A 115,343-nucleotide genomic window follows, 5' to 3' on the forward strand; every position below is an offset into this window, starting at 1 on the left:
AAACACTACGTACTCTACTCGTCACTAAATTGTACTGTCCTTTCAATAGGCTGAATAAAGTCTCTATTTTATTGCGCTGTTTTAAGTGATATTCATCAGATTCTTGTAGTTGAATAAACTTCATATTCTTTCGATGATAAGTAATTAAATCAATACCTTGATCTTTCAACCTACTTTTTAAATCTTGGCTGATATAACCACGATCCGCGTAAAGCTTTGCTTCTAAGCCTTCAACCAAATGCTCAACCATTTTTATGTCAGCCACATGTCCATTGGATAATGCTGAACAAACTATTTCTCCAAGTTGATTCATCACAACATGTAATTTACAGCCGTAGAACCAGCCCATTGAGCTTTTACCGCGAGAAGCAATTTTAGATAATGATTTATGGCGTTGAATCCGTTGGTTTTTACAAACAGGTAAAGTGGTTGAGTCAACCCATAAATATTGGCTCCGTTGACCTTTCATTAAGGCTACATGTAAAGCATGTAGTGCTAATTGATGCATATTAATCAGGTGAATCATGCGTTGATAACAAGGTAAGTTTTTAAATAAATGACTTTTATCCTGTTTCAGCCATGAAAAAAATGCTTTGAAATTATTGAAGTGAGAACACTTATACCAAATGGCGATAAAGATGATTTCAGAGATACTCAGTTGCGCTTTTCGGATTCTTAAGCAGTGATGGCTTTGCTTGAGGAATTTCCAGTAGGTTGCTTCAAATTTAAGAAAGAAATCATCAATTACACAGAATAATTCGGTACTATTGAACATCGGGACTAGAGTTGTGGGTTTTGTGTGGTAACTCAACTGATGGCTCTAGTCCTTCTGTTTTTCAAGTCCATTTCTTATCCGCGATTCGGGTTATAGTTAATTTTTTTATATTTTTTAATATAGAATTATACTCATTGTTAAGCAATATCATTATGTTCCATCATTATCGCTATAATTCATATAAAATGAGTTCTTTTCTAAATGATATCTTTAGGCTAGGTAAAAATAAAAAACCACACTTAAAAGTGTGGGCAATCTGGACAACGTCTCAGGTCTAAAAAGAAAAATATGGTTAATTTTCCTCTTCACAGTACTTAGTAAAGCAATGCTTTTTTGATCTTTTGATCTGTCTTATATTGCGACAAAGCATAGACCGCCCAAATAGCAGCCGGGATCCAACCTAGAACTGTAATCTGAAGAAATAAACACATCATTCCTGCAAATGGACGACCTATCGTAAAAAACAGCAGCCAAGGAAAAAACAAAGCGACCAAAAGTCTCATATTACGTTCCTATTGATGCGTTATTTCAGGTGAATTAATTTTCATTGAAGGGATAAATTAAACAATTTTCGATCACGTTCGTCTGTTAAATACTTATCCATTTGTGTAATTAATTTGGCTCTAGCTTGTTCATCACCTTCAGTAATTTTTAACATGCAGGATCCGATTAAAATCTTACGTCTGGTATCGTTCTTTCTTGCCTGTTCTTTCTCTTTAGCACGTTCTCTTGCCAGTGCTGCCTGTCTTTGAGCCTTTAACTGCTTTAGCTTTTCTTCCTGTGCTTTGATTTTGCTGTCTAGTGTTTCAGTAATGCTCATTAATCCAATACCATCATCTTGGGAAACCATCCCTAACATAAGCGCACTTGAATCTGCATTCAAGGTGCTATATGTATAGTAATGTTTTCCTCGAAGAGCGCACTTATGCAAACTTTGTTTGCAAGTCCGATTGGGGAAACCCCAATACCCCGACAACCGTAGCCACGGTTGTATTTCACTACGTGAAATTTTAACAGCGAAATCAGGCATGGCGATTTACCACTTTTCAGTTAAAACCTTTTCCCGATCTAATGGACGATCAGCAACAGCTGCTATCGCCTATCGTGCTGCGGAAAAGATTTACTGTGAGCGTGAAGGCCGAACGCATGACTACACCCGAAAAACAGGCGTAGAGCATCAACAAATATTTTTACCACAAGATGCTCCGGAGCATCTTTGGCAACGAGAAAAACTCTGGAATGAGGTTGAACAGCGTGAAACCCGAAAAAACTCAACAGTCGCCCGAGAATTTGAAATTGCATTTCCGAGTGAACTGAACCAGGAACAACGCCAGGCTATGCTAAAAGAGCTATGTGAAAGTATTGTCGAAAGACACCAGGTAGCCGTAGATGCCTGCATTCATGCTCCACATACCGGATCCGGCAGTGATGAACGCAATTATCACGCGCATATCCTGATGAGCACACGCAGACTGACGCCGGAAGGATTTAGCACAAAGACCCGAGAGCTAGATCAGAAGTACAGCGGAGAAGTTCCCTACTGGCGCGAACGCTTTGCCGAGATCTGTAATCAGCACCTGGAACGAGCCGGACATAGCGCCCGGGTCGACCATCGCAGCTATAAAGATCAGAATCAGGATCTGGAAGCCACCCTGCATGAAGGTCCAGCCGTTACCCAGTTACGCAGACAGGGCATAGAAACCGAACTGAGCCGAACCAATGACCAGATCAGACAGAGAAACCAGATCCGTTTAGCACAGCACAAAAACCTGGATCAGCTGATTGCTGAAAACGAAATAGAACTCAGCGGATTAAAGATAAAGCAGCAGATCCAAAGTAAACATAGCGCCAGAACTTCACCAGTTGACGATAGAGCCGCTTTTAAGCAAAAACAGGCAGAGACCCTCAAGAAACTCGTCAAGGGCGAAATTAACGCAAAAGGGGCTGATCTGGACCCGGTATTCATGCAGGAGTGTTTCCAAGCTGCCGATCAGGCCATTCAACACCACCGCGAACAGCTAAGTCAGTTCAGCAAAGAACTGGCAACAGAGATCAATCAGAATAACCTCAAGCAAAGCTATGCAACCTTAAAGGATCTGGCTCAGCAATATGAGGAACTTGGCCAAAACAAGCCGCTGCTGTTTGGCAAAAAAGCCTGGGAAGCACAGCGCCAGTCAATATCTCACGAATATCGGGAACTCAAACAACAGCATGAATATAACCAAAAACATGGCATTAGTACCCTGCTCGAGGATGCCAAGTTTAAAAAATATGCCTGGAAGGAATACCAGAATGCCCATCCGGAGCAGGCAGATAAATATCAAAGAGTGTCCAGATCTTATCCAATCATCAAACAATACGTTCAGACCCTGCAGAAAGAGCGAGAACAGGCTCAACAGCTCGAACGTAGACAGCAGCGAGCTAAAGAGCAGTCAGTAGCACCAAAAAGAAAAAACCGAGGAATAAGTCGTTAGCCCATACCTGGTTGTACAGAGCGAGTGTCTACGAGCGAACTACAGGGATCTAATTTTTCGCCTGCTTTTTCCCTGATTACAGGCTCCCCTGTGTGTCAAGAACTCAGAATCAGAGCATCCCGCATGGGTGCGAACTGATTACATGGGTTTTATGTCGAGCGAAGCGAGTGAAAAAGTTCTATGAGCGAAGCGAATTCCGAGTTGCTTTTGCTTTTTTTAAAGTCACGAAATTCTGAGCCAAAAATTGCCCCTACGAACTGAGCGAAAGCGAAGTTCAATAGAGTTTGAGCGTAGCGAAAACCGAGGGCAATTTTTCCTTTTCTGGGCTTTTAATTATTTTAAAGTTTTTAAATGCTTTTAGGTAAGCTGAAAGCCTTGTAAATAAAGGCTTCTAGACTTCATATGACTACGTTTACCTACCAATATGACTACGTTTACCTACCAATATGACTACGTTTACCTACCAATATGACTACGTTTACCTACCATAAGTCTACCTTATTTATTTTGTAGATTTAACCACGTTTACCTTGCATTAATCTACAAATTTATTAATATAGACTTATATTCATAACTAATAAGATAGATAAATAAAGTGCGGGATTTAGTAGTTAAAGATAATGCATTAATTAATGCGAGTTATAACTTAGATTTAGTAGAACAGCGTTTAATCTTATTAGCTATTGTTGAAGCAAGAGATAGTGGTCGAGGCATTAATGCCAATGATCCATTAGAAGTCCATGCTGAGAGCTATGTAAATCAATTTAATGTTGCAAGACAAACAGCGTACCAAGCATTAAAAGATGCTTGTAAAGATCTATTCGTACGCCAATTTAGCTATCAAGAAATCAATAAGAGAGGAAATGTAGAAAATGTTTTAAGCCGCTGGGTCAGCGAGATCAGATATATCGATGATGAAGCAACAGTGAAGTTAATATTTGCTCCTGCAATCGTCCCACTTATTACACGTTTAGAAGAGCAATTTACTAAATATGAATTACAACAAATTAGTAATCTCAGCAGTGCGTATGCTGTGCGGTTATATGAATTGTTAATAGCTTGGCGCAGTACAGGCCAAACTCCTATTATTGAACTAGCAGAGTTCAGGCAAAAAATAGGTGTTCTTGATGATGAATATACAAGAATGGGGAATTTCAAAGACCGAGTATTAAATTTGGCTATTGCTCAAATTAATGAACATACAGATATTAAGGTCCAATGTCAGCAACATAAAAAGGGACGTAATATTTCTGGCTTTTCATTTACCTTTAAACAGAAAAAAGTCGTTATAGCTAACAATAAAAAGCAAACTACTCTTGAGATTTTCTCAAAATTTACTGATGCACAGCGACATTTTTTTGCTAATAAGCTATCTGAGCTTCCAGAAATGAATAAATATTCTCAAGGTACTGAAAGCTACTCACAGTTCGCAGTTCGAATTTCTGAAATGCTAAAAGATCTACAAAAATTTGAAGAGCTACTGCCATATCTAGAGAAAGTAGGCTTTAATGCAAAATAAACTTCATGTTTAGATCGGATGTTCATATGAACATGCCTGTACACGTACTGAGGGACTCCATTGAACACAACAAAATTTAGCGTTATGGACGCCAGTAAAACCTTTAGAAAGTCTAGAACAACAATTTATGAAGCTATAAAAAATGGTGAATTATCAAGGGATAGTGATGGACTTATAGATCTATCGGAATTAATAAGAGTTTATGGAAATCCAACTGGTGTTCAGTCCAGTACACGTATTGAACAAGTCCAGAAGGATGCACCTGTACGCATACAGTCCGAGATCGAAAATGTTCTAAAAGATCAGATTACTTTACTTAAAAATCAGTTAGATTTAGCAAATCAAAGAGAAAAGTCTTTGATGCAACATATTGAAGATCTCACTCATAGAATTGAGTTTAAAGGCACCTTAGAACAGCCAAAACAAGAAAATACTAGTAAGCTAAATGAATCTACTAATCTAAATATAGCAACAGATCCTCGGCCAGAGATTGAGTCGAACTATGACGCATTGACTACTCCTGGGGAAGACAACAAGCGTATACCTATTCCTGAACACGTTGAACCGGAACCTAAAAAAAGGGGATTATTGGGCCGTTTAGCTCGGGCAGTTTTTACAGATGAGTAAGGTTTTATTGTTGTTTTTAACTAAACAAAAGTGTGGAACATTGCTTGTTTATTGAGCGTGGAACATGGCTAATCAATAAAAAGCCGTTCTAGTGCGCTGAACTCTAGAACGGCTTAGTATAAGTTTATGATTTATATCGAATAAAAAACAGTATTTCGTATAAGTTGTATTATGTTAATTTTAGGGAATCTTAATTTTAAAAATTAATTATGTTCAAAGCTTTAATGCTAGTTGTCGCTTTAGTTTCAACTTCTATCAATAATTTATCACATGCAGAGACCAATACATTGAACGCAAATAAGGTACTAGAGCCCTTTATATTTGAAATTGGTTCTAATTTTTCAGATATTCAAACTAACTTCAGCTTAGAACCAAAGACCTCAGGAGTAAATTTCATTAAAGAATCAAACTGGTACAGATTAAAAACACCAGTAGGATTTATTTCTCTTCAAGAGTGGCAAGGTAAACTTCATTCTATTGCTTATGAAATTGATATAGATGATGTAGAAGTAAAAAAGAAATTAAGTGATTATCTTTTTGAAAAACATAAAAATAATTTTGAGTGGATAGATCGAGTTGATAATGGATTTTATATTTCATATGAATCATCTAATGATTCTATCCAAGGGATCTATGCTTACTCATTAGGAACAACTATTTCTTTTACTAGTAATGAAATTAGACAGGCTGAAACAAAGATTCGATTTCCAAATCTTTAATTTATGAAATCACTTATTTAACATAATGGCTGTTATGCGAAATCCATTTTAAAAATTACTTGTTTTTCAATAAAATCAAAATACCAAAGATCAAAAAACATACGTTTTAACAACTCGTGTGTTTTTTAAGCAACTTTGTAATCTTTCGCCAATAAATTTGACTAAAAATTACGCATCTCACCTTGAGTTATACAATTTTGTGATACATTGTTGTATATACAAATTTGAATGTTTTTTATGAAACAGTATTTCGAATGGGATGAGGCAAAGAATCGAAAGAATCAGAAAAAGCATGATGTCTCTTTCGAAACTGCAAGCCTTGTTTTTGAAGATCCATTAAGGATCTCAATCCAGGACAGACATACCGATGGTGAAGAACGTTGGCAAACCATTGGAAAAGTAAAAGGCGTACTAATGCTCTTAGTAGCTCACACCATCTTTGATGAAGGTGACTGTGAAATCATACGAATCATTAGTGCAAGACAAGTAACCAAAGCGGAGCGCAATCAATATGAGCATGGTTAGATATACACGCGAAGAGCTGAATGAAAATTTCAGCAACAAGCAAGATGCTGAAGTTGAAAACTTGCTTGCTAAGGGAACGGTTCCTGACGATCAGCTAGATCTATCAGATATTCCTGAAATTACAGACTGGAGTAATGCTATTCGTCATGGGCAATTTTTTCGTCCAGTGAAGCAACAAACGTCAGTTCGTCTTGATGCGGATGTATTAGCATGGTTAAAAGCACAAGGAAAAGGTTATCAAACACGTATGAATAAAATTCTGCGTGAAGCAATGCTAAAAGATTTAAAAAATCATTAATAAAAATGGGAGCTTAGGCTCCCATTTTTAATTTAGTATAACGTGTATTATGCTAATTTTAGAAGAATTAAATAACTACTAAGTCGAATTCATTTGAATTAATAATTTTTTCTCCATAAAAATCCTAATTAAACTACTGTGTAGTGGCTAATCAAAAATTCATTAATATTATTAAGAAAATATTCCTGTGATTATTTAATATGGAAAACACTGAAAAACACAATAATAATCCATTTTTACGATTAACACTATAAAAATAAACGGTTTTATAGATCACTTAATATTTAGTACCTTAATCCTCGCAGGAAAGGTACTATTTTAAGAGACAGATTATGTTGAAACATTCGTTACTTATTGCAATGCTTGCAACAGTTACAGTGACTACACAAGCTGCAGCGTTAACTAAAGATAACGGTGCGCCTGTAGGGGATAACCAAAATTCAATCACTGCAGGTGAAAACGGTTCAGTTTTACTTCAAGATGTTCAATTGGTACAAAAACTACAACGTTTTGGCCGTGAGCGTATTCCTGAGCGTGTGGTTCACGCACGTGGTACAGGTGCATATGGTGAATTCGTAGCAACTAAAGACTTATCTGACCTGACGATTGCCTCTCTATTCAAGGCAGGTACAAAAACTCCAGTTTTTGTTCGTATGTCCACAGTAATTCATGGTAAAGGTTCACCAGAGACTTTACGTGACCCGCACGGTTTCGCAGTGAAGTTCTACACACAAGAAGGTAACTGGGATTTGGTCGGTAACCAGACACCGGTCTTCTTTATCCGTGATGCGATCAAGTTCCCGGACTTCATTCACGCCATGAAGCCAAGCCCGGTGACCAACGTACAAGATGCTAACCGTGTGTTTGATTTCCTGTCGAGCCAGCCATGGGCAACCAACATGCTGACGTATGTATACGGCAAGCAAGGTGTTCCAGCCAGCTACCGCGAACAGGACGGTTTTGGTGTTCACGCTTACAAACTGTATAACGACAAAGGCGAATACAAGTACGTGAAATTCAACTTCCGCTCTAAACAAGGCGTGAAGGGCTTGAACGTGAAAGAAGCGGCTGAGCAGCAAGGTAAAGATTTCAACCACTTGACCAATGACCTTTATAACAACATCTATGCAGGTAACTTCCCGAAATGGGATCTGTACATTCAGGTGCTTGATCCTAAAGACCTGGGCAAGTTTGATTTCGATCCACTAGATCCAACTAAAATCTGGCCAACTGAGCTGGTTCCAGAAACTAAAGTCGGTACCTTGACCCTGAACCGTATGCCGAAGAACTTCTTCAACGAGACTGAACAGTCAGCATTTGCGCCAGGTAACCTGGTACCAGGAATCGAACCATCTGAAGACCGTCTGCTACAAGGCCGTATCTTCTCTTATTCAGATACACAAATGTACCGTTTGGGTGTGAACCATCAACAAATTCCTGTAAACCGTCCAGTGATTGATGTAAACAACAACAACCAAGATGGTTCAATGAATGTCAGTGAGCGTAATTCTGATGTGAACTACGAACCAAGCCGCAAAGAGCCCAAAGCTGCAACTGCGAAAGCACGTGCGCTACAAACGCCTCTATCTGGTTACGTACAACAAATTGGCGTGAAAGAGCAAAACTTTAAGCAAGCGGGTGATCTTTACCGTTCATACACTACGAAAGAAAAAGACGATTTAATCATGAACTTGGCTGCGGATCTTGGCAGTGTTAAAGATTCAGAAACCAAACACATCATGTTGTCTTACTTCTATAAAGCAGATGCAGATTACGGTATGCGTATGACTAAAGCGGTTAACGGTGACATCGCAATCGTTAAAGCAAAAGCTGCAAAATTGAAAGACTAATTCTGGTTGGTTGATCAAATCGGTGACTAGCGATTAAGAGTCACCACCGAAAAGTCCTGTAAAACTCAAATCCTTTCCTGCAACCCTAGGGGAGTTTTACAGGAATTTTAGATTTCCAATATTTTGTCATAAGCAAACTTGAGGCCAATTGAAATGAAAGCAATCTTGAATAGCGTGATGATGTCTATTTCTAGCATTCTATTAGTGACTCTGCTTACGCTAGGAATAACTAAACTTCATGCCCAAGAAACAGTTCAAGTGGCTCAGCAACAAACGGTAAACTCCCAACAGGAATTAATCGATATCTTTTTTGCCGCAGCAAAAACTGGTAATCAAGAAGTTATTAATGAATTTTTAAAATACGGATTTCCAGTGAATGTCCGTAATAGTGCAGGTTATACGCCCTTAATCATGGCAGCTTATTATGGTCATCAAGATGCAGTCACTATATTACTAAAATATGGTGCCAATCGCTGCGCACGTGACAACAAGGGCAATACTGCCTTAATGGGTGCGATGTTTAAGCTTGAATGGGCCATTGTAAAACAGTTACGCCAAGTCGATTGTGATAGCAATGCCAATCAAACTGGACAAAAAACTGCAGCTGAATTTGCCAAAGTAATTGGTCAGGAAGAGAAATTTAAAAGCTTATTTCATGTTAAATAACTTCACTGACCGGTTTTTGAGTGGCATCCTCATGTCTAAGATACTGAGAGCAGTCCAAGGATGCCGGGGGTATTAATTATTTAAATTAAAGAAAACTTGGTAAACCTTTAGCAGGATCTGTTTCACGTGCCGCTTGAGCATCTGCTACAGTCATACCTAAGGCATTAGCAACGCCTTGCCCATAAGCTGGATCGCAAGCATAACAGTTGCGGATATGACGGTATTTGATGAAATCTAGCGCATCACCCATCGCTGCGGCCGTGTTATTAAACAATGCTTGTTTCTGCTCATCATTCATCAAATTGAACAGGGCACGGGGCTGGCTGAAGTAGTCATTGTCATCTTCGCGGAAGTCCCAGAAATCAGCATCACCGGTAATCTTTAATGCTGGTTCTTTAAACTGAGGTTGTTCCTGCCACTGGTTAAAACTGTTCGGTTCATAATGTGGCAATGAACCATAGTTGCCATCCATGCGGCCCTGACCATCACGACGATTAGAGTTTACAGGGCAGCGTGCAGCATTGACCGGAACCTGTGAATGATTTACACCAACACGGTAACGCGCTGCGTCGGCATAGTTCACTAAACGTGCCTGTAACATACGGTCCGGTGAGTAGCTGATGCCCGGTACAAGATTACTAGGTGCAAAGGCTGCCTGTTCTACATCCTGGAAATAGTTTTCCGGATTGCGGTTCAGCTCAAATTCACCGACTTCAATCAGTGGATAATCGCCCTTCGGCCAGACTTTGGTCAGGTCAAATGGATGATAAGGCACTGTTTCGGCTTCCTGTTCTGGCATGACTTGAACGTACATTTTCCATTTTGGATAGTCGCCACGTTCGATGGCATCAAACAGGTCGGTCTGGCTGCTTTCACGGTCTTTGGCAATCAAGTCTGCTGCTTCAGCATCGGTCAGGTTCTGGATGCCTTGCTGGGTACGCATATGGAATTTCACCCAGAAGCGTTCATTTTGGGCATTGATAAAACTGAAGGTATGGCTGCCAAAACCATGCATATGACGGTAGCCAGCAGGAATACCGCGATCCGACATGACAATGGTCACCTGATGCAAGGCTTCAGGCAATAATGTCCAGAAATCCCAGTTATTGGTGGCACTGCGCTTGTTGGTTTTCGGGTCACGTTTGACTGCTTTATTCAGGTCAGGGAACTTGCGGGCATCCCGTAGGAAAAATACCGGAGTATTGTTGCCAACTAGATCCCAGTTGCCTTCTTCAGTATAGAATTTCAGGGCAAAACCACGAATATCACGTTCTGCATCGGCCGCACCACGTTCACCCGCCACCGTTGAGAAACGCGCAAACATTTCGGTTTTTTTGCCGACTTCAGAGAAAATTTTAGCGCGGCTATATTGGGTAATATCATTGGTCACGGTAAAGGTACCGAAAGCACCTGAACCTTTGGCATGCATACGACGCTCTGGAATCACTTCACGGACAAAGTTGGCCAGTTTTTCATTCAGCCATAAATCCTGGGCAAGTAAAGGTCCACGCGCACCTGCCGTCATACTGTTCTGATTGTCGACCACAGGGGCACCAGCTTCAGTAGTCAGGTGGGTAACAGGACATTTTTTAGGGTCTTGACTCATACTATTAACTCCCTTTTCTTTTAATTTAAATTTCCTACAGAAATTTAAGATTTTCAATCCTATCTTACCCTTTACTTGCTTATTAAAATATTAAACTAAGGATATTTTTGAAAATTTATAGCCAACTGATTTAACATAAAATCTCTTATACGAAGTCAAAAAATTAGCCCCATACCCATATTGGATAGGAGCTATGTGGAAAAAAATATTGTGAATTTGATAAGAAAAACAGAACCCTCTAATTCTTCTTTTAGTTCTTTTTATAAGTAAGAATTAGAGAGCTAATTTTCTTCGCTGTGGCGTTTTATAGTTATTGTTCTGAGGCTGATTAAAGCATCTATTGATTAAATAATCACCACATTTTATTGCAAACCCGACCACTGACTTATTGATTAGAGTGATTAATATCACACAATTAATTAAACTTAAAAATCACTATAATGAACTTATTTTTATTAATCATTTGAATAATCATTGATTCTTTAAGATAGATTGGCATAACACTTATAAATCTAAATTTTTTTATAAAATTACTAGTAATTTCTATAACTTATAGATTGTTAATTCTGTGCTATCTATTATTTTTAGAAATAAATGTCCCTAACATGATCATGAAGGTACTACTCCCCCCTATTACTAAACTCATGAGTATTATTTCTATACTTAATATCTCTGTCCAATGACTATGGTTACTCCACGGAATATATACACCATGTCCAAATAGAAAGTTTATAGCGCATAAGATAAGGAAGCTTATGAGAGTGGATATTATTAAGGTAACTATAAGATTTTTCCAAACTTTTCGTCCTACACACAATACAAACAATGTTAGGCATATCATTATAATTATTGAGATTATTAAAATAATATTCCAATATTCCATTTTTATTACTCATAAGTTTTTCTAATTAAACTTAATAAAATCTTATAGTTAACCTGAATCCTGTTTAAGCCAACTATTCGATTACTCGAATGGTTGGCTTATTTCTGTGGCTCAATTGATATGCGCACAATGAAGCATAAATCCCTCCTAGAAATCCACAAACACTACGTACTCTACTCGTCACTAAATTGTACTGTCCTTTCAATAGGCTGAATAAAGTCTCTATTTTATTGCGCTGTTTTAAGTGATATTCATCAGATTCTTGTAGTTGAATAAACTTCATATTCTTTCGATGATAAGTAATTAAATCAATACCTTGATCTTTCAACCTACTTTTTAAATCTTGGCTGATATAACCACGATCCGCGTAAAGCTTTGCTTCTAAGCCTTCAACCAAATGCTCAACCATTTTTATGTCAGCCACATGTCCATTGGATAATGCTGAACAAACTATTTCTCCAAGTTGATTCATCACAACATGTAATTTACAGCCGTAGAACCAGCCCATTGAGCTTTTACCGCGAGAAGCAATTTTAGATAATGATTTATGGCGTTGAATCCGTTGGTTTTTACAAACAGGTAAAGTGGTTGAGTCAACCCATAAATATTGGCTCCGTTGACCTTTCATTAAGGCTACATGTAAAGCATGTAGTGCTAATTGATGCATATTAATCAGGTGAATCATGCGTTGATAACAAGGTAAGTTTTTAAATAAATGACTTTTATCCTGTTTCAGCCATGAAAAAATGCTTTGAAATTATTGAAGTGAGAACACTTATACCAAATGGCGATAAAGATGATTTCAGAGATACTCAGTTGCGCTTTTCGGATTCTTAAGCAGTGATGGCTTTGCTTGAGGAATTTCCAGTAGGTAGCTTCAAATTTAAGAAAGAAATCATCAATTACACAGAATAATTCGGTACTATTGAACATCGGGACTAGAGTTGTGGGTTTTGTGTGGTAACTCAACTGATGGCTCTAGTCCTTCTGTTTTTCAAGTCCATTTCTTATCCGCGATTCGCGGTTAAATTATGTTTCTATTTAAACATCTACTTAATAAGTATAAATATCAAATTCTATTGAAAATATAGTTAATCAGTCACTATCCAGCTTATTTATAGCCAGATTAACGCAATATCCACCTCAGGCTTTGCAGGTTTAGACTTAGATCAATATCTTCCATCTTGAGTCAATCCTTTAAGTCCGGCATAAGGATCAGCAGCAATCATTTAAGCACTCTCAACTTTCAATCAGATGCTTCATCAAAATCAGTGTTGTAGTCTGATACCGTGTCATCCTTTATTTTTGATATGCAAGGGGGTCACTTGATTGAAATATGAGCTTATTTACAGCTAAGATACAGTGCCTTAGCCTGAATTCATCTAGAATCAAATCAATATAGCAGCTTTCCGATAGAGCATTTATCATGCTTCGCTATACCATTAGCTATAATGAATAATTGATTCATTTGCTTCATAACAGTCATCTACTCTAGATAAACCAACACCAATTGTTGATGGAAAAACCTATGCAATGTCCTAAATGTGGTTCGGCCGACATCGAAAAACGCGACCATGAGCAATTATTAAAAAAAACCGGTGGTATATTATTAGCTTCAGCAGGAGCGACGGCAGGAACCGTAGGAGGTGCGGCATCCGGAGCTTCGATTGGAGCCGCCATCGGGACAGTTGCCGGGCCTTTGGGCGTGATTGTAGGCGGTACGGTAGGTACCTTTGTCGGAGCCATTAGCGTAGGCATTACTGGTGGAGTGGTAGGCAATTTCCTCGGTAAAAAAGCCGGTGTATCGGTAGACCGTAACCTCTTTTTAGACTACCAGTGCCTAAACTGCAAACATAGGTTTAGCCTAAAAAATCAAAACACAGACTAGGCCAGTTGAGGAAATGATTTCCTCATTTCCTCTTGAATTTAAACGCTTAACCCTGATGCAGTTTTAAGGCAACTTCGGCCAGTCGTCTGCCTTGTGCTTCACACAGCAGCTTTTCATCTTGACTTAAGCCTTGATCATGGCGTGGCCCACTGACATGACTGGCACCATAAGGCGTGCCACCCGTTTTGGTATTCGATAAGGCGGGCACTGCATTACTCAATCCTATAATCAACATGCCATGATGAAACAAAGGCGGCAGCATGGTCAGCAACGTACTTTCCTGTCCGCCATGCATTGATCCTGATGCGGTAAATACACAGGCCGGCTTGCCATGCAGGGCTCCATTCAACCATAGGCTGGTGGTCTGATCCCAAAAATATTTCATTTCAGAGGCCATATTGCCAAAACGTGTCGGCGAACCTAAGGCCAGACCTGAACATTGCGCCAGTTCCTCAATCGTACAGTAAATATCCCCTTCTGCCGGAATACTGGGTTCCGCCTGAGTGACTACGGTGGCAAGATTTGGAACAGTCCGGATTTTTACTGCCATGCCTGCGGCTTCTACACCATTTGCAATCAAATGTGCCATTTCTTTGGTCGAGCCATATTTGCTGTAATATAAAACAAGGATATAAGGTTGCATGCTGACTCTTATTCATTACTAAAAAATAAAACTATACGGTATTTTGCATCTTTTTTGGTTAAGCTGGTCAGGGAAAATACATGATGACTAGAAAAATCGAGATTGAGTACAGATGATTTTGGATTATATAAAGAAGTTACCTTTTTATGAGAAACACTGGTTTCAATTTATTCTGTTTGTCCTTGGCCGCTTTGAACATGATCGTTGCCGGGAACAGGCGGGTTCATTAACCTATACCACCCTATTTGCGGTGGTGCCTATGCTGACAGTCTTTCTGGTCATTATCTCCTCCATTAAAGCCCTGGAGCCAGCCCGACAACAGTTACAACAGCTGATTTATAGTAACTTTTTACCCAAAACCACGATTGCTTTTGACAAGGCACTCAGTGCATTTACTGATAAATCCAGCAATTTAACCGTGATTGGTGTGCTGTTTTTATTTGTGACCACCATCCTGATGCTCAGCAGCATTGAAACTGCCTTTAACCGGATCTGGCGGGTCAATAAAACTCGTGGTGGACTCATAGGTTTTATGCGTTACTGGACCATTATCTCGCTTGGTCCCATTTTACTGGGCAGTGCCTTTGTCATTTCCTCAACTTTGGCTTCACTCAATGTTCTGAGCAATAATTTTACCGGATATGAATTGAATGGAACTTTTCTACTCTGGATCATTTCTTTTTCTTTAACGGTCCTGGGTTTTTTTATTTTAAACTGGACCATTCCCAACCGAAGTGTACCGATCAAATCCGCTCTGATTGCGGGCCTGTTTAGTGCAAGCGTATTTGAGCTGCTCAAGAACCTGTTTGGTTTTGTGATGACCAACTTTACCAGCTATGAAATTATCTATGGTGCTTTTGCAGCCATACCGATTTTTCTGCTGTGGATTTATCTATCATGGAATATTATCCTGCTGGGCGTAGAGATTAGTTATGCCCTGACCGCTTTTGAATCTGGCCGTGACTGCAAACGCCATCCGATGATTATATTGCTGGATTTACTGGCACTATTTTATAAAAAACAAAAAACGGGTGAATGTGTCAGTGAAGCCGAAGCACTCGAGGTTTTGGGACAGGACGAAATTGGACGCTGGCCTAGCTATGTGGATATGTTTGAAAAACAGAATCTGATCAAATGCACCGAGGATAATCAATATGTGCTGGTACGTGACCTGGATCAGGTGAGTTTCTGGAATTTTTATTTACAGTTGCCTTATCCTCTGCCGCACAAGCAGCATCTGAATGATCCTGCCGCAGAGGAAATATGGATGCAGAAACTTTCTTCTAATATTTTGGCCACCGATCAATATCTGGAAGATAAGTTGAGTTTTCCATTATCTGACCTGTTCCGGAATAAATAAACAAGAAAACCCCTCTCTCTGGAGAGGGGTTTTGCGATCTATGAGGTTAACTCTTTAGAGATTTTCAGCCAATTACAGCACCAGTGGGCAGAAATGGCTTATGCAGAAGCACATGTACGCCCCATAAAGCTACGGCTGTGAGAAGGGAAAAGATCAGCACAGAACCTAAGGCGATCTATCTGAGGGCAGTAATATCGCTGGCCGCCGATTTAAGATCACCTGCTGTAATCCCTAGAAGCCACATAATATAAACATGAGAGCAGATGCTTTAACCTCTAAGGCCTGACAATGGTTGATTGACAACCTGCTTTTCACTTGAAGGAAAACACGATCAAAGCAGCAACAATCCAATATAGACTTTAAAAATATTGAAGCGCTGACCCAAAGCATATAGCTTTGGCCACGATCGGCTTCTCCTCATTCCATGATGATCATAAAAAAAGGAGCCTCTTGGCTCCTTGATCTAAACATCAGGCCTTATTTCACAAAAGTTGACCATAGATAGTCTTTTTCTTTGCCTTTCAGGGTCATGTTCAGCTGGTCACCGAATTGCAGGGCAGCCACACCGGCTGGCGTACCGGTCATCACCACATCTCCGGCTTCCAGCGTAAATACCTGACTGATCTCGACCAGTAAGGTAGCAAGATCGAAAATCAATAAAGCCGTATCGCCTGTTTGACGCCGCTCGTTATTGATGTCAAGCGTATACTGCACGTCTTTCCAGTCCGTGATCACATCCGCTACAGGTACCCAGTCCGCCAGCATACAGGAACCATCAAAGGCTTTGGCACGTTCCCAAGGCTGGCCTTTTTTCTTTAGCTCATCCTGAAGGTCACGCAGGGTCAAATCCAGGCCAAGCGTCACAGCGCCAATCGCCTCTAATACTTTGGCAGGATCGCTTTCCTGAGTTAAAGTGCGATCAATACGCAAACTCAACTCACACTCATAGTGGCAGTTGCCCCAAGCCGGATTCCATGTAATTCCCGCATCCAGCGACCTTAAGGCACTCGGCGGCTTGATAAACAGGACAGGACGATCAGGTACTGCATTCCCCAATTCTTTGGCATGATCTGCATAGCTGCGACCCACACAGACAATTTTTGATGGACGGGTACTCATGATCTGATTCCTTATCTTGATCGGTCTTATTGCTTGAAAGTATTTTCGAAAAGGCTTTGTTCAGTTGTATCTTTAAAAGCACGCTTAGGGATAATGATAACTGTACGGTTTTTCAGTTCCAGCATATAGGTCAGTTTACCCATCGCAAAAGTTTGTACTTCATTATAATGCACGATCTTGCTGCGCCCATTATTAAAGATTGCCGCATAGTCCTGAAACAGATCAATCCCCTGCTCACTTTTGCCAAACTGATATTTAATAAACTGGCGTTTGAACATCATCGGTAAAAACCAGTAACGCATAATTCCCTGCAATATCAGGAAAAAGGCCCCGAGTGCCACATAATAGCGCCCGACCCCATCAAAACCCATGGAAAAACCCCAGATAATAATCCCGATACTGACCAAAGGGGTCAGAAAACGGCTGATCTGCTTTTTGCCAAAAGTGGCCAAGGCAAATCCATCTTGAGACTCCTCCAGAGTCAGAAAATAGCGGGTCGATAAGGTTGGTGCTGACTCAGTCATAGCGTCACATCAAAAAATATAATCCTGTTCCATACTATAACAAAATATGCTTAAAACTCATGGCTTATGCGCTTAATTACATAACTTTGCTTTGGAAATAACAGGATTTTAGTTTAGACAAATCCTCATTAAATCAAAAACACTTGCCTAGGCGATGGAATGAAAAGATTAACACCCTATTTAGTGATTAGTAGCGTATTCCCGATACCCCTATCTGCTTTTGCAAACATTATCTTATGTACAGCCAGTCTGCCCAGTAAGCTTGATATATTTCAGGGCAATGCCCAGTAACTGGCTGAATTGACTGGCGCAGTTCGCCTGATTTATGCATAGCCACCGGAATTCTTTTACCGACCGTTAAGATCAGCGCCAGTCTAAGGCTCAGCTTTATAGCGAAGCCATCGTCCGACATCTTGTCCTAACATCAATCAAAGTCATTGACCAGCAGGCGGCTATTCAGCAGAAATATCAGCTACCTCCCAATTCCGGTATTAAATTTTAAAGTAAATGGGCTAATGCAACGTCATTTAGGAGAGCCTCGCATCAGCATCCTGATGCTGGATGCGCCGATTTCTTATCGCGCTGACAAACTAGAAGGTTGGCTCTCAGTCCGAATAAGATACTGGTGACCGTGAAGCAGTGGGGTGATTGGCATCAGCCGCAAGGTGTGATACTCAATAAAAATTAAAATCTTGATGTTTGTTGTTATTATTGATTTTTTGTATAAATATTAAAAAACCTAGACCAAAAAAAACCGCATCAATGTGCGGTTTTTTCAAAATTCTTATCAAGATTGGTGCGCTCAGAGAGATTCGAACTCCCGACCCCTTAGTTCGTAGCCAAGTGCTCTATCCAGCTGAGCTATGAGCGCGACGTCTTGATGGGGTGCATTATATAGAGTTTTTATCAGTTGTTAAGTGTTTTTAATAAAATTACAACTGAACGTACAGTAATTAAACGATACAACCCTATTTAAGTTTTTTAAAGAATATTTCTGCAAATTTAGAGCTAAAAGCAATAACTCATATCTGGCAAAATCCAAGAATTGACCAAGTTCATATTTAATTCAATTAAAACTGGTTGTACTCAGATGCTGAATACATGATTGACCGACTCCACGTTCAGGACATTTTGTCAGACCGAATGCTCCAGATTCATGGACAATATATTTATTGATTTTCTTACTTCCTGACCAGTGCTCGACATGTTTGGGGACAGCCAGCTTCAAAACTCTGAACGGTATGTTTACCGACAAGAAGATCGCTGGGCTGCCTGTATCACGCCATCTAGGCTTGGAAACGCCTGAGCATTATTTTAGCATGAATTTTTTGGGATACGGTGAATTTTGGGCACAAAAAAACCGCTTTGCAAGCGGTTGATTGTTCAAGTTGGTGCGCTCAGAGAGATTCGAACTCCCGACCCCTTAGTTCGTAGCCAAGTGCTCTATCCAGCTGAGCTATGAGCGCGTAACTTGTTTGCCTGATTGGCGATACGTTATTCTTGCTGTACTTATTGGTGCGCTCAGAGAGATTCGAACTCCCGACCCCTTAGTTCGTAGCCAAGTGCTCTATCCAGCTGAGCTATGAGCGCGACATAAGTAAGCGTGGCGGTGAGAGAGGGATTCGAACCCTCGATACAGTTGCCCGTATGCGTCCTTAGCAGGGACGTGGTTTCAGCCACTCACCCATCTCACCGTAACGTGCGGCCATAATACAAATTTCAGCATGGCACTGCAAGCACAGCTTGAAAAAAAAATGCAGTTTTTTGATCGTTTACATACTTTTTAAACAATTTCACTGGTTTTCATCAATTTTTTGCTAGAAAATCCTTGGATGTTTCCCATTATCTGTAATGCAGCACCAACCGAAAGCTTAAATAGATTATTGCAATCATTTACGTGCAGTCTGCGCGTACATGACTTATGCTAAACCTACCTCTTAGGACAAATTTAAAGACATGATGAAAAACTGGGTCGATCCTGAAGCAAAAGCTGAAGCCGAACGTTATGAGAACCCGATTCCGAGCCGTACGCTCATTCTCGAAACTATAGAAAAAAATAACGCCCAGTCCCATGCAGACCTGGTGGAATATTTTGAAATTGCTGATCAAAAAAGTATTGAGGCCCTCAGTCATCGCATGATCGCCATGGTGCGTGATGGGCAACTGATGAAAGATGGTTATAAATTCCAGATCGCCACAGAACAGCCCGAATACGAAGCTACGGTATATATCAACTCTAAAGGGATGGGAACGGCAAACATCTCAGGTCAGGACGACCTACTTCTACCTGAGCGTGAACTGCGTCAGGTTTTTAATGGTGACCGCATCAAGGTGCGTCAGACTTCGATTGACCGTAAAGGCAAGGCCTGGGGCTTTATTACCGACATTACGCAACACCGCGTAAAACAGGTCATCGGTAAAGTGGCAGAGTATGAAGGTGAATATTTTGTACAACCTGCGCCCCCGAATGCCCATCAACCGATTACTCTAGAAAAAGAGCTGATCGAGCATGCTCAGGTCAAAGTCGGTGATTCGATCCGGGTGGCGATTGACCGTTATCCGACCAAGGAAGAATTTGCTACCGGCCATATTGTCCAGTCGATGGCGGATCGGGCCGATACTGAAATCATTATTCCGCAAACCATTCTGGAATATGGCCTGCCCTATGAGTTTCCGGAAGAAGTCATCCATGAGGCTGAAAGCTTTAAAGAGCCGACAGCCAAAGACCGCGAAGGCCGGGTCGATTTACGTGATCTGGCGCTGGTGACCATTGATGGTGAAGATGCTCGTGACTTTGATGATGCGGTATATGCAGAAAAACGCCCGGGCGGTGGTTATCGGATGGTCGTGGCCATTGCCGATGTTAGCCATTATGTCCGTCCAGGCAAGCCACTGGATGATGAAGCCAAAGAGCGTGGTACATCTGTATATTTCCCGCATTTTGTCTTGCCGATGCTGCCAGAGGCATTATCCAATGGACTATGTTCTTTAAATCCGGATGTTGACCGTCTCTGCATGGTCTGTGACTTAAAGCTGTCACGTGCTGGCCGGGTAACTGGATATGAGTTCTATCCTTCAGTGATGCACTCCAAAGCACGTCTGACCTATGATCAGGTGGCTACATACTTTGAAGGCGACAGCACAGCTATTACCGAAGACCGTAATGTACGCAAATCGCTCAACACGCTGTTTCAGCTTTATCAAGTGCTTAAAGGCTTACGTGCCGAACGGCATGCGATGGAGTTTGAAACCGTCGAAACCTATATGACTTTTGATGAGCTGGGCGGAATCAAGGAAATTTTGCCACGCACCCGTAATGATGCTCACAAGCTGATTGAAGAATGCATGCTGCTCGCCAATGTCGCGGCGGCTGAATATGCCATCAAGCATGAAGTACCGATGCTGTATCGCGTCCATGAAGCGCCCGAGTTTTCACGCATTCAGAAAGTACGTGAGTTTGTCAAACTTCTGGGCCTGCAATTCCCAGAACAACCCACCCAAGCCGATTATCAGGCGGTGATTGAAGCCACCAAGGACCGGATTGATGCACCTAGTATTCATGCCGTGTTATTGCGCTCAATGATGCAGGCTTATTATGGTGCCAAGAATGTGGGGCATTATGGTCTGGCTTATGAAGCATATACGCATTTTACTTCGCCAATTCGCCGCTATCCAGACCTGCTTCTGCATCGTGCGATCAAGACCCATCTGGCGCAAAAACCATATCCGGTGTCGGGTGCCGCTTTAGATGACGCAGGTGAGCATTTCTCGGCCGCAGAACGCCGTGCCGACGAAGCTTCCCGTTCTGTGATGACCTGGCTGAAATGTCACTATATGCAGCAGCATCTGGGTGATGAGTTTATCGGGGTGATCAGCGCCACTGCTGAATTCGGCCTGTTTGTCACGCTCAAAGACCTGTATGTTGACGGGATGATCCATGTTAGCCAGCTCGGTGATGACTTCTTCGTCTTCGATCAGGCCAGTCAGAATCTGATCGGACAAAACCGGGGACAGGTCTTTGGTCTGGGTGATGAGGTGAAAATCAAAGTAGCCGGTGTCAATTTGGCAGAACGTAAGATTGATTTTGAATTAGTCCAGCAACTGACCCATGCAGGTCGGGCGATTCGTGTCCGTGCACCACGTGTGGCCGACAAGAAACCGCTATCGCGCCCTGCAGCGACCGAAGAAGTCTTTGGCAAAAGTGAGCGTGAGTCGCGCTCCAGTCTGAACGCAGATGGGGAACAGCCCATACGACGCAAAAAAGCTAAAGGAAAACCCAGCTCTTACAGTCAAAAACCTGCTAAAAAATCTGCAGCAAAGTCTGAAGCAAAGGCTAAAGATAAAGTAAAGAAAAAAGCCAAGGCCAAAAAGAAAAAGTCCAATGCAAAATCCCAGGGTGAATAGTTTTCACCGAGGGTAATATAAAAAAGAGCGCTAAGGCGCTCTTTTTTATATCTATAATCAAAATATTAAAATAGCAGAAATTATAAAAATGGATACCCTAACTATTTTTACTTTGATCACTTCTTTAATGGCTCTACTCCTAACCTACGCAGTATTTAAGTCCAATCAGCAACCACAAATTATTATTCTGGCTACCCCTCATTCTGGGACAGAGTCTGTAATCCAACTTCATGTTAAAAATATTGGAAAATCTATTGCTCATCATGTAAAAATATCTAGTGATCGACCGATCCCGCACGCGGCATTTGGAATTAAAAAATTAAATTCTGAAAAACAAGATTTTAAAACTGGTATTTTTAAAAATGGAGTTAAAGTATTTCCACCCAATCAAAGCTATATATACGATTGGGGGCAATACGGCGGCCTTAGAGATGCTTTAGACAATAATCCTATTCTCATAAAAGCCACATATTGGTATCAACATCCTCTAAACTTATGGAAAACTAAATCACTAATATTTCCATCATCGATATAAATGAGCTAGCAGCCTTACCCTCATCTGAGGGTGGGTTGATTGAACAACTGCAACATATTAATAAAGAATTGAAAATATTAAATACAAAGCTAGAGAAAAAACTTTAACTACCTTGATTTCCCCAATCAAAGGCCCTACATCTAGATTCAATACAGAAAATTAATTTGGCAGACCAACATGACTTTAGAAAAGGCAACTTTGCCTGTTCCACAATTTGATCAGATTACCCTAGAAGAACTCAAACAAAAGATTGAAAGCTGTATTGCTGAAGGTCAAAAATTCCTGAATGAACTCACTGAAACACCGGAGTCAGCTCAGGCACAGCTTGCGATTTTGCAACATGTCGACACACTTGAAAATAATATGAGTGAATCTTGGGGGGTGTTGTCGCATCTCAATGCGGTGATGAATAATTCCGAAACCCGTGAAGTCTATCAAGCCTTATTACCGGGTTTAAGTGAATACTATACTCAGCTCGGCCAACATACGGCCCTTTATCAGACCTATCAGCATGTGCATGATGCAGCTGAGTTCGCAAAGCTGTCTGCCGCACAGCAAAGTGCAGTCAAGCTGGCTCTTCGTGACTTTAAGTTGTCCGGTGTCGCTCTGGAAGGTGAGGCCAAAAAACGTTATGCAGAAATCTCCGCACGTTTATCCCAGCTTTCTTCGGACTTTTCCAATCATGTGCTGGATGCGACTCAAGCCTACTTCCGGCCATTAAATGAAGATGAGCTGGCAGGTTTATCGGCAAGCCATATTGAACTGCTTAAACAATATGGCAAACAGCATGAACTGGATCAGCCAGTGGCGACCTTAGATTTTCCGTCTTATCTGGCGATTATGACCCATGCTGAAAACCGCAATCTGCGCGAGGAAATCTATACAGCCTATACCACACGTGCTTCAGATCAGTCTGATAAGACTGAGTTTGACAATACCCCTGTGATGGAAGAAATCTTAAGTCTGCGTCAGGAAATGGCTGCGCTCCTCGGCTTTAACAATTATGCTGAATATTCTCTGGCCAGTAAAATGGCGCCCAGTGTCGATGCTGTAGATGATTTTTTGCGTGATCTGGCAGCGCATGCGCGTGCCCCGGCTGAAAAAGAAATTGCTGAACTGAAAGCGATTGCAGCGGAAGATGGCATTACTGACTTACAGCCTTGGGACAGTGGTTATTATTCAGAAAAACTGAAAATGCAGCAGTTTAACCTGTCTCAGGAAGCACTAAAGCCGTATTTCCCTGCACCGAAAATCCTGCAAGGTCTGTTCAGTATTGTGAAGCGTTTATACGGCATTCAGGTCATTGAACGTGAAGCACCCGTCTGGCATCCAGATGCGCGTTATTTTGAACTGGAAGATCAGGATGAGGTGATTGGCGGTTTCTATTTCGACCTGTATGCCCGTCAGGGTAAACGCGGTGGTGCCTGGATGAGCGGCTTCCGTTCACGGATGCAAACCGCAGATGGCCTACAAAAACCGATTTGCTATATGGTCGGTAACTTTACCCCACCGGTAGGCAATCGCCCTGCCTTGCTAACCCATGATGAAGTCATCACCCTGTTCCATGAGTTTGGCCATGGCCTGCACCACATGCTGACCGAAGTCGACAATATTGCGGTGGCAGGGACTCACGGCGTAGCTTGGGATGCTGTCGAATTGCCAAGCCAGTTTATGGAATTTTGGGCCTGGGATCAGGAAAGTCTGGACTTGCTCAGTGCACACATTGAAACCCAGGCATCCTTACCAGCAGAGCTGCTGAAATCCTTGCTGGATGCCCGTTTTTTCCAGTCAGGCATGCAGACATTGCGTCAGCTTGAATTTGCCTTATTTGATTTAAGCATCCACCGTGCCCATCCGGCCCTCAATGCCGAGCAAATTCAGAACTGCCTGAATGAGATCCGTCAAAAATATGCGGTCTTGCCTACCACTGCCTATAACCGTTTTCAGCACAGCTTCAATCATATTTTCGCAGGCGGCTATGCAGCTGGCTATTATTCATACAAATGGGCAGAGGTTTTGGCCAGTGATGCCTTTGAACGCTTCGAACATGAAGGTATTTTTAACACTGAAACCGGAAAGCAGTTTAGACAGAATATTCTAGCAGTTGGCGGAAAAGATCAGGCACTTGATGCATTTATCAATTTCCGCGGACGCGAGCCAAAAATAGATGCATTACTACGTCATCAAGGTTGGACGAACGCGTCTAAAAACGCTTAAACTAGGTTTTTTAAGTTGATCACAAGGTGAGTATGATGACCATTAAACGTCGTTTCATTGCAGGCGCAAAATGTCCAAAATGCCAGGCACTGGACCGGGTTGTCATGCTGACCTCTGGTGAAAATGAGTGGATTGAATGTATCGAGTGCGGTTATGAAGAAAACCGCCCGACGCATATCGATCAACCTGAAACACCAGCTGCTCCGGATGAAGTCGGTGTGGTTCAGTTTAAACCTCGTTCAGCAAAATAAAATCGGGTTCAAGCGATGTCAGTAGAACAAAGGAATAATCCTAAACTTTTGATAGGAATCATTGGGGCTTTAAGTGCTGTGGCAATATTGGTCGTGGTTTATCAATGGCTAAATCATGCGCCCGCAGCCACCACCGAACAGGAACAGACTGTGATCACTCGTCCAGCGGCTCCGCCTGTGGCTGAGCCGATTCAAGAATCTGCCGGCAGCCAGAACGAATCCGCAGCGCCCCAGGTTCTGGTGACGGACGATATTATGAACACAGCCATTCCGACCACGCCTGCACTGGCCAAAGAAGAAGTAGCCAAACTGGAAGATCTGCAAGCCCAGCTCAACGACCAGAAAGCGGCCTTAGAAGCTCAGCATAATGATGCCGACCAGCTGATTCAGTTAAAGGAAGAACAGATCAAGCTACTTGAAGCCCAACTGGCACACAGCCAATAAGCCTTTCATACTCCATTTCGGCTAGAATAGTTTCAATCTTCTAGCCCTCTGAGTTTCATGCCCACTCCTCCCACTTCGCATCTGCTTAAAGCGATTTTGTTGCTGACCTGCTCTGCTTTCCTGTTTTCGATGATGGGTGTATGTATCCGCTATGCCTCACAAACTGTAGACAATGCCACTGTGGTCTTTTTCCGCAATGTGGTTGGATTGTTTATTTTTCTCCCGCTGATTTTAAATAAGGGAGTTGGTTTTTTCCGAACAGAAAAAATCTGGATGCATATCTGGCGCTCTGTGGTCGGATTGATGGCCATGTATGGCTTCTTTTATGCCATTGCCCATTTGAAACTTTCAAATGCCATGGTCTTTACCTATTCTTCTCCTATTTTTATTCCTTTAATTGCCTGGCTATTTTTAAAGGAGAAAGTCACAGCCAGTATGATCGTCGCTGCCAGTATTGGTCTGGTAGGTGTCATCTGTGTGGCCAAACCTGATACCGGACTGTTTAACCTGATGGCTGTCATTGGCTTGGGAGCAAGTTTTCTGGCCGCCATGGCGTTTGTGACGGTACGTGCTCTAACTCAGACCGAGCCTCCGGAACGCATTGTGTTTTATTTCTGCCTGATCGGCAGCTTAATTTCGGTCATTCCCATGTTTTGGCTCTGGCGTCCTTACAGCCTGACTGAATTGGGCTATTTGATTGCCGCCGGACTTCTGGCAAATATCAGCCAGCTCTTTATGTCCACAGCCTATAAACTGGCCCCTGCAGGACAGATTGGACCGGTCAATTATATTGCGATTGTCTTTGCGGGCCTCTGGGGCTACGTGTTCTGGCATGAAGTACCGGATTTTTCCAGCCTGCTGGGCTTGAGTCTGATTTTCTGCGCAGTCTTACTCTGTAGCCCGATATTACAAAGCAAACTTAACCGGGCTAAATCCTCTTAGACCAAACCCATTTCTCTCAAATCTAGGACTGTACGCACTATACAGCTACACTATATCCATGTCGGGTTTTATAGTGTCCGGTCACTCAAAAAATAGATCATCAGAGCTATTTTTTGAAAAAAAGATAAATTGGATTTTTTGATAAAGAAACCTTATACCATACTGAACACCGCTGCTACTCACAACAGACCTGTATGTTGACAGGATACAAATCTATCGCATCTTGCAACTGAAGACCTGTGCGAAAACCGGAATAAAAAATCGGCACCACCCGCCGCACTATAAAAATATTTTTATATTTGGCCTTGCTCTTCTAGTTCAGCCAGCCATAGAGAAAATTAAAGAAAAAACCACCCGAAGGTGGTTCTTAGTCTTACTCTGCCTTCCTTTAAAAAGAAGGGAGAGGATTATGGCAAGATTAGTGACCTGTCCCGTTAATAGCTTTGGTCATGTCTTCAACCACTTTCTTCGCATCACCGAAGATCATCATGGTTTTATCATTATAGAACAGGTCATTGTCCAGACCGGCATAACCGGTGGCCATAGAGCGCTTGATCACCATGATGGTACGTGCCTTATGCGCTTCCAGAATTGGCATACCGTAAATTGGAGAACTTGGATCATCTTTTGCTGCCGGGTTCACAACGTCGTTTGCACCAATCACCAGTACGACATCAGTTGCCGGGAAGTCCGAGTTAATCTCATCCATTTCCAGAATATCCTCATAAGGCACATCTGCCTCAGCAAGCAGTACGTTCATATGACCTGGCATACGACCTGCAACCGGATGAATCGCGAAACGAACTGTTACGCCCTGCTCTTTCAGCAAGTTTGCCAGCTCTTTGACCGCATTTTGCGCACGGCCTTGTGCCATACCATAACCCGGTACAATGACTACGCTGTCCGCATTTGACATCAGGAAGCCGGCATCATCTGCTGAACCTGAACGGTGGTTACGCTGTACTTGTTCGCCCGCTGCTGCTGCCAGTGCAGCACCGCCACCCATCGCTCCACCAAACAGTACGTTGATAATGGAACGGTTCATTGCTTTACACATGATGTAAGACAGAATCGCACCTGAGGAACCGACCAATGAACCTGCAACAATCAGCATGTTGTTTTCTAGCGTGAAACCAATGCCTGCCGCTGCCCAGCCTGAGAATGAGTTCAACAGAGAAACCACAACCGGCATGTCACCCCCACCCACTGGGGCAATCCACACCCAGCCAAAGGCTAGCGCAAGAGCTGTCATGATCCAGAAAGCGTTCATATTACCGGTCAGGAAGAAGTAAACCCCTGCTGCCAGCATGGCAATAAAGATTAGGGCCTGAACCGGTTTGACCCAGCCACCTGAAATGGTTTTGGCCCATTTTTTTGCCGCCAGTTTACCGTAGGCAAATACAGATGCAGTAAAGGTAATCGCTCCCACGAAACAGCCTACAAACAGTTCAAATAAATGAACCTTGCTCATTTCATGGAAAGTCACACCATTGGCTGCCAACAGGTCTGGACCCAGTTCAGCCAGCTTGTTGTTATGGATAATCGCGGCGACAGCAATCAGTACCGCTGCCAGACCCACCAAAGAGTGCATCAAAGCTACTGTTTCCGGCATTTGAGTCATGGGCACAGTACGTGCACGCGCAATTCCTACAACCCCACCCAGCAGCATAGCTCCAACAATCATCCAGATCACAGGATTATCAGCCACAAAGAAAGTGGTGATCACTGCAATTGCCATGGCAATCATGCCGTAGCGGTTACCTGCAATCGCGGTTTTAGGACCCGACAAGCCTCGTAGCGTTAAGATGAAAAGTACGGCACCTACCAGGTAGAACCAATCCGCATAGTCTTTAATAAATTCCATGGATTAGCCCTCTTTCTTCTTTTGCTTCGGTTTGAACATTTCCAGCATCCGTGCAGTCACGGCAAAGCCACCAAAAATGTTGATGCTGGCCAGAAATACCGCAATCGCACCCAGTACACTGACCACATTGATGGTCTGAAAATGTACGCTGCCTTCTACGCCCACCATTGGCAAGCCAACGGTTTGGATCATTGCGCCCACGATAATAATCGAAGACAAGGCATTGGTTACCGCCATCAAGGGGGTATGCAGTGCAGGAGTTACGCCCCAAACCACGTAGTAACCCACGAAGATGGCCAGGACAAAAATCGTAATTGTTTCAACCATGAGTCTGCTCCTTAACCACGTTTTAACAGCACTTGGCCGCCGTGAGTGACAAGTAGGGCTTTTTGAATTTCATCTTCCTGATTCAGAACAAAGTTCTTCTCAGCATCAAAAAGGGTTTCTACAAAGTTATAGACGTTACGTGCGTAGAGCGCTGATGCTTCAGTCGATACCGTTGATGGAATATTGGGAACACCCAGAATCTTCACACCGTTTTCAGTGACAACAGTTTCACCGCACTTTGAACCCTCAACATTACCGCCGGATTCCACCGCCATATCCAGAATCACGGAACCCGGTTTCATCTTGGCTACAGTTTCAGCTCGGATTAAACGCGGTGCATCACGGCCTGGCAATAGCGCAGTGGTAATCACGATATCTGCATTTGATACCGCTTTATCGACAATAATGGCCTGATCCTGGATGTACTGTTCACCCGGTATCCACCCATAACCATTTTTGGCAGCATCTGCCGCTTTTTGCTGCTCTTCGGCTGACATAGGTACATCCAGCCACTTACCACCCAAAGACTCGACCTGATCTTTTGCAGTTGGACGCAGATCCGTTGCTTCCACCACGGCACCCAAACGCTTCGCGGTCGCAATCGCTTGCAGACCAGCCACCCCGACCCCCATGATCACCACACGTGCAGGTTTCACCGTACCCGCAGCAGTCATCAGCATTGGAAACATGCGCTGGTATTCAGCAGCCGCCAAAAGCACAGACTTATAGCCTGCAAGGTTGGCTTGCGAAGACAATACGTCCATGTTTTGCGCACGGGACAAAGTCCGCGGCAAAAGCTCAAGTGCAAATGCAGACACATTCTGTGCCGCGAACTGGTCAAGCTCGGTATTGCGGTATGGATCAAACATTGCCACCACCGTGGTATTGGCAGACAACTTCTGAATTTCCTCACCTTTCGGTGCACGAACTTTCAAAATCATCTGGCTACCGGTGTAGGCATCATCCGTAATTTTGGCGCCAACTTGCTCATAGGCACTGTCGATATAGGCAGCTTTTAGCCCTGCACCACGTTCGATCACCACACTATGACCAGCGCTGATCAATTTCTTTACTGTCTCAGGCGTCGCAGCGACGCGATTTTCACCGATGACAGTTTCGGCTGGAATTCCAATCTGCATGAGCGTTCCTCAAGCTAATTTTTCTTAAGTAAACATCGTGATTGACGATGTTTCCCCTCAGGATGTGTTTTTGTTGAATTTTTGGATTCTAAATAAACTTCTAGAAAATACTACCTATTATTTATTTAATAAATACCCATATTTTGAACTGATGATTCATAAAAATGATGGTTTCATATAATATTCTTCAGTTCGGCCTTATGTTTTGATTTGCCGAATTTATAAACGATATTTATTTTTTTGAAGAATAAACCGGCGTTCTTGTCTTTTAAGCACCGCCAGTATTCTGATTTATTTTGTTACATTGATTATTCTGACAAAAAAATTGATGTTTCTAGCTGGGCCAGATATTTTCCCAAAGCTCTGCTAAAGCCCTCAATAGGGTACTTTTTCCGGCATGTGGGGTTGAGTTTTTGACTTTTTTGACAACTTTGGACTGATCTTTCCAGCAAAGACGTTTGCATAAAAACCTTCTGTTTTCCTATAACTTTTTAGGCGTTTACTTATAAAAAATATGAATTAATGGTGATAAGTCCGGCTTATTTCTATGACTTGGACGCATGCGATGTAAGTCTAAAACTGAAGGCTGGACAATTGAAAAAAATATTCTGAACTATTTTCTGAATTAATACTCAACCCCCAGGTTAAATCTCTATTCCTGCTCTTTTGCACCAAAGTTGGGCGAAGAGTGATCCAGTTTTTGTTTTTTACTCTACAACAAGCCCGGCAGCTTTCTATAAGTTCAGTAGCATGGGAGCTATCTCTCCTGTTCCTGCTGGAAATATATCCGCTTAATTAACTCTGATCTGTCGAAATCCCGCGTAGAGACTCGTTTAAGCAGTTTAACAATCTCCATTTGCGTTACAGTTCTAGTTATATTTGCTACCTTTAGCATTCAAATTTCTGGTCTATAGTATCTGCAATTTCTGTATTTTTTGCTGCAATTGCGGCTGCTTTCCCTCTCATATAAGGTACCTGTTATGCAACCCTCTCTCGATATCAGTCAAAATAAATCCCTCTTATGGCTGATGGCGATTGCATGCGGTTTATGTGCCGGGGCCAACTATTATGCTCAACCTTTAATTTCTTCCATTCAGGAATACTATCAGGTACCTGAATCTCAGGTGGCTCTTACCGTGACCATTGCCCAGGTGTCCTATGCCCTAGGCCTGCTGTTTATTGTACCTTTGGGCGATATGCTGAATAAAACCAGATTAATCCCTTGGTTAATGTTTGGTGCAGCCCTGGGCTTGCTGATCTGTGCCATGGCCACCAACCTGCCTATGCTCTGGATCGGGACGATGCTTGCCGGATTATTTTCGGTGGCTGCGCAGATTTTAATTCCTTTGGCCACGATGGCGGTAAAACCGGAAAAAACTGGAGAAGTGGTGGGTTTTCTGATGAGTGGCCTACTGGTGGGTATTCTGCTTTCCACCAGTATTTCGGGACTGCTTTCTGAACTGTTTCACTGGAAAACGATTTATGCCCTGAGCAGCATATTACTGCTGGTTTTAGGTGTTTATCTGAAAGGTCAACTGCCGAATATGCCGTGTATGCGCCTGACTTATGGCGTTATTTTCAAGTCCATGGGACTTTTACTGCGTGAGGAACCACGCTTGCTACTTCGCTCGCTAATCGGGGCCTGTGCCTTTGCCGCGATGAGTATGCTGTTTTCTACAATTGCCTTACTGTTAACCCAGCAACCGTTCTTCCTCTCGGATGTAACAGTCGGTCTGGTGACTATAGTGGGTGTCTTTGGTGCACTGTCGACACGGTTTATTGGCAGATGGGCTGATCGGGGGTATATCAAGCAGCTGAGTTGGATGGGCGGTTCGCTTCTGGCCGGAAGCTGGTTATTTTTATATTTTGGCGGCATGTTCTTAATCAGTTATATACTCGGCTATGCCCTGATTAACCTCGGCCTGGCGATTATCCATAGCTGCAATCAGAACGTGATTTTTCAGTTACGCCCAGATGCCAAATCACGCCTTAACTCTATTTATATGACCTTGTATTTTGTTGGTGGCGCCTGTGGTTCTGCACTTGGTGTATATGCCTGGCATCACGGTGGCTGGAAGATGACCTGTCTATTCGGCCTTGGCCTGGCCCTCGGCGCTATCCTGTTTATAATGCTTGATCAATGGCAACAATCTCGCATACGGACTCAACATTAACTCATTTGTACAGCCGGATAAAATGGCTTGCCCGAATCCAGCGTAGCCGAATTTTCTAGCAGGATATGGATAAAGACCGGCATTAAGGCGGCTAGAACCCGGCAGCCATCCTGTAACTGTTTTCGATTCAGCGCACTATGACAGGTAGTGCCTCCCTGCAACATTTGTTGATGTAAGGTGGATAGACGATTAAAAATTGCAAATAAAATTTTGCTTAAATTACGCTCTTGCAGCGTTTGTTGCAGCTGGTGTTTTTGCTGGGCCAATGCTTCCTGACAACTTTGCAGGCTGATTTTATGATGGCGATAATCCCAGAAACCCTGATCAGTATAGGGGCTGTCCAAAAGGGATAAAATTGGCTGACTGTATTTCTCCCAGACAATATGGCTCAGCTTCTGGTCCACATCTTTTTGGCAAAGCTGTCCCAGAAATTGATGCAGGCAATGCTGCTCCGGATTGGCCGCACCTTCATGGGCATGAATAGAATTAAAGCTGATCCATAGGCTGATAAACTTAAATTCCAGCTCCTGATCCAGCTCAATCGACTTCTTTAACCAGCTTAATCCTCGCTGAACTCGCAAATTAAAATGTTGGGAATACTGAGGTTTTTTGATTTTATAAATTTCCTCCAGTAATAACACCATTATTCTCCTTATTTGTCTCGTTTTCTTTATCTTAGCCTTAAAAATATAAAAATATACTGTTAATACGTGACTGCTAGTTTATTTTTACTCGTCCTGTCTGTTGTCTCTTTCGAGTTGCATCAAAAGATGAAGGCTAATCTGAAGTTACACCGTTTAGTCTGGAATCAGGCTGATTTACAGCGCTAGCCGGTTGTTATTCAATCCAATTGTGGGCTAAATTTTCAGTTATAGATTGAACTGATTCTGTCTACCCAATGCTCTATACCGTATTTAATTATAATTGGAAGGAGGACTGAACAGTTGAAGACAGAAAAGCCCAGCATAGGACGGCCTTGCAAACTCTAATCCAAGCCGAGAAAATTACATGCTTCAAGCTGCTCAACAGTCATCGGCTTACCCAGCAGATAGCCCTGCATCTGCTGACAACCAAGGCGGATCAGGATATTAGCCTGCTGTTTCGTTTCTACCCCTTCTGCTGTCACCTTTAAACCTAACTTGTTGGCCAACTGGATAATACTTTCCAGAATCATTTCTTCTTTTGAACCTTCAGTCAGCCCCTGAATAAATTCCTTATCAATTTTCAGCTCATCAACGGACAAATTTTTCAGATATAAAAAACTGGAATGTCCGGTACCAAAATCATCAATCGCCAACTGAATCCCCATATTGCGTAATTGCTCCAGGGTCCGGATACTGGCATCAATATAATGCATCGCAGTGGTTTCAGTAATCTCGATCATCAGATGGCCAGGCTGAATAGCGTATTTTTTTAAGAGCTTCTCCAGTGTACTGCACAGGTGCTTATGCTCAAACTGGACTGCAGATAAATTCACCGCCAGCGGGAAAAAATCAGTTTTACTTTTCTCCCAGAGCTGAATCTGCTTGCAGGCCTGTTCCAAGACCCAATATCCTATCTGAATCACCAGGCCGGTTTTTTCAGCACCACCAATAAACATACTCGGCTCCAGCAGGCCATGTAAGGGATGCTGCCAACGAATCAGGGCCTCTACCCCACAAATCTGATCATCGCAATTAAATTTTGGCTGATAAAATAGAATAAATTGCTGCTCTTCTACCGCTTTATATAAATCATTAATCAGTTTGGACTGGCTTTTATTTTCATGCTGTTCAGAAGAACAATTGAATAGCGAATAGGTGTTACGGCCCTGATATTTGGAATTCAGCATAGCGGTATCTGCATTGACCAGAAGATCTTGTAGATTGGTGCCATGTTGTGGATATAAGGCTATACCGATACTGGCTGAAATATTAATCGTTTTGCCATTGATCAGAAAACCATCCTGAATCTGCTCTAGTATTTGTTCCGCCATGTTTGAAGCCTGCTCAACAGCGGTATTTTCCATGACCAGCAGGAACTCATCACCGCCTATGCGCAGTAACTGCGTATGTTCATCGAGCAAAGAATCAATACGGTGACTGAACTGGATCAATAACTGATCTCCAGACAGGTGGCCAAAGACATCATTCACCGCTTTAAAGCGGTCCAGATCAATATATAAAAAGGCAAACTTCTGCTGAGGCTGCTGCGCAGAAAATAGTTGCTGCACATATTCAGTCAGATATAAACGGTTGGGTAATTGGGTCAAAGTATCCTGAATACCCCGATTCTCAATTTCTTTATTGGCCCAGGCCAGTTGCAGGTTGCGATAGTTGAGACGAGATTCCCATATTGCCACGCTTAGGGCGCCTAACAGTATCAGACTGCTGATCAAAGCGAGGGCCAGCAAAACCTCGACGCTGAAAGAATTAATCGGCTTAAGCTGCTCAGCCCCGCTAGAAAGACTGGCGCCGGCCATGCCCCCATAATGCAGTCCAATTAGGCTAAGGGTAAAAAAACTGGCAGCCATAAACCGGATCAGAATGGGGGAGTTGGAATACCTGTATTTATAGACGATCCAGAAGCTCAGCCCCGATCCCGCGATAGCCACCAGCACCGAACAAAGCATGACGAGCGGATCATAAGCACTATTGTAATGGTCGATGCTTAACCCCCTCATGCTAATATAATGCAAACCGGCAATACCGAGTCCCATCACGATGGCACTGAGGAGTAGACGGGCCAAGGGAAAAATCTGGCAACTGATCAACCAGACAGCAAGGCTTGAGCTGGTAAAGGCAATCAGACACGAAATAATATTCAGTTTAAAATTCATATTCAGCTGAACTGGCCACTGGCCTGCAACAAGACCAATAAAGTGAACTGACCAGATCGCCAGAGTAAACAAGGCACCTGCCCCGAGTATGAGCATTTTTTTAGATTCAAGCGGTTGGCTGCCCAGCAATTTCTGCTCAAATGAAACAGCAAAATAGCACATCACCAGAGCCATCAATGCTGATCCCAAGGCCAAGTTCACATCATAATGCATATCCATCATTTACAGTGTTCCATTTGACCTATCATTTTTATTTTGCTCTGCACCTGTCTTGCCACATCCATCCAGCTCAATCTGCTCTATTTAAATAGAATTTTCCTCCCATCTAGAAGGCAATCACTACCCTATTTTTTTCATTTTAAATAAGCCTTGCCATTCTAAATATCCATACTTTTGCAAGGAAGAAAATATCCTGAATATATTAGGAGGCTTTTGGACTTTAGCAAATGCTTAAAACTAAAAAATTCACTTGAATTATTCGACTAGAGTCACAGTTTTTTTCTTTTTGCTTATATAAATAGCATTTATCCTTCTAATTTTTATATAGTTTCTACTATAAAAAACAGCCTGTATCCACAGGCTGCTTTTAGAAATTTTAACTTAGGATTTACCCTGCAATTTTGCATGATCATGCAAGACATTGGCAGCTTCGATCACAAACGCTTCCTCCTCAGGCAAGGCCGGACGGTCTTTGGCCTTCATTTTGGCACGTGTCTCAATTAAGGCATCCATAGAAGCCTGATAACTTTCCCAGTTTGGATAAGGCTTCAGACCAGTGGCGCTACGGCGTACATTTTCAGCATCCAAGGTTTGCTGCTCTATGGCCAGAAGCTCTGCCTTACGCTGTTTCAGGTCCAGCACTACACGCTTTTGCTCATCCGCTTTTTTCATAATCTGTTTACGTTGTTCCATATATTTAAACTGCGGATTCTGGTATACACGTTGCTGTGAAAGCTTAGCCAGTTCCGGTACATATTTTTGCACCACACCTTCACGTTTGAACGGAGCTGTCGGAATGGTATCCCATTTCAGGGCATTCTTCGCTTTACGCTCACCAAACTCTTCATTATAAATATCCACCAGTTTAATATCCGGAATCACCCCCTTGTTCTGGGTACTTCCCCCGGTCACCCGGTAGAATTTACGCTGGGTCAAGGTCGCCTGACCATGAGCCAGGGAATCCAGTTGCACCTGTGCAGTTCCCTTACCTGTAGTGGTACTGCCAATCACAATCCCACGCTCATAATCCTGAATCGCCGCCGAGTAGATTTCGCTGGCAGATGCAGAGGCCAGATTTACCATGACCGCCAACGGACCAGCATAGGTCTGTGCGCCGCCGTCATCATCTTCAAAAATGCTAACATTACCGTTACCATCACGAATCTGGACGACCGGACCAGACTTGATCACCTGACCTAACATACGTGCCACTTCTTCCAGCGAACCGCCCGGATTGTTACGCAGGTCAACAATGATCCCGGCTACATTTTTTGCAGCCAGCTCTTTTAAGGCTTTATTGGTGTCTTCCGAGACAGAACGATAGTCCGTTCCTGCACGACGGGCACGATAATTCAGATAGAAAGACGGGATTTCAATCACACCATATTGATAGCGTTTACCATCCCGTTGAATGTCTACCGTACGGGTTCGCACCCCGGCATCTTCTTCCTGAATGACATCACGTACCAGCGTCACATTACGCGCCTGTCCCATGGTTGCACCAGCCCCCAAAAGACGCAAGCTGACTTTGGTGCCGCGCTTACCACGAATCAGACCCACAATCTCATTGCTTGGCCAGCCAATGACATCCACCATCTGTTCGCCATTTTGCGCCACACCAATAATACGGTCACCTGATTTAACCTGACCTGACTTGCTAGCAGGACCACCTTCGACAATAGTTTCAATCTTAGTGTAATCTTCATTGCCGCGTTCAGGGCGAATTGACACCCCAATCCCTTCCAGTTGCAGGGTGGTCTGACGATTCAGCTCCATCGCATCGACTGGCGGGAAATAGTTACTGTGCGGGTCATACGTCAACATCATGGCATTAAGCGTTTTGTCGAGTACATCATCACTCTTGATCCGGCTCAAACGCTCTAACTGACGGGTATAACGTTTGGTCAGCGTCTGTGCTGGGGTCAAATCTTCCGGTCCAGTCAGATCCTGACCATTGGCCAGTTCAGGATTTTCCTTTAATGCCTTTTGCTTCGCCTGTTCTTCTTCTTTACTAATCGTCAGATTGATCAGCTGAGAAACCAGCATATTCGACCAGTGCGCGCGCTGTTCAGCCTCTGTTTTAAAGAACGGTGACTTCTCGCGGTCAGTTTCAATATAAACATTGGATTGATGCAGGTTTTGCGGTTTTTTCAGCTCTTCCAGCATGAACGTGTAGAACTGCCCCAAACGCTCACGGTATTTCTCATGAATTTCATAAGGGCCAGCCAGATTACCTGCTTTCAGACTGGCTCCAAAATTCGCTCCGAAGCGTTTTTTATAGTCTTCAACTTCAGAGGCCAGAAACAGGCTGTGATCTGCATCAAGACTATCAATATAAAAGTCCAAGATACGTTGAGAGGTCTGTGTATCCAGCCGCATATTCAAATAGTGTTGACGGTCTACCAGACTTGCCAGCTGACGAGATACCAAAGCCTGCTCTTGAGTCGGCTGGAGTACCTTGCTGACCACTTCGGTATTATTGGCAGCAATCGCATCATTTACGACATGGGTGAAAAATAATCCGCCTGTTGCAATCGCAACTGCACAAGCTAATGTTTGAAATTTCATAAATAATTCGTACTTCCTTGGCCTAAGGACCAATTTGACCGTGTTGCTTTTTGAGCAGAATCTAAAGTATTCAGCATCTTAAACAACTTAATATGTTTATGTCGTGTAGTTTTATCATATTCTGTGCTGACAAAGTGTAGCAAATCATTGCAAAATTCAGGTATTGTTTTTCTCTAAAAATTATCAAACGGATTCTTATATGATTGGCGCGTTGATGCTCGACATCGCAGGGACTACCCTCACTTCAGAAGATATTCAACTATTGACTGCACCGCAAGTCGGCGGCGTCATTTTGTTTGGTCGAAATATCGAGTCACCCGCTCAAGTCCGTGCCCTGACTGATCATATGCGCCAAGTTCGCCCGGATATTTTGATTGCCGTGGATCAGGAAGGCGGTCGGGTCCAACGCTTGAAGCAGGGCTTTACCCTGCTGCCCGCTATGGGGAAATTTGGTGAGCTTTATCAGTCAGACAGCGCCCGAGCCTTGGAACTGGCAGAAAAATGTGGCTGGCTGATGGCAACCGAAGTGCTGGCGGTCGGGATTGATTTCAGCTTCGCCCCGGTCCTGGATTTAAATGACATCAGCGATGTGATTGGTGATCGCAGTTTTGCCAAAAAGATTGAGGATATTGTTCCGCTTGCCAGCGCTTTTCTTAAAGGTATAAAACGTGCCGGTATGGCCTCAACTGGCAAGCATTTTCCGGGACATGGTTCAGTCAAGGCAGATTCACATATTGCTGCTGCCATTGATATGCGTAGCTATGAAGATATTCGCCAAAAAGATATGCAGACTTTTATCCAGTTACAGTCGCAACTGGATGCCCTCATGCCGGCTCATGTCATCTATAGTCAAGTTGACCCAAATCCGGCAGGCTTCTCCGAGTTCTGGATTCAACAGGTCTTACGTCAGGAACTTGGCTTTGACGGGGTCTTGTTCTCCGATGATTTAAGCATGCAGGCTGCCTGTGTCGCCGGAGGTGCCGATGCACGTATTCAGGCCGCATTAAAAGCTGGCTGTGATATGGGTCTGGTCTGTAATGACCGTGCTGCACAGTGTATTGCTCTTGAAGCTATTCAGGATTTACCTCTGCCAGATCAGCAGCGTTTAGAACGTATGCGCGGCAAAATTTCGGCTGTTCAGATTGGAGCAGAACTGGACTTAGGCGATGACTGGCGCATGATCCGGGATGAAATTTTAGTGTTTAAGCAACAGATGCTCTAAGACTTTTGCTGCTGCTTTAAACTCTCCAATACGATAAAGGAACACGACAAAGTGTTCCTTTTTGATTATGATGCAAGAAAACCCGCTCAATTGAGCCTCAATTAAAAAAACAATAAGGTCAGAACCCCATGACAGATGCACTTTCACAACATCGCCATATTTCGTTTACCGCACATTATACCGGCTATATCTGGTACAAAATGGGCATCTCCCATCCGGTCTTTGCCACCTCTAAAGGCAAATTTCTGGCAAAAATGGTGCATCCGCTGGAGTCTTGGGCGGAACATTATGTGGGGGGCAGTATGCGTACTACGCTCAAGCAACGCCACCAGATGATTGATGAACATCTATGTCAATTAATTCAGCAACATCCTGCTATACAGGTTCTGGAAATTGCCTCAGGCCTGTCGCCACGCAGCTGGAACTTTAGACAGAAATTCCCCCAGCTCAATTATCGCGAGCTGGATTTACCAGAGATGGCCAAAACCAAAACTGCTGCCTTGCGCCAGATTGATCAAACTGCTCCAGAAGTACTCAGCGCCGATATTTTTTCAGAAGAACTGGCTGAGGTTTTTCAGGTGTTTAACCCTGCACAGCCCTTGGTAGTCATTAGCGAAGGCCTGATCAATTATTTTGACCAGAACATGTTATTTACTCTGCTTAAAGGCATAACTGACTACGGCCAAAACTTTAGTGAAGTGCATTACTTAAGTGATATTTACCCGGAACCCATCAAAAACCGACTGGCCAACTTTATCTGGGCTTCGAGTCGTCTACTGAAATTCATGTCACGCAGTGCATTTAGCTTTCACTTTAAATCTCCACAGGAGTTGCAACAGTTTTTCCAGCAGGCCGGATTTACTCAGGTCACAGTACAACAACCACAACGTTATTTTGTCGAGCCTCATCCTGAAAATCAGGACATTCAGCAGGATGAGCATCTAGGCGATCTGGTCTGGATGGTGCATGCGGTGAAAAAAAACAGCGTTTGACCACGCTGTTTTTTATATTTTCATTTTAGCTTTTAAATGGCAGTTTCAAATACTTCAGCTTGTGACAGCATTTTTTGCGTCTGGACAAAATGTAATAAACGTTCTGCGATTTCAAAACTGCCATGCTTAAATAAGGCACGCAACTGGGTGTCATCATGTTCAAAGACCAGACATTCAATCTTGAATTCACCCTCCTCATCTTCTAAATGCAAAGCCAAATCTCGTGGATAAGCTGCTGCCTGTGCGCTCTGCCCTGATTCGAGCTGTAGCAATATCCCAAAGAAACTCATATCCACAATCTCTGCCTTGAAGGTCAGCTCAGAATGACGATGGCTAAGATAGCGCTGAGATGCCTGCACACAAATCCGCTCTTCCCCACGGCGTTCCAGTTGTTGCATCTGTTCACGGCTGAACGGAATAATTCCTTCCAGCTGATCCACAGATTCATCGCGTAAGAAGGTTGCAAATAGATTCATGGTTTCCTTACGGCGCTGTAACTGAGGCAAATGATCTGCACCCCTAATCTGTACATACTGCATATTCGGACATTGCAAGGCAAAATTGGCATTCTCATACGGCAAGGTAAAACTGTCATACTGTCCACAAGCCACCAATACCTTGCACTGGGGAATAGGTACATTGGTCAGTCTTAACAAGCGGTTGCAGTTAATATCATAGCGTTCCTGTTCGGTGGCCGTGAATTCAGACATTTGCTTAAAGAACAGGCGCTTCGCTGTAGGCGACATTCGGGTTTCATTTAAACGGGCATGATTGACCAGATATAAAATCACGGCCTGACCAAACTCCTCCATACGCTGCTCTTTCATCAGTTGCAAAGACTCTTCCAGTAGCATACGCCAGCTTTTTCGGGTCTTTTGCATAACGCCCATCAAGATCATGCGGTCTACCAGTTCAGGACGCTGATCTGCCAGACATGAAGCAACCACCGACCCCAGTGACATGCCGAGAACTGCAACTTTCGGTAACTGCATCTGTTCCAGCCATTGCCCCAGCATTCCTGCCAGAGTTTCCAGCTCCAGCGTTCCAGCCGATACACCGGTATCAACATTATTAATCTGCTGGTTAGCCCCCATAGAAGGCAGGTCGATCAGAATAATTGGACCTGCATCAAATAGTTGTTCCACACAATATTTATAGGAATTAAAGTTCTGAAAAGCGCCGCCAATAATCACCATGGGCCGCATATGTAGGGTGTCAGGCCGGGCAATGGCCATATATTCGATTTTCCAGCCCTCAATCCATGTGGTACGGGCGGGCTGTTTAAAACAGTGCTTATCATACAGATCAAAAAAACCGTAATGGTTATGCTGGTCTAATGCTTGGGCATCCATCTGGATAATGGAATTCATATTCCTCTCCTTCATCCTTGCCTTATTTTTATTGTGCAAGTCATTATTTACAGTTCTTATGTCAGGTTCATTCCGCTGAGCCTGAACACGCATCCTGCTCTTTAGTAATTTTAGGACTTCAATGTCGTTCTTCAGCATTCTATACAGAGGTGCTTTTCACAAGCAACTGATTCAATCACCACTTATCTGCTTTTAAAGCCAAAACAATTTCAAAATGTTTAGAAACAGTGAAAAGCTTATGAATTTTAAGTGCCGGGCTTCATTGTGCTGCAACAGACTGTTAATATCGAAGTGAAATTTCTGAGTGATCAACCGCTATGCAAGAGTCTATTGAACAATATATGCAAACGGTAGGACAGCAGGCACGCCAGGCTTCTCGCATTTTGGCTCGCGCGTCTACCCAAACGAAAAACAACGCATTATCAGCAATCTATACTGCTTTAGAAAATAACCAGCCAGCTATTTTGACAGCCAACCAGCTGGATATGGCCAAAGCACATAAGAACAATCTGGATAGTGCCCTGCTGGATCGCTTGGAACTCAACCCCGCACGCTTTAAAGATATGTTACAAGGCCTTAAAGATGTGATCAGTCTGGTCGACCCGATCGGTGAAATTACCGATATGGCCTATCGCCCATCCGGTATCCAGCTGGGCAAGATGCGTGTTCCTCTGGGCGTAGTCGGCATGATTTATGAATCTCGTCCGAATGTCACTCTGGAAGCAGCATCCTTGGCGCTAAAATCAGGAAATGCCATTATTTTACGCGGCGGTTCGGAAGCACTGGAATCCAACCAGGCAATTGCAGCTGCAATTCAACATGGCTTGAATGTCGCCGGTCTGCCTGAAACTGCGGTACAAGTGATCAATACCACCGACCGTGCTGCCGTGGGCCATCTGATTACCCTAACTGAATATGTGGATGTGATTGTGCCACGTGGAGGCAAAGGCCTGATTGAACGCATTACTGATGAAGCGCGTGTTCCGGTCATCAAGCATCTGGATGGCAACTGCCATGTATATGTTGAAGCACAAGCCGACCTGCAGAAAGCCCTCCCTATTGCGCTGAATGCCAAAACTCATCGCTATGGCGTCTGCAATGCCATGGAAACTTTGCTAGTCGATGAGAAAGTCGCAGAAGAGTTCCTGCCAAGAATTGCTGAGCTTTATCAGGAGAAACAGGTTGAACTGCGGGGCTGCCGTGAAACCCAGCGCATTCTGGGACAACAGGTGCATACCGCCACTGAAGAAGACTGGTATGCCGAATATCTGGGACCGATTCTGGCAATTAAAGTCGTGTCTGGCATTGAAGAAGCAATCGCGCACATCAACCAGTATGGTTCGCATCATACCGATTCAATTATTACTGAAAACTATAGTCTGGCACGTGAATTCCTGGCAGGTGTAGATTCAAGTTCTGTCATGGTGAATGCCTCTACCCGCTTTGCCGATGGGTTTGAATATGGTTTGGGTGCAGAAATCGGAATCTCAACCGATAAAATCCATGCCCGTGGCCCGGTCGGTCTGGAAGGCCTAACCTCACAAAAATGGATTGTCTTTGGTGATGGTCAGATTCGCCAATAATAAGGAAGGATGGATTCAGCCTTGTTCCTAAGGCTGAATCTGTATGACCTACAATTAAAATATTATAAGAAAACCCCCAGGTCACAATAGACAGGAATTTTTTATAAAATTGTATTTTGTCATCTTAGAACGTATTTTAAGCGCTACACTGGAAAACCATTCAGCCAAAATACGGTAATAAATAGGTTAAAGTGTTTAAAACGTTCATATTTTCAACATCATTTTATTTATAAATGAAAACTATGAGCCGATAAATTTTAATTATTATTGCTCCTTGGGTCGATAATGCTTAAGTCTAATCTGCTAAAGTCTATCTAGGACAGTAAAAAAACTAATGTTAAAACATGTTCACAGATCTATATTGCCTCGCATTTGTCAGCAAACAGATCAACCAAATGGATGAGAATTTTAATTAGAAATCGGGTAATCAGTCGTGTCTAAATCAGTATTAGTTATTAATTGTGGTTCTTCTTCAATCAAGTTTGCCTTATTGCTTGAGGAGCAAGATTTCCGTATTCATGGTTTAGCTGAGAATTTAGGCACAGAAAATGCCCGCATTAAAGGCGTGACTGTTGGTAATGAGCCTGTCGATATTCATATTCCATTTGCAGATCATAAAAAAGCACTGGAAGTCGGTCTCGAGCGTTTGGCCAACTACAAGCCGGATGCGATTGGACACCGTGTTGTCCATGGTGGCAGCCTGACTAAAGCCGAGCTGCTTACCGATGAGATTATTGAAAAAATTCGTGAAGCGACTCCACTCGCCCCGCTCCACAACCCGGCACACTTAATCGGAATTGAAGCGACTCAACGCCTGTTCCCGGATTTGCCGCAAGTTGCAGTTTTTGATACGGCTTTCCATCAAACCATGCCAGCCCATGCTTACCGTTATGCGGTACCAAAATTCCTTTATACTGAGCACGGTGTACGCCGCTATGGTTTCCATGGCACGAGCCATGCCTATGTTTCAGATCGTGGTTCTGAACTGGCAGGCAGTTTTAAGCAAGGCGGCTGGCTGACTGCACATCTGGGCAATGGTAGCTCGACCTGTGCAGTATGGAATGGTCAAAGTATTGATACGTCAATGGGCTTAACTCCGCTTGAAGGTCTGGTGATGGGCACGCGTAGTGGTGATGTCGATCCAAGTCTGCATAGCTACTTGGCTGCCAACCTGGGCTGGGATATCTATAAAATTGACAAAATGCTCAATAAAGAAAGCGGCTTGCTCGGCCTATCTGACAATCTGTCCAATGATATGCGCACCCTGATCGAAGCATCTGAAAATGGTAATGAAGATGCAACTTTGGCGATTGAAGTATTCTGCTACCGTTTAGCAAAATCTCTGGCCGCCCTAAGCTGTGGCCTACCTCGTCTGGATGGCTTGTTCTTTACCGGTGGTATTGGCGAAAACTCTGCCTATATCCGTGAAAAAACTATGGCTTACCTACCACACTTTGGCTTTAACCTAGATAAAGACAGCAACAATAACTTAAAGCGTGGCACTGAAGGTCGCATCGACAACGGAACAGGTCCACAAATCTGGGTGGTGCCAACGGATGAAGAAGCTCGCATCGCAAAAGAAACCGAAAATGTGGTTGAGCTTGAAGTAGAAAGTGCTTCTATAAAAAAGTATGAAGCTGAACCAGCGCTTGCTTAAGCAGGCGCAACCCCCTTTTATCTGATATTTACAATTGTTGATATACGTATGAAAACGATTTTACTGGTTCCGACTGGGGAAGGTGTAGGCCTAACATCTGCATGTCTGGGTTTGGTATATGCACTGGAATGTCAGGGTGTTAAGGCTGGATTTCTCAGACCTTTCACTCAGGAAGGAGCAGATACCGTAGACCGTACCACGGCGCTCTATCATCATATTTCTCAGAGTGAGACGGTTGAACCGATTAGCTATAACACGGTTCTGCAACGCTTGAGTCAGGGTGAACAGGATGAACTGCTTGAAGATGCAGTCCGTCTGCACCGCCAGATTGCCAAGCAGCATGACCTGATCATCGTGCAAGGTTTATTGCCAAATACCACTGACGGTTTTGCCGATGACCTGAATACCGCACTTGCTCAGGCTTTGGATGCCAAAGTCGTGATCGTAAGCAATGCGGATATTCAGCAGCCTTTACAAACCGCCGACAAGTTAGAACAGCAGATCCGCAATTTCGGTGGCTTAAGTTCAACACGCCTGTCCGGAATTCTGTTGATGCGCACCAAAGGCCTGTCAGAAGAATCTGCCGAGATTCCGGTTACTCTCAACCCTGCTCTGCGCCTGATTGAAGATACAGAAAAATTTGTTGCTGCGATTCAGCAGACTCATCCGCATATTGGGTGTGAAAAGCTGCCAGTCATCGGCTTGGTGCCTTTTAGCAAAACCTTGAGTGTGCCACGTATCTCAGATCTGGCTGCCCACATTTCTGCTTACTGGATCAATGAAGGTGAAGCTAAACAGCGCCGCGTTCAGCACAGCAGCCTGATTTCTGCCAATATCGAACATGAACTGCATAAATTTGTTGCAGGTGAGCTGATCATCAGTGCCTCAGACCGTGTTGATGTTCTGCTGGCAAGTAGTTTGGCCAGCAGCAATGGCATTCCTTTGGCTGGACTGGTTCTGACCGAACACTACCAGCCGAATGATCTGGTACTGGAGTTCTGCCAGACTGCGATCAAACAAGGGCTGCCGATCCTGCATACAGAATTAAGTGCCTTTGAAACCGCACAAAAGCTGACCAATCTCAGCAATGAAATTCCGGTAGATGATATTGAGCGTGCTGAACAGGTAACGCGTTTCGTTTCCAGTCATATTAATCCGGACTGGTTGAACGCCACCCTTAATGGTTCTTACAAGCCCCGTCTTTCTCCGTCTGCCTTCCGTCACGAACTGGTACAAAAATCTATTGCAGCGAAAAAACGCATTGTATTACCAGAAGGTGATGAACCACGTACGATACAGGCAGCAGCCATTTGCCAGTCACGCCATATCGCTCAGTGTATTCTTCTGGCTAAGCCAGAGTCTGTGCTTGAAGTGGCTAAAGCTCGTGGTATTGAATTACCAGATGATCTGGAAATTATTGACCCTGACCTGATCCGTGAAAATTATGTTGCCCAGATGGTCGAGCTGCGTAAAGGCAAAATCAATGAGTTGCAGGCCCGTGAGCAGTTACAAGATAGCGTGGTGCTAGGTACCATGATGCTGGCACTGGATCAGGTCGATGGTCTGGTATCTGGTGCCGTGCATACGACTGCCAATACTGTTCGTCCTGCTTTCCAGCTCATCAAGACTGCTCCAGATTACTCCCTGGTTTCTTCAGTTTTCTTCATGCTGTTACCGGATGAAGTGTATGTCTATGGTGACTGCGCAATTAACCCGGATCCAGACGCGGCACAACTGGCTGAAATTGCCATTCAGTCTGCCGACTCTGCCAAAGCATTTGGAATTGATCCGCGTATCGCGATGATTTCTTATTCTACCGGTACTTCAGGTGCAGGTGCAGAAGTTGAAAAAGTTGCTGAGGCGACCCGTATCGCTCAGGAACGCCGTCCAGATCTGCTGATTGATGGTCCATTGCAGTACGATGCTGCTTCTGTAGAAAGTGTAGGCCGTCAAAAGGCCCCAGACTCGCAAGTGGCTGGCCGCGCCAATGTATTCATTTTCCCGGATCTGAATACCGGCAATACCACTTATAAAGCCGTACAGCGTGCTGCCAATGTGGTCAGTGTAGGTCCAATGCTGCAAGGCTTGAACAAGCCGGTCAATGATCTGTCGCGTGGTGCATTAGTAGATGACATCGTGTTTACTATTGCCTTGACAGCCATTCAAGCAGATCAGCAAACCAGTCCTGCAGATTAAGTTCTACTCAGCTTTTCACACACTTTCAAGTTTTATAAAACCACCCGATTGAAAAATTGGGTGGTTTTTATTTTTCCTTTTCAATTGCATAAAAAAGTCTGCCAGTCATTGGACTGGCAGACTTGGACTTAAAAAATTAAATCGCATTCCTACTTTTAATTCTCATGCATTGAAAATTATTCACTTAACAAGTGGATAAATTCAACTTATAGCGTTTGCCATTCCTTACGCACATCTTCTGCTGTTTTATTTAGCATGATACTGTCCCCTTTAATTTCGCCTACCCAGCTCAAAGGAATCAGATGATGCTCGTTATTTTCATCATCACTTCTGGTGAGTTTAATTGAGTCCTGCCCTTCTAAATGATCTACTTTTCCGACTTGCGTGCCGCATGATGCAATTACCGAGGCATGTTCTTTGATGTCATTTACATTAATATTATTCATTCCAGTTGCCCATTAGTAAAATTAAAGAATCTTTAGTCTAAGCGCTGAGAATCCGACTATGTGTAAGGGTATTCAGGCTTTCAGTATTGATCAGTTAAGAATGTAATAGGACAAAATAGCTGTGTTTCATCACGTAAAATAATAGGATTTGAAGATTTGAAGATTTGAAGATTTGAAGATTTGAAGATTTGAAGATTTGAAGATTTGAAGATTTGAAGATTTGAAGATTTGAAGATTTGAAGATTTGAAGATTTGAAGATTTGAAGATTTGAAGATTTGAAGAAGAATAGAATACTGAGAGTATAAAATGCAAAAAGAAGATAAAGCTTAAGCTTGATCTTCTTTTTGGCCGTACATCCACGTTGCTGCGATATAAATACAAAAGCCTGCAACCATTAAGATACTTGTAGTCATGTTCAAGGTCTCCTTTTAATGCGCTCATTATGAGTCACATATATGACAGTTATATGACAAAAATGAAATATTCGAAAAATTATATTAATTGATAAAAATCAAAAACTTATGACAAAATAATTTATTTATATAAAAATAAAGCTGTAATATAAGTTTAAATATAGGCAATTTTTTTCATCATTTATGACAGTTCAGAGAGACTTTCCCGGCGAGCAGTTGCTCAAACTATAAACTTTCAGCCAATGTCCCCGCAAAATGCCCACAACCTGATCCTTTTGTCTTATAATTTAGCCCGCTAGCTATCAGCCCGCTCAAGAGATATTTGTATGACAACTATTATCAAGCAAGATGACCTGATCACATCCGTAAAAGATGCGCTTCAGTTCATTTCTTACTATCATCCACAAGACTTCATCCAAGCGATGAGCCGTGCGTACGACCGTGAAGAGAACAAGGCTGCGAAAGATGCAATCGCGCAAATTCTAATCAACTCACGCATGTGTGCAGAAGGCCATCGCCCGATCTGCCAGGATACTGGTATCGTCAACGTATTTGTTGAAGTGGGCATGGATGTTAAATTTGATTTAACCATGAGCCTGGATGATGCAATTAATGAAGGTGTACGCCAAGGTTATCTAGAAAACTCAAACGTACTGCGTGCTTCTGTATTGGCAGACCCTGCATTTGGTCGAAAGAACACCAAAGACAATACACCTGCTGTGATCTATCACAAACTTGTTCCAGGCAACAAAGTGGATATTACGGTTGCTGCAAAAGGTGGCGGTTCAGAAAACAAATCTAAACTAGCAATGCTAAACCCGTCGGATTCAATCGTGGACTGGGTACTGAAAACCGTCCCAACTATGGGTGCCGGCTGGTGTCCTCCTGGTATGCTCGGTATCGGTATTGGGGGTACTGCGGAAAAAGCCATGATGCTGGCCAAAGAAGCATTGATGGAAGAGATCAACATGGACGAATTGCTTCGTCGTGGTCCACAAAACAAACTGGAAGAGCTTCGTATCGAAATCTTCGAGAAAGTCAATGCACTTGGTATTGGCGCTCAAGGTCTGGGCGGTTTAACCACGGTGCTGGATATTAAAATCAAAGATTACCCATGTCATGCTGCGGGTAAACCGGTTGGTATGATTCCGAACTGTGCAGCAACCCGTCACGCACATTTCACCCTGGATGGTTCAGGTGTAGCACATATTCAGGCGCCTAGCCTTGAAGATTATCCATCTGTGACTTGGGATTCGTCTTCTTCTAAGCGCGTTGACCTTGACAACATCACTCAGGAAGAAATGAATTCTTGGAAACCAGGTGATACCCTGCTTCTTAACGGTACCATCTATACCGGCCGTGATGCAGCCCATAAACGTATGGTAGACATGCTGAACAATGGTGAAGAGCTTCCTGTAGATCTGAAAGGCAAGTTCATCTATTACGTAGGCCCAGTCGATCCAGTCGGTGATGAAGTCGTTGGCCCTGCTGGTCCTACTACTGCAACACGTATGGACAAATTTACGCGTCAAGTTCTTGAAGCGACTGGCATGTTTGGCATGATCGGTAAAGCGGACCGTGGTCCTGCTGCTGTTGAAGCCATCAAAGACAACAAAGCGACTTACTTAATGGCTGTTGGTGGTGCTGCGTACCTGGTGTCTAAAGCGATCCGTGAAGCGGAAGTTGTTGCTTTTGCAGACCTGGGTATGGAAGCGATCTACAAATTTGTAGTGAAAGATATGCCGGTTTCTGTGGCTGTGGACGTAAACGGTACCTCTGTACACGCCACTGCTCCAAAAATCTGGCAGGCGAAAATTGGTAAGATTCCAGTAGTTGATGCTGCTGAGGGCTAATTTAAGCTATAAAAAAAGCACCCATCTGGGTGCTTTTTTTATGAACTGATGGTATTACCAGCTACGTGGATCCCAAAGTTTAAAAGGTGCAATCAGCTGTACATCAGTTGCAGGATCATATTTAGGCATCTGAATTTTTTGGGCCTTTTTACGCACCTTGCCAGTTTTCTGGTCTTGGGCAACAAAATTAAAGCTATGTGATTTGAGCTGGGTAAATGCAATTTCATTGAGCCCTACATTGTGCGGCATGAGCATCAAAGGCCCAGACATACTGCGGCGCGTATTAAAATTTTCTTCATCATATTTAATAAAATAGGACTGTCCCGCTTCAACACTGAAATCCAGATACTTGGGTTTCTGAAAATGTAAAGCGCCTAAAGGACGACTACTACTCAAACGATAACTACCCGCCGGAAGCTCTACCCAGTAATAATGGTTGTGCAATAAACTTGGAATATGCTGCTGGTTAATAAACAGACTGGCTGCCACAATTTCCTGGCGGTTCCAGTTGGAATCTGGACGATATAAATATACGATCGCTGCATCAGCATGCTGTGGTTGAACGGTCTGGAAAGCTTGTCCCTGTTTCTGGTTGACCCAGCCGCCAATGCTCATCATACCCATACGATGCTGTTCGATAAAACCCGGCTTTTTTTCAAGATCAATATTTTTTAAAGTGCTGAGTGGCTGACTAGGCTCAACTAGGGCTTTTTTACCATGACACCCCATCAATACCAAACTGCTGATGAGTACTATTGCGACTCCACGCATGTTTATCCCTCACTGCGTTTTTCTTCTTCTTGCTTATGCAGGTGCCCTGCTTTTTTATTTTAGGCGTCCACGCCCAGATGTTGAGATTAACACTCGGGTTTAGAATTTGGAAATAAAAAACGTGCGAAAACACGAGGTTTTCGCACGTTTCTGACGAATAGCAATCAGGCAGACCGACTATTTACCACCTTTAAATCAATCTTGCTGACCGGCTCTTCCTGAGATTGGGGCTGGCGTTCCGCCCTGAATTCCGGTGCAGCCTCACCATTAATTACCGCCTCATTCACCACTACAGTGCCTACATCAGTGCGGCTTGGCAGATCATACATGGTTTCAAGGAGTGCGTTTTCCAGAATCGAACGCAGACCGCGCGCACCTGTATTTCGCTCAAGTGCTTTTTTCGCTATCCCCTGTAAGGCTGACTCTTCAAAGATCAGATCCACATCTTCCATCTCAAACAGGTGTTGATATTGACGGGTTAAGGCATTTTTTGGTTCTGTCAGAATCTGCATTAAGGCATCTTCATCCAGCTCATCCAGTGTTGCAATGACTGGCAGACGGCCAATAAATTCTGGGATCAGACCAAACTTCACCAGATCATTGGCTTCTACCTGACGGAACAGCTCCGACAGTTTTTTGGTTTCATCTTTATTACGCACTTCCGCAGTAAAACCGATACCACCTTTTTCCTGACGCTGCTGTACAATTTTCTCTAGACCCGAAAATGCACCACCACAAATAAACAGGATATTTGCAGTATCAATCTGAATGAATTCCTGCTGTGGATGCTTGCGTCCTCCTTGCGGCGGAATAGAAGCAACCGTACCCTCGATCATTTTCAGTAAAGCCTGCTGCACACCTTCACCCGATACATCACGGGTAATGGATGGGTTTTCAGATTTACGGGTAATCTTGTCGATTTCATCGATATAGATAATCCCCTTTTGTGCCTTTTCCACATCATAATCGGCTTTTTGCAAAAGCTTTTGTACAATGTTTTCAACATCTTCGCCCACATAACCTGCTTCTGTGAGGGTCGTTGCATCTGCCATGGCAAAAGGCACATCTAGAAGACGAGCAAGGGTTTGTGCCAATAAAGTTTTACCTGAACCGGTTGGACCAACCAGCAGGATATTACTCTTGGCAATTTCAATAGAGTCATCTGCTTTCTTACCATTGGTCTGTACTTTCAGACGTTTATAATGGTTATACACTGCAACAGATAAGGTCTTTTTCGCCAGATCCTGACCAATGACATATTGATCGAGCGCTGCACGGATTTCATGCGGTTTCGGTAAAGGACGGTTCGCCCAGTCATTGGTTTCGACCTGCTGACTGGTTTGAACCAAATCTAAGCATACGTCCACACATTCATTACAAATGTATGCGTCCTCGCCTGCAATCAGCTTTCCGACTTCAGACTGCGTTTTACCGCAAAATGAACAATGCTTTTGTCCTTGAGGATGTTCGGACATATTTACTCCAATATCTCAATCTGTAAAACTTATGGACGTTTAGTAAGTACTTCATCCACAAGACCGTATTCTTTCGCTTGCTGAGCAGTCATAAAGTTGTCACGGTCAGTATCACGTGCCACTTTTTCATAGTCCTGACCACTATGCTCAGCCATTAAACGGTTTAAACGTTCTTTAATGAACAGAATTTCACGTGCATGAATTTCAATATCCGAAGCTTGTCCACGGAAACCACCCAAAGGCTGGTGAATCATGACACGCGCATTTTCAAGGCAATAACGCTTGCCTTTGGTTCCGGCATTCAACAGGAACGCACCCATTGAAGCCGCCTGTCCCATACAGTAAGTCACCACATCAGGCTTGATAAACTGCATGGTGTCATAAATAGCCATACCCGCAGTGACTGAACCACCTGGCGAGTTAATATACAGGTGAATATCCTTATCTGGGTTCTCAGCTTCTAAAAACAACATTTGTGCCACAATAAGATTGGCCATGTGGTCTTCAACTTCACCTGAGAGAAAAATAACCCGCTCACGTAAAAGACGTGAATAAATATCAAAAGAACGCTCGCCACGAGAGGATTGTTCTACCACCATTGGAACTAAAGCGTTTTCGATCATTGGAACATACATACGTTTATTTATTCCTAAATTTTTGTGACTTAATCCATACTCACAATATGAGGGATAATGACTGAAATTGCAAAATATTCGCTTGCAATTCCAAGATATTTTTTGCATTAGTTTTGTGAAAAACTGAATATCAGGTGAAATTACGCTATCAAAAAAAGGCGCATAAAGCGCCTTTTTATGACCAGCTAGGATTAGCCTTGTTGACGAGCTTGCTGCTCTTTCAATAAGTCTTCATAGCTTACAGTCGTATCAGTCACTTTAGCAGATGCCAGAATGTGATCCACTACCTGATCTTCAAGTACAACTGCTTCGATTTGAGCACGTTGCTGCTGGTCATTTTTGAAGTATTCGATGACTTCGTTTGGATCTTCATAAGAAGAAGCCATATCTTCGATATACGCATCTACACGCGCTTGATCTACTTCAATTTTCGCATCAGCCAGAACCTTGCTCACCAGTATGCCAAGTTTAACTGATTTTTCAGCTTGTTCTTTGAACAGGTCATCTGGAAGCATGCTTGAATCAAATGCTTTTGCACCTTGTGCACCAAACTGCTGCGTGAACTGCTGGATCATCTGTTGACGCTGACGATCAATTTCCTGAGCAACCATTGCAGCTGGAAGTTCAACTTCGTTTGCAGCTACCAGCGCATCAAAAGTCGCACCTTTCACTTGATTACGCAGTCCATTTTTCACTTCACGTTCCATGTTTTTACGAACGTCAGCTTTTAATTTCTCTACGCCTTCTTCTGCAGAAACACCAAAGATTTCCAAGAATTCAGCATCAACTTCTGGAAGTTTTTGCTTTTCAACAAGTTTTACAGTGATTTTAAACTGAGCCTGTTTACCCGCAAGGTTTTCAGCCTGGTAGTCTTCAGGGAAAGTTACATCAATAACTTTCTCTTCGCCTTTCTTCATACCGATGATGCCATCTTCGAAGCCAGGGATCATACGGCCAGAACCCAATACCAGTTTAAAGTCTTCTGCAGAACCGCCTTCAAACTTCTCGCCGTCAATTGAACCTTCGAAATCAAAAGTCACCTGCATGTCTTTTTTCGCCATGCCTTTTGTTTCAGCCCAAGAAGCACGTTGTTTTTGCAGGTTTTCCAGCATAGTGTCAACGTCTTTGTCATTGACTTCAGACGCTTTACGTTCAACTTCCAGGCCTTCGAATTTCACTTCAACTTCTGGATAAACTTCAACAGTTGCTTCATATACTAAAGCATCATCTTTCATCTCAGTTTTTTCGATATTTGGCATACCAACAGCATTGATTTTTTCTTGCTGGATCGCTTCAAATACTGTATCACGAATAATGTCGTTTACAACTTCCTGATAGATACCTGCACCGTATTCACGACGAACCACGTTCACAGGCACTTTACCTGGACGGAAGCCGTTGATCTTCGCAGTTTTAGCAGTACGTTTTAAACGAGCTTCAAATTGCTCATTAATACGGCTCGTCGGTACAGAAACATTTAAACGACGGGCAACGCCCGAAACCGCTTCAGAAGTTACTTGCATGGCTTCCTCTATATATTTGGTAATAACAGGTTTATAAAAAAATGTGCCACATTATATGACAACCTTAAAGGATATACAAAAAATACGCTCTTTTTCTAATTTTTTTAATTTATCTTCCCTGCCTCTCTTTTTTTCAAAGCGCTTTCTTCTTTTGTAACTTGCCTAAAGTTAATTATTTATTTTTATTGCAAATGATAAACATTCTTATTAATATTCTCTATCGAATTTGATACAAAACTCTACACTCTCTCAAACTGGAATTTTGGTTATGCATACTTTTACTCTTCGTCCTCTTGTTGGAGCCATTCTGGGAGTCACCGCAACTTCGATTGTTGCACAGACTACTCAGGAAGCTGCTCCAACAACTACACATCAGCTGTCAACAATTGTGGTTTCAGCATCGGGTTTTGAACAAGAGCTTAAGAATGCACCAGCATCCATTAGTGTAGTGACAAAAGAAGATATTGAAAAGAAAAATGCGACCAGTATTGCTGATTTGTTGGCAGATGTTCCTGGTATCGATGTTCGTAATGGTGTGGGTAAAACCGGCGGCCTAAATGTCAGCATGCGTGGAATGGGAGCTGATGACACACTTATCTTAATTGATGGCCGTCGTCAAACAACTGCCAATGATAACATTATGCCAAATGGCTTCGCTGAAGCAGCTACAAGTTTTATGCCTCCTCTTTCAGCGATTGAACGTATTGAAGTCATCCGTGGTCCAATGTCTACCCTATATGGTTCAGATGCCATGGGTGGTGTGATTAACATCATTACTAAAAAAGTATCAGATGAATGGAATGGCAACATTACTGTCAGCGGTAATGTTATGGAAAATAATGCCGAAGCGGACTCTTGGAAAACCAGCTTCTTACTCAATGGTCCACTTGTAAATGAAAAATTAGGTCTGCAACTACGTGGTTCATATTTAGATCGTCAAAAATCTGAACGTATTGGTGAGGGAACTTCTCGTGATCCACGCCCAACAACTGCTGAAAACTACGATGTCGGTGCAAAACTGACTTTCCAAGCCGATAGTCAAAATTCCCTGTGGTTAGACGGCTTTCAATCCTCGCAAACCTATGACAATGCTGATAACCGTTTAGGTACACAAGACACTCCCCAAAAAGCCAGTGGTTACAAAGATGAGCTTGAGTTTTCGCGCAATCAAGTGGCTGTAGGTCATGAAGGTGATTATAGTTTTGGTCTGTGGAAAACGTATATTAGTCACTCAGAAACCGAAACAGAAGGAAGAACCTTACCAAGCGATGCTTTCCCTAAAGGTAGCTCTGACCCACGCATTGGTTCTGACCGTACTTTAAAAAGTACTGATCTTGTGGCGGATAGCCATATAATTTCACAGCTTGGCGACCATAAAGTTACGAGTGGTTTAGAATTTAAGAAATCAGAAATTGAAGACAATATTGCTCATCACATTACGGGTAAAAATAAATTCGATAAAAACTCTTGGGCTATTTATGCAGAAGATGAATGGCGACTTACTGATCAGTTAGGACTAACATTTGGTGGTCGCTATGAAGATCATTCAGGCTTTGGAGGACACTTTAGCCCTCGAGCTTACTTAGTATGGAATACCAACGATATTTTAACCATTAAAGGTGGTATTACTACAGGATACAAAGCTCCTAGTGCTAAAGATCTTGAAAATGGTCTCGTTAATATGAGTGGTCAAGGTGAAACCTATGTTTTTGGTAATCCAAACTTAAAACCTGAGACCTCTACCAACTACGAACTCGGTTTTAATCTACAGCCGAACGACCAAATTAATTTCACAGCTACAGCATTTTATAATCAAATTGAAGATGCCATCATAAGCAACGATATTAGTGATCAAGCAATTTGTCCTGTGGATGAATGTTCGCAAGAGATCAATGCCCAAGAAGCTAAAGTGTATGGCGCTGAGGCTAGTTTACAATATACGATCTTACCTGAGTGGGATCTCAAAGCCTCTTATACATACACTAAGAGTGAAGTGACAGATGGTGAAAACGAAGGTTTGTACTACAATAACAACCCTCGCGATGCCTTCAACCTGACCTCCACGTGGCATATTAATCCAGCACTTGATGTTTGGCTGCAACATGAATATAAATCAAGTCGTACACGCTTCTCAAGCATACCAACTTCAGGTGACAACTTTGAAATTTATAAAATGTATGGTAATAAATTCGCCGGATATAACTTATTTAATTTAGGTACAAGTTATACTGTGAATGATCAGTTGCGTCTGAATATGGCTGTAAATAACTTATTAGATAAAGATTTTACAGAACATAAGACAGTCAATGATGTAACAGGTTATAAGTATTTATCAACTGGCCGTAGTACATCTGGTACCTACCTTCCAGGCCGCAACTACTGGTTATCTATTTCATATGACTTCTAATATTTAATTGATATTTCTTATAAAAAAACCCTGCTTAATGTAGGGTTTTTTTATAATTTTCAAAATTTTTCTTAAAACCAACGCAGATCTAAATAAGTATTATTATCAATTAAATTAAAAGAAACTATCAGATTTTTCAATTTTTATAAAATACATATACTTAACAACAAGTCGTTTATTTATTTAATTTACTTTTCTATTGGTCTGTTTTTTATTATCGTTAATACCAATCTTACAAATATAGAAGTGATAATAATAATTACTATCATCTTCAAACCCAAATCAAGATAATTTTTTTAGCATGACATACATAAAAACACGCAAAAAGATCGTTTCCTCCGCGATTGCCTCTTCTTTGTCAATTGTAGCCGCGCAGGCAATGGCGGATGAAAATATCATCAAGCTTGAGACAATTCACCAAGAAGTGAAAGCTGAACAAGCGCCCAGCTTTAAAGTAAACCAATCTGCAAACAGCAAATTTGTAGCGCCTTTAATCGACACTCCCAAATCCGTATCAGTCATTTCTAAACAACTGATTGCCGATACGCAGGTAACTACTTTAGCTGATGCACTTCGTACAGTTCCTGGGATTACCTTGGGTGCAGGTGAAGGTGGCAATCCGAATGGTGACCGTCCGTTTATCCGGGGTTATAACTCTGAAAGTTCGATGTATGTAGACGGCGTGCGTAATGCGACTTCTCAAAACCGTGAAATGTTTGCGGTAGAACAAGTTGAAGTGACCAAAGGTTCTGCTTCTGCCATGGGCGGTGCAGGCACCACTGGCGGCAGCATTAACATGATTTCTAAAGTCGCTAAAGCGGGCGATTTTCTAGAAGGCTCAGTTGCTGGCGGTACAGATAATTATCAACGTATTACTTTAGATGGTAACAAAGACTTTGGTAATGGTATTGCGGCACGTGTTGCCGTGATGGGACATCAGAATGAAAAAGCCGGTCAAAAAGACGGTGCTGAATATAAACGTGTAGGTATTGCGCCAAGTATTGTATTTGGTCTGGACACCCCTACCCGTGCTACTTTAAGTTATTACTACTTAAAGTCTGATGATACACCTGATTCAGGTGTGCCTTATAACAATCCATTTGCTGCAACGAGTGCAAATGCAGGATTAAATGGCAACGGTAAGCCTATTGATGTTCAACAAGGTCAATACTACGGTTGGAAAGATCGTGACTTCCAGAAACAGGAAAATCAGATTGGCACGCTTAAATTAGAACACGATCTAACGGATAATCTAACCATTTCCAATACGACTGTTTTTAATAAGTCAACAAATGATTATCTATGGACAAATCCAGATGATTCTAAAGGTAATATTTATGACACAACAACAGGCGCATTAACTGGCGACGTCTGGGCACGTGTAAACTCACGTGTCGCCAATACTGAGACTTTTACCGATCAATTGGCTTTAATCGGTAAATTTAATACTGGCATGTTTAAACATAGTTTTAACTTGGGTGCCGAATATTCAGATCAGGAAACTGACCGTACGCAATATATTATTGACGGTCTAAATACTACAGGTAGCGTACATAATGCGTGTACGCCTGACGATCTCAGTTCAGGCTGGTGTACTTCAGTTCAAAATCCTGATCGCGGTCCTTGGACCGGCTCAATAAGTACAGATGGTGCAGACCGATACAATACGCAAACCAAGTCGACTTCTGTGTACTTCCTGGACAGTATTGAATTGAATCCACAATGGCTGCTAGATTTGGGTTTACGCTGGGATGACTACGCGACTAAGCAAACCATGCTTGCGGGTCGTTTTAATGCCAATAATCCGGAAGGAACCATAGTTAAACTGAAAAATGATAAAGACTTTATCAATTATCAGGCTGGTTTAACGTTCAAGCCTGTAGAAAATGGTTCAATTTATGCCAGTTATGCAACTTCTACCAACCCGGTGGGTGTCGATGGTGGTGATGGTTCTGAAGGCATTACATCAGCAATTCAAAACTTAAACCCAGAAGAAGTCCGCACCATGGAGTTAGGGAGCAAATGGGATGTCTTGAATGACAAGCTTAATTTGACCGCAGCCATTTTCCGTACCGAGAAAACCAATACTCGCGCCCCAGTAGAAGATGGCACCACACGCAACATTGGTGATACCCGGGTAGATGGTATTGAGCTTGGCTTAAATGGCAACATTACTGACAAATGGGCTGTTTCGGCAGGCTACACCTATTTAGACAGTGAAATTGTCGATGATGGCACCGCAACCAATGAGGGAAATCAAGTTCAAAACGTAGCAAAAAATTCAGCCACCTTGTGGACCACCTACCAAATATTACCACAGCTAAGCTTGGGTGCTGGCGCAGTTGCGATGGATAAAGTCTATGGGAATGCAGCCAATACCAAGTGGGTTCCAGGCTATGTGCGTTACGATGCCATGGCACGTTATCACGTGAACCAGAATGTTGACTTACAATTGAATGTCAACAACCTGACCGATGAGCGTTATTTCACTAAAGCTTATGCCTCTCACTATGCAACCGAAGCAGAAGGCCGTAGTGCCGTGCTTTCTCTGAACTTCAAATACTAATTAAATCGGACTCGCATAGCTCTAGCATTGGGGCTATGCTCACTCAAACAAAATTATTCAGGTATTTTTCGTGCTGCATCATATTCCAAATGTATTGAGCAAAGAGCAGGTACAGTATTTCCGCAAAGAAATGGCTCAAGTTGAATGGGTCAATGGCAAAGTGACTGCTGGCACACTGTCTGCTAGCGTCAAACAGAATCAGCAATTGCCTGAAGATCATCCCCTGACTCAGCACTTAAGTACGATTATTCTGGAAGCCTTGGGCCAGCATCCTTTATTTCTATCCGCTGCGATCCCGCTGGATATTATTCCTCCTCTGTTTAACCGCTATGAAAATAATGAAGCTTTCGGTTTCCATGTCGACAATTCGATCCGCCGTATTCGTGGCAGCAACGAGCGGCTTAGAACCGATTTATCCTGTACGGTTTTTTTAAGTGAGCCGGAAGAATATCAAGGTGGTGAACTGGTGGTCGAAGACACCTATGGCTATCATGAAGTCAAACTTCCCGCTGGCGATATGATTCTGTATCCGTCGACCAGCTTGCATGAAGTGACGCCGGTCACTTCTGGCAGCCGGGTCGCTTCATTCTTTTGGGTACAAAGCATGATTCGGGATGATGCAGAGCGCCATATGCTGTTTAATCTGGATCAGAGTATTCAAAATCTGAGAATAGAACTAGGTGATCAGCACGCCGAGGTCATGAAACTGACCAATCTGTATCATAACCTGATACGCAAATGGGCTGAGCTTTAGGCCCACCTAAGGCGAGTCCAGCAAGCTATAAAGCACCCTAGTCTTTTATTTTTCAAACTGATTCAGTAAAATATTAGCCAGACTGATAGAATCAAAGAAAAACCCACAACAATAAAAGCCAATAATAAAATATTTTTTCACCTTGAATGGTTTACAAGAAAATATTTATTAAGATACAACTAAAATCTATAAAAAAAGCAAAAAATTTTCGCCCTAACTGGATTAAACTCTGGAGTATAGGGTAATCATGCAGCAGTCCCGCAAATCCAGATGACGATATTCCAAAAATATTCTGGGCTTTTTTCCTGACGTTGACCTTCTGCATGAGCACGATTATAGACAAAATCTATGCCGTAGTTCCCGCGACCGCTTCATCCAAGAGCACGGTACGCCAGACTACAAAGGAGCTCTTTCATGATGTTGGCAGATCCAAGTAAAAAATATCGTCGCATGTATCAACGTGTCGATCTTCCAGACCGTCAATGGCCGAATAATGAAATCACCAAGGCCCCAATCTGGATGAGTACCGACCTGCGTGATGGTAACCAGGCGATCTTTGAGCCAATGAACATCGAGCAGAAGTTCAAAATGTTCCAGATGCTGGTAAAAATCGGTTTCAAACATATTGAAATCGGCTTCCCATCTGCATCGCAAATTGATTTCGATTTTACCCGCAAATTAATTGAAGAAAATCATATTCCGGACGATGTCTACATTGAGGTGTTGGTACAGGCACGTGATCATTTGATTCAGCGTACTTTTGAATCTTTGCAAGGTGCAAAACGTGCAATCGTGCATATCTATAACTCGAACTCGCCGACCTTCCGTCAAAAAGTCTTAAATGTTGATGTTGCTGGGGCCAAGCAGCTTGCCATTAATGCTGCAAGCAAAGTTAAAGAATACGCCGCCAAACAGCCTGAAACCGAGTTTGTTTTTCAGTACAGCCCTGAATGTTTTACAGCAACTGAATTGGAAGTGGCTAAAGATGTTTGTGATGCAGTGACTGAAATCTGGGAAGCTTCTCCGACCAATAAAGTGATCTTGAACTTGCCGGCAACAGTTGAGGTCTCAGGTCCTAACGTCTATGCCGACCAGGTAGAATGGATGCATCGCAATATCCAGCGTCGTGACGGCGTGATCATTTCGGTGCACTGCCACAATGACCGTGGTTGCGGTATTGCAGCTTCTGAATTGGCCATTATGGCCGGGGCTGATCGTGTGGAAGGCTGTGTCTTTGGAAATGGCGAACGTACCGGTAACGTCGATGTGGCTGCGATTGCTTTGAACATGTATACCCAAGGTGTTGCACCGAACTTGGATTTCTCCAACATCAACGAAATTATTGCCACTGTTGAAGAATGTACCGGTTTGCCTGTACACCCACGCCATCCCTATGCTGGTGATTTGGTCTTTACTGCCTTTTCCGGTTCGCATCAGGATGCGATCAAAAAAGGTTTTGAGTTCCAGAAAAATGAAGAAATCTGGGATATGCCATATTTGCCAATCGACCCGAAAGACTTGGGCCGTGACTATGATGCAGTGATCCGGGTTAACTCACAATCAGGTAAAGGCGGGATTGCCTATTTGTTAGAATCTAACTACAACGTGACCTTGCCGCGTCGTTTACAAATTGAATTCTCGCAAATCGTCCAGCAAAAAACCGATGAAGACGGTACAGAAATTTCTGCTACTGAAATCTGGAAACTGTTTAAAGAAACCTATGTGGCTGCTAAAGATGCCCATTATTCAGCCAAGAACTATCGTTTGTCTGATGAAAATGGCAGTCAGGTGATTGAACTTGATCTAGAGATTGAAGGTCAGTCTCGTCATGTACGTGGCCAAGGCAATGGTCCGATTTCTGCGATCTTAGATGCGCTGCAACTGCCAATTGATGTTGTAAGCTATGAAGAGCGCAGCATCAGTTCAGGTGCCCATGCCAAAGCTTTGGCCTTGATTGAGCTTCAAGTCAAAGGTACAGGCAAGTCTGCATTCGGTGCGGGAGTCCACGACAACATTGTGACCTCTTCAATTGAAGCCATTATTGCCTGTACCAACCGCCTGATTGAACAGGGAGTATTAAGCACTGATCAGGTGATTGCTGCAGCGGTCTAAGCTACAGTATAAGAATTAACTATCATTCATAGCATTAAAATGACTTTTGAAGGATACCTGCAAATGGTATCCTTTTATTATTCATATTAAAGTTTTAAGGCGAATCATTCCCGTGTCTTTTCCAGCAGACTCAGTGGGCATTGTAGTCCCACAAAAGTTCCAATTTGAAGAGCCGTTAGAGCTTGAATGCGGTCGCATCCTCCCACGTTTTGAACTGATGGTTGAAACTTACGGCGAACTCAATGCCGATAAGTCCAATGCCATTCTGATTTGTCATGCCTTGTCAGGCCATCATCATGCAGCGGGCTATCATCATGAAGATGACAGGAAACCCGGATGGTGGGATGCCTGTATTGGTCCAGGCAAAGCCATCGATACCAACAAGTTTTTTGTGGTGGCGCTCAACAATATTGGCGGCTGTAGTGGTTCGACCGGTCCTATCTCTCCTAATCCAGAAAATGACAATCGCCCGTACGGTCCAGACTTTCCACTGGTAACGGTACGGGACTGGGTCAAGACTCAAGCCATCCTGTCTGACCGTCTTGGTATTAAGGTCTGGTATGCGATCATTGGAGGATCGCTCGGTGGCATGCAGGCCCTGCAATGGTCTGTGGATTATCCAGACCGTTTAAAGAAATGTGTCATTATTGCCAGTGCTCCAAAGCTTTCGGCACAAAATATTGCGTTTAATGAAGTAGCGCGCCAGTCGATTCTATCTGATCCGGATTTTCACAATGGCCGTTATCTGGAACATGACAGCTATCCAAAACGCGGGTTGATTCTGGCACGGATGGTGGGTCATATCACCTATCTGTCCGAAGAAGCCATGAAACAGAAGTTTGGCCGTGATTTAAAATCAGGCAAATTTATGTATGGTTTTGATGTCGAGTTCCAGGTAGAAAGTTATTTGCGTTATCAAGGTGAACAGTTCAGCCGCAACTTCGATGCCAATACTTATCTGATTATGACCAAAGCGCTGGATTACTTTGATCCTTCACGTGAATATGAACAGTCTCTGGTCAAGGCGATGGCACATACCCAGTGTCAATTTCTGGTGGTGTCTTTCTCTACGGACTGGCGTTTTGCGCCTGAGCGTTCACAAGAAATCGTGGATGCTTTAATTACCAATCATAAACCGGTCAGCTATTTAGATATTAATGCTGAACAGGGCCATGACTCCTTCTTATTTCCAATTCCGCTGTACGTTAAATCCCTGCGTGCATTCCTGGGTGGTGAAGAACACCTGAAAACAACCCCGCAGGAGGCTGTGTAATGCGTATTGACCAACAACTTGCTGAACGCTGGATCAAGCCAGGCTCACGTGTTCTGGATCTCGGCTGTGGCGATGGTGAATTGCTCGCGCACATGAGCAAAAAACACAATATTCGGGCGTATGGATTGGAAATTGATCAGGAAAAGATTGCAATTGCAATCAGTCGCGGGTTAAATATCATCCAGCAGGACTTAAATCTCGGTTTAAGCCGTTTTGCCGATCAGTCTTTTGACTATGTGGTAATGGCACAGGCCTTACAGGCCGTAGATGCACCAGACGTATTACTGCGTGATATGGTGCGCGTAGGTAAACAGGCGATTATTACTTTCCCGAACTTTGCCCACTGGAGAACCCGTTCTTTTCTGGCTTTAAAAGGGAAAATGCCGGTTTCGGAGGCTTTACCTTATATGTGGTATGACACACCGAACATTCACCTATGCACCTTCCGTGACTTTGAAGCTCTTTGTGCGGAAAATAATATTAATATTATTAATCGACTCGCTGTAAATGGGAATCAACAGGACAGCTTGCTCAGCAAGCACCTTCCTAATCTGTTTGGTGAAGTCGCAATTTATCGAGTGAGCGCTCTATGAAAAAATTATTAATCACTACGACGCTACTGGCGGGACTTTTTAGCTTAAATGCCCATGCAGATTATGTTGCGCCAAGCCCATCGGTGGCAAGCCAAGCCGCCCAATATTCAGTTATGGACATTAATAGCCTGATTAAAGCTGCCAAAGCTGGTCAACCGGGAGCACAGTTCTATCTGGCGACTAAATATCAGTATGGCAAAGACATTCAAAAAGATGAGCGTCAGGCTTTTAGCTGGTATAAAGCTGCTGCGGATCAAGGCTTAGCCGTAGCCCAGCTAAATGTAGGCCGTATGCTAGCAGATGGCATCGGTACTAAAAAAGATGAAACGCTTGCCCGCCAGTATTTTGAAAAGGCAGCTAGCCGTGGCGATAACCGTGCCAGCTTTAACCTTGCCATGATGGAAGAGAAAAAGAAAAATTATATGGGCGCCTATCAGTGGTATGAGCTTTCTACCCGTGACGGCATGCTGGACAATAAGGTTATCAGTCTTTCTGAAGGCAAGAAAACGGCTCTGGCTGCCAACCTGACTCAAGATCAAATCCGTCAGGCACGTGACCGTGCAGACAAATGGATTCAGGCACAATAAGCTGGATTTGCAAAAGAGCACCTTCGGGTGCTTTTTTATAGCCTGAACTATTGCCCAAAATGCTCAGGCACGTCCTCAAAGAGATTTTTGTAGCCAGTTTTTTGCTGAAACTGAGCATCCAGCTGTTGAAAAAACAGCACTGTCAGCCCTATCGTCAGATAAAGCAAACCTTGTTTAAAAAAAGCTGCCATAATTTTAACACTGCATAAACTTAAATCATTCATGCATTAGAATGAAAAACCATCATCATGTAAAATGATTCTTAGAGATAGCTATTATCTGTTTTTGAGATATTTTGAGATAAAAGTATGCAGTTAAAATCCCTGGAAATTTTTCTGACGGTTGTTGAGCTGGGAAGTTTTTCTCTGGCTGCCAACAAACTGTTTACGGTTCAATCCAATATCACCAGCCACATTAAAAAACTTGAGTCCGAGCTAAACACTGAACTGCTGACCCGTAAAACACCAGTCAGAACGACCAGAGCTGGCGAACAGCTGCTCACTTATGCCAGAAAAATCCTGTCCCTGCATGATGAAGTGAAAAGTATTTTTATTGAGGAAAAGCCCTATCCTTCGCATCCGATCCAGATTGGCAGTATGGAAACTACTGCTGCTGTCCATCTGCCGCAGATCTTAAACAGATTTTCTGCAAGCTTCCCTGCCCTATCCTTCAGCTTGCAGACCGCCCCCAGCCGCACACTGATTGAAGCCGTACAGGATGCTCAGCTGGACTGTGCCTTTATTGCCAGTCCTGAGCCAGTGCATGGTTTTTATAATCTGCATCTGTTTACAGAACAGCTGGTGGTGGTAACTTCAAAAAATACCATGCAGCCCTTGACTGCCGCAACGCTCCAACAACAGAAATTTCTCGCATTCCGCCAAGGATGCAGTTACCGTCGTGTCATCGATTTATTTTTACAGAGTCGACAGCTCGCCGTTTGTCATATTATCGAAATGGGTAGCCTGGACGGTATTATGAGCTGTGTCAGCATGAATATGGGAATGGCAATTTTACCGCGCTCCTATGTTGAGCAGTCACATTTTAGAAATGCAGTAGACGTTTTGGAAATTCATGAGCCTTTTGCCACCATGAACACCTACCTGATTGCAGATCAACCGGCTTGCTGGAGCAGCAATTTAAAGCATCTGGTGAAGCAGCTCACCGCATCAAAAGATGAGGTGGTATAAACTTAGGTAAAATTACCGACTTTAGATTGAATTCGGTTAAAATCACCTGTTCCGTATTTTCAACTCATAAGTGGCGAATATATGTCAGCTCAGGCTTGGTTATCTCAGGGAACCTTGGTACTTGCAAGTAATAACAAAGGTAAAATTGCTGAATTTGAAAAACTGTTTGCAGAGTTACAACTGCCTGTCGACGTCGTTCCGCAAGGTCAGCTGAATATCGAAGATGCGGTCGAAGATGGGTTAAGCTTTGTAGAAAATGCCATTATTAAAGCCCGTCATGCAGCAAAGATTTCAGGCAAACCTGCGATTGCCGATGATTCCGGTATTTGTGTGCCTGTATTAGGCGGTGCACCGGGAATTTACTCGGCACGTTATGCAGGCGAACATGGCAATGATGCAGCTAATAATGAAAAGCTGTTAAGCAAACTCAAGCCGCTGCGTAAAGAAAATGAAGTCATTGACGGTATGTTTGTTTGTGTATTGGCACTGGTCCAGCATGCCGAAGATCCACTACCACAAATTTTTCAAGGCATCTGGAAAGGTGAAATTCTGGAAGCTCCTCGTGGCGAAAATGGTTTTGGTTATGATCCCCTGTTCTGGCTACCTGAATTGCAGTTGTCCGGCGCAGAAATGAGTAAAGAGGAGAAAAATAAAATCAGTCATCGTGGTCAGGCCATGCAGCTGTTTAAAGCGAGTCTAGAGAAATAAGCGAGCACAACAAAGCCCTTCTTCCCTTTGAGGAGGGCGTTAGAAAGCGATAAACAAGCCCTTTGTTATTCAAACCATGTCCCGGTATTGATCGAATATTTATAAACCCGGGACCCAGATATGCAAGATCATGCCATAAAGCGCGATGAGTATGGCACTGGCAATTGTTCCTGACGCAATATATTTGGCTGAATGGCCTGTACCCTGATAATGCGTTTCTAGCGCCACAATATTGGCCGCAGGCGGTAATAAAAAATACATCAGCATGACGGCATAAATAAGGAGTTGAGGTGGAATCTGCAAAGTGAAATAAGCGGCTGCTGTCAGTCCCAGCGCAAGTATAAAGCGGCCACTGATAAGCAGCAGGCTACGTTGCAGATCTCGTAAATGAATCCGCACTTTACTCAGCCACATGCCTAAAATGCACATTCCGCTAAAAGTCACCAGTACTTTATTGGCCTGATACCCCCATTGCACGACCGGATGCATTTCATAAGCCCTCAAGTCCCAAAACGACAGGACTGCGGCAATACTCAAAGCAATAACAGGTGGAGAGATCAGGACATTTTTAAGAATAAATTGGGGAGTCTGCCCTGTGGAGCTGACGGCCAGAATAGCCGCAACATTGCCAAACAGTGACCCCCCAATATACAGCGCCACAATCGTACTACTGGCATCAGGTCCAAAAACGGCCAGAGCAAAAGGAAAACCCAGCCATACCCCATTTAAATAGCTAAAACACAGGGCACGGAGTTTATCTTTACTTAAAGCATAAAACAGGCTGAACAGCAAAATGGAACTGAATACGCTAAAGCCAAGCAGCCACAGGCTGCCTTGCTGATAAAACACCATGTTATAAATGATAACGAGTGGAATCAGCACCCGGGCCAGCATTGCTGCCATGAAGGGGCGAAGGGATTTTAAATATTGAACGCCCCAATATCCGGTTAAAAAAGAGATCAGAGGCAGAAGCAGCGCCATACCCGACAGGACTCATTTGTATCAATGTAAAAAATCCTATCATATTCAGTCTTGCTTCTTCTCTTGTCTTCAAAAAGAAATATAACCGTCACCTCTGTGTCATAAAAGCCTGTTGAGATAGAGCCATAATATAAAGAGGATAAAATGATGGCTGGATTATCAATTTGGCATGTACTGATTTTTGCAATTGTGGTGATTTTATTGTTCGGTACATCAAAGTTAAAAAACCTGGGCAAAGATGTAGGTGGTGCAATCAAAGATTTTAAAAAGTCAGTGAAAGATGAAGAAGCTGAACAAGCGCAGCTGCAACAGCCACGCACGATTGATGCACAAGTAAAAACACCTGAAAGTTCAGTCAAAAGCTAAGAGACTGCCATGCTCAATATTGGAATGACCGAGCTGTTTATCTTCGGGATCATTGCACTTTTGGTGCTGGGGCCGGACAAGCTACCTGAAGCTGTACGTTTTGTCGGCAAATGGTATGGCAAAGTTAAACGTACCGTCAGCAATATTCAAAATGACCTGGATCGTGAATTGCGTTTATCGGAACTGCGTGAACAAATGCAGACAGAGATGAAGCGTATTCAGGAGCTTGAAGCAAAAATGCAGGCACAAATGCAGAATTTGCAAAAACCGCTTGAAACTGATCAGGTGCAGCACAGCATGACGCGAGATCAATCAACTCTCAGCTATAAATCTTTAAGTTATGAACCTTTAAAAACCACTATTCCTGCGGTGTACTTGCCCTCTCGCAGTCAACCTAAAACTACTGTAGACCACCCCCAACAATATCTGGATATGAAGGTAGCCGTATGAGTTCCTTGCCTACTGCCCATTCCGAAGCCATTCCTGAACAGCCGCTGCTTGAAGAGATGCCCATTACCCAGCATTTGGTCATTCTGCGCAAATACCTGTTTAAAATTGTGGCGGTCCTGATCGGCCTGTTTTTCTGTTTATTGCCATTTGCCAATTCTACCTATCAGCTTTTGTCTGAGCCTCTACGTGCACAGCTTCCTGCCACATCGACCATGATTGCAACAGATGTGACAGCGACATTTATGGCGCCCTTTAAGCTTAACTTTTTTCTGGCATTGATGATCACTATGCCTTTTATTCTGTATCAGCTGTGGTCTTTTATTAAGCCTGCTCTGTATGCAAAAGAAAAAAGTCTGGCACTGCCGCTACTTTTGGGCAGTATTATTCTGTTTTATCTCGGAATCAGTTTTGCTTATTTTGTGGCTTTACCTTCAATTCTGCACTTTTTTATCAGTGTAGCCCCTGAAACTGTCGCTCCCATGACGGATATTAACAGTTACCTCAATTTCTGTTTAAAACTGTTTTTGGTTTTTGGCCTGACTTTTGAAATCCCGATTATTACCCTGGTGTTAATTTTAATTGGAGTGGTGAGTACCGAACAGTTAGTTGAAAAACGCAAATTCATTATTGTCGGATGCTTTTTTGTGGCCATGTTCGTGACGCCACCCGATGCCTTGTCGATGATTATGCTGGCCATTCCTATGTGGCTGTTATTTGAGACTGGGCTGTTGACCGGGAAGCTGATTGAGAAAAGACGTTTAAAAGATATCGAGACCTAAAGAATCAATCGAGAATAAAAAGAGGCGGCTACAACCGTCTCTTTTTATTTTTAATTCCAATAACTTATTTCACTTTATTGCAATATTTCCTTAAGCGTACTGTCATATAGCAGGCTTATGGTATGGAACAACTTCAACACAACTGAACACTTGATTTTAACAGGACTTTCAAATGCAAAATAAAGAAATGATACCTTGTCAGGACCTTACCGAAGATAGCAATACCTCAAATAATACCCATTTCCAAACGATTCTGAATCAATATATCAACCGTCGCAGCTTTATTGCCAAAACAGGCAGCGGCGCCATGGCTTTGGCATTTGCAGCGTCTGTAAGCGGTTGCTCGGATGACAACGATACCTCTTCTGGACCGACTCCGCCTAACCCAGATAAAGAAAATGATAAGCATGTATGGAGCGACCTGGCGCAACGTCCAAACAAGCTGTCTTTTGAAGCGGTTAAAAAAAATACCCAGAACTTTTTTAGTGTGCCTGAAGGCTACGAGCTTAATGTTCTGTATGCTGTTGGCGATCCGATCAATAGCAGCTATCCTGAAAAAACAGATTCTGAATTACCTTCAGGTCCATCTTACCAATTCCGCGCAGGTGATAACCACGACGGGATGTCATTCTTTGGCATGGACCCAACCAAGAAAAATTACTCATTAAAAGAATCAAAGCAAGGTTTACTGGTTTTAAATCATGAGTATCTACAACAATCTCAGTTACATACACCAGTAGGTACGATTACAACAGAAGATGGTAAACGTCCTGAAGACCAGATTATTCGTGAAGTAAATGCTCACGGTGTTTCAGTCATTGAAATTCAGAAAGATCCAAACACGCAAAACGTAAAAATTAATTTGAACTCTCCATTTAACCGCCGTATTACCGCTGCAACAGAAATGGAACTGCGTGGACCGGCACGTGGCTCAGACCTGGTCAAAACCCGCTTTTCACCAACGGGGACATTAACCCGTGGTACTTTTGCTAACTGTGGTAATGGGTATACACCTTGGGGCACTTATTTGACTGCCGAAGAAAACTGGAGTGGTTACTTCTCTCGTGATGAGGGTGATGTACGCCCAGATAATGAACAAGTTGCTTTAGCACGTTATGGCCGTGGCAAGTCTGCAGAAAGTCAATACCTTTGGGATAAGACAGATGCGGAACTCACAGGCGATCGTGATCTGTATGACCGCTGGAACATTACGGCTGATCCGAATGGCAATGCTTTAAGTGACTACCGTAATGCTATAAATACCTGTGGCTTTATTGTTGAAATTGACCCTTTCAGTGCAAACACTCGCCCGGTTAAGCGTACTGCACTCGGCCGTTTTGCTCATGAAGATTGCCGCTCTAGTAATCCGATTGTGGGCCAGCCACTTGCATTCTATATGGGTGATGATGCTACGGGCGAATATATCTATAAGTTTGTCTCTGAAGCCGTTTGGGATCCTAAAGATGTCAATGGTGGCTATGCCGCAGGTGACAAGTATATGGATAAAGGAACCCTGTACGTTGCACAATTTAAAGAAGATGGTACAGGCCAGTGGGTTGAGCTAAGTTATGGTAAAAATGGTTTAGATCAGGCCAATACTACTTATTCTTTCAAAGATGCAGCAGATATTGTGGTCCATGCTCGTCTGGCCGCCGACCATGTGGGTGCAACCAAAATGGACCGTCCGGAATGGGTTGCGGTAAACCCTGAAAATGGCGAAGTCTATGTTACCCTGACCAACAACAGTAACCGTGGTCGTGCCTACCCAACTGATGCTGCAAACCCGCGTAGTTATGTCGATTTCAAAGGTTCAAGTGCCAGCAATTCAGGCAATATGAATGGTCATATCATCCGTTTCCGTGAAACTGATGACACTGTCACTGCCACTACATTTACTTGGGACATCTTCCTGTTTGGCGCTGAAGCACGTGCCGCTTCAAACATCAACCTGTCTGGTCTGGATAATCTCAATGACTTTTCTAGCCCGGATGGCATGTGGTTCGATCCACGCGGTATCTTATGGATTCAAACTGATGATGGCCAATATACCGACGAAACCAACTGTATGATGCTTGCTGCACTTCCTGGTTCCGTGGGCGATGGCCATAAAGCCTTTGCTGCAACCACCAAAGAGGAAGGACAAGAAACTTTTGTCGGTGCGCAGTTAAGCAATGATCGCGTACGTCGTTTCCTTGTTGGCCCGTCAGGTTGTGAAATTACCGGTGTTACCATTACCCCGGACTACAAAGCAATCTTTGTTAACGTGCAGCACCCGGGCGGCGCATGGCCTGCTAACCAAAGTGAGCGTTATAGCCGCTTAGGTAAAGTACCTCGCTCTGCCACTGTGGTGATTACCCGTAAAGATGGTGGTGCAATCGCAGGGGAAGCACTGGAAACAGCTCAGGCTTAATCCAGAGCTCTCAAAAATGCCGACAAATGTCGGCATTTTTTATTGCAGTGTGATGATTTTCTCTACCACTTGTCCTGCCATGTCACCCTGCTGGGATTTTTCCAGCCATTGCCACTGCCCCCTTTTCACTCTGAGGAAGTTCGAACAACGGGTGCCGTAAGTCGGGCTTTGAATAAAAGTCGAAGACAGCAGCTGTTCCATTTCAAGGCTGATTCCGGTTTGAGGTAACAGATCTTGAATCACCTGGCGCTCATCTTCCAAAATATCCCAAGCTGCATGATACAGCTCTGCTTCCGGAATACGGTCCTGTTGCAACATCGGCAGAAATTCCTGAGTAAAGCGCTTACGCAAATGGCGGTTTTTTTGCCAGTCTTCTGTTATCAGTCCATTTGAGACGACATACACCCCATGCGCCAGCACTTGTGGTGCTTCACCCCGATTGCTCATATACACCGCTTGATGCTGATCGCCCATAAACAGGTTAAAACCGGCATAATCACATTGATGCTTTTCCAGTTCCCGGGCAAAACGGATTGGCGGCAGCTCTGATTCCAGAAATTTCTGAATAATATGCCCGCGTGAGGTGGGATAATGATTCTGGTCCCGTCCATCACGAAAATTGGTAATCACCGCCCATCTTCCTGAAGCGGTAATGCCCATCCAGGTCCCACCAGACTGTAAGTCCTGCCCGGCAATAATCGGACTATGTTCCCATTCATATAAAGCATGCGTTGGACGCTGATAGAATTCATCACGATTTGAAATCAGGCAGACCGGGGTATCTTCCAGTACCTGCCAGGCTAAGGCCACTATACACATAATTGCTGCTCTCGATCTTTACACATTGAATGTACAACATTTTTCTTATCTTTCAGCTAAAATCTGTTCAAAACAGAATCACAAGGAACAGGAATGCTGACCTATCCAAATATTGATCCCGTGGCAATTTCGCTCGGGCCCTTGCAAGTCCACTGGTATGGACTGATGTATCTACTGGCCTTTTTATTTGCCTGGGGACTGGCAACCTACCGTGCCAAACAGCGTGGCTGGACCTCGGATATGGTGTCTGACCTGATTTTCTTTGGGGCTCTGGGGGTCATTATTGGGGGCCGGGTCGGTTATGTATTTTTCTATGGCTTTTCCCAGTTTCTGGAAAACCCTCTCTGGCTGTTCCAGATCTGGACCGGTGGCATGAGTTTCCATGGCGGCTTCCTCGGTGTGATTTTAGCCATGCTTTGGTGGTGCAAGAAGTATAACATGACCTGGTTCCAGACCCTGGATTTTATCGCACCTTGCGTACCGACAGGTCTGATGTTCGGCCGGATTGGTAACTTTATAGGCAGTGAACTGTATGGCCGCCAAGTTACAGATCCAAACTTTGCCTGGGGTATGATTTTCCCGACAGACCCCTTGCAGCTGGTACGTCATCCTTCACAGCTCTACCAAGCGCTGTGTGAAGGCCTGATTCTCTTTGTTGTGTTGTGGTGGTTCAGCGCTAAGCCACGCCCACGCATGGCAGTATCAGCACTGTTCCTGATCGGTTATGGCCTGGCGCGCTTCATCGTCGAGTTTTTCCGTGAACCGGACAATGGCCAGCTGTTTATTGGCTGGATGAGCAAGGGACAATTCCTGAGCCTGCCAATGATTCTGATTGGCCTCTGGATGATGTGGTATGCCTACCAGAAGAAAATTTATGACTGGGGTCCTCAGAAAAACTGTTAATTAGACCCACAACATTGCGAGGCAGCGGCCTCGCTTTTTTATTGAAAAAAATATGCTAAAGTAGTTTTTGTCTTTCCATTCCTCCATTCGTATGCTTGAGTTCTGGTTTAATCCGCAGCTATCTTTTCTGCAAAAACTGCTGTTTTTTATAGTCATTGCTGCCATGACGGCGCTACTGTACTGGATGCAACCGCTGCCACTGGATGCCATTTTAATGTTTGTCGGCACAGGCATTATTTTTTTGATTTGCCGTTACTGCAAAATACACTTTGCCTCTAAAAAGCCGACTGGCCTGCTCTATCGCGTCTTGACCTGGATTCCTTTGGCTTTAGTGATCAGTCTAGTTTTTATGCACATGCAGCAGGGTGAGATTTTACTTCCGGGTGCTCAGGGGATTGGCTTTATGACTTTGAGCATCTGTCTGTTTTCACCCCTGTCACTCTTGAACCAGAACCGGCAAGACCCAGAGCCACCTCATGCTTGAGCACTGGTACTCCAAACACTATACCCGTCAGATGAAACTGGTGGTGGTCATCATTGTCTGTCTTCTGATATATAGCGCTTCTACCGTGGCTCAGCTCGGCCCGATATCGATCAGCTTCAGTGTGGGAATTGGCCTAATGAGCTATGGACTGCGCCAGCTGCGTTTCAAGATTCCTACCGGCCATCCTTATGCCAATGGCTTTGCTGCGCTCAGCCGGGTCATCCCGATTGTCGCGATGGTCACCCTATGGGGTTATCTGCCGCAACATGCACAGGACTGGGAAAAATTTGCGCTGGCCTTACAATGTCTGGGCTTTGCAGCAATTGGACTTTTTCTGGCATCCATCTATGTCAAGCGGGCCAGACGCTGTAACGATTAAAACTCTGATAGTATTAAGTTAAAGGTCTGAAGCCAGACGATAATAACTATAAGTCAGGTTCTTGGTGCGATAGATTGCATGACTGTTTTGCTTAAAATCCGATACCCAGGCACTTCCTGAATAAGCAGCAATATGCCCATAACGATGCTTGGCGGTACGGTCAATAATATAAATATCGCCTTTTTTAGGACGGTCAAAAGACTGATTAATTTTCTTATATCCCAGTTGTTTCAAGGTACTTCCCCAGTCCGCTGCGGCCACCGGATGATTGACAATTTTTGCCCCGGAAGATTGCAATCCCACACGGATACTACGTGCACACTTTTGGGTACTGGTCCGGCGTGTAATTCCCTGTAAATAACTGGTGAATTTTTCAATATTGATACGGTGACCGTTACTCGAACCGACTGCCTTAGTTGCAGAAGCGGATGAGGTTTTTTTCGGGTTTTGTCTTGCTTGAGAACGCAACATGATATTCGCTTGAACAGGAGCATGTACTGCACTCACATTCACGGGCTGATCATAAACCATGTTTTTACCTACTCCTCCTCGCCGTAGATGTTGGCTTTCATTTCTTAACAAACGGAGAATACTAGACGGTTAAATGTTATTCTTCACGAATAAAATGTAATTAAATTTTTCTATTGTTGTTAAAGTATAACTAAAGCATTCTTTCTTTTGAGATTCTTTTTTCTGCACTTTTCATGAAAATAGTGAAATTTTATTTAGCTCTTTTAAACATTAGCCCCTACTTTTAAATTTTCTTCTTTACTCAACTTTTTAATCATGCACTGATCTATACATCTCGCATTTTCTGCTTTTAGCATTGAAAAACCAGAGTATATTACTCCCAGATTCGCTCTATCTATATTGCCTTTAGGGCAATTAAACTGAAAGTACAACATACTGATGAAAATCGGCTCACCTTTAAAAAATTGCATGAAATATACAATTCAATAAGCACAAAAGTTTACTGGTTCAGCACTGGAACTGCATGTTTACAACTCAGGCAATAAAGCCCCCATAAAAACCTGAATCACTGGTACATGATTAGCACGCTAAATAAAAGTGGTCGAAACTAAAACTTAAACTCGGCACACTCCTGGCCTGATCGGTGGCTAAGCCTGATCCATAGCACACCTTTGAACCATTCATCTGCGGCCATTATTTTGCTTTAAGCTGACACTCAAGCGGCATTTTTTATTGTGAGTGGAACGATGAAAGCCCGTTAAAAAATGCTATGATGAGTGCAATTTAAATTGCCATTCTGACAGTAAATTAACCTCGAGCTGATCTTTTTTTTATTTTTAACATGGCAATTTTCAATAGCTTTAAACAGAGAGAACTATGCGCCCATATCTTAACCTTTTACAACACATTCTCGACCAGGGTGGCGATAAAGGCGACCGTACCGGTACAGGCACACGCTCGGTATTTGGTCATCAGATGCGTTTTGATCTGTCCCAAGGTTTCCCTCTGCTGACCACCAAAAAAGTTCATTTCCGTTCCATCGTCATTGAACTGCTCTGGTTCCTGAAAGGTGATACCAACGTTAAATATCTCCAGGATCATAAAGTCACCATCTGGGATGAATGGGCAACTGCTGAACAGACTGCGCGTTTTGGCCGCCCTGCAGGCGAATTGGGTCCGGTTTATGGGCATCAATGGCGTAATTTCGGTGCCAGCCAAAACCAGGATGGCAGCTATCACCAGGATGGTTTTGACCAGATCAAATGGCTGATTAATGAAATCAAAACCAATCCGAATTCACGCCGTCTGATCGTTTCGGGCTGGAATCCGAAGGAAGCCAATCAGGTGGCTTTACCGCCATGTCATACCCTGTTCCAGTTTTTTGTCCACAATGGCAAGCTGTCTTGTCAGCTCTACCAGCGCAGTGCCGATGTGTTTTTAGGTGTGCCATTTAATATTGCCAGCTATGCCCTGCTGACCCATATGATTGCGCAGGTGTGTGATCTGGGCGTTGGCGATTTTGTCTGGACTGGCGGTGATACCCATCTCTATACCAACCATTTTGAACAGGCTCAACTGCAATTAAGCCGCGAGCCTTTAGGCTTATGTCAGTTAAAGCTGAATCCTGAAGTTAAAGATATTTTCCAGTTTAAATTTGAAGATATTGAAATTGTCGGTTATGAATCTCATCCAGCGATTAAAGCGCCGGTTGCCGTTTAATTTATTATTGAATCATCCCTCTTGATTATTTCTTCTGACCAAACAGCATGTGTCATTTGCAGATGCTTTGGGCAGAGGGAGACATCGGGATTCCACCTTTAGGGGCTGTTATGGCATTTCAAGATTTAGAAGTGGTACACGTGGTAGCTATGGATCAGCAGCGCTGTATTGGCAAGGACAATGATCTGCCATGGCATATTTCAGCTGATCTCAAGCATTTTAAAGAAATTACTCAAGGCGGCGTAGTTGTCATGGGCCGTAAAACCCTTGAATCTATGGGGCGCGCCCTGCCTAAACGGGTGAACTGGGTGATTACCCGTGATCCCGAATGGTCTTTTGCGGGCACCAAAGTCGCGCATAGTATTGAAGAGGCACTGCGTCAGGCGGTTGCCGATGTCAAAGCCTCGGCAAAGCCAGATACGGTTTTCATTATTGGGGGCGGTGAAATTTTCAAACAGACCATGCAGATGACCGACCGCCTGGAACTGACCCATATCGAACTGGATGTACAAGGTGATGCCTACTATCCGGAAATTCCAGCAGACTTCAAAAAAGTAGCATCTGCACAACACATAGATGACAAAAGCGGGATTGCTTTTGAATTTGCCACCTATCAAAAATAAAGCCTATTCAAGTAAAAGGTCAGATAATGCAAGGACGCACGCCCTCGGCAAAGCACTGGAGTCTGTGGCTACTGGGTGGCCTGTTTACTCTATTCGTGATGCTTTCCAGCCTCTGGTTAAGCCTGATGCTCTGGATACAGCAGCCTTTGGGCAAAATAGGCACTATGCTCCTGATCGGCTGCTGGGTGGTATTTTCCCTCGTCGTACTCGGCATTTATTTCACCCGGCATCTGATTTCACGCCAGGTCGATACAATCTTGTACCTGCTGGTGTTCCTGATCAGCCTGTTTGCATATTTCAGTATTGAAGCGCGTCAGGATCGTGACTGGAACCCAGAAGTTTCACGGCTGTTATCCTCTGAACAGCAAGGTGATCAAGTCACTTTACACAATATCCGAAATTTCGACTGGCAGCCGAACGGAAAATATGTCGAACGCTGGGAAAGCCGCAGCTTCGACCTGAACCAGATTACTGGAGTGAATATCATCACCTCCTACTGGATGGGTCCTGAAATCGCTCACACGCTGGTCAGCTTTGATTTTGCCAACCAAAAACCGCTGACTTTTTCAATTGAAATCCGTAAAGAAAAACATGAAGAGTTTTCTGCGATTGGCGGCTTTTTCCGAAAATACGAGCTGAGTCTGGTGGCTTCGGATGAAAAAGATATTGTCTATACACGCAGCCATATCCGGAACGAACAGGTCTATTTCTTTCCGGTCAATATGCCCAAAGCACAGGCCAAGGCCCTGTTCAAAGAATATCTGCGTCAGGCCGATGCGCTAGCTGAAGAACCTAAATGGTATAATACCCTGACCAGTAACTGCACGACGCTGGTTTTTGATATGGTGCAGGCTGTTTCCCAGCAGGCCCTGCCTTCAGATTATCGTCTTCTGGTCTCGGGCTACTTGCCCAATTATCTTTATGATCTAAAAGCGCTAGATCAAGCTTGGGATATGCAGACCTGGTATCAACAGGCCCATATTAATCCGCGTATTCAACAGCCAAAACAGATATCGAGCAAAGAATATTCAGATCAGATTCGCCTCGGCTTGCCGGCTTCAAAGCTTTATTAATACCCGATTCAGTCAATCTTCAGGATACAAAATTGACTGGCAGATAAATTCTTTTTTTGTTTATATACAGTTAGCTATTCAAAAAGTGAGGTATTTTTCATGTTAAAACAACTAACCGCAGCAATAATTATGGCATCGACCTTAAGCATCATGGGCTGTGAAACTCTTCCAGGCAATTCAGCAGCACAAACTACCCAGAATTTACAGCTTTTACAAAACCGGACCTGGATTGTGACCCAGATTGGTAATACCGAAATCAAGACTGCACCAACTGCACATAATATCCCAAGTCTGCAATTCGATGCTGCTACGCAACGTGTTTCAGGTGCAGACGGCTGTAACCGTATTATGGGCAGCTATACTGCCAGCAAAGACACGCTGAGCTTGGGCCAGATGGCAGGAACGCGCATGGCCTGCACGAATAATGACAATCTGGACCAGAAATTTAATGAAGCTCTTAGCAAAGTGACCCATTATCAGGTGTTTGGCAAAACCCTGAAATTATTAGACCGTCATGGCAATTTACTGATCCAGCTGGAAACTGCCGCACAGCCTCGTTAAACAACCGACTACAAAAAGCCTGTGTCTACAGGCTTTTTGATCTTTCATACTGTTGGCACAAGATTCAATAATCACCCGACCCCATTCCATGAGGATTTCATCATGCAACAAGCACTTTTTGGCGGTGGATGTTTTTGGTGTACTGAAGCGGTATTTTTACAGATTCAGGGTGTTCAGCAGGTGGTGAGCGGCTATGCAGGTGGTCATCAGCCTGATCCAACCTATGAGCAGATCTGCCGCGGCGATACGCAGCATGCAGAAGTGATTCTGATCGACTTTGATGAACAGCAAGTAAGTTATCGCCAGTTGCTGGACGTATTCTTTGCCACCCATGACCCGACCACCCTAAACCGTCAGGGAAATGATGTCGGCACCCAGTATCGCTCCGTGATTTATTATTTTAATGATGAACAGAAAGCCGCAGCAGATACTACAATTCAGGCCTTGAAAGATGAAGGGATTAATATCGTCACTGAGTTAAGCCCAGCTCCAACCTTCTACCCAGCAGAAGACTATCACCAGAATTTTTTTGCCCGCAATCCGAATCAGGGTTACTGCAATTTTTCTATTCCACCAAAACTGAACAAATTGCGTAGTCACTTTATGGCGTTATTAAAAAATCCTTAATCTCTGAAAATATCCCTAAAAAAAGCGACTGAAATCAGCCGCTTTTTTATCTCTCATCATTAATTTTCGGTTGCAAAAGCAATATCGCTGAGTCCGGCTCCACTCGCACGCGACATCACCTGAGCTACCGTATCATAACGTGATTCTTTATCTGCTTTTAGCACGATGGTCGGCTGACGTTCAGTCTGGCTGGCTTCGTTAAAGCGGGTTTCAAGCTGCGCCAAGGTCAGAATATTTCCATTCCAGGCCACTTCACCCTCTGCATTAATACTGATCGTAATATTTTCAGGCGGAAGATCGACAATTTCAGCCGTGGTCTGCGGTAAAGTTAATGGAATTGATGGGTTCGCCACGGTCGCTGTCACCAAGAAAATGATCATCAATACCAGCATAATATCGATCAGGGGAATGAGATTCATCTCATTCATGCCTGTATCGTTATCCTCACCCAATTGAAAAGCCATTAAACTTGACCTCCAACCAGACTTTCCTGGCTCATTTTTGTCTCAACTTTTTTTGCCGCAGAATCCTGTTGCAACATGGTATCAATCAACAGGCTATGTGCATGATCCTGAAGCTCGTGTGCCAAGCCGCGATTAAAACGTACTGCAATATTATAGGCCAGTACCGCAGGAATCGCGACGGCCAGCCCCAGACCGGTCATAATTAATGCTTCACCGACTGGAGTTGCCACCTGAGCAAGACCGGCCTGACCGCTTTTACCGACTGCCACCAGTGCATGGAAAATTCCCCATACCGTACCAAATAAACCTACAAATGGCGAAATGGAAGCAATCGTTCCCAGTACGGATACACCTTTTTCAGCATTGGCCTTTTCTACCGCGATCTGACGCAGCAAAGCCTGCTCAGCCACTGCTTTACGCTGCTCGAAAGTCAAAGGAACACATTTGCTTTTCAGTTGATCCACAGCCTGAGCCAGCCTGTTATAAGCGATCTGTTTCAGCTGGCGAGTGCCCATCAGACGCAGTACAAAGATGGTCCATGTCGCAATCGACATTGCCAATAACACGAAATACAGTGTTTTACTGACTGCATCAGCATGTTGCCAATAAACTGAAAAGTTCATATCCGAACTCCTAATGGGTTAGCCGTTATTTGGTCATCTTAAAATCAAATGGCTGTTCCACACGTGTTGGATAAGCCACTCCATTTTCAACATATTTGGTCAATTGCGCCCGACGTACTGCCGCTTCGACCTTACGCTTTATCGTTGGACTACAATCTGAATTTCGTGCATTTGCAGACACTACTTTTCCTTGCTCATTAGCCGCTATATCAATCACCATAGAGCAGGATGCTTTTAATTCGCCTGGTGATAATGACACTTTAGGTGAACGTAACCAGGATACTCCTCCACCAATCGAAACACTTTTTGGTGATGGCGGTGCAGTCGGCGCTGGTGGTGTGACAGGAGCAGGCGGTGTAACTGGTGCTGGAGGCGGAGTCGGGATCACTTTAGTTTCAGTCACCACCATCTGAACCGCCGGTTTAGGATCCGGGTGGTCCTCGACCACAGGCGCTGCTTTGACTTTAGGGGCTTCCGCCTTTTTCACCTGTTCAATTTTTTCGACTTTTTTAGGTGGTGGCGGTAGCGGTTTTTCTACAATTTTAACTTCTTTCGGCTTTGGCGGTTCTGGCTTCGGCTCTGCTTTCGGCTTCGGTGGTAAAGGTTTTGGTGCTTCCTGAAGTTTGATGAAACGTACTTTCATCGGCTCTTTGTCCACGGGCTTCAGCTCAGGCGTTTTCATCTGGCTGACTGCCCACAGCAGACCCGCATGCCCTACCAGTACAGCCGCCAGAATAGAAACGACTTTCTTTTTCATCTGATTGGGCGGCGGAGGGGTCATGGGAGCTGCAAATTGACTCATTAAATCTTTTACCTTGAGGAGATGATACGAAACAACCTATCAAGCTCATCGGTTAGTACAATGAAAGTACGCCAATAATAAATGAGAAGTGTTTTCATTTGCAACTCAAAATCCATGCTTTCAGCATTTTTTTTGTTGCAAACAAAAAAGGCATACTCTGAGTATGCCTTTTTTAAATGAAGATTCAGGAGTTTACTGAAACACGACCGTTTTATTGCCATCTACAATAATTCGGTCTTCCAGATGCCATCTGACCGCACGTGCCAGCACATTACGCTCGACATCCTGCCCCAGTTCCCGTAGCTGCTCAACTGTGAAGTCATGGTTTACCCGCTCTACATCCTGCTCGATGATCGGACCTTGATCCAGATCAGCTGTCACATAGTGAGCCGTGGCACCGATCAGTTTCACCCCTTTGTCATAGGCCTGTTTATACGGATTGGCTCCTACAAACGCAGGCAGGAATGAGTGATGGATATTGATCACCTTCATTTCCCAGGTGTTAACAAACTCTTCGTCCAGAATCTGCATATAACGCGCCAGTACCAGAAGATCATTGCCCTGCATCAACTCATCGATCCGTGCATAGGCTTCGCGCTTGTTCTCTTTGGTCACAGGCACAACTTCAAATGGAATACCGAAGTTTTCTACCGCCTCACGCAAGGTTTCGTGATTGGACACGACTTTGGTGATTTCACATGGAAGGCCGCCGCGTGCATGACGCCATAACAGCTCAAGCAGGGCATGGTCCACCTTGGACACTAAAATACCGACTTTTTTAACGTCACTGACCAGTGCTAAACGCCATTGCATGGCATAACGCTCGGCGACATTTGCTGCAAAGGTCTGGAGAATACTCTCTTTACGACTTTGAAGATTATCTAATTCAAATTCAACGCGCATGAAGTAACGTCCGCCCTGCGCTGCTGTCGCATATTGGTCTAGCGCAGTAATGTTAGCACCCTGATGATACAAGAAGCTTGAAACAGCCTGCACAATGCCCGGCTTGTCTTCACAAGTAATCAATAAACGTGCGGTATTAGCAGTCGTCATATTCATGTTGGTTTGTGTCACTAATCAGTTAAATTTAAAATAGGCCAAGTATTCTAGCGCGTTTCTGGAATATTCTGAATAGCTGATTCAGCTTCAATATTCTTTCCAGAAGAAAGACTGGCAAACAGATCGGAAGGCCCCAAACTGCTTAACAGGCCTTCATAAGTCTGACGGCTTTCACCGCGCAAATACGCCCCTTCCAGAAAAACCATCTGACGTAAGGCTTGCCATACCCACTTTTCTTCCAGTTTATTTGAATCGGTAATATGTCCCGACATATATAAAAAGTTAGTCCAGTTGGTCAGTACAATCCATAAGTTGATAATCAGTGCTTCAATTTCAGAATCAGTCATTTCCATAAGGCCGGCATCTACAAAGCCTTTATAGATCTTCTGTCCCTGCTGCATCACCTGCCCGGCAAAACGCGGATACATTTTCCTAAAATCTTCATTATTTTCAACTAAATGGTAGACATCTCGATGCAGGAAACGATAAGCCCAGAGCTGACTGCTCAATACCTGAAAATAATGAATCTTGTCATTGGTATCCAGCTGACGGTCATCCGGCAAAGCCAGCATTTCCAGGGTCTGCTTCTGGTACTGCTCCATCAACTCCTTAATAATTTCGTTTTTATTGCGGAAATGATAGTACAGGTTGCCCGGACTCATGCCGAGCTCAGCTGCAATATGATTGGTGGTTACAGACCGCTCACCGCGCTCGTTAAACAACTTTAAGCTAAGCTGTAAGATACGCTCTTTCGTTTTTAAGGTTTTGGTTTGGGACATCCTAAAAATAACCATTCTGTGCATGCATTAGCAGGCTAACACACAAAGTAACTTGACTAATTAGAGTATTTGCTCTAAAAATTGATTAACCGAGATTTGAATAATGGTAGTGCGGCATGAACAGTCATACAAAAACAACACCAATGACACCACATTTTTTGGACAGCCAGTACTTAAATGAAATGCTGGCTCAACAAAAATACGCTTATCTACGCTATCCTCTGCCGACTGCAAAGGAGCGTATCGATCGTTTAGCTCGACTTAAGCGTATCTTAGTTAAGTATCAAGATCAATTTGCCGATGCAATTAATCAGGACTATGGTAACCGCTCGATTGGCGAAACCAAAATTGGCGAGCTGCTGACCTGTCTGGAACATATTAAATATTACAGCAAAAATCTGACGGCGTGGATGAAGCCATCCAAACGTCACGTTGGCCTTATTCACCAGCCGGCCAAAGCCTGGGTGCAATATCAGCCTTTGGGTGTGGTCGGAATCATTGCACCCTGGAACTATCCTTTATTGTTGTCTGTTGGGCCCCTGATCTGTGCCCTGGCTGCCGGGAATCATGCCATGATTAAAGTGTCCAGTTCCTCGGCAGAATTTGGTGCTGTACTGGAAAAAGCCTTGGCTGAGGCTTTTCCCAAAGAGCTGGTGACTGTGATCAATGGGGGCGGCATGATTTCCGATGCATTCTCGCATCTGCCGTTCGATAAGATGATCTTTACCGGGTCTACTTTGGTAGGTAAAACGGTGATGGCAGCCGCAGCAGAAAATCTGGTACCGGTGATTTTAGAGCTGGGCGGAAAATCTCCAGTGCTGGTGCATCCTTCCATTGATCTGCGTGATGTGGCGCAGCGGATTGCGGTGGGTAAACTCTGGAATGCAGGTCAAACCTGTGTTGCCCCGGATTATATGTTCCTGCCGCGTGGCAAGACTGCGGAGTTCATCGACCATTTTAAAGCCTGCGTTGAGCACATGTATCCGGATATCCAGCATAATCAGGATTACACTTCGATTATTAATGACAAGCAATATCAGCGCTTGCAAGGTTATCTGGAAGATGCCCGTGAGCAGGGTGCGCAGATTATCGAATTTAATCCGCATCAGGAAAACCTTGCCGAGGTTCGCAAGATCGCACCGACCATTCTGACCAATGTCATGCCCGACATGCAAATCATGCAGCACGAAATCTTTGGTCCGCTGTTGCCGATCATGGAATATGATCAAATCGACGATGTTATCGACTTTATTAATAGCCGTCCGCGTCCTCTTGCATTATACTATTTCGACTTTGATCAAGCGCGTGCCGATTATATTGCACAGCGTACTCATTCAGGGCATTTTGGACAAAATACAGTACTCACGCATGTTGCGCAGGATGATCTTCCATTTGGTGGAGTCGGTGCATCCGGTATGGGGAAATATCATGGACCAGAAGGCTTCTTCAGTTTGTCGCATGAACGCTCGGTAATGTCGAATCCTAAGCTGTATAGCTTGAAATATATTCTTCCGCCGTTTAATAAGCCAATTCATAAGCTGATTTCAAAGGCGCTTCTTCGATAACTGATCAAGGTATAAGCTATCACACCAGCTCATGTTTATTTTTAGACAAAATCGCTTGTCTTTTAAGCGTATTTTTGATATAAAACGCCCCTTGAATGAATTCAATCCGTTTATTTTTGACTGGCCATACAGATTTGCTGTTGGCTAAATCAATGGAGTTACACCATGTCTAAGGTTTGCCAAGTTACCGGCAAGCGTCCAGTCGTTGGTAACAACGTCTCACACGCCAACAACAAAACTAAGCGCCGGTTCGAGCCGAACCTGCACAACCACCGTTTCTGGTTAGAAAGTGAAAAACGTTTTGTACGTCTTCGTTTAACCACTAAAGGTATGCGTATCATCGACAAATTGGGCATTGAAAAGGTTGTTGCTGACCTGCGTGCTCAAGGCCAAAAGATCTAAGTAAGGAGTCAAGACAATGCGTGATAAGATTCGCTTAGTTTCTTCAGCTGGTACAGGTTATTTCTATACCACTACTAAGAACAAACGTACTATGCCGGAAAAAATGGAAATCAAAAAATTTGATCCAAAAATCCGTCAACACGTGATTTTCAAAGAAGCTAAAATCAAATAATTTTAGCTTTTTAAAAAAAGCGACCTTAAAGGTCGTTTTTTTTTGCACTATTTTTATGCAGCTTGATAAAATTTACGCCTACTTTGGCATTTTTTCAGCTTATTTCCCGTTAAACCCAGAATAAAGGAGTGTTTGGTGCCCCATGACGTAGAACTCATTATCTTACTGGCTGTTGGTTTCAGCTTAGCGCTGTTGTTTGGCTATATTGCTGCACGTTTACGACTTCCTCCCCTGATCGGATATTTAGTGGCCGGCATTCTGATCAGTCCCAATACTCCCGGCGTGGTCGGTGACATTCATCTGGCCAACCAGCTTGCAGAACTCGGCGTCATGTTCCTGATGTTCGGCGTCGGTATGCATTTCTCCCTAAACGACCTGATGCAGGTACGCCGGATTGCCCTTCCCGGTGCAATTTTACAGATTGCTGTTGCCACTTTACTGGGAATGGGTATTTCCATGATGTGGGGCTGGAGCTTTGGCTCTGCACTGATTTTTGGTCTGAGTCTGTCTTGTGCCAGTACTGTGGTACTTCTTAAAGCCCTGAGTGATCGGGGAGTGCTTGACTCCATCAATGGCCGTATTGCGGTAGGCTGGTTGCTGGTCGAAGATCTGGTAATGGTGCTTGCTCTGGTCTTATTACCAGCGACTGCAGTTCTTCTGGGCGGTCAGGCCCCAGAAGGTTCGGTAGATGAAAGTATCTGGATGACCTTAGGGCTGACCCTACTTAAAGTGATCGGCTTTATTGCCTTTATGCTGATTATCGGTAAACGTTTGGTTCCGATGATTATGCAGGTGGTTGCACGTCTGGGTTCACGTGAACTGTTCACCTTAACCGTGGTGGCAGCGGCCGTATCAATTGCCTTTGGCGCCTACAAGATCTTTGGTGTCTCGATGGCACTGGGTGCCTTCTTTGCCGGCATGGTGGTTAAGGAATCTGACTTCAGTAACCGTGCCGAACAGGAAACCTTACCGCTACGCGAAATTTTCTCGATCCTGTTCTTTGTTTCGGTCGGGATGCTGTTTGATCCGCGTATTCTGGTTGAACAGCCGCTGCATGTATTAGCAGTCATCGGTATTATTATGATTGGTAAAACCATTGCGGCCATGGCACTGGTACTGTTTTTCCGCTATCCACTGAATACGGCCTTAACCGTTGGCGCTTCACTGGCCCAGATTGGTGAGTTTTCATTTATTCTGGCAACCCTTGGCCTATCCTTGCAACTGTTAAGCCTGGAGGCACAGAACCTGATTCTGGCAGGGGCCTTATTTTCCATTAGCCTGAATTCTTTTGTGTTTTCTGCAATTGAGCCGGTACAAAAATGGATTCGTGAACGCTCAACCCTGGCACGTTTACTGGAACGCAGCGGGGACCCGCTGGCCATGCTGCCTGATGAAGTATCACAGGATTATCTGCGTGATCAGGTGGTGATTGTCGGTCATGGTGAAGTCGGTCGCCGTATCACCCTGTCCTTGATGCAGCACAACATCAAGGTCGTCATTGCTGAAGAAAACCGTGAAATTGTCGAAGATCTACGTAAAAAAGGGATTGCTGCGGTTTCCGGGATTGCCACTGAAGCCGGTGTACTGATTCAGGCACATATCCAGCACGCACGCTTACTGGTACTTTCTCCCATGGATATTGTCGATATTCATAAAATTGTCGACATTGCCAAAACCCTGAATCCGCAAATTCAGGTTCTGGTCTGTGCAGAAAACAAGGAAGAAGCCGAAATCATCCGTCGTGATCAGGTCGGTGAAGTGTATTATGCCAAGGAAGAAATGGCGAAGAACATGAGCCATTATATTTTGCACCAGATTGAAGTGGCCCATCAGCACAGCTCGCATTAAGCCGGGCTTGCTCAGTGAAAAGTTGTCCATCCGGGCAACTTTTTTATTAGAGGAGAATTTAAGTATCTTCCCTGAAAACTAAAAACCTGGACCGCAGTGATACAAGGTACTTTTTAATTTAAGAGCCACAAAAAAGCACATCCGAAGATGTGCTGCTAGACCGGGATGAATCAACTCAAATATTTCGGTTTTTCATCCACTACTTCTGCCTGCCACTCATTGACTTGCTGTTCCAGCAAGCCGTATAAGGCAGCCTGAATCATCTGCTGTGCGATCACAGGTGTTTGGTCACCCAAAAGCGCTTTTACTTCATCATTAAACTGAATCATGACCAGAGGCTGCTGTTCCGAGCCTGCATTTCTTAATGCTAACACGCCACCTTCAAGTTGAACGAGTTCTAAAATCGCCTCTTGATTACCAAATAAGTCTTTCAACTGTTCTATAGACATATATCCTCCATGTTCAACATGGTGGCAAAGCACGATTGCACTTTGCATCATCAGAGTAATAATTGATATAAGGTTAGAAATAATAATTTCAAGTGCCATTAATCCATTGGATTAGAACTCTACCATCTCATTACGAAAGCCATCAATCAGATAGGTCAGGTCACGGTGCCACTCTCTAAGTATAGCAATATCAGGCAGCCAGGCCTGTGGAGACTGTGTGACTTTAATGATGAGATTTGAAGAGGTTTCGTCTTCCACTTGCGGTACACTCGGTTCGGGTGCGTACTCGCACAGGCGGTGGGCACGTTTTAATTCAGCAATAAAACCGTCTTTGGCCAGGCGCTGCAAAACCGACACTTCAGGTGAGATCTGACCTTTGGCAGCCAGCTGTTCCTCAATCGACGTTAAGGTCGGAGTTAAATCATTTAAACGGTAGTAGCGAACCAGCTCCTGCAGAAAGGCCAGCAAGGCTCCATGCAGATGAAATACAGTGGCTTCACGATACGCCTGTGCCTGTTGCACATGATCACCCTGTTCGGCCTGCTGGCAGGCTAAACGAGCGAAATAAAGTTTCTGGTTGGTGCGGTCTGCATGGTAGCGAGCAACTCGTGTCATCGAGGTTTCCTGAGATTTAAAACATATTTTGGCCTCTTTAAAGTAAAACGTCCGCTTTCATTACGCAATCCAAGATTTGCAAGCGCTCTTCTATTAGACTGACTTTTTGTTTAAGGCATCTAAGATTACAGCTTTACTCACATTTACAGCTTTTTATCTCCACAAAAAAAAGAGCATTCAATAATGCTCTTTTTTATACCGCCCGGTTTAAGCCTGCGGCTTGTCTTCAGCCTGTTTGACGCGAATACCACGGCCATGCAAACGCAGGGTATTCAGGCCTTTAATTGCCTTAACTGCTTCACGACCCTGCGGCATTTCTACAAAGGCAAAGCCCTTGGATTTACCCGTGTCAGCATCCAGTACCAGCGTACAAGTCTCCACAGTGCCATATTGCTGGAACAAAGTTAGCAATTCAGCTTCTGTTACCGTGCGTTCCAAGTTACGGACTAAAATTTTCATCGGATCACCTTAAGAAGATAGGCAAAAATAATCAAAAAGCACCTGCCTACTCTACTTTTTGCGTAAAACCCAAGTATGACAGTTTAATCGAGATCAATGCCAAAATCTAAATTAATCGCTTGGCGTTCGATCAGGGCACTTTTAACGGTCTGCTGCCTGGTTTTGTAATGCGTTTCCATGGTACACAAATTACGGGTGAGATCATTCATAAAATAGCTTTCGACTTTGCGCCCCTGCTCATCTACGGTTTCACGCGCCCAGTGATTCAGGTTCTGCTTGGTCAGAATCAGCTCATTCTGCGCCCGGGTCAGTGCCACATATAACACCCTGCGCTCCTCTTCAACATCATCGAAATCACCTTGGGCACGTGCATGTGGATACTGCCCCGGCGTGACATTAGCCACATAACAGACTTTCTGTTCGGTTCCTTTGGCTGAATGAATGGTGATCAGCGTGACCACATCACTGTCGGACTGGCGTTCGATTTCGGAAATAGATACCGGGTCTAAAACATATTCTTCTAGAAATTCACTGAGCTGGGTATGCTTGGAGGCCAGCTGTTTCACCAGTTCAAAATCCCCTGCACGGCGATTCCAGTCCTTTTTATAGTTGTCAGCCAGTTGAGATTCAATTGCCTGTACAGCCAGACTTACACAGGCCTGTACTTCAGTTTTGAGTACTGCCATCTGTTTCATGATTAAAATGGTTTCCAGCGGAATCTTGCCAAATTTTTCTAATTTTCCGGCAATCATCTCCATCTCTGGCTCTATCAGCAACTGCTGAGACAACTTGCTTGCGCCGACATCGCCGACCCCATTCCATAAGGTCAAAAAGCGCATCCAGGCAATGTCATCTAGCGGATTCGCGACCACACGCAATAGGCTTAACAGGTCTTTAACATGGGCTGTTTCCAGCAGTTTCATGCCGCCAATAAAACGGTAAGGAATATTTGCAGCAATACAGGCCGCTTCAATATGACGGGCTGAAAAGCTGGAGCGCACCAAGACCATATGATCTGACCATTTGTCCCCATGGATATAATGGCGCTCTTTAATATCAATCGCAATCCATTTGGCTTCATCAAACTCATTCGGGAAGATGTGCATTTTCGGCTTGATCCCTTCACCGCGATACGCATCCAGACGCTTGTCATAGTTGATTTCGGACTGATCCAACAGCCAGTTCGACAGATCAAGAATTTCTTGGGTAGAACGGTAGTTTTGCTCTAGCCTGAAGATTTGGGCATCTGGCACGCGCTCTTTAAAATGATGGATATTCTCAAAATCCGCCCCGCGGAAGCCATAAATCGACTGGGCATCATCCCCGACACAGAACAGGCTGATCCGATCTTTTAACGGCTCTAGCAAGGCCCATTGCAATGGATTGGTATCCTGCATTTCGTCGACCAGCATATGCCGGCAAATTGAAGCGACATAGTCGACCAGACCGTCAGACTGCGCCAAAGCAGTCGCCACCACCGCCAGAATATCGTCATAATCCAGAAAACTGCGTGCTTTTTTACGTGCCTCATATTCTTTCATGATGTCGGCAATCTGGTCTTTGAGCGCCAGATATTCCGGCATCTGTTTTTCCAGCGCCAGGCTGAGCTTTTGCCGGGTATTTCGTGCAAAAGAATACAGGTCACAGAGTTCCTGCGGCTTAGGCAAGTAATTTGGATTTTTCTTGTCATCACGGCCACGGATCAGGCGAAACAGCATCAACTGATCATCACGGTCAATAATGGAAAACTGCTCCAGACCGAAAGCTTTTGGAATACGGCGCAGCAGATACATACAGAAGGTATGAAAGGTCGAAGCGCGCAGCCCTTTGGCCTGTTCACCCAGTGCCAACTCGACCCGTGCCACGATTTCGCTGGCTGCACGGCGGGTAAAGGTCAAAATCTGAATCTGATTGGCCGGCACACCTTGATCAATCAGATAAGCCGCCCGCGCTACGATGGTTTTGGTCTTGCCACAGCCCGCCCCGGCCAAAACCAAACTGTGCTTTGCTTCGGTGGTCGCAGCTTGCTTTTGTTGTAGATTTAATTCATCAATTAGGGCGGCTAAACTCATGGTCACTCATCATTCTGTGGATAAGGATAGTTTAACAGATCGCGTTCCTAATTATGGCTTTTGGATTGCAGTCTAAGGATCTGCCCTTAATCCAGCACAAGATTTTTATTATTTTTCATCCTTAAAAGTAACATCTACTCATACCTTCATATTTGCGATTGAATGAATCCGGCAACCGCCTTTTCCAGATTGAATTCGGCATTTTTTAATGCCTCTTCCAATGAACAGTCCGGCGGGTTAATCCCCACCATCTTCGTAAAATCCGCCTGATAAAGCGACTCAGCCCCCTCACCAATTACACCTGCAAAAGCAACCACCGGTTTATTCAAACGTTTGGCTAGCTGAGCGACGCCAAACGGTGTTTTACCCAAAGCGGTTTGACTGTCGATTTTGCCTTCGCCCGTCAGCACCATATCTGCCTGGGCAATTTTTTCAGCCAAACCTGTCATCTGCATCACCAGCTCCACACCAGATTGAAGCTTTGCTCCAGTCAGCGCCATCAAACCAAAACCCAAACCACCAGCCGCACCTGCCCCGGGAATATTCTGAAATTGCTGTCCGAGCTGCTGTTCAATGCAGTCGGCAAAATAGTGTAAATTTTGATCCAGTTGCTGCACCATCTCAGGCGTCGCACCTTTTTGCGGAGCAAAAATTACAGAAGCTCCCTGGGTACCGCAGAGCGGATTATTGACATCAGAAGCAATCACCATCTCGGTGTGTTGCAGCCGCGCATCCAGTCCGGTCAAATCAATCTGGTGAATACCATTTAGATTACCGCCACAGACCTGAATGGAGGCACCGGTGGCGTCCAGAAAGTGCGCGCCAAGCGCTTGAGCCATCCCGGCACCCGCATCATTGATCACACTTCCCCCCAACCCGATAATGATTTTTTCCACACCCAGATCCAGCGCTTGCCGGATCATCTCGCCCGTTCCGTAGCTGGAGGTCAACATCGGATTACGCTGTGAGGAGGCTAACAAATGAATGCCATTGGCCTTGGCCATTTCAATCACGGCGGTCCGGCCCTCATCGACCAGACCAAAATAGGTGTTGATCCGCTGACTGGCCAATGGGCCGGTGAACTGACAAAAAACCTGCTGCCCCTTTAAGCTAGAGATTAAGGCATCTACCGTTCCTTCACCGCCGTCTGCCATCGGCACTGCCAGGCAGACAGCATCCGGACAGACCTGAAGAATGCAACTCTGCATGGCCTGGCAGACCTGGACAGCGCTCAGACTTTCCTTAAAGGAATCCGGTGCAAGCACAAAGATTTTCGCCATCCACTGATCCCCAGTTTTTTATTCATCATGCAACACAAATATATAGAGCTGTGTTTAACTGTCTATTTAAAGTTCTGCTGAACTTTTTGGAACTTCGCGGCGGATATAGGTAGCCAGTGACAGATAATTCACGCCTTGAAATAGAATATCAATGGCCAGAAATAAGCCCAATACCCAAAATGGTGCATCAGGGGACTGTAAAATGACTACACCGGCCAGCAGGGTGAATACACCGGATAACAAAGTCCAGCCCCATCCACGTGCAGTACGGAACAAAAGCGCATTCAGGATACGGATAACCCCGGCAATAATCAGGATAATGGCCAGAATATGAGTCAAGACCACTGCTGTCTGTACAGGAGTGCTAAAAGCATAATATCCGGCCAGGAGATATAAAACCCCGAACAAGGCCCAGAACCAGCGAAAACCACCCTGAAAAATTTTGAATGCCGCAATAAAATGCAGAATTCCACCCATCATCATCAATGCCCCGAACATAAAGACTGCGGACAGGGTGGCAAAAGGTAAAGTAGCCAGTAAGACCAGACCGAAAATCATCAATAAGATACCCAGTCCCAGATACCATTTTCGCTGTTGATGCAGCTGGCTGCGCACCAAGTCATTGCCTACTGTTTTCATTCTTTCATCTCCAATGATCTTTTTCTCTTATTGATCATACTCAATTCAAATGAACAAAAGGTGTAAAAGTGCTACTTTTATCCCTCAGGCTGGTTATAGACTGTGGATAATTTCAGTGTTATCCACACTCTCTTTTATTGTTTCCAGCCAAGTTCAATAGCCGTTATTTCATTCAACAGGGTCTGCTTTAAAGATGCGGGCATTTTACTGGTGCTTTGCGATATCGGCAGATGGCCCGCCATCAGCTCCGCTTTGGCCTGTGGATATAAAGGCTGCTGCTTGGGGTCAGCATAACCTACTGGAAAAATAGGTTGGCCTGTGGCCAAGTCATATTTATCCGAGGCTCCAAAGGCATGCAATAGCTCATGTACCAGCACAATTTTATTCTGTTCAGCCTGTTTTTCGGAGGCAAATAAATTGACTGAACCAATCCGACCTTTTTGTAAAGCGGTGGAATGTTTTAACTGGCTGGTTCGGGCCGGGTCATAGTAATTTAAAAATAAGGTCACGTTGGCTGACGGATCTGAGTCCTGATGTTGTTGCCAGGCATAAAACCTGAATTTTAGGCTCCAGCCTACCGTTTGCAATAAAGACGCCTGTTCAGGTACTTTAGGCGGCAACTCCTTCAGTTCACGCCCCAGATTAAAATAAAAATAAGTTGGCTTTCCGCGATACTGCTGTGCAGAGGTTTGCAAATAAGTCCGGGCCTCTTCCAGATCCTGTACTGACAGCTGCTGGATATAATTTTGAGTAGTGGCCAATCCATCAGCATTGACCGGATGCAGTAGGACAAAAACCGGCTTATTCCAGTCCTGATTCTGGTCCCGATAGGCATTAACGGCCACAATCAGTAGAATCACCAATAAAATCAGAATCCGAATCTTTTTCCACATTGCCCCAAAACTGTCTTATCGTTATTTTTAAAATGGCATACATCATAAATAAAAAATGCCGACATTCGTCAGCATTTTTTGAATATTTTTAAGCTTTAGGCTTCCACCCATTTGCCATCCTGATATACCAGAGACCACTTGGTCTGCTTGCCCTCTGGTGTTTCCGAACCCACATATTGGGCCTGGTTCTTACGGCTGAATTTTACCAGAGTCGGATTTCCTTCAGGGTCCACATCGGGTGCCTGTAACAGGAACTGATATTTTGGATCAATTTGATCTGCCACAGTCCGCAATTCGGCTACTTTAGGGGCCCGGGTTTCACGAACTTTCGGGAACTTGCTTGCCGCCAGGAATAGACCTGCTGCCCCATCACGCAGCACAAAGTAGTCATCATGCTTGGTTGAGCGCAAATGTTCCATCTTGATCGGATCCACACGCGGCGGCGCAGGCTGGCCATTTTTCAGGACTTTGCGGGTATTATCACAGTTGTTGCAGGCAAAATAAGGACCAAAACGGCCAGTCTTCAGCTGCATTTCTCCATCACATTTATCACATGGAATGGTTGGGCCGTCGTACCCCTTGATTTTAAACTCGCCTTCTTCAAGCTCATAACCGGCACAATCCGGGTTATTCCCACAGATATGCAGTTTACGCCCGCCATCAATCACATAACTGTCCATCGCGGTTGAGCAGATTGGACAGCGTTTTTTAGACATCAGATCTGCTGTTTCTGCAGCGTCATCATCGGAAAGGGCAGCCAAAGATTCAACCGGGGTCAGGTTAAATGTACCTTTGCAACGCTCTTTCGGTGGCAGGTTATAGCCTGAACAACCCAGAAATACTCCCGTAGTTCCAGTACGAATCTGCATCGGACGGTCACACTCTTTACAATGTACTGCCTCAACTTCTACCGGCTGATTACGGCGCATTCCGTTCTCGCCTTGGGCATTGGTCAGTCGTTGTTTGAAATCACCATAGAAACTGTCCAGCAGCTCTTTCCAGTTACGCTCGCCATCCGCAACCTTATCCAGTTGTCCTTCAAGATCGGCAGTAAAGTCGTAATTCATCAGGTTATTGAAGCTTTCATCCAGACGATCGGTGACGATCTCGCCCATTTTTTCGGCATAGAGACGACGGTTTTCCAGCTTCACATAACCCCGATCCTGAATAGTAGAAATAATCGCAGCATAGGTTGATGGACGGCCAATGCCTTTTTTCTCCAGCTCTTTCACCAATGAAGCTTCGGTAAAGCGTGCTGGCGGCTTGGTAAAGTGCTGAGAAGGATCGAGTTTTTCCAGTTTTAGTACTTCGCCGACTTTAACCGCCGGTAACAGCACATCATCATCAGACTTGTTCTGACCACGAACTTTGGTAAAACCGTCAAATACCAGCGTACGGCCTTTGGCTTTCAGTTCTACCCCATTGGCATCCACTAAAATGGTCGAGGACAGATATTCTGCCGGGGTCATCTGGCAAGCGACAAACTGGCGCCAGATCAGGTCATACAGACGCTGCGCATCACGTTCTACTCCGGCCAGGCTATCGCCTTTCAATGCCACATTTGATGGACGGATTGCTTCGTGGGCTTCTTGTGCCCCCGCCTTATTGCCATAACGGTTCGGCTGGGCCGGCAAGTATTTTGTACCGTATTCGGACTCAATATGATCACGCACCATATTGACAGCATCTGTACTCAAGAAGGTCGAGTCGGTACGCATATAGGTAATAAAACCAGCTTCATACAGGCGCTGCGCCAGCATCATGGTTTTCTTCACCGAAAACCCCAAGCGGGTACTGGCGGCTTGCTGCAAGGTCGAGGTGATATAAGGCGCACTTGGATTTACCTTGGTCGGCTTATCCTCACGCGTGATGACCTTGTATTCGGCATCTTTAATCAGGTTTAAAAGCGCGTCGGTTTCATCTTTATTACGCAGCTTTAAGGTCTTGCCATGTTGCTTGACCGCTTCCAGACGAATATTGTCTTTATTGGATTGGGTATCGGCAAAAACCTGCCAGTATTCTTCAGGAATGAACTTACGAATTTCACGTTCACGTTCCACGACCAGCTTGACCGCGACCGATTGCACCCGCCCCGCAGACAGACCACGGGCAATCTTTTCCCAAAGTAGCGGCGAGATCATAAAACCGACCACACGGTCCAGGAAACGCCGTGCCTGCTGGGCGTTGACCTTATTGGTATCCAGACGTGCTGGCTGTTTAAAGGCTTCCTGAATGGCATTTTTGGTAATTTCGTTAAAGACCACACGCTGGTAACGTGAATCATCTCCCCCGATCACTTCTTTTAAATGCCAGGCAATCGCTTCCCCTTCACGGTCCAAATCCGTGGCGAGATAAACTTCGTCAACTTGTGAGGCCAGCTTTTTCAGTTCAGCGACCACGCCTTCTTTACCCGGAAGGACTTCATATTTGGCCTTCCATCCATGTTCTGGATCGACGCCCATCCGGTTAATCAACGCATTTTGTGCCTTTTCAGCTTTTTCAGCGTCGGTCAATTTGACTCGTGTCGCCGGTTTTTTCTCTGCACTCTTGGCAGAACCGCCGGTTGGCAGGTCACGCACATGACCTACCGAAGATTTCACAATGTAGTTTGGACCGAGATACTTGTTGATTGTTTTCGCTTTTGCAGGCGACTCCACAATCACCAAGGCACGTTTACTTCCAGCGTCGGAAGTTTTTGCCGTGCTGCTTTTTGATGTGGACCGAGGAGCGTTCGCCATATTAACCGTTAATCCTGTTCATATCTAAAATTAAAGTTCAGTCAAAGCATGTAAAAGTGTCTTGATCTCGTCTAGTTGAGTCGCTCTAAGATCAGCTTCTTCATCCCAATAGACTCCTACACAGTTTGCCTGCATATCAATAGCATAAATGCCCTTTAATGCAATGGGAAAATCTGCAAATTTATCATCGCCCTGCACCAGCTCGAGCTTATTGTCGACCACACGGGCACGCATGAGTGGCAACCGCGCCTCTGGGAGCAGGATGCTATAATATGCCACCATACTGGCACGACTCTCTGTCGCTTTGGGAACTTTAGTCCATTCTGGTGCAACCACCAGTCGCGGGTGCAACCCTATTTTACGGGCTTTGTCACGCATTATGCCTAAGGCTTTTTCCCGAGGACTAATGCGCAGTCCAAAGATCGACCCCAGCACAAAAATAATGATGACGAGCGCCACCCAGATTCCGGTATTTTCCATAGTTTAACCTTTATGCTCTTATATTAGAGTTGCATAAGCACAATATAAAACGCAAGCATCGCTTGCGAAATACTATTTTATTCTCTTCTTCTATAACTTTGATTCGTTTGTGTTAAGACAGGATTTCAGTACCGAGTAGGCTGATCATAGCGGCTATACTCGCGGCGTTAATCACACTGAAGGCATCCAGATTTTTCTAGGCCTGAGTCAGCTGGTCATTATAAACCGGCTTGCTATTCTCCTGTTTTACAATATTTTGTTGCTTCAAAGCTTGAATAAATCCTGTACAGCTGACTGCTCCAAACCTCGTACAGAATTGTATTTACAAAACAGCTGTTAGTAGCAATTTTTATTAAATCATCACTATACAGTTGAACCTGTTGCAGTTAGCGGGCTTGAGCTGGATCTCGGCATACTGCGCAGGCCCGTCCCTCATGGCCCTATTGAGATTCTTCAGGCTTTAAGAGTTGAGGCATCTGATGCAACTCCTAACTTACTGTCTGATCCTGACTATAGAACGATCCTGCTTTAACTGACCAATCATCCGCTGGATAGGGATAGACCATGCTTTTAACCAGGATTTCAAAACATTAGTGAAAGAGTTGAACTATTTAGGCTGATTTTTTAATCATAATTTGCCCACGAATAGCGCTTTAAACTCGGCTTTATCTGAGTCAATCTGCTGTAAAGCCAGCTTGGCCACTCTGCTAGGCGGAAGGTCTTTACTGTGTTGTTGCCTGAAAGCCCATCATTGCCAGCAAGTCGACACTAACAGTATTTTTTTCATATGCTCTTATAAACTGATTCTAATTTAGAAACATCTCATGGCTATATAATACTTCGTGCCCATTCCAATAAACATATCCCTTTTCAATCAACTCTTTAAGTAAAAGGCGCACATCGGACTTCGGAAATAACTGCTCCAGCAAGTCACGCAGTGCATAAATATCTTTGGGCTTATCACCCTGCAATGCGCGCAGTTTACGTGCCACTTCCAGCTGTACAGGATCAAATTTACTGAAGTTTTTAAACAATTCCTGCTGGACCGACTGAATAGAAGATTGAGCAGCTTCAGTCACTGGCTCTTCCTTATGAAGCTGTGACAGCGCCTGATCCAGCGAGAGCTTTTCAACAGTCCCCTGCTCTTCCAGATCCAGTTGCACCCATTGTTTTAATACCTTTTTACGGAAGCTGACCTGCTCGTCATAGCGTTTGACAATTTTCAGGTTAATCAGCATTCCAATGACATGCTGTGCCTGAGCTGGCAGCACTTGCAGGATATTGCTGACCGAGTTTTTCAAGCTTTCCAGTGTCCCCGGTTTGCCACTCATCTTGCCCAAGGCATCGCAATATTTTTTGACCAGCTGCAAAGCAGGCTTGGCTTTGATGGTCTGAATGCTGGGCAATTGGATCTTCGGTTTATCTTGGGCAGAAGCGGCATCATCCGGCTGAATCTGGATCAGGCTACACGGAATTTCTGAGGCTTGCAGCATGTCCATCAGCAGCTCACTGCTGTCCATAGCCGAAATCAGCTCAACTTGCGTATCGGCTTCCAACAAGGCCATCAACTGCCCGACGATCACGGCATATTCATATTCTTTATGTGGTGCTTCTGGCGTATCCAGAATCACAATCTGTCCACTGCTAATCCAACTGGCAAGCTCGGTAAGATCTTCCAGAGCAAATTCGAATTTTCCTGCACAGTTAAACAGATATAAACTCGGATAATGCTCGACGATATTACGTAGCAGCTGGGCTGTAGGAAAGTTATTTTCAAGATCGAGAAGGACAACTTTTTGGCGCATAAGGCAAGATTAAGCATAAACCTGAAATACTCTATTAGAGTAGGAAGCGCGTGAAAGGTCAAACAGTTTTCTACATGGGCGAAGGTGGATATATCTGAAAAATCATCTAAAAAGCGGCAAAAATTACCGATAGGTGCCGAGGCTGATGCGCTGCAAGCTTTCTAAAAAAGAAACCCTTACGATTAGTAGGGTTTCTTTTTTCACAATCACTTGCAAATTAATAATGTGGTGGACGGTTGCTAATCGGGTCAAAAGCATCAATTCCTTCAGACAGGTCAGCAGACTCAACACGTTGATATAACAGCTGCATTTGTTTTTTTAAATCGATAATTTCCAGATTCTGCAGGCTCACCTGCTGATTCAGTTGTTCAACTAAATCATCTAAAAATGCAATTCGCACTTGCAAATCTTCAATGGGTGCGGAAAATGACGCCTGATCATTTAGATTTTGTTGTTTAGTCATTTTAAGTCCTCATTTGGGATTTCAGGAAACATTATGGCCTATATTACCTTAAGGGATGTCCAACTGGCATTTGGCGGACCTGCCTTGCTCGACGGCGCGAATTTTAACTTGGAACGCGGCGAACGGGTGTGTTTGATTGGCCGTAATGGTGAAGGTAAGTCTACCTTACTTAAACTGATTGAAGGAAGCTTACTCCCGGATGCTGGTGAAGTTTCCTTACAAAATGGCATCACCATTTCCATGCTGGCCCAAGACGTGCCGATGGATTCTGGCAAGGTCGCAGATATCGTCGCAGACGGGGCTGGTAAAGCTGCAGAAGTCCTGCGTGCTTATCATGAAGCCAGCGAAGCATGTGTGCTCGGTGATATGGAAGCCTGTGACCGCATGGGTAACTTACAACACCAGATGGATCTGCTGGATGGCTGGGCCCTGGAAACCAAAGTCAACTCTATCCTCAGTAAAATGGGACTGGATCCGGAAGCCGACCTGGCCGACTTGTCCGGTGGCCGTAAACGCCGCGTCCTGCTGGCACGTGCCCTGCTAACGCAGCCAGATGTATTGTTACTCGACGAACCAACCAACCATCTGGATGTCGAGAGTATTGAATGGCTGGAAAAATTCTTGCTGGAGCAGAATAACCTGACCTTGCTGTTTATTTCACATGACCGTGCTTTTGTCGATAGCATTGCGACCCGTATTGTCGAGCTTGACCGTGGTATTTTGCGCAGCTATGAAGGCAACTATTCGCGCTATCTGGACCTAAAAGCCCAGCAATTGGAAGCTGAAGAAAAGCAAAATGCACTGTTTGAGAAAAAGCTGGCTGAAGAGGAAGCCTGGATTCGCCAGGGTATTAAAGCACGCCGTACTCGCAATGAAGGTCGTGTCCGTGCCTTAAAAGCCCTACGGGAAGAATCCAAAGCCCGTCGCTTCCAGCAAGGCAAAGCCAGCATGTCGACTCAGGAAGCGCAACGCTCAGGTAAAGTGGTGTTTGAAATTGAACATCTCAGCGTAAAATTTGGTGACAATGCCCCAATTATTAATGATTTCTCGGCACTGGTGATGCGTGGCGACCGCATTGGCCTGGTGGGCGATAACGGTGTCGGAAAAACCACCTTGATCAAAGCCATTTTGGGTCAGCTGGAACATGGAGGTACAGTAAAAACCGGCACTCAGCTAGAAACTGCCTATTTTGACCAGTTAAGAAATGTGCTGGATCTGGAAAAATCAGTCAAAGACAACGTCTCTGAAGGTTCAGACCATGTCGATGTCAATGGTAACCGCCGACATATCTACAGCTATCTGCAAGACTTCCTGTTCTCGCCGGAACGTGCCCGCACCCCGGTAAAAGCCCTGTCTGGCGGTGAACGTAACCGTATTCTGCTGGCCAAACTATTGTTAAAACCATCCAACCTGATTGTGATGGACGAACCCACCAACGACCTAGATATGGTGACGCTGGAACTTCTGGAAGAAATGCTGGCCGAATACAAAGGCACCCTGCTACTGATTTCGCATGACCGTGCCTTTATGGACAACGTGGTGACCTCGACCTGGGTCTTTGACGGAAAAGGCAATATTGATGAGTATATCGGCGGCTATCAGGATTATCTGGAACAGCGTCCGGATCAAACCGTGGTTGACCAGAAAATGGCAGTGAAAAAAGCCCAGGCGAAGGCAGAAGCCGCAGCAGCACCCGTGCCCTCTGTAGCGAAGAAAAAACTCAGCTACAAAGATCAGCGTGAACTGGAAATGTTGCCGGCTGAAATTGAAGCGCTGGAAAAAGAGCAAGCTGAGCTTTCTGAAAAACTGGCCGATGGTGCCTGGTTTGTCACCGACGCAGCAGCTGCAACCCAAGCCTCTGAACGTCTCGGCGCAATTGACGAGATCTTGCTGGAAAAAATGGAACGTTGGGATGAACTAGAAAATATGACCAAGGGTTAATTTTCCTCACAATCCACAACTAAGCATCTGTATTCGTACAGATGCTTTTTTATTGATGCACTTTTTATTTCAAAAAGCGCTTCTGCTACACTGCAAACAATTTAGCTTCCAACATCGCATTATGAGTCAAAAGCCCCAGTACCAGCCCGGTGAATTTCAATGGTCATTTTTACTGCCTCAATACTGGACCATCTGGATTAGCATTGTTTTTCTGATGATATTGGCCATTTTACCGTGGGCCATTCAGCATCGCGTGGCCACTTTTCTGGGCGGGCTGGCGTTTAACAGATTAAAATCGCGCCGTGAAACCACGGTCCGTAATCTGGAAGTGTGTTTTCCTGAATGGACACCTGAACAGGTCCAAGAACATGCACGTCAGGTTTTTGTTGACCAAATGATTGGGGTATTTGAAACCCTGAATGCCTGGTACTGTCCGAAATGGTTTGAGGGCCGGGTGTCTATTCAAGGCCTGGAACATATCCAAAATGCCCAGGCAGAAGGCAAAGGGGTCTTGCTCTTAGGTACCCACTCGACTTTACTGGATGCTGGTGGCTATCTGTGTGCTCAATATTTTGAACCAGATGTGGTCTATCGTCCCCAAAACAATCCTTTGCTCGATATGCTGATTTATCGTTGCCGGGCCACCATTTATGCCCACCAGATTGACCATGATGACATGCGCGGCTTAATCCGTAATCTTAAAAATGGCCATGCTATCTGGTATAGCCCAGATCAGGATTTTGGCTTGAAACAAGGCGTCATGGCACCATTTTTTGGCACTCCCGCGGCAACAGTTACCGCCCACCGGCGCTTACTCAAAATCGCCAAAGCCGTCCCTATTCCCTTATATTTTTATCGCAGTGGCGACATTAAAGATCCGCATTACCATGTCCTGATTGAACCGGTGGTCGCTAATCTGCCCAGTGAAAATGAAGTCGATGATGCTACCCGTGTCAATCAGATTATTGAAAAGCAGCTGAGAATTGCTCCCACTCAATATATGTGGTTTCACCGTCGTTTTAAGACCCGCCCGGAAGGCTACGAATCTATTTACTAAATTCCCGATCAAATACAAAGACATCGGCATCGCAACTGCCATTTTCGTGTTTTCCTGGGTTTATTTGCTATAAAAATTATTTTAATTTTCAATTGAATATAAAAGAAAAATATTTAACCCGGGTTTTACATCCTGTAAAACCCGGGTTAATGAGGTTGTGCTTTCACATGTTGGTTTTTTTGTTTTTTGATTTCCCTTTCCGCATCATCTCCATAATGATTTCATTCAGCTTCGTCTTCCTTATGAGAATATCCTTTCTCGACTCCCTGTGCTGATGAGTCCAGAATACGAGATTCCTCCCTAGCTGCCTATTCGCAAGAAGCGTCAACTGCTGTAAGCCATATCCTACACTTTTCCCATAAAACTAGGGATATTTAGCTCCCTCTTTATAAGCCACCGCCACCTCATCAGTGACAGGTTTTTCTTCTTTTTCAGCTTTTTCAATGCCTTCCGCAATTGCTTCATGTGCTTCCTGCTCATCCTCATCGGTTTGTTCCAGCTCTTCCTGTAAATGCTCAAATATCCGTCCCGTTTGTAAAACCAGATAAATCGGAAAGTGGTCTGAACCTATATGTGCTAAACGCTCCATATGCACCAGAGCAAAATCGCGACTATGAAACACATGGTCAAGTGACCAGCGTAATAAGGGATAGTCCGCATGAAAAGTATTAATATAATGCCGCCCGACACGCGGATCAAGTAAGCCACTGATACGCTGGAATAAACGTGTGGTTCTGGACCAAGCTACATCATTCAGGTCACCCATGACTATACAGCTTTCATCCAGATCCTTGATCTGGTCCCCGACAATTAATAATTCCGCATCGCGTAAAGTGGAATCCTTGGCTTCAGTCGGGCTGGGCGGCTTGGGATGCAAACAGTACAGCTGCACGGTCTGGCCAGAACGCAAAGTCGCTGTTGTGTGAATTGAAGGAATATCATCGCTCAGAATAAATTTGACCTCAGTATTACTGAGCTTGAGCTTGCTATATAGATGCATGCCGTACAGATTATCCAACGGCACAGGCACCCGATAAGGATAATCCTGCTCAATTATAGCGAGTGCATCTTGCCAGGCCTGATCCGTTTCCAGAGTTAATACCAGATCCGGTTGCAAAGTCTGAATTTTTTCAATGAGCAGATGATATTTGGTATTGGTGGTCAGTACATTGGAAACGATCAGGGAAATCTGGCGCTGGGGATCCAGCTGATCCTGTCTGACCTGTTTCACCTGCTTTTTCCAGACAAAGGTATAAGGCAGTACCATTTTTAGCTGATAGGCCAAGGCTGCAATCAGCCCGACAAAAATAAGCTGACTCGCCCAACTCCAGGGATGATCGACCGCTAAAAACAGAATAAAAGCAATGAAGCCCAAGACCAGAATTTGCAGGCGTGGAAAGTCTGCGCCACGTATCCACCACTCATCTCGTGGAATAAGCGACCAGAAACTGAGCCAAATAACGACAATAGCGACACTCTGGATAATCCACATCATAAAAATTTACTCTGTACTAAGTTATTATTTTTTCTTAAAGAAAACTGACTTTATCAGTTTTGTATGTATCATAAAGCAGATATTTTTCTCAAGAATATTGATGTTTTGATTGTGTAGCTATTGCAGTTGAATCCCGTTTTGATACACTCGAACATCTTCTGAATTTTTTAACGCACCGAGGCAAAGTGACATGAAAGTAGGTCTGGTCGGTTGGCGCGGGATGGTCGGTTCCGTCCTTATGCAACGTATGGTTGATGAGAATGATTTTGCTCATTTTGAGCCATTCTATTTCTCCACCAGTAATGCAGGTGGTGAAGCACCTGCGTTTGGCGGTAAAACTGCCCCAGCACTTATGGATGCAACAGACATTAACAGTCTGAAGCAGATGGATGTCATTATTACCTGTCAGGGTGGCGACTACACCTCTGAGGTTTTCCCGAAACTGAAAGCCGAAGGCTGGAATGGTTACTGGATTGATGCAGCATCTACCTTACGTATGGCAGATGAAGCCATCATCGTGCTTGATCCTGTCAATATGAATGTCATCAAAGACGGTCTAGTCAAGGGCACCAAAGTATTTGTGGGGGGTAACTGTACGGTTTCCCTGATGCTGATGGGCATAGGCGGTCTGTTCCAGAACAATCTGGTGGAATGGGCAACCTCAATGACCTATCAGGCTGCATCTGGTGCAGGCGCGCAGAATATGCGTGAACTGATCACCGGCATGGGTTATTTATATAATAATACCAAAGAGTTGCTGGATGACCCACGCTCACCAATTCTGGATATTGATTCGAAAATCGCAGAATTGCAACGTGGTGAAGGCTTCCCGTCTGCTAACTTCGGTGTGCCTCTGGCGGGCTCCCTGATTCCATATATCGACAAACAGCTGGAAAGCGGTCAGTCGAAAGAGGAATGGAAAGGCCAGGTAGAAACTAACAAGATTTTGGCTAACCAGCAAATTGTTCCTATTGATGGTCACTGTGTTCGTATCGGTGCTATGCGCTGTCACTCCCAGGCATTGACGATCAAGCTGAAAAAAGATGTGCCATTAAACGAAGTGGAAGACATCATCCGTCAATCAAATGACTGGGCGAAAGTTGTGCCAAATACACGTGAAGCATCAATGAGCGACCTTACCCCTGTGGCTGTCACTGGTACCTTGAGTGTTCCGGTTGGCCGTCTGCGCAAGCTAAACATGGGCAAAGAATATCTTGGCGCGTTCACTGTAGGTGACCAATTGCTGTGGGGTGCTGCTGAGCCTTTACGTCGTATGTTGCGTATTCTGATTGACTATAAAAATGCTTAATCGCATTTAAGTCATAAATTCTAAAAGCCGGTCTTTATTGATCGGCTTTTTTGTGTAAGTATTATGTAAACATTTTACAAAAAACAAACATCCCGTTAATCTATGATTTTTCGCTATGCGATAATGACTGAGCTCACGATTAAGATGACTGTATATAACAAATTAAAACTTGCCATTTTAGCCATTATTGCTTCACAGACCAGTTATGCGATTAATGTGGATCCCGTACAAGTCCAGTCCGCACCTGGGGAGCTGCTGTATGCAGAAATGACCTTCCGACAATCTGATATCAATACCCCGCTTGAAGTCAGTCTGGCTACACCAGAAGATCTGATCGCCATGGGCGCTGTACATCAGCCACCGGGTCATTTGAATTTCTTTACTCGCCGTAATAGCAACGGAACCGGGGTCATTACCATCACCTCATCACGTCCGGTGACCGATCGTGAGCTGAATATTATTGTCAAGATCAAGGAAGGAAATGCAGCTCGTTTGCAGCATATCCGAACCTCGCTGCAGACCAAAACAGATTTATTGCAAGCCAGCCTGAAACAAAATGAGCATACGCTGTCCCCGGTCATGGTCGCCAGCGAAAAAGATATTGCCTTGAACTTGCCGGTGAGTACCCAGCATCATCCTGCGCCGCAAACAGCCCCTCCTACAGAAAAATCTCTGGTAGTACAATCAACGACACCTCCACCTCTATCGAGCAGCTCGATTCCCAAAGCAATTACAATGCCTCATGCGGTTCAGCCTGAGCAGACAGCCACAGCTGAGTCGCAGAAGGTCGCAACTCAACCTGTAGTGGATTCTGATGGCCGAGCTACTCCAGCACAGGCTTTAGCACAAACAGATACCACCCAATCTCAGGCCTCACTAGATCCGCTGGTCCAGAAATATCAAAAAGAGTTGGCACAAAAACAGGCACAGGCAGCACCTACTCAAGCCAAAGCCCCGCCTAAAACAACAGCCTCTCAGGTTGCCAGCTATGTGGTGCAGTCCAATGAATCTCTCTGGAGCATTGCCTCACGGATTGCTCAGGAACAGCAACGTCCTGTACATGAAATCATGCAACAAGTGAAAGAACGTAATGACCATGCCTTTATCGGTGGTAACGTGAATCGCCTGCGTAAAGGTGCAGCCTTGAATCTGGATGGTATTGGCACAGTATCGGCAGTGAAAGTGGCAAACCCCAAGCAGGTTGAGGCTCCTACACGCCCTGCTGCGAAAACCAAATACCGTCTGAATGAGGCAGAAATGAGCTTGGTGGCTGAGAACCAGAACAATTCCAGCCATGTTTCTGCAAATCAGAACACAGAACAACAGCAAACTTCAAAAGAGTTGTCATTAAAAGTTATGACAGCCCGAGAAAAAACCGTTAAATTACAGAGAAACGTAACTGAATTAGAATTGGCTCTCAATCAGAAGGATCACAAAATTCAATTATTAAATGCCCGTCTTGCTCAACTGCAACAACAGCTGAAAGCACAACAGGTAGATAAGAAGCCAACTCATTAAAAAGTTATACATGAAGATTTATTTGGAATAGGCGAACACCAACGCTCTTCTATTCTTTAAGGGGTAATAACATGCTGATTTATGTGATTCCATTAGTAATATTGATCATTGTTTTGCTGGTTTTCAAAAAACGGCAAGATGCTCAGGCAGCAGATCAGGCAAAAACCAAAACGGTGAAGGCAAAGAAGCCAGCTACAGCTTCTAAGGTTACCCCGCAAAAAACCAAGGTGGTAGAGCCAGTAACCGCGAAAAAGACGGTTACACCGCTCTCTGACGATACCCGTAAAAAGATTGAAACCCTGATTCAGGAACGGAATTTCTTTTCAGCCGAAGCTAACATTAATCAGGCTTTAAATCGGGATAACTCCCAACATGAACTGTATTTACTCTTGCTTGATATTCATATCTTGCAAAAAGATGAATTTGCGATCTCTCAACTGATTAACCATATTCGCTCTTTAGAGCTGGATGATATTTTAACCCAAGCTGAAGCTAAGCAAAGTGAATATGCAAAAGCAGCAAATGCTGTTCAAGAAACTATTGATTTTCAAAGCGTACAGCCACAAACTGTGACAGCACAGGATAATGCAGCGGCTCAGAGTGCCTTTGATAGTCTGGTTGCTCTAACACCCTCTAATGAGCAGGCATTTGAACAGTTACAGCAGGAATTACAGCCAGGTAAACCGGCCGTCGCCTCTGAACCTGTACCCGACATCCAACCTCTGGAATTTAACTTTGAACCTGCTAGTGCTGCGACTAAAACCCTGCCAGTAGAAGACACATCTGCACCAGCAGCCAATAGCTTAGATTTTAACTTTCAAGATGCGGCTCCAGTTGAAGATATTAAGAGCACACCAGAAGCAGCAAGCGAACCAGCACCCGGTCTGGACTTTAAATTAGAGCTTGAACCTGCGGCAAATGTAGAGCCGACAGTGGTTACGCCATCGAATGAAGAGATTCAACCTTTAGATTTCTCTTTCTCATTGGATACACCTGCGACAGAAGCTGAAAAAACCACTGAAGCGCAGGTTGAATTTGACCTGTCAAATCTGACTACTCCTGTTGCAAGCGAAGTACCTGCGGAAACTTCTGGACTGGACTTTAAATTCGATAACCCTGAAACTGAAAAGCCAGTACCGGCTGCGACAGTAGTTAATTTTGAAATTCCTGCTCCTCCTGCTCCAGCAGCAACAGATCAAGGTGATCCACTGGTACAATCGTTTCCGGAATTAAGTGAGGTGAATGAAGCCGAGTTGAACCTCGAACTTGCCGAGCAATATATTCAATTAGGCGCTTATGCAGCCGCACGTGAAGTCATTGCAGAATCTGAAAATGAATACAGTCCTGAACAGCAGCAGCAGGCTGAGCAGTTACTGAATAGAATCGCTTCTTAAAATATTTCGATTTACACTAAAGCAGTCAGATTTGGCTGCTTTTTTTATGATGAAAAATAATATTGCATTAATTTATATGGGCGGTACTTTCGGATGTGTGGGCGATCCGCTTGCTCCCATGTCGGCTGAGCTTTTCCTGCCTAAGCTTGAGCATCTACTGCATCAAGACTATGCTGTACAATGCTATCGTGCACCCGTCATTAAAGACAGTAGCGCCTGTACAGCCGCAGACTGGCTGCAACTGGTACAGTTCATTCAAGAGCTGCAATTACAGGAAATCCGGTATTTTATCATCATTCATGGCACAGACACGCTCAGTTATGCCAGTGCTGTGCTGGCCCATTGTCTGGCCCAGTCTGCGCATGTGATATTGACCGGCAGCCAGTATCCCCTGCTCAATGTTCAGGGAGATGCGATCCGCGAATTTAGTGATGCTTTAGACAACCTGAGATTTGCCTTAGAGTCAGTGCTTCAGTCCCCCCCGGGCGTTTATCTGGCCTTTCACCAACAACTGCTGCACGCGCAAACAGCATTAAAACAACATACCACTGAACTGAATGCGTTTACCGGCTTAAAGTCGCATATTCCCCTTCAGCCTTCACAGCAAGTGTATCGGGTCACCCTTCAGGATATTGAAAAAGCTGCCGGCTTTAACTGCATGAGCATCATGATGCAGCCGATTGATTTAAGTCAGCAGTTAGCTAATCTGCGTAACCTTCTGCAATGGCCTCCGCATTTTCTGTTTCTGCAGGGCTTTGGAACAAGCAACCTGGCCGTAAACCAGGCTCTGGTTACGCTTATTGATCAACTTTATGCACAAGGCTGTATTTCGGTACTCACCACCCAGGTCCCATTTGGCGCGACCGACCAGCGCTATGCCATTGCCGAATGGGTCCATGAATGCCAGATTTTACTCAATGACAGTTATGGACATGCCGATCTGTATGCAAAAGCCCTGAAAATGTATTTACAATACGAGACTGTAGAACAATGGCATCGCCATTGGTACGATTAGTCAGGGTTTGAGGTCTATATGCAACGTTTTGCAGTCGGGATTGAGTTTTCTGGAGCCAACTATCGGGGGTGGCAAACGCAGCAGCCGGGCGTAGCTAGTGTGCAGGAAACTATTGAAAAAGTACTCTCGAAAGTCGCCAATGAACCTGTCACTTTGCATGGTGCGGGTCGCACAGATGCCGGAGTACATGCCACAAATCTGGTTGCGCATTTTGATAGCTGTGCAATACGCTCTCTTCATGGCTGGCTACGTGGCTGTAACAGCCAGCTTCCGAAAGATATTTCGATCCAGTGGATCAAAGAAATAGATCAAAATTTTCATGCGCGCTTTAAGGCCCAGGCCCGCCGTTATCGTTATATTGTCTACAATCATCCCGTACGTCCCGCCTTGCTGCATAAGCAGGTGACCCATATTTACGATGCGCTGGATGTGGACAAGATGGTACAGGCTGCAACGAAGTTTGAAGGCACGCATAATTTTGAAAGCTTTCGTGCCGCCGCCTGTCAATCCAGGCAGCCAGTCCGCCATGTCAGCCATTGCCGTCTGATCCGGCATGGTCAATATCTGGTCCTTGATATTCAGGCCGATGGCTTCCTGCACCATATGGTGCGTAATATCATGGGCTGTTTACTGGAAATTGGTCAGGGCATGTATGATATTGACCATATTGATAGCATTTTCGCAGCTGAAGACCGTAAAGCTGCTGGGATTACCGCTGCCCCGGATGGTCTATATTTTATCCAGGCTGAATATCCGCAACAATTTGATTTGCCCCAAGTTCCTTTAGGGCCGCATTGGCTTAACCTGCCAGAATAATCTTAAAAATTTTGACCTTCCCTAATCCTTCCTATCAGCAACTGCATACCGGCCAAAATAAAGGAATAAAAATCCCTCATGTTAGGAGGGACTTAGGGAGGTAACTTAACGCTGTTTGCGCTTACGATATTCTACTGGGGTCTCATTGGTCCAGCGTTTAAAAGCCCGATAGAATGTACTCGGCTCTGAAAAGCCGGTCAGATAGACAATCCGTTCAACACTCTCATTGGTGCCAGCGAGCAAACGTTTGGCCAGACGACAGCGATAATCTGAAAGAATCTGCTGAAAGCTGGTATTGGCTTCACTGAGCTGGGTTCGCAAACGGCGTGGCGTAATATTCAGCTGTGCCGCCACCGTTTCCAAAGTGGTTTCGCCACTTTCCAGGGTGGAACCAATCGCACGGCGTACTTCCCCCACCAGATCATAGCGTGCCAGTTCCTGCAACTTTTCAATGGCTAACTGCTCATGCAGCTGTAACAGTTCCGGTTCTGCCTGCCACAGTGGATAATCGAGAATACTGGGATCAAAATATAATCGGGTTTCTTTTTGTCCTAGGCTGACCGGACATTCATAAACACGGAAATATTCATCATCGGTTGCCCCTCTGGAAAAGTTAAAGTCGATATAAATCGGTTCAAAGCGTCCTTCTGTAATAAATTTAAAGAAGCGCAGCACGCCTGACATTGCACATTCGGTAAAATGCCGGTTAACCAGACTTTCTGGAAAACGCTGTTCTCCATTACTCAGATAGCAGCGATCATCCTCAATGACCAGTTTAGCATCAAAGGCATCACTGATCAGACGCTGATAGGCCAGTGCCCGCTTAAGCCCTTCGCCAAAGTTTTCAGAAGAGATAAACAGATGTTCAATCACTTGCCCTCGATAAAGCGGTAAATGCTCCCCCAGATGTAAGCCGATATCTGGATCCTTACTGACTTCTTCTGCGGCAACCCAGAAGGCATACTGAGCACTTAATGGAGTACGATCATTGGCCTCCACCTGATTTAAAGCCACTCCGGCTTTGCTCAAAAGCTCTTCTGTAGGTAACCCTGCACGACGAATTGCCTGATAACCTAAACGCAATACGACGGATGCATCCGTTAGCTGACTCACTCAAAAACCTTCCTTGTATGTACTTCATTTATACTTAAAAAGATTAAAATTAGATTAACTGCGATTGACCAAACTGACAACACAAACTCGCATTTTTTTAGTTAAAACTTTTGTACACCGCTTTGCTTGTTTTACTGACAGATGATCAGTCTACCGCCCGTTTCATCTTGCTTTTCGCAAAAAAATTGCCTATAATTTGCGCCTTTCCAATTTATTCATTCAGGTAGGCTATGGCCAATAAAGAGGAACTCATCGAGTTCGAAGGCGTTGTCACCGAGACGCTTCCTAATACTATGTTCCGTGTACGTTTAGAGAACGGTCACGAAGTGATTGCCCACATTTCAGGTAAAATGCGTAAACACTATATTCGTATTTTGACTGGCGATAGTGTGAAGGTAGAAATGACTCCTTATGATTTGACTAAGGGTCGTATCACTTATCGTGCACGCTAAGTTTGAGCGGAAGCAAAAAGCCACTTTTTAGTGGCTTTTTTTGTCCCTGATGACTTTTTTATACCCGATATATCTGAAAAATTTTGCCGAATCTGTAGAGCACTTCACTATTTTCTATTAAATCATCATCAACTTAAAAACTATAAAACCAATAGTTGGCCCTGATCGCTCTAAAGCCAGCTCAGCATTTGTCTAAACGCCAGATGATGCAATTGGCCGTCTGCCAAATTACAACAATACCACTTCCCAACTTTACTATAATTTTCATATCGCCCTGATGGGAGTGAAATTATGTTATTTGCTTATCCAAAGGCAGCCAGCTCGCTTGGCTTATTCACTGCTCTGCTATTCTCCTTGAGCGCCTGCACTTCTCCTCTCAGCAGCTCTCAAATGGATCGGGAAGCTTATCTACAGAGCTTTATTGGGCAAAGTAGCGAGCTGATTGACCAGAATCTGGACTTGAAACGTTTAGGCTATCAGCAGATCAGCGGGCCGCATCTGAGCGAGCAACAACTCAGCTATATTGTACAGCGTCCCCTCACTATTCCTTTGCCCATTGCCCAGTTTCCAGCAGCAGGTACAGGCGCTGTCCCAATACCGACCAATATCAGCCCTGTGACTGGTTATGATGTCAATCTGCAATGCAAGATCAGCTTTCTGCTTAAAAACAATATTGCCACTGCAGTTCGTACTACTGGCCGCACCTGCTGACAGGTTAAATCTGTGTGCATAAAAAACGCAGCTTGAGCTGCGTTTTTTTCACCCTATCTGATTTAGTTCAAGGCAGCGACGACAGCTTGGCCCATTTCCACTGTACCCACTTTCTGCATGCCTTCAGACATGATATCAGTCGTACGCAGACCTTGATCCAGTACATTACCAACTGCATCTTCAATGGCTTTTGCCGCCTCTTCTGCACGGAAGGTGTACCGTAGCATCATCGCCACAGATAGAATCGTCGCTAAGGGGTTAGCAATATTCTGACCCGCAATATCAGGCGCCGAACCATGACAAGGCTCATACATTCCTTTGCCGTTTTCATCCAAGGATGCCGATGGCAACATACCGATTGAACCGGTCAGCATCGCGGCTTCATCAGACAGGATGTCACCAAACAGGTTCCCGGTCACGATCACATCAAACTGTTTTGGCGCACGTACCAGTTGCATGGCGGCATTATCGACATACATATGTGAAAGGTTGATATTTGGATAGTGTTCTTCTTTCAATGCCGTAACAGTTTGCTTCCAAAGCTCGGTGACTTCCAGCACGTTGGCTTTATCTACCGAACACACTTTACCGCCACGTAAACTGGCCATTTCAAATGCAACTTTGGCAATACGCTTGATTTCAGATTCTGAATAGACATCAGTGTTATAACCCTGCTTCTCGCCATTTTCCAATTCACGGATACCACGTGGCTGACCGAAGTAAATACCACCGGTTAATTCGCGCACAATCAGAATATCCAGACCTGCCACAATCTCAGGCTTTAAACTTGAAGCATCAGCCAGTTGCGGATAAAGAATCGCTGGACGCAGGTTGGCAAATAAATTCAGTTCACTGCGTAATTTTAACAGGCCACGTTCAGGACGGATCGAGCGTTCAATGTTATCCCATTGAGGACCACCCACTGCACCCAGCAAAATCGCATCAGCTTTTTTGGCCTGCTCAGAGGTTACTTCCGGATAAGGCGAACCATGCGCATCAATCGCAGCACCACCGAGTAAGCCCTGTTCCCATGTTAAACCCAGATTAAATTTTTCATTAACTCGTGTCAGCACCTGTTCTGCGGCTTTTACGATTTCAGGACCAATACCGTCACCAGCTAAAATCAAAATTTGTTTAGACATGAGATTTTCCATTTATAGGGTCAGGCAGGTGCCTGAGGGGTTAAATTTTTCTTTCTACAAACTCTGCAATCCCGGTGACTGCGTTATAAGGTTTGCAAAAACGACGAATGGTTTTCTGCTCCTGTAGTAAATCCACACAAAGCGGATCTGGTGCAGAGGCATTTAATAAACTTTTATTGTGTGCTTTACGCTCACGATACATTTTAAAGGTATAGTTCTGGTTGGCCTTGAAACGCTGGAACAGGTGTAGGGTTTCGGCCTTATCCTTGCTAATCGGATAAAAACGTACCACCAGTTCATGCTGTCCTGCAGGTACCGATAAATAAATCGGGTTCGCCTGCTTCAGGTTTTCGGCCTGCAAGCGCACCAGATTCTGCTTCATCGCTTCGGCACTGATTCGGCCATTGCCGGCATGGACAATCGGGGTTTCATTCCAACGCTCAAACTGACAGTCCGATGTTCCAGCACAGTAAATCCGGGCATGGGATGGATTTGGCGTATTATCCTGTCCATGCTTGAGTTTCAGGGTATCGATACTTTGACACGCGCCCAACAGCATCGATACTGCAGTTAAAGCAAGCCACTGTTTCCAATCATTTGCCATAAGATCTGTCTTACCCATCAAAAAACTCAATAATCTTTTGATATTAGCAAGGGTCAAGCAGTCATGCCATGATAATTTTTACTGTTTTATGGCTGAATTTCAGCAAATACCCATGGGCGTGATTGCTTGGTTTTTTCTTCATAGGCACGAATATCATCTGCTGCCTGTAAAGTTAAACCAATATCATCCAAACCATTCAACAAACAATGCTTGCGGAATGGATCAACTTCAAATTTAAAAGCCTCACCCGCTGGGGTACGAACTTCCTGCGCTTCCAGATCAATGGTCAACCGATAACCTTCGCTCGCCGCACATTCTTTAAATAATTGATCTACAATTTCTTCAGACAAAATGACCGGCAACATGCCATTTTTAAAGCTGTTATTAAAGAAAATATCAGCATAGCTTGGTGCAATCACGGTGCGGAAGCCATACTCTTCCAAAGCCCAGGGTGCATGTTCACGACTTGAACCACACCCAAAGTTAGCCCGAGAAATTAAGATCGTTGCACCTTGATAACGCGGCTGGTTCAACACAAAATCTGGATTGATAGGACGTTTTGAATTGTCTTGACCCGGATAGCCTTCATCCAGATAACGTAATTCATCAAATAAGTTATCGCCAAAACCTGTACGTTTGATCGATTTCAAAAACTGCTTTGGAATGATTAAATCGGTATCCACATTGGCACGGTCTAATGGTGCAACGATACCCTGTTCAACGGTATATTTTTTCATGATTATTTCCCAATGAATCCGTAACCTCTCCCTCATCCTCTCCCCACCTAAGGGGGTATTCCTTCTCCCTCAGGGAAGGTTGGAATGAGGTCTTAAATTAGAATGAACGCACATCCACAAAGTGACCGGCAATGGCGGCAGCAGCGGCCATCGCTGGACTCACCAGATGAGTACGACCGCCATTGCCCTGACGACCTTCGAAGTTACGGTTAGAGGTGGACGCACAATGTTCACCCGGTTGCAATTTGTCAGCATTCATTGCCAAACACATTGAACACCCCGGTTCGCGCCATTCAAAGCCCGCTTCAATCAAGATTTTGTCCAAACCTTCAGCTTCAGCTTGGGCTTTGACCAAACCAGAACCTGGAACCACCATGGCCTGTTTAATGCTACTGGCCACTTTTTTGCCTTTCGCAACTTCAGCGGCTGCACGAATGTCTTCAATACGCGAGTTGGTACAAGAACCAATAAACACACGGTCTAATTGAATGTCCGCCAAGGCTTGACCTGCGGTTAAACCCATATAGTTATATGCACGGGTCCAGTCATTGCGTTGCACCTCATCTCTGGCCTGTTCCAACGTTGGAACAGCAGCAGACACAGGAATCACCATCTCAGGAGAAGTTCCCCATGATACTTGTGGTTCAATCTCTTCGCCTTGTAACACGACTACTGTGTCAAAGTGCGCACCTTCATCAGAATGTAAGGTATTCCAATACGCAACTGCAGCCTCCCACTGTTCGCCTTTCGGTGCATAAGGACGGCCTTTCACATATTCAATCGTTTTGTCATCGACAGCCACCATACCCACACGCGCCCCGCCTTCAATGGCCATGTTACAGACTGTCATACGACCTTCCATGGACATATCACGGAACACTTGACCGCCAAACTCAATCGCGTGACCTGTACCACCTGCGGTCCCAATTTTACCAATAATGGCCAAGACCACGTCTTTCGGAGTAACGCCCTGACCCAACTTGCCGTCCACGCGGACCAGCATGTTCTTCATTTTCTTTTGAACCAAGCACTGGGTAGCCAATACATGTTCAACTTCTGAAGTTCCAATGCCATGAGCCAAACAGCCGAATGCGCCATGTGTTGCAGTATGCGAGTCACCACAGACCACCGTCATCCCCGGCAAGGTCAATCCCTGTTCTGGACCGACAACGTGAGCAATCCCTTGGCGAATATCGTTAATATCAAACTGCACTACATTAAAGGTCTTACAGTTATCATCCAAGGTTTGGACCTGAATGCGTGAAGTATCATCTTCAATCCCGGCAATTCCTTCAGAACGCTCTTTGGTTGAGGTCGGAACGTTATGGTCAGGAGTCGCCACGTTGGCACTTAAACGCCAAGGCTTACGGCCCGCAAGCTGCAAGCCTTCAAATGCCTGTGGAGAAGTCACTTCATGCAATAAATGGCGGTCGATATACAGTAATGCAGAGCCATCATCTCGTTGTTTTACTAAATGGTCATCCCACAATTTGTCATACAAAGTCTTTGCTTTTTGGTTGTCGCCTGCCATGTCGATGTGCTCCACTGGACTGGGTAATTCTTTCATTGATATTGATTATAACCACGTTTTTGCATAAATCTAATTTATCGTTTTTATTAATTAAAAAACCTTTTGGAATATTTTAAACCTGTTTTACTCAGCGCCTGATCTGCTTAAACGCAAAGATTTTAAGTAAGTTTTCAGGAGTTTCACTGCCTTTATACTCTCATTCTCCCCCTAGTTTGCTTTCTATTTTCCGTATGAATTTAGCTGTTTTCTGCCACCTTTTATCTTCTGTAAGAACCATCATTCAATAAACCAATAATCATTAATCAGAATTTCTTTTTTACTTTTTAAATGATAATAATTATCATTTAATGAACTCCAGTCTTTAGTGGTGATCGGCATGGCTCGCATTCAACATTTTATCCACAGCAACCAGCGTATTTTCAAAAAGACCTTAAGTTATTACCTCATGCACATTACGGTCGCCATGCTCGTTACTTATGTAGTCACCGGTAATGTATGGATGGCAATCACTCTCAGCTTACTTGAACCGACTGTGCAAACCTTTGCTTTCTTCT

At 44.2% G+C, this 115,343-nt stretch carries 103 protein-coding genes, 4 tRNA genes and 2 pseudogenes (1 of these 109 running past the window's edge); 58 read left to right on the forward strand and 51 right to left on the reverse strand.

Annotation, left to right across the window (positions count from 1 at the left end; translation table 11 throughout):
• From E2K74_RS07675 to E2K74_RS07685, 3 genes are all read right to left on the reverse strand, one after another.
• Nucleotides 1–775 (reverse strand): IS982 family transposase (locus E2K74_RS07675; RefSeq protein WP_151206971.1); only part of this gene is annotated, 775 nt, incomplete at its 3' end.
• A 314-nt stretch (nt 776–1,089) separates the two neighbouring features.
• Nucleotides 1,090–1,278, reverse strand: a complete 189-nt coding sequence (locus E2K74_RS07680; protein ID WP_151206972.1) for a YqaE/Pmp3 family membrane protein — start codon at nt 1,276–1,278, stop codon at nt 1,090–1,092.
• Between the two features lie 41 nt (nt 1,279–1,319).
• Entirely contained in the window at nt 1,320–1,595 is a 276-nt protein-coding gene (locus tag E2K74_RS07685; protein WP_151207121.1) for a mobilization protein, read from the reverse strand.
• A 208-nt stretch (nt 1,596–1,803) separates the two neighbouring features.
• Between E2K74_RS07685 and mobQ the strand changes: the two genes are divergently transcribed.
• The 8 genes from mobQ (at nt 1,804) to E2K74_RS07730 (ending at nt 9,453) form a co-directional block, all read left to right on the forward strand.
• Complete coding sequence (mobQ, locus tag E2K74_RS07690) at nt 1,804–3,249, forward strand: MobQ family relaxase (protein WP_151207123.1); 1,446 nt, start codon at nt 1,804–1,806, stop codon at nt 3,247–3,249.
• A gap of 595 nt (nt 3,250–3,844) precedes the next feature.
• Complete coding sequence (gene repM / locus E2K74_RS07700; protein WP_151206973.1) at nt 3,845–4,768, forward strand: replication initiation protein RepM; 924 nt, start codon at nt 3,845–3,847, stop codon at nt 4,766–4,768.
• Between the two features lie 60 nt (nt 4,769–4,828).
• Nucleotides 4,829–5,395 carry a plasmid replication DNA-binding protein gene (locus E2K74_RS07705; RefSeq protein ID WP_227548020.1) on the forward strand — a complete coding sequence of 189 codons (567 nt, stop codon included), beginning with the start codon at nt 4,829–4,831 and terminating at the stop codon, nt 5,393–5,395.
• A 209-nt stretch (nt 5,396–5,604) separates the two neighbouring features.
• The gene (locus tag E2K74_RS07710; protein WP_034686874.1) at nt 5,605–6,114 is read left to right on the forward strand and encodes a hypothetical protein; all 510 of its coding nucleotides are present in this window, start codon (nt 5,605–5,607) and stop codon (nt 6,112–6,114) included.
• 237 nt (nt 6,115–6,351) lie between these two features.
• Entirely contained in the window at nt 6,352–6,639 is a 288-nt protein-coding gene (locus E2K74_RS07715; protein WP_151206974.1) for a BrnT family toxin, read from the forward strand.
• Nucleotides 6,626–6,937 carry a BrnA antitoxin family protein gene (locus tag E2K74_RS07720; RefSeq protein ID WP_151206975.1) on the forward strand — a complete coding sequence of 104 codons (312 nt, stop codon included), beginning with the start codon at nt 6,626–6,628 and terminating at the stop codon, nt 6,935–6,937. The genes E2K74_RS07715 and E2K74_RS07720 overlap by 14 nt, the downstream gene beginning before the upstream one ends.
• A 332-nt stretch (nt 6,938–7,269) precedes the next feature.
• Entirely contained in the window at nt 7,270–8,787 is a 1,518-nt protein-coding gene (locus E2K74_RS07725; protein WP_151206976.1) for a catalase, read from the forward strand.
• A gap of 165 nt (nt 8,788–8,952) precedes the next feature.
• Complete coding sequence (locus tag E2K74_RS07730) at nt 8,953–9,453, forward strand: ankyrin repeat domain-containing protein (RefSeq protein WP_410553849.1); 501 nt, start codon at nt 8,953–8,955, stop codon at nt 9,451–9,453.
• 85 nt (nt 9,454–9,538) lie between these two features.
• Here E2K74_RS07730 and E2K74_RS07735 read toward each other — a convergent pair whose 3' ends face one another.
• Both E2K74_RS07735 and E2K74_RS07745 read right to left on the reverse strand, forming a co-directional pair.
• Nucleotides 9,539–11,059 (reverse strand): catalase, encoded by a 1,521-nt coding sequence (locus tag E2K74_RS07735; RefSeq protein ID WP_151206977.1) that lies wholly within the window; start codon nt 11,057–11,059, stop codon nt 9,539–9,541.
• 956 nt (nt 11,060–12,015) lie between these two features.
• Nucleotides 12,016–12,875: pseudogene (locus tag E2K74_RS07745) on the reverse strand (IS982 family transposase).
• A 583-nt stretch (nt 12,876–13,458) separates the two neighbouring features.
• On the opposite strand from E2K74_RS07745, the gene E2K74_RS07750 reads away from it, so the two are divergent.
• Nucleotides 13,459–13,830, forward strand: coding sequence for a hypothetical protein (locus E2K74_RS07750; RefSeq protein WP_161982786.1), 372 nt, complete (start codon nt 13,459–13,461; stop codon nt 13,828–13,830).
• 46 nt (nt 13,831–13,876) lie between these two features.
• Here E2K74_RS07750 and wrbA read toward each other — a convergent pair whose 3' ends face one another.
• Nucleotides 13,877–14,473 carry an NAD(P)H:quinone oxidoreductase gene (gene wrbA, locus E2K74_RS07755; protein WP_151206980.1) on the reverse strand — a complete coding sequence of 199 codons (597 nt, stop codon included), beginning with the start codon at nt 14,471–14,473 and terminating at the stop codon, nt 13,877–13,879.
• Between the two features lie 112 nt (nt 14,474–14,585).
• Here wrbA and E2K74_RS07760 point away from each other — a divergent pair, with 112 nt between their 5' ends.
• A complete protein-coding gene (locus tag E2K74_RS07760) occupies nt 14,586–15,833 on the forward strand; it encodes a YihY family inner membrane protein (RefSeq protein ID WP_151204921.1) in 1,248 nt (415 codons plus the stop codon).
• 477 nt (nt 15,834–16,310) lie between these two features.
• Here E2K74_RS07760 and E2K74_RS07765 read toward each other — a convergent pair whose 3' ends face one another.
• The 7 genes from E2K74_RS07765 to E2K74_RS07790 form a co-directional block, all read right to left on the reverse strand.
• Entirely contained in the window at nt 16,311–16,952 is a 642-nt protein-coding gene (locus E2K74_RS07765; RefSeq protein WP_151206981.1) for a fumarylacetoacetate hydrolase family protein, read from the reverse strand.
• Between the two features lie 26 nt (nt 16,953–16,978).
• Nucleotides 16,979–17,476, reverse strand: a complete 498-nt coding sequence (locus E2K74_RS07770; protein WP_151206982.1) for a YcxB family protein — start codon at nt 17,474–17,476, stop codon at nt 16,979–16,981.
• Between the two features lie 229 nt (nt 17,477–17,705).
• Nucleotides 17,706–17,888 carry a hypothetical protein gene (locus E2K74_RS14580; protein ID WP_151212476.1) on the reverse strand — a complete coding sequence of 61 codons (183 nt, stop codon included), beginning with the start codon at nt 17,886–17,888 and terminating at the stop codon, nt 17,706–17,708.
• A gap of 382 nt (nt 17,889–18,270) precedes the next feature.
• Nucleotides 18,271–18,347 (reverse strand) — tRNA-Arg (locus tag E2K74_RS07775).
• Between the two features lie 518 nt (nt 18,348–18,865).
• Nucleotides 18,866–18,942, reverse strand: a tRNA-Arg gene (locus E2K74_RS07780).
• 47 nt (nt 18,943–18,989) lie between these two features.
• Nucleotides 18,990–19,066, reverse strand: a tRNA-Arg gene (locus E2K74_RS07785).
• A gap of 14 nt (nt 19,067–19,080) precedes the next feature.
• Nucleotides 19,081–19,170: transfer RNA gene (locus E2K74_RS07790), tRNA-Ser, on the reverse strand.
• A 262-nt stretch (nt 19,171–19,432) separates the two neighbouring features.
• Here E2K74_RS07790 and rnr point away from each other — a divergent pair.
• The 6 genes from rnr (at nt 19,433) to E2K74_RS07820 (ending at nt 26,269) form a co-directional block, all read left to right on the forward strand.
• The gene (gene rnr / locus E2K74_RS07795) at nt 19,433–21,880 is read left to right on the forward strand and encodes a ribonuclease R (protein ID WP_151206983.1); all 2,448 of its coding nucleotides are present in this window, start codon (nt 19,433–19,435) and stop codon (nt 21,878–21,880) included.
• A gap of 88 nt (nt 21,881–21,968) precedes the next feature.
• Nucleotides 21,969–22,415, forward strand: a complete 447-nt coding sequence (locus tag E2K74_RS07800; protein ID WP_227548021.1) for a hypothetical protein — start codon at nt 21,969–21,971, stop codon at nt 22,413–22,415.
• 162 nt (nt 22,416–22,577) lie between these two features.
• Complete coding sequence (locus E2K74_RS07805; RefSeq protein WP_171480667.1) at nt 22,578–24,632, forward strand: M3 family metallopeptidase; 2,055 nt, start codon at nt 22,578–22,580, stop codon at nt 24,630–24,632.
• Between the two features lie 41 nt (nt 24,633–24,673).
• Nucleotides 24,674–24,883 (forward strand): YheV family putative zinc ribbon protein, encoded by a 210-nt coding sequence (locus tag E2K74_RS07810; RefSeq protein WP_171478860.1) that lies wholly within the window; start codon nt 24,674–24,676, stop codon nt 24,881–24,883.
• Between the two features lie 15 nt (nt 24,884–24,898).
• Nucleotides 24,899–25,327 carry a hypothetical protein gene (locus tag E2K74_RS07815; RefSeq protein ID WP_151206985.1) on the forward strand — a complete coding sequence of 143 codons (429 nt, stop codon included), beginning with the start codon at nt 24,899–24,901 and terminating at the stop codon, nt 25,325–25,327.
• Nucleotides 25,328–25,384: 57 nt separating this feature from the next.
• Nucleotides 25,385–26,269, forward strand: coding sequence for a DMT family transporter (locus E2K74_RS07820; RefSeq protein ID WP_151206986.1), 885 nt, complete (start codon nt 25,385–25,387; stop codon nt 26,267–26,269).
• A gap of 418 nt (nt 26,270–26,687) precedes the next feature.
• On the opposite strand, the gene E2K74_RS07825 is transcribed toward E2K74_RS07820, so the two are convergent.
• From E2K74_RS07825 to E2K74_RS07835, 3 genes are read right to left on the reverse strand one after another with little or no spacing between them, the layout of a single operon-like run.
• A complete protein-coding gene (locus tag E2K74_RS07825; RefSeq protein ID WP_151206987.1) occupies nt 26,688–28,133 on the reverse strand; it encodes an NAD(P)(+) transhydrogenase (Re/Si-specific) subunit beta in 1,446 nt (481 codons plus the stop codon).
• A gap of 3 nt (nt 28,134–28,136) precedes the next feature.
• Nucleotides 28,137–28,460, reverse strand: a complete 324-nt coding sequence (locus tag E2K74_RS07830; RefSeq protein ID WP_151205399.1) for a proton-translocating transhydrogenase family protein — start codon at nt 28,458–28,460, stop codon at nt 28,137–28,139.
• Between the two features lie 11 nt (nt 28,461–28,471).
• Nucleotides 28,472–29,599: a Re/Si-specific NAD(P)(+) transhydrogenase subunit alpha gene (locus tag E2K74_RS07835; protein ID WP_151206988.1), complete on the reverse strand. Its 1,128-nt coding sequence runs from the start codon at nt 29,597–29,599 to the stop codon at nt 28,472–28,474.
• Between the two features lie 980 nt (nt 29,600–30,579).
• Between E2K74_RS07835 and E2K74_RS07845 the strand changes: the two genes are divergently transcribed.
• Nucleotides 30,580–31,773, forward strand: a complete 1,194-nt coding sequence (locus E2K74_RS07845; protein WP_151206989.1) for an MFS transporter — start codon at nt 30,580–30,582, stop codon at nt 31,771–31,773.
• On the opposite strand, the gene E2K74_RS07850 is transcribed toward E2K74_RS07845, so the two are convergent.
• From E2K74_RS07850 to E2K74_RS07860, 3 genes are all read right to left on the reverse strand, one after another.
• A complete protein-coding gene (locus E2K74_RS07850; RefSeq protein WP_151207129.1) occupies nt 31,770–32,414 on the reverse strand; it encodes a hypothetical protein in 645 nt (214 codons plus the stop codon). The two genes, E2K74_RS07845 and E2K74_RS07850, sit on opposite strands and share 4 nt — an antisense overlap.
• Before the next feature lie 344 nt (nt 32,415–32,758).
• A complete protein-coding gene (locus tag E2K74_RS07855; RefSeq protein WP_151206990.1) occupies nt 32,759–34,813 on the reverse strand; it encodes a putative bifunctional diguanylate cyclase/phosphodiesterase in 2,055 nt (684 codons plus the stop codon).
• A 378-nt stretch (nt 34,814–35,191) separates the two neighbouring features.
• Nucleotides 35,192–37,378, reverse strand: coding sequence for a carboxy terminal-processing peptidase (locus E2K74_RS07860; protein WP_151206991.1), 2,187 nt, complete (start codon nt 37,376–37,378; stop codon nt 35,192–35,194).
• Nucleotides 37,379–37,577: 199 nt separating this feature from the next.
• On the opposite strand from E2K74_RS07860, the gene nagZ reads away from it, so the two are divergent.
• Both nagZ and E2K74_RS07870 read left to right on the forward strand, forming a co-directional pair.
• Nucleotides 37,578–38,600 (forward strand): beta-N-acetylhexosaminidase, encoded by a 1,023-nt coding sequence (gene nagZ, locus E2K74_RS07865; RefSeq protein ID WP_151206992.1) that lies wholly within the window; start codon nt 37,578–37,580, stop codon nt 38,598–38,600.
• Nucleotides 38,601–38,728: 128 nt separating this feature from the next.
• Complete coding sequence (locus E2K74_RS07870; RefSeq protein ID WP_151206993.1) at nt 38,729–39,592, forward strand: class I SAM-dependent methyltransferase; 864 nt, start codon at nt 38,729–38,731, stop codon at nt 39,590–39,592.
• A 32-nt stretch (nt 39,593–39,624) separates the two neighbouring features.
• Here E2K74_RS07870 and E2K74_RS07875 read toward each other — a convergent pair whose 3' ends face one another.
• Nucleotides 39,625–40,962 carry an alpha/beta fold hydrolase gene (locus E2K74_RS07875; RefSeq protein ID WP_151206994.1) on the reverse strand — a complete coding sequence of 446 codons (1,338 nt, stop codon included), beginning with the start codon at nt 40,960–40,962 and terminating at the stop codon, nt 39,625–39,627.
• A 317-nt stretch (nt 40,963–41,279) separates the two neighbouring features.
• Between E2K74_RS07875 and E2K74_RS07880 the strand changes: the two genes are divergently transcribed.
• From E2K74_RS07880 to pta, 3 genes are all read left to right on the forward strand, one after another.
• Nucleotides 41,280–42,545 (forward strand): glutamate-5-semialdehyde dehydrogenase, encoded by a 1,266-nt coding sequence (locus tag E2K74_RS07880; RefSeq protein ID WP_151206995.1) that lies wholly within the window; start codon nt 41,280–41,282, stop codon nt 42,543–42,545.
• A 433-nt stretch (nt 42,546–42,978) separates the two neighbouring features.
• Nucleotides 42,979–44,202 (forward strand): acetate/propionate family kinase, encoded by a 1,224-nt coding sequence (locus tag E2K74_RS07885; protein WP_151203369.1) that lies wholly within the window; start codon nt 42,979–42,981, stop codon nt 44,200–44,202.
• Between the two features lie 48 nt (nt 44,203–44,250).
• Nucleotides 44,251–46,398 (forward strand): phosphate acetyltransferase, encoded by a 2,148-nt coding sequence (gene pta, locus E2K74_RS07890; RefSeq protein ID WP_151206996.1) that lies wholly within the window; start codon nt 44,251–44,253, stop codon nt 46,396–46,398.
• A gap of 206 nt (nt 46,399–46,604) precedes the next feature.
• Here the strand turns inward: pta and E2K74_RS07895 are convergent, their stop codons facing one another.
• Nucleotides 46,605–46,844, reverse strand: a complete 240-nt coding sequence (locus E2K74_RS07895) for a DUF2171 domain-containing protein (RefSeq protein WP_151206997.1) — start codon at nt 46,842–46,844, stop codon at nt 46,605–46,607.
• Nucleotides 46,845–47,584: 740 nt separating this feature from the next.
• Here E2K74_RS07895 and E2K74_RS07900 point away from each other — a divergent pair.
• Nucleotides 47,585–49,111, forward strand: coding sequence for a fumarate hydratase (locus E2K74_RS07900; RefSeq protein ID WP_151203366.1), 1,527 nt, complete (start codon nt 47,585–47,587; stop codon nt 49,109–49,111).
• A gap of 54 nt (nt 49,112–49,165) precedes the next feature.
• On the opposite strand, the gene E2K74_RS07905 is transcribed toward E2K74_RS07900, so the two are convergent.
• The 4 genes from E2K74_RS07905 to tig all read right to left on the reverse strand — a co-directional run bounded on the left by E2K74_RS07905 (nt 49,166) and on the right by tig (nt 53,515).
• Nucleotides 49,166–49,882, reverse strand: coding sequence for a DUF2846 domain-containing protein (locus E2K74_RS07905; RefSeq protein WP_151203365.1), 717 nt, complete (start codon nt 49,880–49,882; stop codon nt 49,166–49,168).
• A gap of 164 nt (nt 49,883–50,046) precedes the next feature.
• Nucleotides 50,047–51,357: an ATP-dependent protease ATP-binding subunit ClpX gene (gene clpX, locus E2K74_RS07910; RefSeq protein ID WP_151206998.1), complete on the reverse strand. Its 1,311-nt coding sequence runs from the start codon at nt 51,355–51,357 to the stop codon at nt 50,047–50,049.
• A gap of 29 nt (nt 51,358–51,386) precedes the next feature.
• Nucleotides 51,387–51,992, reverse strand: a complete 606-nt coding sequence (clpP, locus tag E2K74_RS07915) for an ATP-dependent Clp endopeptidase proteolytic subunit ClpP (RefSeq protein WP_151203363.1) — start codon at nt 51,990–51,992, stop codon at nt 51,387–51,389.
• A 191-nt stretch (nt 51,993–52,183) separates the two neighbouring features.
• Nucleotides 52,184–53,515, reverse strand: a complete 1,332-nt coding sequence (tig, locus tag E2K74_RS07920; RefSeq protein ID WP_151203362.1) for a trigger factor — start codon at nt 53,513–53,515, stop codon at nt 52,184–52,186.
• Between the two features lie 268 nt (nt 53,516–53,783).
• Between tig and E2K74_RS07925 the strand changes: the two genes are divergently transcribed.
• From E2K74_RS07925 to E2K74_RS07955, 7 genes are all read left to right on the forward strand, one after another.
• Nucleotides 53,784–55,922: a TonB-dependent receptor domain-containing protein gene (locus E2K74_RS07925; protein WP_151206999.1), complete on the forward strand. Its 2,139-nt coding sequence runs from the start codon at nt 53,784–53,786 to the stop codon at nt 55,920–55,922.
• A gap of 301 nt (nt 55,923–56,223) precedes the next feature.
• A complete protein-coding gene (locus E2K74_RS07930; protein ID WP_151207000.1) occupies nt 56,224–58,488 on the forward strand; it encodes a TonB-dependent receptor in 2,265 nt (754 codons plus the stop codon).
• 70 nt (nt 58,489–58,558) lie between these two features.
• The gene (locus tag E2K74_RS07935) at nt 58,559–59,242 is read left to right on the forward strand and encodes a Fe2+-dependent dioxygenase (RefSeq protein WP_151207001.1); all 684 of its coding nucleotides are present in this window, start codon (nt 58,559–58,561) and stop codon (nt 59,240–59,242) included.
• A 414-nt stretch (nt 59,243–59,656) separates the two neighbouring features.
• Nucleotides 59,657–61,354 carry a 2-isopropylmalate synthase gene (gene leuA / locus E2K74_RS07940; protein WP_151203358.1) on the forward strand — a complete coding sequence of 566 codons (1,698 nt, stop codon included), beginning with the start codon at nt 59,657–59,659 and terminating at the stop codon, nt 61,352–61,354.
• 112 nt (nt 61,355–61,466) lie between these two features.
• Nucleotides 61,467–62,627: a homoserine O-succinyltransferase MetX gene (gene metX / locus E2K74_RS07945; protein WP_151207002.1), complete on the forward strand. Its 1,161-nt coding sequence runs from the start codon at nt 61,467–61,469 to the stop codon at nt 62,625–62,627.
• Nucleotides 62,627–63,220 (forward strand): methionine biosynthesis protein MetW, encoded by a 594-nt coding sequence (gene metW, locus E2K74_RS07950; RefSeq protein WP_151203356.1) that lies wholly within the window; start codon nt 62,627–62,629, stop codon nt 63,218–63,220. Before metX ends, metW begins: the two co-directional genes overlap by 1 nt.
• Nucleotides 63,217–63,807 (forward strand): tetratricopeptide repeat protein, encoded by a 591-nt coding sequence (locus E2K74_RS07955; protein WP_151203355.1) that lies wholly within the window; start codon nt 63,217–63,219, stop codon nt 63,805–63,807. Before metW ends, E2K74_RS07955 begins: the two co-directional genes overlap by 4 nt.
• A gap of 47 nt (nt 63,808–63,854) precedes the next feature.
• Here E2K74_RS07955 and E2K74_RS14530 read toward each other — a convergent pair whose 3' ends face one another.
• Entirely contained in the window at nt 63,855–64,031 is a 177-nt protein-coding gene (locus E2K74_RS14530; RefSeq protein WP_153228201.1) for a hypothetical protein, read from the reverse strand.
• Between the two features lie 84 nt (nt 64,032–64,115).
• Here E2K74_RS14530 and E2K74_RS07960 point away from each other — a divergent pair, with 84 nt between their 5' ends.
• Together E2K74_RS07960 and rdgB are read left to right on the forward strand one after the other, a co-directional pair.
• Complete coding sequence (locus E2K74_RS07960) at nt 64,116–64,994, forward strand: LysR family transcriptional regulator (RefSeq protein ID WP_151207003.1); 879 nt, start codon at nt 64,116–64,118, stop codon at nt 64,992–64,994.
• 81 nt (nt 64,995–65,075) lie between these two features.
• A complete protein-coding gene (gene rdgB / locus E2K74_RS07965; protein ID WP_151207004.1) occupies nt 65,076–65,702 on the forward strand; it encodes an RdgB/HAM1 family non-canonical purine NTP pyrophosphatase in 627 nt (208 codons plus the stop codon).
• Nucleotides 65,703–65,801: 99 nt separating this feature from the next.
• Here rdgB and E2K74_RS07970 read toward each other — a convergent pair whose 3' ends face one another.
• Nucleotides 65,802–66,683: a permease gene (locus E2K74_RS07970; protein WP_151207005.1), complete on the reverse strand. Its 882-nt coding sequence runs from the start codon at nt 66,681–66,683 to the stop codon at nt 65,802–65,804.
• A 147-nt stretch (nt 66,684–66,830) separates the two neighbouring features.
• Here E2K74_RS07970 and tatA point away from each other — a divergent pair, with 147 nt between their 5' ends.
• The 4 genes and pseudogenes from tatA (at nt 66,831) to E2K74_RS07990 (ending at nt 70,688) form a co-directional block, all read left to right on the forward strand.
• On the forward strand, nt 66,831–67,049 hold the full coding sequence (gene tatA, locus E2K74_RS07975) for a Sec-independent protein translocase subunit TatA (protein ID WP_151203351.1): 219 nt from the start codon (nt 66,831–66,833) through the stop codon (nt 67,047–67,049).
• A gap of 9 nt (nt 67,050–67,058) precedes the next feature.
• Nucleotides 67,059–67,311, forward strand: a pseudogene (tatB, locus tag E2K74_RS15130) (Sec-independent protein translocase protein TatB); the annotation flags it as partial.
• A gap of 184 nt (nt 67,312–67,495) precedes the next feature.
• Entirely contained in the window at nt 67,496–68,278 is a 783-nt protein-coding gene (tatC, locus tag E2K74_RS07985) for a twin-arginine translocase subunit TatC (RefSeq protein ID WP_151203349.1), read from the forward strand.
• Nucleotides 68,279–68,450: 172 nt separating this feature from the next.
• Nucleotides 68,451–70,688, forward strand: coding sequence for a PhoX family protein (locus E2K74_RS07990; protein ID WP_151207007.1), 2,238 nt, complete (start codon nt 68,451–68,453; stop codon nt 70,686–70,688).
• 39 nt (nt 70,689–70,727) lie between these two features.
• Here E2K74_RS07990 and E2K74_RS07995 read toward each other — a convergent pair whose 3' ends face one another.
• Nucleotides 70,728–71,507 (reverse strand): NRDE family protein, encoded by a 780-nt coding sequence (locus E2K74_RS07995; RefSeq protein WP_151207009.1) that lies wholly within the window; start codon nt 71,505–71,507, stop codon nt 70,728–70,730.
• A gap of 93 nt (nt 71,508–71,600) precedes the next feature.
• On the opposite strand from E2K74_RS07995, the gene lgt reads away from it, so the two are divergent.
• The 3 genes from lgt to E2K74_RS08010 all read left to right on the forward strand — a co-directional run bounded on the left by lgt (nt 71,601) and on the right by E2K74_RS08010 (nt 73,273).
• Nucleotides 71,601–72,410 carry a prolipoprotein diacylglyceryl transferase gene (lgt, locus tag E2K74_RS08000; protein ID WP_151203346.1) on the forward strand — a complete coding sequence of 270 codons (810 nt, stop codon included), beginning with the start codon at nt 71,601–71,603 and terminating at the stop codon, nt 72,408–72,410.
• 91 nt (nt 72,411–72,501) lie between these two features.
• A complete protein-coding gene (locus tag E2K74_RS08005; protein WP_151203377.1) occupies nt 72,502–72,894 on the forward strand; it encodes a hypothetical protein in 393 nt (130 codons plus the stop codon).
• Nucleotides 72,887–73,273 carry a hypothetical protein gene (locus E2K74_RS08010; protein ID WP_151207011.1) on the forward strand — a complete coding sequence of 129 codons (387 nt, stop codon included), beginning with the start codon at nt 72,887–72,889 and terminating at the stop codon, nt 73,271–73,273. Before E2K74_RS08005 ends, E2K74_RS08010 begins: the two co-directional genes overlap by 8 nt.
• 18 nt (nt 73,274–73,291) lie before the next feature.
• Here E2K74_RS08010 and E2K74_RS08015 read toward each other — a convergent pair whose 3' ends face one another.
• Nucleotides 73,292–73,804 carry a CHAP domain-containing protein gene (locus tag E2K74_RS08015; protein WP_151207013.1) on the reverse strand — a complete coding sequence of 171 codons (513 nt, stop codon included), beginning with the start codon at nt 73,802–73,804 and terminating at the stop codon, nt 73,292–73,294.
• A gap of 816 nt (nt 73,805–74,620) precedes the next feature.
• On the opposite strand from E2K74_RS08015, the gene thyA reads away from it, so the two are divergent.
• The 5 genes from thyA to msrA all read left to right on the forward strand — a co-directional run bounded on the left by thyA (nt 74,621) and on the right by msrA (nt 78,347).
• Nucleotides 74,621–75,463: a thymidylate synthase gene (gene thyA / locus E2K74_RS08020; protein ID WP_151207015.1), complete on the forward strand. Its 843-nt coding sequence runs from the start codon at nt 74,621–74,623 to the stop codon at nt 75,461–75,463.
• A gap of 110 nt (nt 75,464–75,573) precedes the next feature.
• Nucleotides 75,574–76,086, forward strand: a complete 513-nt coding sequence (locus E2K74_RS08025) for a dihydrofolate reductase (protein WP_151207018.1) — start codon at nt 75,574–75,576, stop codon at nt 76,084–76,086.
• Nucleotides 76,087–76,112: 26 nt separating this feature from the next.
• Nucleotides 76,113–77,159 (forward strand): DUF4105 domain-containing protein, encoded by a 1,047-nt coding sequence (locus E2K74_RS08030; RefSeq protein WP_151207020.1) that lies wholly within the window; start codon nt 76,113–76,115, stop codon nt 77,157–77,159.
• Between the two features lie 99 nt (nt 77,160–77,258).
• Entirely contained in the window at nt 77,259–77,720 is a 462-nt protein-coding gene (locus E2K74_RS08035; RefSeq protein ID WP_151207022.1) for an META domain-containing protein, read from the forward strand.
• Between the two features lie 102 nt (nt 77,721–77,822).
• Entirely contained in the window at nt 77,823–78,347 is a 525-nt protein-coding gene (msrA, locus tag E2K74_RS08040) for a peptide-methionine (S)-S-oxide reductase MsrA (RefSeq protein ID WP_151207024.1), read from the forward strand.
• Between the two features lie 59 nt (nt 78,348–78,406).
• On the opposite strand, the gene E2K74_RS08045 is transcribed toward msrA, so the two are convergent.
• From E2K74_RS08045 to E2K74_RS08065, 5 genes are all read right to left on the reverse strand, one after another.
• Complete coding sequence (locus tag E2K74_RS08045; protein WP_151203338.1) at nt 78,407–78,811, reverse strand: ExbD/TolR family protein; 405 nt, start codon at nt 78,809–78,811, stop codon at nt 78,407–78,409.
• Complete coding sequence (locus tag E2K74_RS08050) at nt 78,811–79,434, reverse strand: MotA/TolQ/ExbB proton channel family protein (protein ID WP_151203337.1); 624 nt, start codon at nt 79,432–79,434, stop codon at nt 78,811–78,813. Before E2K74_RS08050 ends, E2K74_RS08045 begins: the two co-directional genes overlap by 1 nt.
• Before the next feature lie 25 nt (nt 79,435–79,459).
• Nucleotides 79,460–80,236 carry a TonB-dependent receptor gene (locus E2K74_RS14970; RefSeq protein WP_162536300.1) on the reverse strand — a complete coding sequence of 259 codons (777 nt, stop codon included), beginning with the start codon at nt 80,234–80,236 and terminating at the stop codon, nt 79,460–79,462.
• Nucleotides 80,237–80,428: 192 nt separating this feature from the next.
• A complete protein-coding gene (gene purU / locus E2K74_RS08060; RefSeq protein ID WP_151203335.1) occupies nt 80,429–81,295 on the reverse strand; it encodes a formyltetrahydrofolate deformylase in 867 nt (288 codons plus the stop codon).
• A 47-nt stretch (nt 81,296–81,342) separates the two neighbouring features.
• Nucleotides 81,343–82,074, reverse strand: coding sequence for a TetR/AcrR family transcriptional regulator (locus E2K74_RS08065; RefSeq protein ID WP_151207028.1), 732 nt, complete (start codon nt 82,072–82,074; stop codon nt 81,343–81,345).
• A 116-nt stretch (nt 82,075–82,190) separates the two neighbouring features.
• On the opposite strand from E2K74_RS08065, the gene E2K74_RS08070 reads away from it, so the two are divergent.
• The 4 genes from E2K74_RS08070 to E2K74_RS08085 all read left to right on the forward strand — a co-directional run bounded on the left by E2K74_RS08070 (nt 82,191) and on the right by E2K74_RS08085 (nt 86,061).
• On the forward strand, nt 82,191–83,639 hold the full coding sequence (locus tag E2K74_RS08070) for a coniferyl aldehyde dehydrogenase (protein WP_151207030.1): 1,449 nt from the start codon (nt 82,191–82,193) through the stop codon (nt 83,637–83,639).
• A gap of 165 nt (nt 83,640–83,804) precedes the next feature.
• Nucleotides 83,805–84,041 carry a 50S ribosomal protein L28 gene (gene rpmB, locus E2K74_RS08075; RefSeq protein ID WP_004976147.1) on the forward strand — a complete coding sequence of 79 codons (237 nt, stop codon included), beginning with the start codon at nt 83,805–83,807 and terminating at the stop codon, nt 84,039–84,041.
• A gap of 16 nt (nt 84,042–84,057) precedes the next feature.
• Nucleotides 84,058–84,213 carry a 50S ribosomal protein L33 gene (gene rpmG / locus E2K74_RS08080; protein WP_001205031.1) on the forward strand — a complete coding sequence of 52 codons (156 nt, stop codon included), beginning with the start codon at nt 84,058–84,060 and terminating at the stop codon, nt 84,211–84,213.
• Nucleotides 84,214–84,348: 135 nt separating this feature from the next.
• Nucleotides 84,349–86,061: a cation:proton antiporter gene (locus E2K74_RS08085; RefSeq protein WP_151207032.1), complete on the forward strand. Its 1,713-nt coding sequence runs from the start codon at nt 84,349–84,351 to the stop codon at nt 86,059–86,061.
• Nucleotides 86,062–86,231: 170 nt separating this feature from the next.
• Here E2K74_RS08085 and E2K74_RS08090 read toward each other — a convergent pair whose 3' ends face one another.
• The 11 genes from E2K74_RS08090 to E2K74_RS08140 form a co-directional block, all read right to left on the reverse strand.
• Entirely contained in the window at nt 86,232–86,510 is a 279-nt protein-coding gene (locus E2K74_RS08090; RefSeq protein ID WP_151203331.1) for a hypothetical protein, read from the reverse strand.
• Nucleotides 86,511–86,621: 111 nt separating this feature from the next.
• On the reverse strand, nt 86,622–87,125 hold the full coding sequence (locus E2K74_RS08095) for a DUF6586 family protein (RefSeq protein WP_151207034.1): 504 nt from the start codon (nt 87,123–87,125) through the stop codon (nt 86,622–86,624).
• 207 nt (nt 87,126–87,332) lie between these two features.
• A complete protein-coding gene (locus E2K74_RS08100) occupies nt 87,333–87,584 on the reverse strand; it encodes an RNA recognition motif domain-containing protein (RefSeq protein WP_151203329.1) in 252 nt (83 codons plus the stop codon).
• 83 nt (nt 87,585–87,667) lie between these two features.
• Complete coding sequence (locus tag E2K74_RS08105; protein ID WP_151207035.1) at nt 87,668–89,656, reverse strand: ATP-dependent helicase; 1,989 nt, start codon at nt 89,654–89,656, stop codon at nt 87,668–87,670.
• Nucleotides 89,657–89,802: 146 nt separating this feature from the next.
• The gene (locus E2K74_RS08110; RefSeq protein ID WP_151207037.1) at nt 89,803–90,936 is read right to left on the reverse strand and encodes a glycerate kinase; all 1,134 of its coding nucleotides are present in this window, start codon (nt 90,934–90,936) and stop codon (nt 89,803–89,805) included.
• A gap of 66 nt (nt 90,937–91,002) precedes the next feature.
• On the reverse strand, nt 91,003–91,575 hold the full coding sequence (locus E2K74_RS08115) for an HdeD family acid-resistance protein (protein ID WP_151207040.1): 573 nt from the start codon (nt 91,573–91,575) through the stop codon (nt 91,003–91,005).
• Between the two features lie 134 nt (nt 91,576–91,709).
• Entirely contained in the window at nt 91,710–92,468 is a 759-nt protein-coding gene (locus tag E2K74_RS08120; protein ID WP_151207042.1) for a hypothetical protein, read from the reverse strand.
• A gap of 95 nt (nt 92,469–92,563) precedes the next feature.
• The gene (gene topA / locus E2K74_RS08125; RefSeq protein ID WP_151207043.1) at nt 92,564–95,206 is read right to left on the reverse strand and encodes a type I DNA topoisomerase; all 2,643 of its coding nucleotides are present in this window, start codon (nt 95,204–95,206) and stop codon (nt 92,564–92,566) included.
• A 30-nt stretch (nt 95,207–95,236) separates the two neighbouring features.
• The gene (locus tag E2K74_RS08130) at nt 95,237–95,686 is read right to left on the reverse strand and encodes an ammonium transporter (protein WP_151205382.1); all 450 of its coding nucleotides are present in this window, start codon (nt 95,684–95,686) and stop codon (nt 95,237–95,239) included.
• An 806-nt stretch (nt 95,687–96,492) separates the two neighbouring features.
• Nucleotides 96,493–97,491 carry a hypothetical protein gene (locus E2K74_RS08135; RefSeq protein ID WP_151207045.1) on the reverse strand — a complete coding sequence of 333 codons (999 nt, stop codon included), beginning with the start codon at nt 97,489–97,491 and terminating at the stop codon, nt 96,493–96,495.
• A gap of 217 nt (nt 97,492–97,708) precedes the next feature.
• A complete protein-coding gene (locus tag E2K74_RS08140) occupies nt 97,709–97,954 on the reverse strand; it encodes a SlyX family protein (protein ID WP_151207047.1) in 246 nt (81 codons plus the stop codon).
• A gap of 33 nt (nt 97,955–97,987) precedes the next feature.
• Here E2K74_RS08140 and E2K74_RS08145 point away from each other — a divergent pair, with 33 nt between their 5' ends.
• Together E2K74_RS08145 and E2K74_RS08150 are read left to right on the forward strand one after the other, a co-directional pair.
• A complete protein-coding gene (locus E2K74_RS08145; protein ID WP_151207049.1) occupies nt 97,988–99,895 on the forward strand; it encodes an ATP-binding cassette domain-containing protein in 1,908 nt (635 codons plus the stop codon).
• A 121-nt stretch (nt 99,896–100,016) separates the two neighbouring features.
• Nucleotides 100,017–100,952, forward strand: coding sequence for a lauroyl acyltransferase (locus tag E2K74_RS08150; RefSeq protein ID WP_151207051.1), 936 nt, complete (start codon nt 100,017–100,019; stop codon nt 100,950–100,952).
• Nucleotides 100,953–101,316: 364 nt separating this feature from the next.
• Here E2K74_RS08150 and E2K74_RS08155 read toward each other — a convergent pair whose 3' ends face one another.
• Nucleotides 101,317–102,447: an endonuclease/exonuclease/phosphatase family protein gene (locus tag E2K74_RS08155; protein WP_151207053.1), complete on the reverse strand. Its 1,131-nt coding sequence runs from the start codon at nt 102,445–102,447 to the stop codon at nt 101,317–101,319.
• A 190-nt stretch (nt 102,448–102,637) separates the two neighbouring features.
• On the opposite strand from E2K74_RS08155, the gene asd reads away from it, so the two are divergent.
• The 5 genes from asd to truA all read left to right on the forward strand — a co-directional run bounded on the left by asd (nt 102,638) and on the right by truA (nt 108,499).
• Nucleotides 102,638–103,756 carry an aspartate-semialdehyde dehydrogenase gene (gene asd / locus E2K74_RS08160; RefSeq protein WP_151207055.1) on the forward strand — a complete coding sequence of 373 codons (1,119 nt, stop codon included), beginning with the start codon at nt 102,638–102,640 and terminating at the stop codon, nt 103,754–103,756.
• 123 nt (nt 103,757–103,879) lie between these two features.
• Nucleotides 103,880–105,274, forward strand: a complete 1,395-nt coding sequence (locus E2K74_RS08165) for a FimV family protein (RefSeq protein ID WP_171480666.1) — start codon at nt 103,880–103,882, stop codon at nt 105,272–105,274.
• A 71-nt stretch (nt 105,275–105,345) separates the two neighbouring features.
• Nucleotides 105,346–106,668, forward strand: a complete 1,323-nt coding sequence (locus E2K74_RS08170) for a fimbrial protein FimV (protein WP_151207059.1) — start codon at nt 105,346–105,348, stop codon at nt 106,666–106,668.
• Between the two features lie 49 nt (nt 106,669–106,717).
• Nucleotides 106,718–107,683 carry an asparaginase domain-containing protein gene (locus E2K74_RS08175; RefSeq protein WP_151207131.1) on the forward strand — a complete coding sequence of 322 codons (966 nt, stop codon included), beginning with the start codon at nt 106,718–106,720 and terminating at the stop codon, nt 107,681–107,683.
• Nucleotides 107,684–107,701: 18 nt separating this feature from the next.
• Nucleotides 107,702–108,499 carry a tRNA pseudouridine(38-40) synthase TruA gene (gene truA, locus E2K74_RS08180; protein WP_151207061.1) on the forward strand — a complete coding sequence of 266 codons (798 nt, stop codon included), beginning with the start codon at nt 107,702–107,704 and terminating at the stop codon, nt 108,497–108,499.
• A 105-nt stretch (nt 108,500–108,604) separates the two neighbouring features.
• On the opposite strand, the gene E2K74_RS08185 is transcribed toward truA, so the two are convergent.
• A complete protein-coding gene (locus E2K74_RS08185; protein ID WP_151204010.1) occupies nt 108,605–109,612 on the reverse strand; it encodes an AraC family transcriptional regulator in 1,008 nt (335 codons plus the stop codon).
• A 230-nt stretch (nt 109,613–109,842) separates the two neighbouring features.
• Between E2K74_RS08185 and infA the strand changes: the two genes are divergently transcribed.
• The gene (gene infA, locus E2K74_RS08190) at nt 109,843–110,064 is read left to right on the forward strand and encodes a translation initiation factor IF-1 (protein ID WP_001284370.1); all 222 of its coding nucleotides are present in this window, start codon (nt 109,843–109,845) and stop codon (nt 110,062–110,064) included.
• A 291-nt stretch (nt 110,065–110,355) separates the two neighbouring features.
• Nucleotides 110,356–110,775, forward strand: coding sequence for a hypothetical protein (locus E2K74_RS08195; protein ID WP_151207063.1), 420 nt, complete (start codon nt 110,356–110,358; stop codon nt 110,773–110,775).
• Between the two features lie 62 nt (nt 110,776–110,837).
• Here the strand turns inward: E2K74_RS08195 and leuB are convergent, their stop codons facing one another.
• The 4 genes from leuB to leuC form a co-directional block, all read right to left on the reverse strand.
• A complete protein-coding gene (gene leuB / locus E2K74_RS08200; protein ID WP_151204012.1) occupies nt 110,838–111,917 on the reverse strand; it encodes a 3-isopropylmalate dehydrogenase in 1,080 nt (359 codons plus the stop codon).
• Between the two features lie 40 nt (nt 111,918–111,957).
• Nucleotides 111,958–112,521: a hypothetical protein gene (locus E2K74_RS08205; RefSeq protein WP_151204013.1), complete on the reverse strand. Its 564-nt coding sequence runs from the start codon at nt 112,519–112,521 to the stop codon at nt 111,958–111,960.
• 86 nt (nt 112,522–112,607) lie between these two features.
• Nucleotides 112,608–113,258, reverse strand: coding sequence for a 3-isopropylmalate dehydratase small subunit (gene leuD, locus E2K74_RS08210; protein WP_151207065.1), 651 nt, complete (start codon nt 113,256–113,258; stop codon nt 112,608–112,610).
• A gap of 97 nt (nt 113,259–113,355) precedes the next feature.
• Nucleotides 113,356–114,789 (reverse strand): 3-isopropylmalate dehydratase large subunit, encoded by a 1,434-nt coding sequence (gene leuC / locus E2K74_RS08215; RefSeq protein ID WP_151204030.1) that lies wholly within the window; start codon nt 114,787–114,789, stop codon nt 113,356–113,358.
• 376 nt (nt 114,790–115,165) lie between these two features.
• Here leuC and E2K74_RS08220 point away from each other — a divergent pair, with 376 nt between their 5' ends.
• Nucleotides 115,166–115,343, forward strand: the 5' portion of a protein-coding gene (locus E2K74_RS08220) for a DUF2061 domain-containing protein (protein WP_151207066.1). The gene runs 65 nt beyond the window's last position; 178 of the gene's 243 nt are visible here — the first part of the coding sequence; the start codon lies at nt 115,166–115,168; its stop codon lies off the right edge, out of view.

Origin of the sequence: Acinetobacter sp. RF15B, from assembly GCF_007558235.1 — a bacterium.
Classification (GTDB): Bacteria; Pseudomonadota; Gammaproteobacteria; order Pseudomonadales; family Moraxellaceae; genus Acinetobacter; species Acinetobacter lwoffii_C.

Excerpts from the sequence above, each read along its gene's own strand:
- thyA (WP_151207015.1), top strand. The coding sequence starts at position 74,621 with ATGCGCCCATATCTTAACCTTTTACAACACATTCTCGACCAGGGTGGC.
- clpP (WP_151203363.1), bottom strand. The coding sequence starts at position 51,992 with ATGTATGTTCCAATGATCGAAAACGCTTTAGTTCCAATGGTGGTAGAA.
- clpX (WP_151206998.1), bottom strand. The coding sequence starts at position 51,357 with ATGTCCGAACATCCTCAAGGACAAAAGCATTGTTCATTTTGCGGTAAA.
- E2K74_RS08095 (WP_151207034.1), bottom strand. The coding sequence starts at position 87,125 with ATGACACGAGTTGCTCGCTACCATGCAGACCGCACCAACCAGAAACTT.
- E2K74_RS08045 (WP_151203338.1), bottom strand. The coding sequence starts at position 78,811 with ATGGCTTTTCAATTGGGTGAGGATAACGATACAGGCATGAATGAGATG.
- E2K74_RS07685 (WP_151207121.1), bottom strand. The coding sequence starts at position 1,595 with ATGAGCATTACTGAAACACTAGACAGCAAAATCAAAGCACAGGAAGAA.
- asd (WP_151207055.1), top strand. The coding sequence starts at position 102,638 with ATGAAAGTAGGTCTGGTCGGTTGGCGCGGGATGGTCGGTTCCGTCCTT.
- E2K74_RS08050 (WP_151203337.1), bottom strand. The coding sequence starts at position 79,434 with ATGAACTTTTCAGTTTATTGGCAACATGCTGATGCAGTCAGTAAAACA.
- E2K74_RS07770 (WP_151206982.1), bottom strand. The coding sequence starts at position 17,476 with ATGACTGAGTCAGCACCAACCTTATCGACCCGCTATTTTCTGACTCTG.
- E2K74_RS07830 (WP_151205399.1), bottom strand. The coding sequence starts at position 28,460 with ATGGTTGAAACAATTACGATTTTTGTCCTGGCCATCTTCGTGGGTTAC.
- rpmB (WP_004976147.1), top strand. The coding sequence starts at position 83,805 with ATGTCTAAGGTTTGCCAAGTTACCGGCAAGCGTCCAGTCGTTGGTAAC.
- E2K74_RS07735 (WP_151206977.1), bottom strand. The coding sequence starts at position 11,059 with ATGAGTCAAGACCCTAAAAAATGTCCTGTTACCCACCTGACTACTGAA.
- E2K74_RS08010 (WP_151207011.1), top strand. The coding sequence starts at position 72,887 with ATGCTTGAGCACTGGTACTCCAAACACTATACCCGTCAGATGAAACTG.
- E2K74_RS07725 (WP_151206976.1), top strand. The coding sequence starts at position 7,270 with ATGTTGAAACATTCGTTACTTATTGCAATGCTTGCAACAGTTACAGTG.
- E2K74_RS07760 (WP_151204921.1), top strand. The coding sequence starts at position 14,586 with ATGATTTTGGATTATATAAAGAAGTTACCTTTTTATGAGAAACACTGG.
- E2K74_RS07835 (WP_151206988.1), bottom strand. The coding sequence starts at position 29,599 with ATGCAGATTGGAATTCCAGCCGAAACTGTCATCGGTGAAAATCGCGTC.
- truA (WP_151207061.1), top strand. The coding sequence starts at position 107,702 with ATGCAACGTTTTGCAGTCGGGATTGAGTTTTCTGGAGCCAACTATCGG.
- E2K74_RS14530 (WP_153228201.1), bottom strand. The coding sequence starts at position 64,031 with ATGAATGATTTAAGTTTATGCAGTGTTAAAATTATGGCAGCTTTTTTT.
- E2K74_RS07900 (WP_151203366.1), top strand. The coding sequence starts at position 47,585 with ATGACAACTATTATCAAGCAAGATGACCTGATCACATCCGTAAAAGAT.
- E2K74_RS08065 (WP_151207028.1), bottom strand. The coding sequence starts at position 82,074 with ATGTCCCAAACCAAAACCTTAAAAACGAAAGAGCGTATCTTACAGCTT.
- E2K74_RS07750 (WP_161982786.1), top strand. The coding sequence starts at position 13,459 with ATGGAAAAACCTATGCAATGTCCTAAATGTGGTTCGGCCGACATCGAA.
- E2K74_RS08100 (WP_151203329.1), bottom strand. The coding sequence starts at position 87,584 with ATGAAAATTTTAGTCCGTAACTTGGAACGCACGGTAACAGAAGCTGAA.
- E2K74_RS08005 (WP_151203377.1), top strand. The coding sequence starts at position 72,502 with ATGCTTGAGTTCTGGTTTAATCCGCAGCTATCTTTTCTGCAAAAACTG.
- tatC (WP_151203349.1), top strand. The coding sequence starts at position 67,496 with ATGAGTTCCTTGCCTACTGCCCATTCCGAAGCCATTCCTGAACAGCCG.
- E2K74_RS07715 (WP_151206974.1), top strand. The coding sequence starts at position 6,352 with ATGAAACAGTATTTCGAATGGGATGAGGCAAAGAATCGAAAGAATCAG.
- lgt (WP_151203346.1), top strand. The coding sequence starts at position 71,601 with ATGCTGACCTATCCAAATATTGATCCCGTGGCAATTTCGCTCGGGCCC.
- E2K74_RS08170 (WP_151207059.1), top strand. The coding sequence starts at position 105,346 with ATGCTGATTTATGTGATTCCATTAGTAATATTGATCATTGTTTTGCTG.
- nagZ (WP_151206992.1), top strand. The coding sequence starts at position 37,578 with ATGATTGGCGCGTTGATGCTCGACATCGCAGGGACTACCCTCACTTCA.
- E2K74_RS08130 (WP_151205382.1), bottom strand. The coding sequence starts at position 95,686 with ATGGAAAATACCGGAATCTGGGTGGCGCTCGTCATCATTATTTTTGTG.
- E2K74_RS07925 (WP_151206999.1), top strand. The coding sequence starts at position 53,784 with ATGCATACTTTTACTCTTCGTCCTCTTGTTGGAGCCATTCTGGGAGTC.
- E2K74_RS08145 (WP_151207049.1), top strand. The coding sequence starts at position 97,988 with ATGGCCTATATTACCTTAAGGGATGTCCAACTGGCATTTGGCGGACCT.
- leuB (WP_151204012.1), bottom strand. The coding sequence starts at position 111,917 with ATGTCTAAACAAATTTTGATTTTAGCTGGTGACGGTATTGGTCCTGAA.
- msrA (WP_151207024.1), top strand. The coding sequence starts at position 77,823 with ATGCAACAAGCACTTTTTGGCGGTGGATGTTTTTGGTGTACTGAAGCG.
- E2K74_RS07860 (WP_151206991.1), bottom strand. The coding sequence starts at position 37,378 with ATGAAATTTCAAACATTAGCTTGTGCAGTTGCGATTGCAACAGGCGGA.
- purU (WP_151203335.1), bottom strand. The coding sequence starts at position 81,295 with ATGAATATGACGACTGCTAATACCGCACGTTTATTGATTACTTGTGAA.
- E2K74_RS08135 (WP_151207045.1), bottom strand. The coding sequence starts at position 97,491 with ATGCGCCAAAAAGTTGTCCTTCTCGATCTTGAAAATAACTTTCCTACA.
- E2K74_RS08195 (WP_151207063.1), top strand. The coding sequence starts at position 110,356 with ATGTTATTTGCTTATCCAAAGGCAGCCAGCTCGCTTGGCTTATTCACT.
- E2K74_RS08175 (WP_151207131.1), top strand. The coding sequence starts at position 106,718 with ATGAAAAATAATATTGCATTAATTTATATGGGCGGTACTTTCGGATGT.
- E2K74_RS08110 (WP_151207037.1), bottom strand. The coding sequence starts at position 90,936 with ATGGCGAAAATCTTTGTGCTTGCACCGGATTCCTTTAAGGAAAGTCTG.
- E2K74_RS07955 (WP_151203355.1), top strand. The coding sequence starts at position 63,217 with ATGAAAAAATTATTAATCACTACGACGCTACTGGCGGGACTTTTTAGC.
- E2K74_RS08150 (WP_151207051.1), top strand. The coding sequence starts at position 100,017 with ATGAGTCAAAAGCCCCAGTACCAGCCCGGTGAATTTCAATGGTCATTT.
- rpmG (WP_001205031.1), top strand. The coding sequence starts at position 84,058 with ATGCGTGATAAGATTCGCTTAGTTTCTTCAGCTGGTACAGGTTATTTC.
- E2K74_RS07970 (WP_151207005.1), bottom strand. The coding sequence starts at position 66,683 with ATGGCGCTGCTTCTGCCTCTGATCTCTTTTTTAACCGGATATTGGGGC.
- E2K74_RS08090 (WP_151203331.1), bottom strand. The coding sequence starts at position 86,510 with ATGTCTATAGAACAGTTGAAAGACTTATTTGGTAATCAAGAGGCGATT.
- E2K74_RS07765 (WP_151206981.1), bottom strand. The coding sequence starts at position 16,952 with ATGAGTACCCGTCCATCAAAAATTGTCTGTGTGGGTCGCAGCTATGCA.
- E2K74_RS08070 (WP_151207030.1), top strand. The coding sequence starts at position 82,191 with ATGAACAGTCATACAAAAACAACACCAATGACACCACATTTTTTGGAC.
- E2K74_RS07710 (WP_034686874.1), top strand. The coding sequence starts at position 5,605 with ATGTTCAAAGCTTTAATGCTAGTTGTCGCTTTAGTTTCAACTTCTATC.
- leuD (WP_151207065.1), bottom strand. The coding sequence starts at position 113,258 with ATGAAAAAATATACCGTTGAACAGGGTATCGTTGCACCATTAGACCGT.
- E2K74_RS07800 (WP_227548021.1), top strand. The coding sequence starts at position 21,969 with ATGGATACCCTAACTATTTTTACTTTGATCACTTCTTTAATGGCTCTA.
- E2K74_RS07960 (WP_151207003.1), top strand. The coding sequence starts at position 64,116 with ATGCAGTTAAAATCCCTGGAAATTTTTCTGACGGTTGTTGAGCTGGGA.
- E2K74_RS07815 (WP_151206985.1), top strand. The coding sequence starts at position 24,899 with ATGTCAGTAGAACAAAGGAATAATCCTAAACTTTTGATAGGAATCATT.
- E2K74_RS14580 (WP_151212476.1), bottom strand. The coding sequence starts at position 17,888 with ATGTCGGACGATGGCTTCGCTATAAAGCTGAGCCTTAGACTGGCGCTG.
- E2K74_RS07930 (WP_151207000.1), top strand. The coding sequence starts at position 56,224 with ATGACATACATAAAAACACGCAAAAAGATCGTTTCCTCCGCGATTGCC.
- E2K74_RS07875 (WP_151206994.1), bottom strand. The coding sequence starts at position 40,962 with ATGAATTCCATTATCCAGATGGATGCCCAAGCATTAGACCAGCATAAC.
- E2K74_RS07720 (WP_151206975.1), top strand. The coding sequence starts at position 6,626 with ATGAGCATGGTTAGATATACACGCGAAGAGCTGAATGAAAATTTCAGC.
- E2K74_RS08035 (WP_151207022.1), top strand. The coding sequence starts at position 77,259 with ATGTTAAAACAACTAACCGCAGCAATAATTATGGCATCGACCTTAAGC.
- E2K74_RS08165 (WP_171480666.1), top strand. The coding sequence starts at position 103,880 with ATGACTGAGCTCACGATTAAGATGACTGTATATAACAAATTAAAACTT.
- E2K74_RS07880 (WP_151206995.1), top strand. The coding sequence starts at position 41,280 with ATGCAAGAGTCTATTGAACAATATATGCAAACGGTAGGACAGCAGGCA.
- E2K74_RS08120 (WP_151207042.1), bottom strand. The coding sequence starts at position 92,468 with ATGTGGAAAAAGATTCGGATTCTGATTTTATTGGTGATTCTACTGATT.
- infA (WP_001284370.1), top strand. The coding sequence starts at position 109,843 with ATGGCCAATAAAGAGGAACTCATCGAGTTCGAAGGCGTTGTCACCGAG.
- E2K74_RS08015 (WP_151207013.1), bottom strand. The coding sequence starts at position 73,804 with ATGGTTTATGATCAGCCCGTGAATGTGAGTGCAGTACATGCTCCTGTT.
- E2K74_RS07990 (WP_151207007.1), top strand. The coding sequence starts at position 68,451 with ATGCAAAATAAAGAAATGATACCTTGTCAGGACCTTACCGAAGATAGC.
- E2K74_RS07995 (WP_151207009.1), bottom strand. The coding sequence starts at position 71,507 with ATGTGTATAGTGGCCTTAGCCTGGCAGGTACTGGAAGATACCCCGGTC.
- E2K74_RS07855 (WP_151206990.1), bottom strand. The coding sequence starts at position 34,813 with ATGATGGATATGCATTATGATGTGAACTTGGCCTTGGGATCAGCATTG.
- E2K74_RS07825 (WP_151206987.1), bottom strand. The coding sequence starts at position 28,133 with ATGGAATTTATTAAAGACTATGCGGATTGGTTCTACCTGGTAGGTGCC.
- topA (WP_151207043.1), bottom strand. The coding sequence starts at position 95,206 with ATGGCGAACGCTCCTCGGTCCACATCAAAAAGCAGCACGGCAAAAACT.
- E2K74_RS08155 (WP_151207053.1), bottom strand. The coding sequence starts at position 102,447 with ATGATGTGGATTATCCAGAGTGTCGCTATTGTCGTTATTTGGCTCAGT.
- E2K74_RS07870 (WP_151206993.1), top strand. The coding sequence starts at position 38,729 with ATGACAGATGCACTTTCACAACATCGCCATATTTCGTTTACCGCACAT.
- E2K74_RS07820 (WP_151206986.1), top strand. The coding sequence starts at position 25,385 with ATGCCCACTCCTCCCACTTCGCATCTGCTTAAAGCGATTTTGTTGCTG.
- E2K74_RS08105 (WP_151207035.1), bottom strand. The coding sequence starts at position 89,656 with ATGAGTTTAGCCGCCCTAATTGATGAATTAAATCTACAACAAAAGCAA.
- E2K74_RS08140 (WP_151207047.1), bottom strand. The coding sequence starts at position 97,954 with ATGACTAAACAACAAAATCTAAATGATCAGGCGTCATTTTCCGCACCC.
- rdgB (WP_151207004.1), top strand. The coding sequence starts at position 65,076 with ATGTCAGCTCAGGCTTGGTTATCTCAGGGAACCTTGGTACTTGCAAGT.
- mobQ (WP_151207123.1), top strand. The coding sequence starts at position 1,804 with ATGGCGATTTACCACTTTTCAGTTAAAACCTTTTCCCGATCTAATGGA.
- rnr (WP_151206983.1), top strand. The coding sequence starts at position 19,433 with ATGATGAAAAACTGGGTCGATCCTGAAGCAAAAGCTGAAGCCGAACGT.
- wrbA (WP_151206980.1), bottom strand. The coding sequence starts at position 14,473 with ATGCAACCTTATATCCTTGTTTTATATTACAGCAAATATGGCTCGACC.
- metW (WP_151203356.1), top strand. The coding sequence starts at position 62,627 with ATGCGTATTGACCAACAACTTGCTGAACGCTGGATCAAGCCAGGCTCA.
- E2K74_RS07680 (WP_151206972.1), bottom strand. The coding sequence starts at position 1,278 with ATGAGACTTTTGGTCGCTTTGTTTTTTCCTTGGCTGCTGTTTTTTACG.
- E2K74_RS14970 (WP_162536300.1), bottom strand. The coding sequence starts at position 80,236 with ATGAGTCAATTTGCAGCTCCCATGACCCCTCCGCCGCCCAATCAGATG.
- tatA (WP_151203351.1), top strand. The coding sequence starts at position 66,831 with ATGGCTGGATTATCAATTTGGCATGTACTGATTTTTGCAATTGTGGTG.
- E2K74_RS07845 (WP_151206989.1), top strand. The coding sequence starts at position 30,580 with ATGCAACCCTCTCTCGATATCAGTCAAAATAAATCCCTCTTATGGCTG.
- E2K74_RS07895 (WP_151206997.1), bottom strand. The coding sequence starts at position 46,844 with ATGAATAATATTAATGTAAATGACATCAAAGAACATGCCTCGGTAATT.
- E2K74_RS07905 (WP_151203365.1), bottom strand. The coding sequence starts at position 49,882 with ATGCGTGGAGTCGCAATAGTACTCATCAGCAGTTTGGTATTGATGGGG.
- E2K74_RS08025 (WP_151207018.1), top strand. The coding sequence starts at position 75,574 with ATGGCATTTCAAGATTTAGAAGTGGTACACGTGGTAGCTATGGATCAG.
- E2K74_RS08115 (WP_151207040.1), bottom strand. The coding sequence starts at position 91,575 with ATGAAAACAGTAGGCAATGACTTGGTGCGCAGCCAGCTGCATCAACAG.
- pta (WP_151206996.1), top strand. The coding sequence starts at position 44,251 with ATGAAAACGATTTTACTGGTTCCGACTGGGGAAGGTGTAGGCCTAACA.
- leuC (WP_151204030.1), bottom strand. The coding sequence starts at position 114,789 with ATGGCAGGCGACAACCAAAAAGCAAAGACTTTGTATGACAAATTGTGG.
- leuA (WP_151203358.1), top strand. The coding sequence starts at position 59,657 with ATGATGTTGGCAGATCCAAGTAAAAAATATCGTCGCATGTATCAACGT.
- E2K74_RS08030 (WP_151207020.1), top strand. The coding sequence starts at position 76,113 with ATGCAAGGACGCACGCCCTCGGCAAAGCACTGGAGTCTGTGGCTACTG.
- E2K74_RS08205 (WP_151204013.1), bottom strand. The coding sequence starts at position 112,521 with ATGGCAAATGATTGGAAACAGTGGCTTGCTTTAACTGCAGTATCGATG.
- tig (WP_151203362.1), bottom strand. The coding sequence starts at position 53,515 with ATGCAAGTAACTTCTGAAGCGGTTTCGGGCGTTGCCCGTCGTTTAAAT.